Source organism: Paenibacillus agricola (genome assembly GCF_011440305.1).
Taxonomy (GTDB): Bacteria; Bacillota; Bacilli; order Paenibacillales; family NBRC-103111; genus Paenibacillus_S; species Paenibacillus_S agricola.
Genome location: NZ_JAAOIW010000008.1, coordinates 57,672 through 173,014 on the forward strand (window position 1 = coordinate 57,672; position 115,343 = coordinate 173,014).

The window sequence follows — 115,343 nt, forward strand, 5'->3', positions numbered from 1 at the left end:
TTAAGGAAGGTGGCATATCATGAAAAAAGAACATATTATGCATTTTAAGGTCATACGCCGTAATGAAACCCGATTGGCCCGCGGGCTTATTTATTTGGAAGAAAATCAACAGCCATCGCTCCAAGATATGGAACAGTGCCTCAAGGACTGTGGACACCAGGTACAAATAGTAGATAAGGACAATTATATATTCAAAGCCCAGTTGGGTAACGAAGAGTACATGATTGATGTTATAGAAGACTATGATAAGCATGTCCGCGATATCGGTGCCGAAACCCTGGCGCGAAGCTTCTTAAAATAAATGATTTCAATATTCCGGTGGATACTGCTGTTGATCGGCTTTCGTTAAACGACACTCACAACAGCGAATAGCGACTTACTTTTTCATGTTCCGATAATGATTGGGCGTGATCCCCTCGTATTTTTTAAACAGCCTGATGAAAGTTGTTCTGCTGTAGATTCCGACCTTTTGTGAAATGTCACTAATATTCAAATCGGTCTCTACTAGAAGCTCCTTCGCCTTGGAAATGCGGAAATGGCTAATATATGTGGAGAGATGGACATTCGTTTTCTCAAAAAACATTCTGGAAATATATTTGGTGGACACCCCCATCTCTCCCGAGATTTTCTCCAGATAAAGATCGTGATGATAATTATCTTCGATGTACTTAATAATCGTTGAGGTGAGCGAGCTCGATTTGCCCTGATCCTGAGCAGAGGAATGCTGAATAATTTGCTGGAAGAAATCGAGCAGCAGACGTTTTTTATCATCTATGCCCAGATGAGGATCGGACTTTTTCCGCAAAGCCGTGTGCTCCAGCTCTTCAGCAAAATTCTGGGGATTCAACCCCTTCTCCGCCAAAAAACGGCAGCCAGTGTGATACATCTCTGACAATAAAGCAGATACTATCGAATGCGCCCCTGTCAGCTTGTTTTTACTGATGATACCCTCGATTTGGTGCTCCAGACCTTCCAGCTTCTGTGCCTTCAGACAGTTTAAAATCATATTCTCATCCATAAATGAATACGAATACAGCATGGCTACAGGAGGAAGCTCCTGGGCTTCGTCCATCTGAAAATCCTTATTGGCGTCAACTGCTTCTACTACATGCATAGCATCCGCATAAGATTTCACAATGCCCCGAATCTCCTTATAGATATTCCCAATCCCAATGTGAATATAGCAATATTGCGAATCATAGCGAAATGTATCGAGCAATAGCTCAAGCCCCATCTTTACCTGCACCAAGCTATCTTCTTCCTGTACATTGACGACAGCGATATACAAGTTTTCTTTTTCCTCAAGGATATGGGCATTGACATGCGGATTGATTAATCCCCAAATAATTTTCTTAATCTTATCAAGAATAATAAGCCGATCGGTATCTTGGATGTCGCTGTAAAAGGCAGGTTTAAGACCGAATTTAATATTGCAGCACACGTATGCGTTGTTGTTGAATTGAAGCTGGTCCACCAGCATTTTATGCAGATCTCTTTCGTTGACCGCGACGCTGCCGTGAATATAGTTCAGCAGGGCTTGATCCATATACTCCGTCGAAATAACCTCAAGCTCATTCTTGAATTTATGGTTAAATTCGATGAGTTGATGAATGCCTCTACCAATAAACTCGAATTCATTGGCTACCCCCGAGCCATTCGACGGCTCGTTTAGCTCGCTCTTACTCAATAAAATGTCACTTATTCGCTTTATCGGGTTGTATAAATTAAAAGTGAATATGAAAGAAAACAGAATGCCGACCACGATTAGAACGAGGCAAATGATCACAATTAACATCACAAAATAATTCGTTTGCTCTTTAAAATCAGACACGGGCGTGATGGAATAATAGTTCCAGCCATAGCTTTCCGACTTGACGTAATTAACGATGCAATCGATATTGCCAATTCGGAGCTCGCCATGCTGAACCTTACCGGAGCTGAAGAACTCACTGATTTGCCGGATCACTTGGGCATCCAGCAGGTTTCGGTCACTGCTCTGAATCAGATTGTTATTCGTATCGGTAACGAGAAATGAGGTGGATTCGGTAACAGCATGATTAAGAACCGTCTTTTTAATCATATCCACGGAGATTGTCGTAACCAGAATGGCCTTATGGCCGTTAACCGTATTCATAAACACGAGGGGAACGATGTTCTTATGTACGCCATTGTTGAGCGTCACTTCGGAAGCTTCCAAGACCTCGATGGATTTCTCCGTGTTGAGCTTGTTTTTCCAATATTCCTTATTGTATTTCTGAAAAAAAGAACCTTTTTCAAAATAGTAATCGAAATCATCGAGCCCCTGGCCTGTATACACCTTTTGGTCATCTGCAAATAGAAACAGATTATCGATTAAGGCGCTGAGGTTATTAGCCACTCTGGAAAGGGTATCGGGAATTTCGGGGATGCGTACACGCTCCTCTAATGTATACTCGTCGTAGGGCAGCAAAAGTGGCTTCTTCTCATAGAAAAAGTTCAGGCTGGTTTCTTGAACGGTGCGCAAATAAATTTCAATCGTATTGGCGGATGATTGCAAGTTCATTTGTATTTTCTGGGTGAACTCATCTTGCAAGCGACTACTAACATTGATATAAAAAACCGCCCCTATAATAATAATAGGGAGCAGTAGGGAGAGGAAGTACAGCAATATTCGAAAAAACAGCGGATTTAAGGTGGGGATACGTTTCTTATTCATTAGCATAGCTGCTTATTTCCTCTCTACAATGCGCGGCGACCGAGTGATTATTATTTATTCATACTAATGTATGGATCGACCTTCTGTAAATGCCCTTGGACGATAAGTTCATTAGCCGCCGCTGCATCCTATTTCCGGGTAGCGGTTATGCTTGAATACTGTGCTGACGCAGAATCCAGATTTCGGCAATATTCAATCGTTTGAACCCTCGTGTGCGCTGAAAAGTTAACTTCAATTTCCCGTCCGCATGCGCCTCCTGCGGGATGGGGGATTCGTGGGTCGTTGCCATTCCTTGCTTGATACGAACCTCATCCTGAAGCAGATAGCGGTCATTAGCCATCATACTTGCCCAATAATCCCTAGACAGTTCAGCATCAACGGTATCTCCGACATAAACAACCTTAACGGTGTAGCTCGAATGCGGGTCCAGATGATCGTAGGTAACATGAATCGGCGTATCCGTTAAGGTATTGATATGATTGACCCAAGCAAGCGGGATACCGCCAAGCGCGTCTTGCTTCTCTTTCTTCATCTCCAGCAAATAAATCGATGGTGCTGTTCGAGGAGAATACAAATATCCGGGGTCCACTTCCCAGCCCCTGCCCGGATCGACCCGATTGGCACTAGAGCTCGAACCTAAATTGTCATAGTAGCCCCCCGGGCCGGGATTGGTCCGGTTAAGTAACTGACGGATCTGCGCAAGCCTTGCTTCCTCATCTGCCAGCTCTTTAATCAACCTGCATTGGGTATATAGCCAATTTGCATTATTTAAAGGGACATCGATCGTATCCATAAAAGCACCTCTGCCGACGGAAATCGCAAAATGGCGTTCTACCGTGAGCTGCGAGCCAATATTGGCGAACAAGTCGTCAGCCAGATCACTACATCTCTGCTTGTAATCCTGCGCAACCGGCTCCGTGACCGAAAGCTGCAGAAGCTGCCCCACCCGCTCCAGAGCCGCAAGGCTGCCGGACGAACGCGCTCCGCGCAAAGCATCCTTGGCCTTGTACTCCAGCTCGGTTTCATAAATCAAACGCCGTTTGACGTAGGCGTCGTAATAAGCCCGCAGCAAGCCCATTTGAAACCGGTAATTGTTCAGCACCTGCGGAGGCGCATCCTCCTCGAGCTGCGTCCATTGCTGCAGCGTCACCTCAACATGGTCATTGACGATAAGCGGGCCGACCCAATTGGCTTCCAGTGCCATCAGACCCTGTGCAACGGTTTCCGCATAATCACAACCGATAAACAGCCGGGCAAAATCCCTTAACGTCTCTATGACTGGCGTATCGGAATTCCAATCCTGGTCGCTCCAAATAAATTTGTTCACATCATCGTTAATTCCCTCTGAGTACGAGATATTGCCGTCCGCATAAGGGGCGAATACATTGTGTATATGCTTTTGCGCCAACGGTCGCGGGTTATAAGATTCTCTGCCCGCAGTCAGCGCCAGAGACAAATCCCAATCCACTACCGGATACTGGCAGTGGAAGTTATGGGTGATGTCCTCATAGCGCCGAATCTGATATTTTTGCGGGATTCTCGCGCGGTAGTCAGGTAGCGATTCGTCAACATGCGGTCCGAACACAACGCCTCCGAGCCATTCCGGTTCGCGTTCCACCTGTTTGTAGAAGGCCTCCAGCCAAGGCCTCGGCTCATACTTCATTACCTGCGGCGACAGCCATATGCTTGCCGCGGGGTGGTAACGCCGCAGCAGCTGTGACATTTCCTCCGACCATTCGAAGAGCGGATCGGGATGCATCCCTCCTGGGTCGCTCCCGGGAATCATCACGGCGTCAATTCGTGACAGCTTACTGAATATTTCTTCCCTTTCAGCTAGCTCCAGCTGCCGTACCTGAGGATCGGCATAATCATCAGCCATGTTTGGATACCAAATCCATACATGCATCCCGTAGGAATCGATGATGGCGGACAACTGGATCATCATCTCGCTTGGATCGACCTTCATGAGCGGTCCTATGGCGTCATCGTCCGTACGGGGGGGCATAATCTCGATACTATTAGCCCCGAATAGCGCCAATTCCCGGATGTATTGCTCATACTGCTCGACGGTCCAGGCATCGTAAGCATTCGTTTTAGGACGGTATCCCAGCTGATGGCCGCGAATCGGATAGCGGGGCGAGCTCGCTTCTTTGTAAGCTTCGTCGAATCGGATTGACTGCTGCTTCAACAGCGCCTTGCGCAGAAACTTTCCTACTCCGTATAAGACACCCCGGGCATCCGCGCCGATAATAAACACGGTAGCCAAGCCTGCTGTACTCACAGCCTGCAGCACATAACCTTCCGGCTGCAAGCTGCCCACAAGCGCGGGCAGTGCCTCGGTCGCGGTAATCGTCTCGCTTGCGAAGCTTGTCAGGTTTCCGAGGTTTGCGAGACCTGCGAGGCTTGCCCATGTGCCTACGATAATGTGCGGCGTAAGATGAGCGGAAGGACTCGGACATTCATCGGCACCCGCATTCTGCGTGTCACGTTTGTCGTACGTATGACGCAAAGTTACGTCTGTACGCTTCGCTATTTCCTCAATAAGTACTTGAACGGCTTTAGCTTCTGCTCCGCTAGCGCTCTCAGCGCTGACGACCACAGCCGTCGTTAAATCGATAGTCGGTTTCATCGCCATCGCCATCTCTCCCCCTTACTTATGGATTACTTTTCTTGTAACGATCATTGGCTTCGTTGTATATCTTCTCAATTTCGGTGGAACCGCTATCCTTAAGCTTCTGTGCAAAGCTATCGAAATCACTCATCGGTCTGACACCCATGACGAATTTATCTATTTCCTGATTCACAATGGTATCTACCTTCGACAGAATGGTTTTCAGCTTGTCAATTTCCTCATCCGTAAACGGTGGTGGTACTACCTCGCTAACGTAACCGTTCTTCGGAACGATCATTTCGCTCCATCTTACCAAATCCGGCGTTGACGTTATTGCCATCGCATGCTCGTCAACATTCAAAGCGAACGCCAGAAAACCGACACCCAGCGCGTTCTGCATATTGCGGAAAGGATCCTTGGCAGTGGCGAACTGCTTCATAATGCTGTCATCAATGACCGGCTTGCCGTTTTCCATCTTGAAGTGCTCTCCTTCAATCCCATAATTCGTTATCAAGGTACCTTCATCGCTGTACATCCAATCCAGAAATTGGACGGCTGCTTTCGGATTTTTGATTTTCGAGTTAATTGTAAAGTGATGCAGCCAGTCTTTTTTATACATCGAATTTCTGGTTTTACCAAAATCATTCTGCATGGGCAGCAGCATCTCAAACTGCGCATTAGGGTTTGTCGGCTTCAAGGAAGCATTGAATTGATCTCCAAAGCTGTTGTTATCGAAGTAGAATAACGCTCGGCCCGAGCTTAGCTTTTCTTTCATATTGTCACCGGTATTGACGGCATAATCGGGATCAAGCAGTTTCTCCTTATACAGCTTATTCAGGAATTCAAGCGGCGATTTGAACTCGGCGTGAGCCGGACCGTATACATACTCCCCCCCATTAACATCGGGATCGTAATACACCTTGAAACCCGATCCCATGGCAAATCCCATGGAAATAAGCAGGTTGGCCGCTCCCTCTCTATTGGTGAACGGAATTTTGTCCGGGTACGCTTCCTTGAATTTTTTCAAAACACGGTACAGGTCATCGTAGGTTTTGGGCACCTCCAGGTTTTGCTCCTTGAGCAAATCCATACGAATCATCGGTGCCTGCGCCAGCTGCAGCTTCCAGTGACCCAGCAGTGGGAACCCATATAGCTTCCCGTTAACCTGGCCTTTGCCAATTTCTTTATTTTCCTTCATCAGCCGCTTAATATTGGGCGCATAGTCCAAATAATCGGAAATCGGCAGAAACATTCCGTTCTTGGCGGCTTCGTTGAAATAGGGCTTACCGTTGGGCACCCGCATAATATCCGGCAAATTGTTAGTGGCGATCAATGTTTGCGCTTTCTGATCATAGTTGGCGCTAGGAACAGGCTCCAAATCCAATTTCACATTCGTTTTCTCGAATATATGCTTAAATACTGGCGCATCCTTTACGATTTGCGGCGAGGAATCCGGTATCATCACCTTAAATGTCACCGGTTCATCCAGCAGCTTGCCGCTTTTCTTCTCACCTTCGGTTGTGGTCGCTGTCGGTTTTGTGGTAGTCTGCTTGTCGCCAGCCGCACTGCTGCCTTTTGTATCCGAGCAGCCCGCCGCTCCGAGTAAAACGATAGATAAGCAAACCAGCATATATACGGTCTTTTTTGTATGCATCTTTACCCCTCCTGAATGTTAGTGATGAAAATTATTAATCGCATTGACTTATCATACCGTGAAACGTAGGTATCCACTGCCTATTGGTGGGCAATCACCCCTTTCACTGGACTTGCCTAAACTGGATCCCCACTTTACTACGCCGCACATCAGAGGTTACCCTTTCAACGATCCGACCATGGCTCCTTGAACAAAATATTTTTGAATGAACGGGTACACCGCAATAATCGGTAAAATCGTAATAATGATAACGGCGTATTTCATATTCGTCTGAATCGTCGTTAAATCCCGTGATACGTCATTGCTACCTATACTCCCGTCAATCAACATACTTCGCATAATAATCTGTACGGGATAAAGCTCATTATCAAACAAATAAATCATGGCTGGGAAAAAACTATTCCAGTGCCATACCGCATAAAACATCGTCATTGTGGCAATCACCGGCAGGGAAAGCGGAAGCACGATTCGCAGGAAAATGGTCAAATCGTTCGCCCCATCCATATAAGCGGATTCGTGAATTTCGTTCGGTATATTCTGAAAAAAAGTTCTCATAATGATCATGTACCAGACATTAATAGCTGGTGGGATTACAATAGCCCATATGCTGTTCGTCAATTGCAAGCTGTTCACAACTAAATAGGAAGGAATCATGCCTCCGTGGAACAACATCGTAATAATAATGAACAGGGTAAACAGCTTTCGCCCATACAGCTTGTTTCTTGACAGCGGATAAGCGCACAGAGCGGTTGCACACACATTAATGAATGTACCCACCGTCGTATACAGCAGCGTATTTCCATATGCGCGAATGATCGAGGCATCGGATAAAATCATTTTATACGCATCCAAATTGAAGCCAATCGGGAACCATTTGACCTCACCTCTTATGACGTAAAGCCCATTGCTGACCGAGACCACCGTCATATAGTAAAGCGGATACAAAAATACTAATACCATAGCAATCAATATCACATAGATGGCACAATCGAATAACAAGGAGCCGAACGTGGGCTTGATACCGCCTCTTAGCTTCGGTCTTGCTGCCACTTTCTTGGCGACTTGCATGTTGGAGTCTACCATAGGCTTGTTTCACTCACCTTCCGGGCAAATCGGTTGGCCAGTACGACAAAACAAAGGGCGATGACTGACTGAAACAACTCAACCGCCGTTGCATAGCTAAAGTCATTGCCGAGCAAGCCTCTGCGATATACATAAGTCGAGATGACATCTGCAGTCTCATAAGTAGGGCCAGTGTACAACAGCAAGATTTTCTCATAACCGATCGACATCACATTGCCCAAGTTGAGCAGGAACATCACCGTAATAACAGGGGCGATTCCAGGCAATGTAATATGACGGATTTGCTGAAAACGGTTGGCTCCATCAATGGTGGACGCCTCATATAGCTGAGGGTCGACGGAGGTGAGTGCGGCCAGATAGATAATCGACCCCCACCCGATACCCTGCCATATTTCCGAGCTGATATAAATCGTCCGAAACCAATTTGCATCCATCAGGAAGGAAACTGGCTCCAAGCCGATGAGCCCGATCAAGCGATTGATCATTCCTTCATTGGATAGGAAATTGATCACCATTCCGCAGACTACTACAGTGGAAAGAAAATGCGGTAAATAGCTGACCGTCTGCGCGAATTTCTTGAACACCTTAATCCTTGCTTCATTTAAAATAAGCGCCAAAATAATCGGAGTCGGAAAGTAGAAAATGATCATAAATACATTGAGCAGCACGGTATTGCGTACAAGTATCCAAAAATAAGGATCGGACATAAAGTCGCGAAAATGAAACCAACCCACCCATTCGCTTCCAAATACGCCTTTGACAAAATTGTAATTCTGAAAAGCGATCAACAAACCAAACATCGAACCATACTTAAAGACAATAAAATAAATAGCCGGCAGAAACAGCATCAAATATAGATACTTGCCTTGCTCAATCAGCTTTAGCCGATCGGCTATTTTGGATGATAACGCTTCTTTACTCGTTCTCGAATTTGTTACTTCGGGTAACACTTTTCCCGCCATGGATACGCCTCCTTGTTCCCAACACTGTCGGTCTATGCCTATATTACAGCGGCCTCTGCGTTTTAGATACGTCCAATACGAGCAAAAAAGTTTCATTTTCTCCCTCTCCCTGATTTGTTTCAATAATCTACCCTGTGCCGATTTTCGCCCCTTTTGCCAAGGACGATATCTGAAACAGCCGTGAAAACTGGGCGATTGACCCCTGTTCGTAGTGCTTTTACAATCGAATTATCATGATGAGCATATGCTTACGAAGTAAGTTTTCTACGAAAACGCTAAAGGAGGTTAAACCATGAATACGCAGGAGCTTAAAGTAGCTTTGAAACATGGAAATCGGGTTTACGGAACATGCATCACTTCACCGTCTCCTAAACTGCCCGGACATATCGGACAGCTGGGTATGGACTTTGTATTTATCGATACGGAGCATATCAGTATTGACCGTCAGGAGCTGTCATGGATGTGTCACGCCTACAAGGCACTCGGTCTAGCCCCACTAGTGCGAATTCCATCCCCTGACCCTTATGCTGCAACCATGGTGTTGGATGGGGGAGCAAGCGGAGTGATCGTGCCTTATGTGGAAACCGTAGAGCAGGTTCAAGCATTGCGCGGTGCTGTCAAGTACCGTCCGCTGCGGGGCCAGAAGCTGGAACGAATTCTGGACGGAACCGAGACTTGCAGTGAAGAATTGGGTCGCTACCTGCAAGCATATAACCAGCAGAACCTATTGATCATCAACATCGAAAGCAAACCTGCTTTGGATGCTTTGGATGATATTTTGCAGGTACCCGATATAGATGCCTTGCTCATTGGTCCCCATGATCTCTCCTGCAATCTGAATGTGCCCGAGCAGTATGACCATCCTGTGTTTCTACAGGCGGTTGATGAAATTATCGACAAAGCCCGAAGCCATGGAATCGGTGCAGGCATCCATTACTGGATGGGTACGGATCGTCACATCGAATGGGCGAAGCGTGGTATGAATATGATCATTCATAGCTCCGATATCACCACATTTATTGAGTATTTGGGAAATGACCTTCGCACGATTAAGCAAGCCCTCGGCGATGGCGAGCGGGCAGCCTTCCCTCCAGAGAGCGTCAATATTTAGAGTGAGCATCGTACTGGTATGTGCGGGCATCAGATTCGGGAAAGGATGATTGAATGATGATTTTCGATAGTATGAGCAACGCTTCCCTGTACTACGGTATCCATCCGGGAATCGCCAAGGCGCTGCGATTGTTGCAGGAGAAGCCGACAGCTGCCTTGGAGCCAGGCAAATATGAAATTGACGGCAGCCGGATGTTTGTACTGGTGCAGCAATATGAAAGCAGACCGCTTCAGGCCGGCGTATGGGAAGCGCATCATCGTTATTTTGACGTGCAGTATGTAACGCAAGGTACGGAGCTGATGGGTGTCGCACCCATTGAACGGATGGAGATATCCACGGCCTATGACGCGGCGACCGACTTTGCTTTGTATGCGGGGAACGGGAGCTTTTTCGAGCTGGCGGCAGGCTATTTCACCATCCTTGCGCCACAGGATGTACATATGGCTTGCATCGCCGTAAAAGATCCGCTGCCAGTGAAAAAACTTGTCGTAAAGGTGGCTTTAGAATACGGGGAATGATGGGTGGCTTACCTAAAGTGAGCGTGGAGGTAGGCTAGCTTTCGCTTGCCCATAATCTGCTCAAGGCAGCAGCTGTGGACGAAAAACGAAAACAGGTTAGGCAGAATCATCCTCTGCCCAACCTGTTTTCGTTTTTTTCATCATTTCAGATGAGTGTGTGGGACAGCCTCACCCCTTAACCTTTAATACCCGTGGTGGAGATACCCTCCACAAAGTATTTTTGTGCAAAGAAGAACACCAGAATACAAGGAATTACAGCGACTACCGACATGGCCAGCACTTGGTTCCAGGCTACGCTGGTCGAATTATCGAGCGCCATGCGCAATCCAAGCGCCACGGTGAATTTTTTTACACTGGTAATGTAGATCAGGGAATTGAAGAAATCGTTCCACGTCCATATAAACTGGAAGATCGCTGCTGAAATTAAGGCCGGCATCGACAAAGGGAGCAGAATACGGACAAGAATGGTGAAAGAATTGCAGCCATCCATTTTGGCCGACTCATCCAGCTCCCTCGGCAGGCCGCGGAAAAATTGAATGATCATAAAGATGAAAAAAGCACTGGTCGCAAGCATGGCTGGAACAATAAAAGGCAGATAGCTGTTCAACCAGCCCAGGTTTTTGAACAAAATATATTTAGGAATAATGACTACGGCATTCGGCAGCATTAACGTTGATATCATCAAGGAGAACAACAGCCGTTTGAATGGAAAGTTAAATCTGGCAAAGCCATAGGCAACGATGGTACTGGACAACACCGTAAAGACCACGGTAGGGATAACGAGCTTGAACGTGTTGATAAAGAACAAGCTAAACGAATATTGACCGGAGCCTACCCAGCCCTTTTGATAACCATCCCATAGAAAACGATCTGGCCACAGGCTGAGCGAGCCGAATATTTCTTCGTTAGATTTGAAGGATGCCGTGAACAGCCATATTAATGGATAAATCATAATGAGACCAAATAAGCACATCAACAGGAACGTAATTGAGTTTCTAACCGATTCCGATTTCATCGCTTATCGCCTCCATCTTCATAATGGGCCCATTGGGAGGACGATTTGAACACGAGGGCCGTGAAGATCATAATAATGGCGAACAACACCCAGGAAAGCGAGGACGCATAACCCATTTTCAAAAACTTGAAGCCTTCATCATAAATCTTCATCCCGAATAGATAAGTCGATTTAAGCGGCCCGCCGTCAGGCAAAATTACGAAAGCACCCGTAAACTCCTGAAATGCGTTGACGATTTGCATAATCAAATTAAACAAAATGATGGGCGTCAACAAAGGCAAGGTGACCGAAAAAAACATCCGTATTTTGGAAGCTCCATCCACTCGCCCTACCTCATACAGTTCGCTTGGAACCTGCTTTAATCCCGCTAGGAACAATACCATCGATGAGCCAAACTGCCATACATTCAGCATGGAGATTGTGTACAGAGCAATATCCGGATTGCCAAGCCAATCCACACCTGGGATATGGACCGTAGCCAACATCTGGTTAACGATTCCGTCCTTCATGAACAGAAACCTCCACAGGACGGCGATGGCTACACTTCCTCCAAGAATAGAGGGCAAATAATAAACGGTTCGAAATATATTCACGCTTCGCAGCTTGGTTGTCAAAACCACCGCAACGAACAAGGCGAACGCCAGCTTAGCAGGAACTGCAATCAGCGTGTAAATGAGCGTAACCTTTAAGGATTTGTAGAACATCTCATCCTTCGTAAACATGTCGATGTAATTTTTGAAACCGATGAATTTGGGCGGGTTGATGAGATCAAATGATGTGAAAGAGTAGTAAAAGGACATCAGAAACGGATATAGTTCCAAGCATAGGAAGCCCAGAATCCATGGGCTAATGTAAAGCAGGCCGACATATTGGTGTTTTCTCTTTATTTTAACAGTAGGTTTCGTAGTTGCCATTTTTCCTCACCTCGTTATCCGTGCAAAATTACTTTTTCAATTCTTTCAGCTTATCCGTGTATCGCTTGATCAGCTCATCGGCTGCTTGGGCAGGTGTAGTCTTTTCAAAAGCGACTTTTTGGATAATGTCCTTCACAATATCGCCCAGCTGTGAATTCTGCGTAATCGCATTATCCGGCACGGCTTGGTTTTTGGCTGCCAAATCAACAGCATCCGCTACATTTTTATCCAATTTATTCGCATCAACAATAGCCTTTTTGGCAGCTTCCAGAGCAGGCACGGCCCGCACATCTCCAAGTACTTTTGCAGCCTCCGTATCGCTCAGCATCCAGTTTACGAACTTAAGGGCTTCCTCCTGGTTCTTCGATTGCTTATTCACACTAAGCACCATCGAGGGACGGATAACGGCAGCACCTGTCTTGGAATCCTTGTAAGCTGCAGGCAGCACGGATTGGATTTCTGTGCCTTTAGGCAGTGTATCCTTAAATTTGATTACCTCGCTGCTCCAGCCTTCAATGGCTATCAGCTCCTGATTAATCCATTTAGGATTTTGGTCGGTTTTTCCTGAAAATAACTGGGTTTCTCCGAGCGGCTGAAATACGCCGACTTTATAAGCCTTTTGTATCCAATCGAAGGCTTCGGCTGCTTGTTCTTTGGTGAACGCCAGTGTGTAATCATCCTTGACCATTGGACTGTTCGTCCTTTGTCTGAGCATGGATGAGAACATCACCTGAACCACACCTAGATCGGAGTTCATCAGATACATTTTGCTATCCTTTTCATGAAGCTTCTTGCCCTCTTCAAGCACGCTGTCCCAGGTCCAGACCTGGTCAGCCTTAATGCCCAGCTTGTCCGCAAGTGTTTTGTTAAAGACTAAAGTACGGCCGTTTGTACCCATCGGCACACCGATGATCTTGTTATTGTAGGTTGTGAAATTTTTCAGATAGGTGGCATCAAAGCCTTTAAGATCGAACGTCTGTTGGCTGTTGAAATCCAGTAGAAGCTCAGTGCCGCTTCCCAGCTCGGATAACCACGGCTGATCCAACTGGAGCAGATCAGGTGCTGTGCCTCCCGCCAGCTGTGTTTTTATTTTTTGCTCGTAGCCGTCAAAGCCGCCGTATTCGGCCTCAATGGTCACATTCGGATTTTTCGCTTTATACATATTAATCACTTCCAAAGTTGCTTTGTGACGAGAATCGCTCCCCCACCAGGCAAACCTTAAAGTAACCGGTTGGTTGCTATCTACTTGGCCTGTACCCTGGGCTGGATCGGATGCGCCTCCACAACCTGCTAAACTGGTTGAGAGCAAGGAAATAACAACTGCTGAGCCCCATAATTTCTTCAAGTGATTCATATTCTAATCCCCTTCTTGTTCTATTATTCCGCTGCAAGCACTTACAGGTTCTATTATAGCAATGACCCCACGCACTTAAAATCCACCTGATTTGGCAAAAGGTTTGAATATTTGTCTATAATATTGAAGCAGGCAAACTGAATAAGGGTGCCTAATTTGTTATTTGTTTTCATTATTTGTTATTATATTGTGTGCTGTTCCTCGTTCCTCTATAATAAGTCACACACAATCTGTGCGGAGGAGGTTCCTTATGTACACACTGCTGGTCGTTGATGATGAGACGAAAATAAGAAACGGCATCTGCAACTATTTCCCCTGGAACGAAATCGGCTTCGAAATTGTCGGGCAAGCGAAAAATGGCAAGCAAGCGCTCGATATCGTCCTGAAGCAGCATGTGGATGTCGTGCTTAGTGATATCAAAATGCCGGTTATGTCAGGCATAGAGCTTGCCCAGGAGCTGTTCAGCAGGGCGATCAAGGTGAAGGTCGTCTTTCTGACTGGCTATAAAGAATTTGATTACGCGCAGAAGGCGCTTTTATATGGGGTTAAAAGCTATATTATTAAGCCTACGAAGTATGAGGAGCTGCTGGAAACCTTCACCCGAATCAAGGATGAGCTGGATCGGGAGCGACAGCAGGAGTTGGCTATTCCCTTACCTCTTGCGCCCGACGTATCCATTCAGCCACCAGAGGCCCCAGCAGATCTTCCAGTAGAGGAGCAGGGCTACCACGAAAAGAAGATCGCTGCTATTAAAGCCCATATCATGGAAGGCTATAAGGATGTGACTCTGGAAGAAGTGGCCAGCTTGTTCCATATGAATTTGTACTATCTCAGTAAATATTTCAAAAAGTGGACAGGACAAAATTTCTCTCAATATGTGATTTCTGTAAAAATGGAAAAAGCCGCGGAGCTTTTAAAAGACATTTCTTATAAATCCTACGAAATTGGCAGTGCTGTCGGCTACGATAATGCCAAAAATTTCTCCAGAGCCTTTAAGCTCTACTTCGGCAAAAGCCCTCGTGAGTTTCGCGATTCCCCTCATTAACGCCAGCATGCATAAATCCAGATGAATCGTAAAGAATGGAAGGCGAGCACATGAAAATCAAGTTTTTTATCAAGCATTTATCCATGTTCCTTCTTCCCTTGCTGATTCCGCTTACGATTCTGGGAACACTTTCTATTCTCATTACACAAAATTATATCAAGGAAGATATCAATAAAAACTCGGTTAACGTGCTCAAGCAGACGAAAGAGAATATAGAATTGATCCTCAGTGAAACCGATCCGATGAGTCTCGTGTACGGCAATGATTTGAAGGTCGTCGAAGCGCTAAGCTCCATTTTGAAAAATAGCTCGCTGACCCACGAGGAGCTAATCACCTATGATATTCTCAAAAGCTTTCTGAGCGCTCCGGTCAATGCCCGGCCTTATATCGATTCTTTTTACATCTATATGCCTAATACCAACGGTCGGTTTATTTCCTCCAATCTAGGGCTATCCGATTTACAAACGTACTATGACAAGGAGTGGTATACGCAGTTTATCCAGAAGGACGCGCAGGTGAAGTTGTGGATTGAGCCGCGCAAGGTCAAGCAGTTCGAGTTTGAGCCCCTGTCTACGCCTATTGTAACGATCTATCAACGTATTCAATCAACGAACGGTGTTATTGTTCTTAATATTCGCCCGAATTATATTGAAAATGTTTTGAAGTCCCTATCTACCTTTCCAGAACAATGTATTCTGGTTGTGAATGAGCACAATCAAATTATTTTTAGCAACCGTCAGCCTGAATACCTTAAGGATTTGAAGCTAGAAACGATTAATCAATCGAATCAGGCCTTTTATACGCTTGAGGAAGGGAATGAATCGTATATCGTTTCCCAGCTGAATTCCGCCCGCTACGGCTGGAAATATATTTCGATCGTTCCCCAGCGGGCTCTATACGAGGTACCGTTTCGGATTATTCAAATCACGATGCTGTTGCTGCTTATTTCGTTTGTGCTCGGTTTGGCTATTGCCTTTTATTTAACGCGAAATCGTTATAATCAAATTTCCAATATCATCCATATCATTGATTCTGCTGAAAAAGGAAACCCGTTGCCCTTGTTGCCTGACCGGATTCAGGATGAGTACGGATATATCGTGCAAAATATCGTCAAAACGTTTATTGAGCAAAGCTATTTGAAGGTCCAGCTCTCTGAGCGAAGATACAAACTGCAGGTAGCTCAGTTCACGGCTTTACAATCGCAAATCAACCCGCACTTTTTATTTAACACGTTGGAGGCCGTGAATTGGGAAACGATCGCACTGACAGGCAAGCCAAACCAAGTCACAAAAATTATTGATAATTTATCCGAGATTCTTAGATATTCCTTAACCGATCCCGAAGAGCGGGTTTCCTTACAAACCGAAATCAAAAATTTAAAGAGCTACCTCGAAATTCAGAAGTATCGGTACGAGGATAAATTTGATATTGTGTGGGACTATGACCCCAAGGTAATAGGCTTCAGGGTTATGAAGCTGCTGCTTCAGCCTTTTATAGAAAACAGTATTTATCATGGTATTAAGGAAAAAGAAGGACCCGGCCTAATTAAGATCAAAATCAAGCTTATGGAATCGATACTGCGAATAACGATCGTGGACAACGGTTTGGGGATGAACAAAGATACACTTCAGATGCTCAGAAAAAATATCGAGATGGAGCACGAATATTCGGAGCATATCGGGCTTTTCAATACCAACAAACGCTTAAAGCTGGCTTATGGGGAAGCCTATGGAATTACCATACGCAGTAAAGAGGGCTTGGGCACTGTGGTATATTTGAGCATACCGATAGCTTCGGCGAAGCCAGATGCTGTATCGAGCCTTCACTCCTTCGATTCTTGAAAAACTTATTTTTCATGTTACTCTGTTGGGTTTGTTGCAAAGGGTCACTACCGCCAGCCGGCAACATCGGACAAGCCCTGCCAAAAAACCTTTATGGCAAAATACAAAAACAGTAATGCGGAGAGGAAGGATAACACTCTCATCATGGATTTTTGAAATAACCTACCAGATAAACTACTCGCGGAGGCCACTGCAAGTGACCAACCTAACCCCGCAGCAAAAAAACCGGCAACAAAGTAAAGCAACGCCCCCTTATAGGAAAGGTTCATTCCTGCAACGATCGGTCCTGCAACCAGTGCAAACCAAGTGATAACCGAAGGAGACGCAATGGCTAAGCCAAAGCCAGCTACCCCCTCCTTAATAAGAGATTTGTGAACAATTCCAGCTTGTCCTGCCTGTAAGGGTCTAGGCTTCCATGTATCTCGCAGCATTTTGATAGCCAAGTATAATAAGAAAACCGAACCTACCAACCATAACAACCATTTGATTACTATGATTTCGAATATGACGCTGACCCCGATAAGAGCCAGTAAAAGATAGAGCAAATCCCCAAAACAAGAACCAAACCCGATCATAAATGAATGCCTGAACCCTCGCTCCATCCCTGTTCTCATAATGGCTACATTGACCATCCCCAGATCAAGGCACAGTGATAATGAAAAAAGAAACCCTTGTATGCTTACTTGTAAAGCTTCCATATAGCACCTCATACGTCTATCTGCCATCATAAAATGAATACAAGCCCTTCCCTTTCAATGGTATAATCAATTTACTAAAAAATCCAGATTTTAGATAGGAGCTTGCCCTTGCATATTGGAATCGATTTAGACAATACCATTCTTGATGCCACTTCATCCTTTTTACATTACTATAATATTGCGTCTGGATTATCATTAACACCTGAGGATGTTAATGATTTTTATTTATACCGTTTATATGGCTGGGATAAGGCAGAACGCGACACGATTTATAGTCAATACGGTCATGATATTCACTGGAACTCATCGCCCCTACCCATGGCAGTAGAAATCTTGCAGGAGCTATTTGACCAGCATCAAATATCTATTATTACTGCCCGACCCTTACTTTTTCGTGAGGTTACTATTAAGTGGCTTCAGCACCATAAAATTAATTATCATCATATTACGCTGATTGAAAACAAACTCCAAGCGTGTATCCACGCTAAGGTCGATGTATTGATTGATGATGGCCCCCACTATGCTGAGGAGTTTGCCCTAGTCAATAAGCCAGTTATTTTATATGAGCAGCCTTATAATTTGGCAATTACTCATGACTTGGTATTTCGTGCTTCCAATTGGATGGAGGTCAAAAAGCATATTGATTACTTGGCGGCAGCTCAACTAAACGCAGATAAATAAAGCCTCAGCATGTCCCTTCGTGTAAATTCGGTACCCATTTGCCGCTCTCTCAACTTTAGGGATACGTCCCCACGATTCATAATGCCTCAGTGTAGAGGAAGATATAGCTTACGACAAAGATTGTGATCCTAATGAACAAAAAGGAGCGAAAACAAATCAAGAAAAGGAGCCGTCTTCAATAAGACAGCCCCTTTTATCAACCTGTTTGTTACAGCGCTATTATTGCCTTACTAATTATAGAGAACACCTTTGATTTCCGGTGAATCGATATTGGTTTTGTCATACCAGAAGAAGCCGGTATCAATATTCTTCTCGACCTTTTCACCCTTGACCGCTTTCACCGCTGCTTTCACCGATTCATAGCCAATGCCAATCGGATTTTGCGTGATCGCGCCAGCCATTTTACCACTCTTGATTGCATCCATTTGTTGTTTGCCTGAATCATAACCAATCACAATAATTTTATCCTTCTTCAATTCGGTAACTGCGTTCAATACACCAATTGCCGACCCTTCGTTGGCGCCAAAAATCCCTTTTACGTTCGGATGTGCTTGAATGATTGCTTTGGTAAGATCCGTTGATTTTAATTGATCGCCGCCGCCATATTGGATATCGACGATTTTAATGTTTGGGTATTTACTTTTGATTCTGTTCACGAAACCATCGCGGCGGTCAATCCCTGTACGGCTTGTTTGGTCATGAACGATAACAGCTACTTCGCCTTCGTTATTAATGAGCCCTGCCATTTTATCCGCTGCAAGACCTGCTGCTGCGATATTGTCTGTAGCTGCCGTAGCTACTGGAATATCGCTATCTACACCTGAGTCGAATCCAACGACTGGGATTTTGGCAGCCTTGGCTTTCTCTAATAAAGGAACAGCCGCTTTGCTATCTAATGCAGCAAAGGCAATGGCACTTGGTTTCTTGCCTAGCGCTGCTGTAAGGATTTCGATTTGCTTATCCACCTGGGCTTCGGTTTCTGGACCTTCGAATGTAATCGTCACATCTAATTCTTTGGCTGCTTTTTCAGCTCCAAGCTTAACTGCCTGCCAGAATTGATGCTGAAAGCCTTTGGAGATAACGGGAATGTACATTTTATCTGCTTTTTTCGCATCTGGAGCTGCTGGTGCTGTAGCTGCTGGTGCAGGTGCTACAGCGGGCACTGCTGACTTCCCAACTTCCTCTGTCTTATTAGTGCCACAAGCTGCCAATACGATGGCAAATAGGAACATAAATACCAAGATGAGTAGGTTTTTTTGAATTTTCAACTTAATCTCCCCTTACATGATTTTTTTATAGAACTCCCGATGGGAGGGACTACCTTATTTTTTACGACGACGGAGAATATCCGCATATACCGCAATGATAACGACTAATCCAACGATAACCGTTTGCCATTCCTGCTTAACCGAAAGGATACGCAAGCCATTCGTTAATACACTCATAATTAAAGCCCCGATTACCGTTCCCATAATCGACCCTTTTCCACCGCTTAACGATGTGCCGCCAATCACAACGGCTGCAATCGCCTCAAGCTCGTAGCCCTGGCCCAGGGCGGGCTGTGCCGAATTTAACCGTGAAGCAATCATAATGCCGGCTATACCGCTAAATACGCCTGTAAGCGTATAAATCGCCGTTTTCCAAAAATTCACGCTGACTCCTGAGAGCCGAGTCGCCTCTTCATTGCTGCCCAAGGCGAAGTTATAACGCCCGATAATCGTTTTCGTTAAGATGATGCTGGCAATAATCGCCGCGCCTAGAAAGATGATAATGGCATTCGGAATCTCTAATCCAGGAATCATAGCGTTTATCGCCGACCCCATGGAAATATCCGTAAATCCTGGCGTATCATTGAAATAAATCGGCTTCGTTCCCGATATAACCAGCGACAAGCCTTTGGTAATCATCATCATCGCTAACGTTGCAATAAAAGGCGGAATATTCATCTTCGCTACGGCTAATCCGCTGATTAATCCGCAGAGTGCACCTGTCGCTATTCCGCCAATAATGCCTAAGGGCATCGGAAAATTCCAAAGCGTGATCATCACACCTGTCATCACAGCGGAGAATGTCATAACCGTTCCTACTGCTAAATCAATACCACCGGTAATAATGACAAACGTTGAGCCCAAGGCGAGTACGCCTATTACCGCGGTTGAGAGCATAATACCGATAATATTATCAAATTGAAAAAAATTGTTGGATGAGATGGAGAAAATGATCACAAGTAAAATCAAACTGGCAAAAGCCAATAATTTTTGTGTGGCTCCAGCTTGGAAGGCAATGGGTTTTTTTAACAGTAAGGTTTTCATGCTAGTACGCCCCCGATCGATTTGTTGCATGCATCATTATCTTTTCTTGTGTAGCCTCAATATTGCTTAACTCGCCTGTAATTCGGCCTTCACACATGACCAAAATGCGATGGCTCATGCGAAGTATTTCCGGTAATTCCGATGAAATCATAATGATCGATTTTCCTTGCGCCGCCAAGTCGTCGAGCAGCTTGTAAATCTCACTTTTGGCACCAATATCAATACCCCGAGTCGGCTCATCGAAGATTAGAACCTCACAATCACGATTCAACCATTTGGCAATAACGACCTTCTGTTGATTACCGCCTGAAAGAAATTGTACAGTCTGATTCACACTGGGTGTCTTGACCTTTAAGGCTTCTGAATAATGCTCTGCAGTTGCATGGCTTTGCGCCTTGTTCATCCAACCCCAGTTGCTGAATTTTTTGTATGAAGAAATGGCAATATTGGTTTCCACATCCATCCCTACAAGAAGCCCATATCGTTTACGGTCTTCCGATAAATAGCCTATGCCGTTCTTTACGGCATCGTAAGGACTTTTAATTCTCACCTTGCTGCCATGAATGCTGATTTCTCCCGAATCCAGAGGATCTGCACCAAATATAGCCCTTGCCACTTCCGTACGGCCTGCGCCCATCAATCCTGCAAACCCCAGGATTTCACCTTTCTTCAATTGAAAGCTTACATCCTTGATAACACTACCTCTATTGAGATGCTTAACCTCCAAAACAATCGCTTGATCCGTTGGTTTCAGTGATTCGATTGGCTTGGTATAAATCTCTCGACCTACCATGAGCGAGATAATTTGATCGATCGTTGCGTCTTTGGTTTCCAGCGTCTCCACGTAGCAGCTATCACGCATAATCGTAATGCGGTTGGTAATTCGTTTGAGTTCTTCCATTCGATGTGAAATGTATACGATACCAACACCGCTATCACGAAGCTGGTGAATAATGCGGAATAAATCGTCAATCTCGGTATCTGTCAAAGCCGCTGTCGGCTCATCCATAATCAATACTTCTGATTGGAAAGACAACGCCTTAGCAATCTCGACCATTTGTTGCTTAGCTACAGTTAGCTCCGACACTTTAATCCGTGGATCCATCTGGAGATTCATGCGCTGAAACAATTGCTGCGCACGCCTATTCAGCTCATGCTCATCCAAAAAAAGGTTGAACATTTTCCGGGGCTCACGTCCGATATAAATATTTTGCGCTACAGTTAAGTCCGGCATGAGATTGAGCTCCTGATGGATAATACTGATCCCTAAGTCCTGCGCCATCTTGGGTGTAGTGATTTCAATTTCCTTGCCTTTATAGACAATTTGCCCCGCATCCTTCGTATATACCCCAGTCAATACCTTCATCAGCGTGGATTTTCCTGCTCCATTCTCTCCAACTAATGCATGAACCTCTCCACTAAATAATTCAAAACGGCATTGATTAAGCGCGTGAACGCCTGGAAAGTGCTTTTCAATGCCTTCCATATGCACTAATGCTTCTTTCACAATGATCACTCCTAATCGGTTGGTTCTTGAAGTAATCATACCGTTATATAACGCTTTCATTAATAGAGGATCTTCTTTGAAAGGTTGATTATCTTCCACAATTGAATGATCAACAACAAAAAACCTTACCGGACACGAAGTCCAGAAAGGCAATCAAGAAACCAGATTTCTGCAAAACCCTTTAATTATGGGTTCGAAAAGGGAAAGAGCAGCTTTTGATTTTCACTCGTATACATATTTGCAATATTGATGATTTCAGAGCCTGTATCAATGATCGGTTCAACCTTGTTGCCCCTCAAAGCTTCAATAGCCGTCTTAATGCCCAAATAACCCATATTAAAAGGCTTTTGAATAATAACAGCCTGAATCACACCTTCTTCAATCCATTTAATCTCATTCTTCGAGCTATCAAATCCAACTAACTTAACTTGCCCCTTTAAGCCTAATTCCTTAATGGCCTGAGCAGCGCCAAGCGTTGAAATTTCATTTAAACCAGCAATCCCGCCAATATCACCCCGTTCGCTTAACAGCTTTTTTGTAATCTCATAAGCCCTTTCTTGGGAACCATTACTAAAGTAAGTGCCTACTACTGAATTTTTAAAATTTTCGGAAAGTCCACTTCTCGCACCCTGTTCCCTTTGAATGGCAGTAGACGAACCCTGCACATGACTAACTATTGCGATATGTTTGGATGGATCCACCAGCTTCGACAGTACATCACCCATTTTACGGCCCGCAGCTATGTTATCGGTTGCAATAAAGCTATTTGCAACCTTACTGTTAATTCCAGAATCAATGATAACTAAGGGAATTCCTTGCTTACGAATTTTCTCTGCCCATGGCACTAAAGCTTCATAGTCCGCGGCGACAAGTATAACTGCATCAGGCTTCGACTTCAAAGCCTCTTCCAGCTTTCGAATTTGACCCCCAACATCAAATTCATTTTCCGTCCCCTGCATATCAATCCGCACATCGAATTCTTTTCTCGCTGCTTCAATTCCGGCCTCAAAGGTTTTCCAAAATTCGATCTGGGGATCCATCGACTTCATCATCACGAGAAAATGCGGCTGGCTGTTTCCAGGCTTTTCTAAATTCACTTTAATTATAGTCAGCACAGCACATACAGCGATAATGGCAAGGAGGATAGGAAATAAGCCTTTCAGACTAAGCTTCAACTTCAAATTGTTCGCCCCGCCCTTACTTCAATATTGGCAGCCAAATATTGGCCGTTGTGCCTTGTCCCCATTCACTTTCAAAAGTAATCCCATACTCTGCACCATAATAGAGCTGTATTCTTTGGTTCACATTACTTACCCCTATCCCGCTACCGCTGCTGGGATTATCGTTTTTTTCAAACATACGTTGAACACTCTCCGGTGACATACCGATCCCATTGTCAATTACCTGAAGACGAATACGATGCGCGATAATTTCTCCTGTAATGCGAATTGTACCTACACCTGCATTATTTTTAATTCCATGATAAATCGCATTTTCCACCAACGGTTGTAAAATAATTTTGAGCACCTTATTCGATACAATCTGAGGATTTACAGCAATCTCAAAATCCAGTTTGTCTTTATAACGTATTTTTTGGATCGTTAAATAACTTTTTATGTGTTCCATTTCATTAGCTATCGTTATGACCTCTTGTCCTTTGCTAATGCTCAACCGAAATAATTTGGCTAACGCGGACACCATCAATACTACCTCCTCCGACTTCTTGCCTTCAGCCATCCAAATAATGGAGTCCAATGTGTTATACAAAAAATGCGGGTTAATTTGCGCTTGTAGCGCCTTCAATTCACTTTTACGTTTTAGCTCCTGTTCCGTGACATTTTGGCTCATCAGCTCTTTAATCTCGGTAGTCATTCGATTGAAGCGCTTACTTAGCTGCCCGATTTCATTCCTGCTTTCAATGACCACTTGGATATCAAAATTTCCTTTTTCGACTTCCTTCATTGAAGTCTCCAATTGCTTAATCGGTCTGGAAATACGTGAGGATAGAAATAGGGAAATGAGTATGGCTACGCCGATCAGCCCAATCCCCCACATCACAATATAAGTCTGAATTTCTTTCTTGTTCGAAACTAATTCATCCACATAAGTAACACCAACGATCTTCCAGCCCTTGATCGACTGATTAATCGTATACATGCGGCTGTCTTGTCCTTCAGAAGTGGTGAAGCCACCCGTTTGGGAAGACATCACTTGTTCAATTTGTTCCTGTTTAAGGTTGCTGTAAATCAGCTGCTGCTGGGGATGGTAAACGATATTCCCTTCTTGATCAAGTATGAAGATATAACCCTTTTTACCGAGTTTTATTTTACTGCATAAATCATTAATGACATTATAATTCAAATCCACAAGCAAGACGCCTAGTCTTTTGCCATCCACATCACTAAGCTGCCTGCTTAGCGAGACGACCCAATTATATTCTCGAATCACATTTTGCACATGAGGAGAGGAGATGACAACATTGCCATTCGCTTCAATCGCCTTTTTATACCAGCTTTGCTGCGTCGGGTCGGCAAACGGATTGAGCTCAGTATCGTTATACGGAACGATTCCTCCGTTATTATCAAATATAAGGATCGAAGAGATATCCTTTCTTGTGTTAAGAACAGAGCTAAGCTGTGAGCTAATCCGTTGTTCTAAATCGACATTGTCTCTCACGCCAGATAGCGTTGGGTTTTTCAAATAATCGCGAACATCATAGTTAGAAAATACCATTTGGGATATATTTTCCATATAGCTAATATAGGTTTCAATGTTAGTGTTCACTTGCTCCATTAATTGGGAGGTATGCTCTCTGGAGCCTTGCTCTGCGGCATTTGTTGATAACGTATACGTCGTATAGGCAATAAAAAGTGTCGTAAACAAAATTAGACAGGAAAAGGCAACCGCCATCGTCGATTGAATACTTTTAAAATGTAAAAAATCAAAGGTGAGCTTCCCATTCATCGTCGTTCTGTGCCCCTTCCGTCAAATCTTGTTACGATATTCTGTTGTGGTCATCCCTGTCGTTTTTTTAAATATTACACTAAAATATTGGGGGTCCGCATAGCCAACTCGTTCAGCAATTTCATAAGATTTGAGGTTGGTTTGCTTGAGCATTTCTTTGGCTTTCTCTATCCTGAGCTTTGTTAAAAAGCTTATGAAGGTTTCACTATTGTAGGTTTTAAAAAGGAGGCTGAAATAGCTTTTACTCATTGTTAAATACTTACATACCGAGCCGAGCGATATCAGCTCATCTGCGTAATGGGCTTGAATATAAGCTTCTGCCTTCATCATCTGGACTCGGCCAAAATGATCACGTTTCTCTGAAATCATCAGAGATACCTTCCGACAATAAGCAACCAACCACGCCTCTACCTCATTTAGCGTTTTCAAATCATAAATTTCAGTCAAAGGGTTGCTTTCCAGCCTATCAATAGCATCTTCGCGAATATCCAGCTCGTCCAACGCATCTATAATCGATATCATCACTTGCTGTATACGAATATAACAGCGATCAAGCGGCAGATAGGACTCCTTAAGGTTCTGTATGATATGACCAATAACCAGCTCCGTTTCCTCTAGCGTTCCCGATTTAATTCCTGTCACGAGCTTACTTTCCCATACCTTGTTGTAGGGCATATGCGCTTTGGCGTTGCCTTCAATATCATTGATGCTGATCACACGATTTTTGCCCAACAAAAACCGGTAATCCAGTGCGGACGTCGCTCTTTTATGCGAAAGATGAATGTTATTCAAGCCTGTACATACATCGCCTACACCAATCGACACCGTAAATTTCAGAAAGCTTTTAACCGCAGCATTAATTTGTTCAAGGATATTTATAGCGCTTTCATAAAGGGCTTCCACTTCGCTCCCTGATAAAATTACGATGGTTTTTTCATTGTTATTCTGGAACACGATTCCCCCGTTATGCTTGGCAATCAATTCTTCGCTAATATTGTATACGGCAAAATAAAGCAAGGCGCTTTCGGTCTCGGGATAATATTTCTCAAGTTCTCCGTGATCATCAACATCGATAACCGCAACCAGAATATGCAAGCCCTCTATAGAAAGCTCCAGATAAGCAAGCTTATCCTTAAGCTCTCCCTCACGCACGTTGCCGGAAATAAGCTGGTTCAGAAAGCGCTCCCGCACTAATGGCAGACTTTCTTTGAGTCTCCCCTTGAGCTTTGTTAAATCCTCAGTCCTACGTGCCTCCTCATCCATCTCCGTTTTGAGTCGGATCAAGATTTGGCGAATTTCATCTGCTGTGTTCGGTTTTAAAATATAATCATGCACCTTCAGCTTTAGCGCCTGCTGGGCGTAATCAAATTCATCATACCCCGTTAGAATGATAACCTTGGTTCGTGGATAATGATTAAACAGAAAGCTCGCCACTTCCAGCCCATCTACAAAAGGCATATTGATATCAGTTAAGACGACATCAGGTTGAAGCTGCTCCATGGCATCAATCACCTCTCGGCCATTTTCGAAATCACCCACTACCTCAAAGCCCAGCTCATGCCAGTTTATATGATCACGAATGCCTTCTCTTACATTGGCTTCATCATCCGCTATTACAATTGTATACATAGATGCCCCCACTCAAGCCTATTATTGCGAATATGATCATCTCAAGCCTCATTGCTTCCATGGCATGCCCTTAGATGATTATATCAGATATAGAGCCCCATCAGACAGGAGTCCAAACGATAACCCGTCCAAACAAAAAGCAGCCATCAAAGAGGGCTCTCTACGATGACTGCTTCAACCATATCCTAATCCACAATGAAACGATAATTGTAACTTTACCCTTCACAATCCCTATCGGTAAGCCAACGGTACCACCCCAGGATCTGACACACTAGTAAACCTTCCATCCGCAAATTGCAGAATTTCGTTGCCCTTCACAGCTAGCGGATAGTCCACGCCTTCGTATTGAATCGTTCCTTCAACCAAGCGGACGGACATCCCGATGACCGATTTCAAGCTGCCCTCACGGTCGGTGACAACACGTAAACCATTCGGAAACCGCAGATATATGGCTCCATTGCGATAAATCGTGCAGGATTCACGCGTGTTGGCTAGTTCGAAATCATGACCCTCCACCGTACGGCTATACGCTGTTTCATTAGCTACTTCTTCACCGTGGTCCATCGCGTAAGGGACGAGCCCTGTGAACCAGAGCTCTCCACCTGCCGTTGGCAGAATGCCACAGAGTCGTTCCACAAAATCCACTAGGCACAGGATAGCAGGTGAATAGGTCTGTGTGAAGCCCTCTTTTCCTGTCCACGGGCTCAAGGCTTGGGCAAAACGCTCCACACCCATGAAGGCGGACAAGATAGGGAGGATCACCCAAGTCAGCTCCACAAACCTGCCGTGGTATTCAAAAGCGTGCGGAGTACGAATCAAGCTTAAGAAGTTGGTCGGGCCCCCCCAGCTATTGTAGCTGGACATCGGATCGAAGCGCGGGTCGTCCATAGCCATCGAGGTAAATGGATATTTGGCAAAAAACTTGCGCGTGTTCAACAAATAACGCCGCAGGGCGTTATCGAAAAATTCGCGATCCCCTACTTCGCAAGCCAGCACCCGCAGCAGCACGTCCGATTGTACCCTAACTAATTTGTCATTACGGTCAAGGTCGTAGAAAAACGCATCCGCTTCATCAAAGCAATATTTAAATAAGCTGTTCAGGCTGTCGGTCGCCTTGGCGTTCCAATCTGTGCCGGATTCGCCTAATTCTTCAGCCATGCGTTGTAAATAGAGGCGTTGGCAATATACATTGGCCGTCAAGTCTGGCGCCAGCAACGGGAGCACCGGCGAATCTGGATTGTATTGCCGCGCATCATCAAGATGCGGCGTATCGGGAATATGCCAGAAGCGCGGCGATAGATCATGGCCCGTATCGAAGGTGCAAAAGGCTTCCACACAGCCGCTTCCCCTCGTATTGCGGTAAGTAACCAGCCATTCGTCGAAGCGGGCAATGGCCTGGTACATTTTACGCAAAAAAGACTTGTTGCGCCCATTCAGCAAATAATGGTTCCACACGCTTCTGGCAAGCGGCGTAACCATCTGGATCTGCCTATACGCCGCGCCATGCTCCGTTATTTTATAGGGCATCTGGCCATCCTCAAGCTGAAAATCAGCGAAGCATTCATAGGATGCTTCCGATACCGAAGGAATGAACCGCGACAATAATTCGGCATTGATTGTCCCTGTGCTTTCCAGCCAGCAGCCGAGGTAGATACCGCCCTCATGCAGAATCGGGCGCTCCTCGCTAAAGCTATCGCTGTCACTGTGACTGATCCCAGTTGGCACGATACAGTCTAGCAGCTTTCTCAACGCTGCATCGTACACGCCTTCGAAGCGTTCCGAGGAAGCGGCGAAGCGAACGCCTGAGCGTTTCCACTCGGCAAGCACTTCCCGATCTGAGGCCTTCTTCAGCTCGCCAACCTTTTCCTCCGTATTGCTGCGCCTTAACCGTTCCACTATTCGTTCACTCATAGCTCTCCGTACCGCCTTTTCTCAAGGATGGATGCATATTGATGATAGCTTCTTCTTCGTTTCTCCTAGAAGGAGAACAGGCAGCAACTCGAATACTAACCGAGTAACTGCCCGTTTCCTGTTGTGCTCACCCATTATCTTCCTACTTACTTACCCTCGTGGCGCCTACTTATTATTGTTAAATATTTTCACAACGCCATTGTAGAAATCCTCAACGGCTTTTTTAACATCCTTTTTGCCGAAGCCAATTTCCTGTACGGTCGTATCCGCCAGCAAGGAGTACTCGGTGAAGCCCGGAGGGTTGTAGCTGACTTTGACCGGTTCTTTCTTGGCTGCATCCGATACCTTGCTCGTGTATTCGTATATGATCTGGTCTACAGGTGTAGCTTCCTTCTTCAACAGCTCACGCATCGGAGCTGTGACTGGAACACCGCGGTCATTGCCGAGAATTTTGGCGGCATCTGCATCGTTGATCCAGTAATTCATCAACAGTGCTACTTCCTTGGGATGTTTCGTTTTGGCGTAACCGGACATCCCTTGGCTCGATTCGAAGATGACGGCTGTGCCTTTCGCACCTCTTGGCAATGGAACTAGCGTCAGGCTGTCTTTGATCAGGTTCTGGTGAGCAACGAGTGCATTCGAAGCAACTAGGCTCATCGCTACCTTGCCGGTAACAATAAGGGATTTACTTGTATCCCCAGGCGGATTGGATACTTGAAGCTCCGGCGTCACTACGCCTCCATCTTTACGCAGCTGGTCCCAATAAGCGAACCAAGGCTCTACATCCTTTTGCTCAAAGCCAAGCTTGCCGCCGTCCATATCGTAGAGCTGCTTGCCGTTTTGTTTCAAAAAAATATCCATGCCATCGACGGTGAAATCATAAGTACCATAATAGTCCTTGCCCAGCTTCTGGGATAGCTCTTTACTTATTTTACTGAAATCGTCCCATGTCCAGCCTTCACCCGGCAGGCTTACACCTGCTTTTTTGAACAGCTCGGTATTCAACAGAACGCCGCGGGCATTCGCTCCAGCAGAAACGTGCAGCAGCTTGCCTTTGATCGTGCCGTACTCAATCATCGACTTGTCCATATCGGTAAAGTTGAGCTCTTTGCCCACATTAGGGCCAAGATCCAGCAGCACTCCTTTATTCGCATAATCGACCACATTGCCACCGAGGAAAAATACATCCGGTGCCGTCCCGGAAGCCAGCTGGGTGTTCAGCTTATCGAAATAACCGGAGCTTGGCGCGAATTCGCCGACGATTTTGATATTCGGGTTTTTCTGCTCGAACTTGCGCAAGGCTTCATTCGTACGATCCGCACGCTTTTGGTCGCCCCACCACATGATCCGCAGCTCAACCGGCTCCTGATTGGCACCCTCCTTAACAGCCGTACCTCCAGTACCCGTTTGGGCTCCGTCCGCGCTACTGCCTGTACCACTATCGCCACATGCCGATGTGATAGCCATTAACGCTGCCAATGCAACCAAAGATAGTCCTTTTTTCATCCCAATTTGCCCCCTTATATGGTTTCAAAGCTTGTGTATCGATCATAATGGATAACGCTATAGCGATGAATCGTATTCCTTCGGTAGTTGACTATCAATTTTTTCGGGTCACACGTAGTTGTTGCATCCCGTCCCATACAGCTACTTAATACCCGTTGTCGCAATACCGTCGAGAAAATAACGCTGGAACGTCAGAAAAATCGTTAAAATCGGAATCAGTGAAAGCACCGACATGGCAAGCAAAGCGCCCCAATCCGACTCTCCTGAAGGGTCAAACAGCGAACGGATACCCAACTGCACGGTAAACAGCTTCACATTGTTCAAATAAATCATTTGGCTGAAGAAATCATCCCACGTCCAAATGAATGTAAAGATCGCTGTCGTAATCAACGCTGGCACCAGCAGCGGCAGAATGATTTTCCAATAAATTTGCCCTTGGCCGCAGCCGTCAATCGTAGCGCTCTCATCAAGCTCCTTGGGAATGCCTCGAATGAACTGGACCATCAGCAGTATAAAAAAAGAATCATGTGCTAGCCATTTCGGCACGATTAGCGGCAGGTACGTATTAATCCACTCAAAATTTTTGTACAAAATATATTGCGGCACCAAAGTAACGTGGTAAGGAAGCATAATCGTCACTAGCATCATACTGAACCATAGCTTTTTATACTTGAAGTCAAGACGGGCAAAAGCAAAGGCCGCCAAGGAGCAAGTGATCACATTGCCGAGCACGGACAGTACCGAAATTTGCGCTGAATTGGTAAAGAAACGAAGAAAGGAAATGCCCTGCAATCCCTTCCAGCCATTCATATAATTAGCCAGCGTAAATTCCTTCGGCCAGAGGCTTGTATCCGAGAAAATCAGGTTATTCGGCTTGAACGAGCTGCTCAGCAGCCACAAGACAGGGTATAGCATAACCAACCCCAACGCAATAATTATCGTATGCTTGACCCAATGGGCGTAATTCGTTTTGTATGCCATCTGTGTACTCACCCCTTTTCCTCCTTGCCATCGCCATAAAACACCCAATACTTAGAGGTAACAAACACAATCGCTGTTAACCCTCCAATAATGATTAGCATAATCCAAGCGAGCGCGGACGCATAACCCATATCGAAGAAGGAAAATCCTTTTAAATATAGATATAAGGTATAAAACATCGTCGAGTCCATCGGACCACCGCGCCCATCGCCGATCACGAATCCCGGTGTAAACACCTGAAAGGAGTTAATAATCGTCATAACCAGGTTAAAAAAGATAACCGGTGACAACAGCGGCAGCGTGATTTGAAAAAACTGGCGTACTTTGCCGGCACCATCCACCTGCGAGGCTTCATATAGATCGGCGGGGATTTGCTTGAGGCCAGCGAGAAAAATAACCATGGCCGAGCCAAATTGCCATACGGATAACGTCACAATCGTATACAGCACGTAATTCGGGTTCGCAATCCAAGAGGGTCCGTCAATGCCGAACCAGCCCAGAAAATGGTTGAACAGGCCGTTTCCATCAAAAATTTTCCGCCACACGATCGCAATTGCTACACTACCACCCAGCAATGAAGGAATGTAATAGACCGTCCGGTAAATCCCGAGTGCCCGAATCCCTTTGTTCAAAGCCATCGCAACCAGGAGTGCAAAGATCAAACGAAGTGGAACCGAGTAAAACACATATTGAAACGTTAAACTCAAAGAGTGGTAGAACATGCTGTCATCCGTAAAAATCCGTACGTAATTGTCGAAGCCTAGCCATCTTGGCGAAGATAGCAGATTATATTTGGTCAAGGACAAATATAACGAACCGAGCATAGGCCCTAGTGTAAGACAGAAAAAACCGATCAGCCACGGCAGCAAAAATAAATAAGCTGTGCGATTCTGTCGGTGAAGGGTCGATTTGCGCGAAGTTTGCATAGTGGCCTCCTCATCCAAATGTTCTTTCAGCGTGGTTACCACGAACTGTAAAGTAATCATACAGAGAGAGGGCAACGAATTGAATTCTATTTCTTCGGCAGTTCATTATTAAATTTTTCGGATGGGCTGGAATTAACCGTTGCTGGAGCCTGAACCCAAATCAGGATTTGTGCGGGCGCTGGAACTGGAATGTAAGCTTCGATTAGCACGAAAATCTGACGGTGTGACCCCATACAGCCGTTTAAATTTCGAAGAAAAATAACTGGCGTTGGAGAAGCCCGTCAATTCGGCAATATCCCATAAGCTCAGAGGTGTATCAAGCAGCAGGCGCATAGCGTGAGCCATGCGTACCTCAGTTACGTATTGGATAAAGGTTGTGCCCACCTTCGCTTTAAAGAGCTCGGAGAAATAGGAGGAATTATAGTTAAACCGTTCCGCCAGCATCGTCAAATTCAAATCATACATATAATTATTGTCGATAAATAGCATCGCGGCCTGGATCATCGATTGCTCGGGATCTTCTGCATTGGCCTTTGTTTTCCGCTGGATTTTCTCGCCTAGCTGAACGAGAAAGCCTTCCGCTTTCTCCACGGTGTCGAGCGCCAGCACCATATCGGGGCGCACCCACAGCTGCTCCCCCGTGTCCAGCGGCACCCCTGCTGCATGAGCCAGGGAATCCAGCAGCAGGTATAGCTGAAGGATCAGCTTTACGAATTGAACCTGCGATTCAAAGAAGACATCGGCCAGCTCTTTATGGATCGCCTGCTTGAAGGCGTCAAGCTCGCCGCAAGCCAGCTGGCGCTGCATAATCTTGGCAGCTTCGTCCGTCAGCACAGGCCTGCCCTCAGCGTAATCCTTCGAGGTGATACCCACATCGCTTTCCAGTAGATTCCAAGCTACCAGCGAGGACATGTAGCCTTCCTTCCACTGGGCGAAGCCAGTGACCGGCTGTCCCATGGCAATGGCGGGCTCGAATGCCAAATGCTCAGCTATGCAAGCTCTTAAAGCCTCGATAAATGAAGCTGTAGCGTCTTCGTCGCTTGCAGCGGCTATGAAATGGATCAGCCCCGGATAATTAGGGTCAAGAAATACTTGCGGCTTCATCTGCGCCAACACCAGCCCCGAATCCGACGTCTGCGACTGCGGAGTTGGCTGCGACTGGGGCTGTGACTGGGGCTGCGATTGTAACCGCGATACCCGTTGTGGTTGCGTTTCAGCAAATTCGCGGCAAAGCATCTCGAAGGGCAGGCGCAGCTTATCCGGCGTGCGCTCTGCATCAGATAAAGGCTTCACGCCTGCCTTGCGCTCCCTTAATCCGGCAGTAAGAAAACGCACGCTATGTCCACCCCACTTGTCCAGTTGAAACAGCTCTGAACGTTCACGCTCCGTTTGCGCCGACCTGATCTCATCCTTGACGAGATGGAGGATAAAATGCTCCTTCATCTCTTTATAATATTGGGAGAGCCGCCAGCGAACCGTTTCCTGTTCGTTGAGGAATGTCCGCTCCTCATCCAGCTCCTGTGCTACCTTGCGGAGAGCCTCCATCAGCTCATCCTGGGAGACCGGCTTCAGCAAATAATCCCTTGCCTGATTGCGTACAGCAGCTCTGGCATAATGAAAATCCTCGTAGCCCGTAATCACTATAATTCGTAGCGTCGGAAATTGCTCATGGCAGCTTTCCAGAAAAGAAACGCCATTCATAACCGGCATATTCATATCTGTAATGACAAGGTCAATGGCTTCGGCTGCCAGCTGTTCTAACGCTTCGATCCCATTGGCTGCCTCAGCAACAACGGACATATGCAGGCTGTCCCAATCCGCCTTCAGGCGCAAGCCCAAGCGAATTTCCGGTTCATCATCTACGATTAATACGCGATACATTGATAATCACCCTTTCTTAGAATTAATTAGCAAGAAAATGATAATAGGCTCGCCTGACTCTACTTCCATGCTTGATTGTATTACCGGGTACCAAGAAAAGCGGACACAGAGGCCTCTATTTACTCACATTCGTCAATACCTGCTGCACAGGCAAGACAAGCTCGATTCTTGTTCCTGGGCTAACTCCCTTTTTTTCCAAGCCATCTCCTGCTCCATCTCCATCTCCGTCCATGGAGCTTATCGTGAAGCTAAATCGGTTGCCATAATAAAGCTGGCAGCGAGCCAGGACGTTACGCAATCCGATTTGCTGGTCCCCTGTATTCAAAATGTGCTCGAGTTGAGAGGATCGGGATTCCGCATACAACTGCTGTACCAAAGCCTCAGCTATACCCGGTCCATTGTCTTCAACGATTAAGCGGACGCGGTCAGGCTCAATGCCTATACGGACGGTAACCTTGGCCACGGTCTGGTGAAGAAAGCTATATTTGACCGCATTCTCGACCAAAGGCTGCAGGATGAATTTCACAATCTGTCGGCTGTCAGCCCCTCCCTCCTCCTCCATAGAGATAAGCAGCCGTTCGCCAAAACGAACCTGCAAAATCGAAGTGTAATGCTTCAAATATTTGAATTCCTCCTGCAATGCAATAAGATCCTCGTTGATCCTGAGCGAGAAACGCATCATTTTGCCCAAGGATTCGATTACCTTCACCGTATCGGCTGTACGCTGCTGCATCGACAGGCTGCTCATCAGCTCTAGCGTGTTGAACAGGAAATGCGGATTTAACTGCATAAGCAGCGCTTTGTACTCGGCCTGCTGGCGCAGCAATTTGAGCTCAAATTCCGTCTTGATATGGTGCCTCAATTGCACCACCATGTTCCTGAAGGTCGAGGTCACATACCCCACCTCGTTTCGGACTGTTTTCTCATCGGGAATACGGCTTTCTGCATTGGCGAAATCACCTTTTTGTACGGAGCGCATGGCAGAAGCGAGCCTGGACAAGGGCTTCGTAATCCCATAAGAGAGCCAAGTCGCGACTAGAATCGCACACAGCAGCAGCAAGGTCGTGAACAGGATGATGCTGTTGCGCAGCTTGTATAGCTTGGCGTACAAATCCTCCTCCGAGACGATACCCACTAGCAGCCACTGATTCAGCTTTTTGAAAACGACGATATCGTTCATGCCCCGGTTATTCTCCAAATAAACGACACCCTTGGGAGAACGGATCGACCGTACAGCCTCTATTTTGCGGATCGTTTCGGGATTGGACACATATTCATTTTGCGATAAAATTGGAGCACCTTTCTCATCCAACAGAAAAATTGTGCCTGTGTCACCCAAATGTATTCGCTTTAAAGGCTCCAGAAAAAAATCAGCGCTCACATTGACTTTCATGACACTTTTAAAAGGGGAGGGCTCGAAGGTACCAATCGGCAGCAGCAGGCTGACCACTTGGTAAGGCTTGGATTGCCTAGCCTCAACCTGGTCCCTGTGCGCCGAAACCCAATGATTACCAAGCTTCACAAAGTCCTTGTACCACGGCTCTTCGAGAAAAGCACGGTCGGCCACTACCTGGTTGCCGATGCTGACCCATAAGCCCTCCGGACGATAGATCGATACCGAGGATACACCCGAATAGTTATTCGTCGTTTGCGTCAGGAAGCGGCTTAGCTCCAGATTGGCAAGCATCTTCTCTCCGGCGGGCAGCCCAGGATCGGATAAGGCGATATCCCAGCCTTTGGTCACGTCGCTGTTATAGACGAGCGAGGATAAATCATAAATTTGCAGCAGTGCCATATTAATGAAGGAGCCGTATTCATCCATTTTCTCAAGGGCTGAGGATTCAATGTAGGAGCGGACGATCGAACGCGATTCGTTAAACAGCAGCATGGATACGGTTCCAAATGAAAGCACCAGCAAGACGACAAAGGATGCGATCAGGCGATTTTTCAGTGAATAAAACATACGTTTGCCCCCTATATGCTGTAAAGATTAGCATTTCTAGCTTACACCGTTTTGCCGGAATTTCAAATTTAAATTCTAGAGGTGTTTTTTTACAGCAAAAAAAGCACCGGCTCTAACAGCCAGTGCTCTCACAATTTCGCACTCAATAACTATCCAGCATCCGCTTACCAGGCTGATAGCCAATCCAGGAAGGGAACCGCCAGCGCAGCTACCAGCAAAGAGGGAAGCAGGTTAGCAACGTTAATTTTGCGGATCTCCAGCAAATTGACCCCAATACCCATAATTAGAATGCCGCCGACAGCTGTGAGCTGTATGATAATCTCGTCGAGCATCACTGGATCTATGAATGAAGCGATCCCCGATGCGGTCAGCGCAATTATACCTTGATAGATGAACACAGGAATGGATGAAAATAGGACTCCGACCCCCATCGTAGAGGCAAATATAATCGCCGAGAAACCGTCCAGCATCGCTTTGGTATATAAAATGTCATGCTGCCCGCGCAGCCCACCATCCAGTGACCCTAATATCGCCATGGCGCCGACGCAATAAATTAAGGTCGTGTTCACAAAACCGACGGCAATCCGCACTGGCATTTGCTTTTTGCCTTTAGCCGTGAGAATTTCCTTCAAAGGAGCCTCCACTTCCAGCTCTTGGACACATGCAGCTGGGGCTGCTTGAATCACGGTTGCCGATGCAGTTGCTTCTGCAACTATTGCTCCGGCCGCTGCTTCTGTAGCTGCAACCGTGGACGCAACCGCTACTGGAGCAACCGTAGCGGAACGTTTGTCGCCTAAACGGGTTAAAATATTCACGCCTCGCTCCAGCTGTTGGCCAAGCGCCTCCAGATTGCGTTCCACCCGTAATAATTCACCCAACACCCCGCCAATCACCAAGCTCGCCACAATCAATAAGAAATTCGACGATTTCAGCGTCATGGACAAGCCCAGGGCCGCCAAAGCCAAGCCCATTCCTTGCATCACGGTGTTACGGATGCCTGGGCTCATTCGATGCAGCATAAGTCCTAGCGATCCGCCGACAAGGATCGCCACCGCATTAATTATCGTCCCCCATAACGCCATCATGTGTTTGCCCTCTCGTTCGTCATATCGACTCTTTCATTTCATTTCATTTATAGCATTTAAAGCGGCAGCTTCACCGGAAGCCCCAGCTGGTCAATCATCCGCCGGCTCTCAGGGTTCAGTCCAGTGATCGTTACCCTCTTGCCCAGCGCCGCGTATTTCTGCGTCACCTTCGTGATGGCCGTAATTGCGGAATGGTCCCATATATGAGACGCCTGCAAGTCAATCACGATATGGTCGGGATCGGTATGGTGCTTGAACAGCTCGATAAAATACGTCATCGTACCGAAAAACAATGGTCCCGCTATTACGTATTGCTTGGAGGTCTCAAGCCCCGAATCCTCCTCGACCACTTCGCAACGCAGCCTTGCCATTCGCCAGCCGAAATTCAATGCGCTCAGCACCACACCGGAAACTACGCCAATCGCCAGGTTAGAGGTGGCCACTACGATCGCAACCGTCAGCACCATTACAACGGCATCACTGCGTGGAATTTGGCCTAGCGTACGCACGGCACCCCAATCGAAGGTGCCAATCGATACCATAAACATCACGCCTACAAGCGCCGCCATCGGAATTTGCTTAACGATATCGCCCAGCACAAGGATCAGGAAGAGCAGGAATACACCCGATATAAGCGTAGATAGCCTTGTCCGGCCGCCGGATTTGATGTTAATGACCGTTTGTCCGATCATCGCACAGCCAGCCATCCCGCCAAAAAATCCGGTAATCACATTAGCGATACCTTGCCCACGAACCTCACGGTTTTTGTCGCTGCCGGTTTCCGTCATTTCATCCACAATCGTTGCCGTTAGCAGCGATTCGGTCATGCCGACAATAGCCAAAGCAAGTGAGAAAGGCAGTAGGATCAACAAGGTTTTCCATGACCAGGAAATATCCGGAATATGAAACAAGGGCAACGCCTGCTTAATTTCACCCATATCGCCTACAGTGCGCACATCGATTTTCAGGGCAATTGCCAGTACCGTCATCACAACAATCGCGATCAACGCCGATGGCACTACCTTTGTTAGCAGCGGAAGCAAATAAATAATCGCTAGCGTTCCCGCAACCATCGCATACATTGGCCACGATTCACCAACGAAGTTGGGCAATTGCGCCATGAAAATAATAATCGCTAGCGCATTAACAAAGCCAATAATGACGGAATGCGGCACGAAAGTAATAAAGCGACCTACTTTGAATACGCCTAGTATCCATTGGATCAACCCCGTTAGCACCGTGGCTGCGAATAAGTAGTCCAAGCCATATTTGACAATAAGCGGCCCCATTAATGAAGCCATCGCGCCTGTGGCCGCCGAAATCATACCGGGCCTGCCTCCAACGATCGAAATTGTGACCGCAATCGTAAAGGAGGCATACAAGCCGACCATTGGGTCTACACCTGCCATGATCGAGAAAGCGATCGCCTCAGGGATTAGTGCGAGTGCTACGGTAATGCCTGATAATACATCATTCCGGACATTGCCAAAGAAGCCGCGTCTAAGCTGCTGAAAAAACAAAAAAATCCTCTCCTATTCAGTTGGTATGGGCGCTCCACTCTCAGGATTGCCGGGTCCGATGCTCACTGTTCTCGATTATAGTTGATTTCCCTGTTACGGACAACCAAATTTCGTGCAGCTCCCCACTTTTATGGCAAGCTTCATCCGGCTTCATGCTGGCTGGCTTCATACTATAGAAATGTTTCGGATATACTAACCAACGAGTTTCCCAAGAGCTAGTTTAGGGCTGTTTTTCTAAAGAAAGTCAAAATTGCACCACTTCTCATCAAAATAGTGTTATAGGCTGGCTCGATGTTTTTTCTATAATAGAACAAACGACATAATATGAGGTGAACCGCATGAGCATGAATTCGACTGCCACCACAGCTGCTTCGGATAGAAAGAAAGTAGCGCGCACCAATAAGAAAGCTTTACAACGTAAAGAAACCATCGCGGGCTTCCTATTCGTGAGCCCTATGCTGATCGGCGTTACGATATTGACCTTGATTCCTATTATTGCCACCTTCGTGCTAAGCTTCGCGGATTGGAATTTTGTCGCCGGTATGAACGGCCTTAAATGGGTGGGCTTTAAAAACTTTGCCAATCTGGCCGAGGATGCCACGTTCCTGAAATCGCTTGGAAATAATGCGCTCTTCCTGCTAACAGTGCCAATTTACTTGGCGATATCGATGGCATTGGCAATTATAATTAACAAGAATGTGTACTTGAAGAGCTATTTCAAAGTAGCCTTCTTCATGCCTTACATCTCCAGCGTCGTAGCTGTAGCCATTGTATGGCAAGTTTTGTTCCATCCTTCAGCGGGCCCAATTAACCAATTTCTGCGTTCGATCGGCATTACGAATCCACCCTTGTGGATCGCTGACCCCTCCTATGCGCTGATTTCGGTCATGATGATCTCTGTATGGGTGTCGATAGGGTTCAACCTGATTATTTATTTGGCCGGGCTGCAATCGATTCCAAAGGATCTTTACGAAGCCGCTGACATTGACGGTGCCAATGGTTGGTTGAAGTTCCGCAAAATCACGATGCCGATGCTTTCCTCGACCACGTTTTTCCTGCTCGTTACCGGAATTATTTCGACCTTTAAAGTATTTGACTTGATCGCCATCCTCACTAAAGGCGGACCCCTTAATTCCACCAGTATGCTGGTTTGGTACTTATATGACACTGCCTTTGGCAATTTGAAAATCGGCTATGCCTCTGCAATGGCGGTTGCGCTATTCGCTTGTGTCTTACTGATTACGCTCCTGCAATGGGTCGGCCAGAAGAAATGGGTCAATTATTAAAACGAGAAAGGAGTGAATGCTATGCAAACAACAGCTTTTAATTGGAGAAAATTAGTATTAACCGTCATTATGTTCGGGATTAGCTTGTTGTTCTTAATGCCTTTTATTTGGATGCTATCCGCCTCCTTCAAGATTGAAGCCGATGTGTTCACCTATCCGATCAAATGGATTCCAACCAAGTGGAATGCCATCGAAAACTATAAAGAAGTATGGGTTGGCAAATATCCTTTCTATTTATATTACTGGAATTCGATTAAAATTAGCGTGCTGACGACCGCTATCTCTTGCTTTGTCTCCTGCTTGGCCGCATATGGCTTCTCCAAAGTGAACTTTGCCGCCGGCAAATATTTGTTCCTGATCGTCCTCGCTACCTATATGGTGCCCAGTCAAGCGATATTGGTGCCGCAGTTTATTTTGTACCGTTCCATCGGCCTGTTTGACAGCCATTTCGGCTTGATCATGCTAGGCAGCTTTAGTGTTCTCGGCACGTTCATGATGCGGCAATTTTTTATGGGCGTAAATTCGGAATTTATCGAATCCGCCAAAATCGACGGTGCTGGCCATTTCCGCATCTTCCTGCAAATTGCTTTGCCGCTTGTGCGCCCAGCCGTGGCTACCTATGCGATTCTTCGTTTCATCTGGACCTGGAATGATTACCAGAATCCACTGATCTTTCTGCGTACCGATGCTTTATATACCCTACAGCTCGCTATGCAAAAGTTTTCTACGATCAACGGTGAGTTTTACTCATTAATTATGGCTGCTGCCGTATCGGCGATCATTCCTCTGCTCATTATTTTCATGATTGGACAAAAGAGCGTTATTGAAGGCATCGCCGTCGGTGGCGTCAAAGGCTAGTCAGTGTTCGCCATACAGCCGGATTGTTACTCTTACGGGGGTTAAGACAATCAAAAAATCCGGCTACAATAGCGTTCGGAGGAAGGCTTTGCTTACGCAGCGTCTCCTTTCTGGAAGTTTTTCTGAATGTAACGTTCTGCATAAAAAGGTCCAAATAAAGTCAAGATAGTTGTAAAGGAAGTCAATTTACAAGCATGGTTATAACTAACAGTCTTGCTACAATGGGAATGTAAGCGAATACGAAAGATATTACGGGAGGGTTTATTAGATGAAAAAACAAACATGGACAGGTCTGATCGGCGCAGTTACGGCAGTAAGTATGCTCGCGGGCTGCTCGGGCGGGGCAACTACACCGGCACCAGCCGCAGCACCGTCAGCCACAAGTCCGGTTACGATTAAGCTGCATACTTTCGGTAATGAGGCTAACTATAACTGGAAGCAAACCTTGGCAGCATGGGATGCCAAAAATACCAATATTAAAGTTGATTTAATCGTACTCAGTGAAAAAGGCGATTCGCAGGAAGCTTCCAAAAAGCTTGACCTTGCTGCTGCTTCTGGAGAACCGATGGATGTACTGATGTTCAGTGACCCTGCCGGTTATGCACAACGTGTTAGCCTTGGCATGGTGGAACCGATGGATGCTTACATTGCCAAAGATGGCTTCAAAGTCAACGAAGAATATAAAGTAGATACCCAATTAAACGGCAAATATTATGCACTGCCAAGTAAATTCAATCCTTGGTATGTATTGTTGAATAAAGACCATTTGACTGAGGCTGGCCTAGAAGTGCCAAAGGAATGGACTTGGGACCAGTTTATGGAATATTCCAAGAAGCTCACTAAGGGTGAAGGGGCTACAAAGCGTTATGGCACTTACTTCCACGGTCCGCAAGCTGGCGGTTGGTTGGAATACCTGAAGCTCGCTATGGCTAATCAACCGGAGAATACCGAATATGTGAAGGATGACGGTACCTCCAATATCGATACACCCAACTTCCGTAAAACGTTAGAAATTCGCGCTAAGATGGAAAAGGTAGATAAGTCTGCTACACCTTATGCCGATATGCTTTCCCAGAAGCTGCATTACCGCAATCAATTTTTCAACCAGTCCGTCAGTATGATCCTAATTGGAAGCTGGATGAATACAGAGCTTGGTGGTACCGAGCAATTCCCATTGAACTTTAATGTAGCAGTTGCTCCTTATCCGAAGAATGCTGCGGGCGATGAGGGTGGTTTTACACCTGTAACTACCGACTATGTATCCATCGCGGCCAGTTCCAAAAATAAAGAAGCGGCTTATCAATTTATTCGCTGGTACACCACAGATGGGCAAATTGCACAAGCCAAAAACGTACCTGCCTGGAACAAAGTCAAGGCCGAAGATTTAAGCAAAATTATTGATACCACATTGGCAGCTACTAAAAGTCCGGAGAAGGTCGATAAAGTTTCATTAAACACTGTACTTTCCCAAGCCAAATCATCCAGAATCATTCCGCCAGTTTCCTATCAGGCTGAAATTTTCAAAGCAGTTAACGAGGAATACGAGCAATTCATCTTCGACAAGCAAGACCTAGATACTACCGTTAAAAAGACCAAAGAGCGTGTTGATAAAATTATTGCTGCCAACAAAAAGTAAGAGAGTGTTATAATTGAACCATCAGGGGTGCAGGATCCAACTGCACCTTCTTTTTTCGATTATAAGGAAATATTTATGAAGTCAGTTTTCCTACGGAAAACTTTAAGGAGGACAAGCAACATGTGGGTTCGGCTGCTCCGCTCTTTACGTTCTTTCCGCTTTAAGCTGATGATTGCAGCACTTACCTGTACGTTAATTCCTACCCTTATTTCTTTGACGATCCACAATGATTTAACCCGGGACGCCATGAAGGAGCAGGCGGTCACGAATGCGCAAGAGACCTTGCTGCTCGTCGACGGTTATGTAACGAACCTGCTAAAGCACATGCTTTATATTACGAATTACGTGCAGAATGATATTGAAATGAACACCATTCTCAAAGAAGTAGCGGCGGGCAAGCAATATGAGGGACCCGATGCGGAATACCGCAAATTTTATGATACAACCCGAGTCATTGAAAAACTAGATACGATCACAGGCGTTGGCGGCGAACCGGCTTATGTGACGATTATATTGCCAGATGGCACTTATTACGCCAATTATTCACTGCATGACTATAATCCCATCCATATGCTCAAGGAACCCTGGTTTGGACAATTAAATAATTTATATGGCTACCAGTCCTATTGGATCGGTACGACTCCAACAATGTTCTATAACGAGCAAAACAGAAACCCTTACCAAATCTCAGTTGCCCGGACATTACGGGGTGAGGGGCTTAAAATATACGGTTATGTGATCGTGACGATTATGGAAAACCAGGTGAACCAGAGCTTCGAAAGCCTTGCTCTCGGCCAGGAAATGATGCTGCTGGACACATCAAATACGATTCTTTCGCACAAGGATAGTGCGCGAATCGGGCAGCCCTTCCCGGTCACTGCATCAGCCCAGGAGCAGCAGAAATCGTCGGATATCGTTAAGGTCGATAATGTCGATTACTTGATTTCCCAGCACCCGCTATCGCTTACAGGCTGGAAGCTCGTGACGCTCATTCCTTATGAACAAGCCATATTTAAAATTAGTTCGATTTTCAACAGGGTCTTATTTTTTCAGCTGATTGCTTTTATTTTGTTTATGTTTATTTTGCTATATGTGCTGCGTGCTTTTACGAAGCCGATCATGAAGCTTAGGAAGGTCGTTGAAACCGTCGAGCGTGGCAATTTGGAGGTGCGCTCGCATATTCGGAGGGGTGATGAGATTGGTTATCTCGGCGAAGCGTTTGACCATATGCTGGAGCGTGTCAAAGGGATGATCGCTGAGGTCAACCAGACGCAGACCCGTAAGCGTAATGCCGAGCTTGCGATGCTGCAAGCGCAGATCAATCCACACTTCCTGTTTAATGTGCTGAACTCGATCCGCATGAAGGTGATGGGCAAGGGGGACAAAGAGAGCGCTGAGATGATCAGCTCACTCTCCAAACTGCTCCGGCTAACGATTAGCCAGGACAAAGGCATGATTCACTTCCATGAAGAGATGGAAATCGTGATGGATTACGTCAAGCTAATGAATATGCGGCAAAAAGAGAAGGTGCAGCTGGAGGTCGACGTTCCCAAGGATGCGTTCATGATCCAGGTACCGAGGTTTTTCCTCCAGCCTGTTATTGAGAATGCACTGCTCCATGGGCTGCATCAAAGTGCCGGATCCATTCGGATTCAAGCCCAAGTCCTGGAGGAGCGGTTCGTCATTACTATCGAGGATAGCGGGCAAGGGATGGATGCTGACACACTCCAGGCGCTGCGGCATAATATGACGGCCGGTGAAACCAAAGACGAAGCAGAGACAGCAGAAGCCGGTAGAAAGCAAGGCTTTTCCGGGATTGGCTTGCCGAATGTGTACGAGCGGATGCGAATGACATTTGGTGATACCTTCGAGATGGCTGTGGATAGTAAGCCTGGTGCATGTACACGCGTAACGATGGATATTCCTAGGGAGGTGGGTGAAAGCCATGTATAAAGTGATTCTTGTAGACGATGATTATCCCGTTCTGGAGTTTTTATCCGCAGCTATAGATTGGGAGCAGCTGGGGTTAACCCTGCAAGGAGTATTTGAGAATGGGCTCAGCGCCTGGGAGCATGCGCAGCAGGAGATGCCGGATATCCTCATTACCGATATTGGCATGCCGAAGATGGATGGCTTGGAGCTAATCCGGCGCATGAAAGAGCTCAAGCCCAATTTACGGGCCGGTATCCTCTCCTGCCATAGCGAATTCCATTATGCCCAGCAAGCGTTGAAGCTGCATGTGCAGGACTATTTGCTGAAGGAAACCTTGGATCCGATTGACCTGCAGAAGCTGCTTGTCCAATTTGTCGAAAGCTTGCAGGCAGAGCGCAGCATCCAGGTGCAGCAGACGAAGCTGCAGCTTACTGTTGACCGGAACAAGGAGATGGTCAAGGACAGGTTTTTTCGCAGCACGATCCAGCAGCCTATTCTCGACAAGGAGCTTTGGAAGCACGATGCTGAATCCTTTGGCCTGAATATGGGCAACACCGCCTACCTGCCTGCCATAGGCTTCATTAATAGCTATCGCCCAGCGATGCAACGTTTTGTATCCAGCGATATTTTGCAATTTGCGATTGATAATGTGGTGGAGGAAGTGGTGCGCACGCAAGCGCCACTGGCTGTCCATTTTGCCTATGGAGACAAAAACAGCTTTTATTTGCATCCCGTCGCTCCGGGCCTTAAGATCAATGGCTATGACGAGGCTGCCAAGCTGCTCCATCGTGTACAAACTGCATTGAAGCAATCGCTGAAAATTAATGTTTCGTTCATCATTGGCGACCTATGCCGCGAGCCCCAAGCGTTCAAGCAAGAGCTAACCCGGCTGATCGCTAATACTGACCAGCGTTTTTATATGGAGGATGGCACCATCACCAAGTACCAGGAAATCATCTTCGGGCAGGAGGATTTATTCGCTTGGTATGACCAAGCCCGCGAGCAATTCCGTACCTTTATGATGGAGAAAAATAAGGATGCCGTCAGGCCCACCGTCACCTACTGGATGGATCTGCTGAAGCAGCACCGCTTCGCACCGGACACCATCAAAGATTGGGTGCTGAAGCTGCTGCTGGATTTAAAGCTCAAGCTGCAATCGATGCAGGACTTCCGTTCCGTCTATACGGTAGATATTATGCACCAGGAAATTATCGAGATCGATTCCTTGGCCGAATTAAAGCAATGGCTGATCGACTATTTCCATTCGGTGATGTTTATGGTTGGCGAAATCCTTGATTCCAGCAAAAGAAGTGAAGTGATGGATGCCCGCCAATATGTATCGATGCACCTAAGCAAGCGGATTTCGCTTGAAGAAGTCGCGGAGCACCTGCATTTGAATCCCAGCTATTTTAGCAGGCTGTTTAAGAAAGAAACCGGCGAAACCTTTATCGAGTTCGTCAACAAGCTGAAAATCAACCGTGCCAAAGAGCTGCTGGACCAAACCAACCAATCCGCAGGGAAAATTTGCGAGCTGCTCGGTTATGATAACCAGAGCTATTTCATTAAGCTGTTTAGGGCAAATGTCGGTATGACACCGATGGAGTATAGAGGGTCGAAAAGCGGTAATGCTTCGAAATAAGCCATTGATATAGGTCATATACCACCAGCAAGGAGACGCTGCGCGTTTCTTTGGTTCATCATCTTATATAGTTCAAAAATTGTACCTGTGCTAAAATAAAGATATCTGAACCAAAGGTGGATGTCTTATGGAAAACTACGCCAAAATCATGGGAATTCATTTCCCTAAACTTACATTAGATCGCTCTGTAGGAATCGTAAGTAGCATTATTGAGCAGAAAAAAACGGAGCTGTTTCATGTGGTGACGGTGAATCCAGAAATCACAATGGCTTGCCAAACCGATAGCAGGCTACGTTCCATCGTTGAAGAAGCAGGTCTCATTACCGCTGACGGGATTGGAATTGTGATGGTTTCCCGTTTAAAAGGCAGCAATCTTCCTGAGCGCGTTACTGGCTATGATATGCTATTAAGGCTGCTTGAGGCTGGAAACCAGAAGAAATGGTCGTTTTATTTTTTGGGTGCAGATCCTGTAACCAGCGAAAAAGCATATGAGGCCATTAGTAAAACCTATCCAAATGTTCTAATCTCGGGAAGGCACCACGGCTTTTTCACTCAGGATGAAGAAGCTGGTCTTGTAGAAGAAATTCACGCAGCAAAACCGGATGTTTTAATAGTAGCCCTTGGCGCCCCTTATGCTGAGCGCTGGATTCATAAGTATAAATTAAAGCTGAATGCCAGGATTGCGATTGGCGTCGGGGGCAGCCTGGATGTTATTGCCGGAAAAGTAAAAGGATCACCAGAAATTTGGAAGAAGCTTAATGTGGAATGGCTGTACAGATTAATTCAGCAGCCCTCAAGATGGCGCAGACAATTGATTTTACCCCGCTTCGCTATCAGCGCATTGTTGCATAAAGATAAAAGCTGAGACGGGCTTAAGTAAAAGCAAAAAACCGTTAGCCGTGATCAATGACCACACTAACGGCTTATGCATATATACCCTGCTTACTTCAAACCCGTCGTACTGATACTATCCAATATATACCGACGGAGAAAAATAAAGACGATAAGTACCGGTACAATCGATATCAACGATCCTGCGGATACGACGGACAAGTCAATGTTAAAGGACGATTGGAACATCGCGAGACCAAGCTCCATCGTATAAAGCGTCTTGTCGTTGATGACGATTAATGGCCAGATGAACGAATTCCAAGCTTCGATGAAAGCAAAAATACCGAGTGCACTCATTGGCGGAATACAGAGCGGGAATACAATTCGGAGAAAAATCGTCCATTCTGATGCTCCCTCTACCCGTCCGGATTCAATAATTTCATCAGGAATTTGCTGTATAATATTTTGTCGCATAAAGAAAATCCCGAAGCTCATAACAAAGTACGGCATGAGCAAGCCTAGAAACGTATTGACCAAGCCCAATGTCTGCATCTGCAAATAAAGCGGAATCATGTAAATTTCAAACGGCACAATGGCCGTCGCCAGAATTAGCGAGAATAATACATTTTTCCCATAGAACTCAAATTTGGCAAATATATACCCTGCCACCGCTGATGTAAATACAATACAAAGAGCCGAGATCGAAGCCATCAATAAACTATTCGTAAAGTAAAGATGGAAGGGCGCAGCTTTAAATACGGCCACAAAGTTATCCAGATGAAACCGTTCCGGCAGGAACACTGGAGGCCATACATTGAGTTCAGGCTGAGTCTTGAAGGCCGTTGTAAACATCCAGAAAAACGGAACCAGCATCACTGCTGCGCCAATCGTTAATAAAATCACTTTGATAGTGCCTACTACTCCAAGTTTGCGGTCCATTATTTCATCCCCTTGCTTGAAGTCGTTTTTTCCTTTGCCAAGCCCATTTGAATAAGCGTCAGCACGAACACAATGGCAAACAAGATAACAGCTTCGGCCGAGGAGTAGCCCATTTTAAAGAATCGGAAGCCGTTTTCAATCATGTCGTACACTAACACACGAACCACATATCCTGGCGATCCTTGCACGTCAGAAGCGAGAATATAAATTTGGCTGAAAACATTGTAGCCATGAATTAACGTAATAACAGAAACAAATACAGTAATTGGCTTCATAATCGGAAGCGTAATATGCCAGAACGCTTTCGCGCCGGTCGCTCCATCAATGGCCGCTGCTTCGTAGTATTCCTTGGAAATACCCTTCAAGCCTACTAGAAATATAAGCATATTGTATCCGACTGTCTTCCACACGGTGAGCATAATGACGGAGATAATAGCAAGTGTAGGGTCCAGCAGCCAAGCCTTGGGAGCGATACCAAAAAACGAAATAAAATAGTTCAGCAGTCCACTGTTAGAATCCAGAATCATTTTCCAAACAACCGTAACAGGAACCATCGGCGTTATAACCGGCAAGAAATAAATCGCCTCGAACCATGATTTGAACTTGATCCTTCTTACTAAAGCATTGGAAATAAGCAGCGCTAGCGGTACATTGAAAATGAGAATGCCAAAAGCGATTATGGTCGTATTATAAAGTGAAATGAGGAACATATCACTTTGGAAAAGCTCAATGTAATTGTCAAATCCGATAAATGGTTTATCCATAGATACTAAATCCCAATTAAATAAGCTCATATAAAACGTTTTCAAGATCGGAATGAAGCGTAAGTACGTATATATTAACAATATAGGTGTTAACCCCGAGATTACAAACCAATGTGCCTTGCTGAGGCGCTTTTTTCTTTTTACAGTAGCATCCATACATTTCTCTCCTTAATAAAACATATAAAGGCGGCCTATCACCTAATCTAGATAGGCCCCCCTATTATTACTCGGCCAGATGTCCTGCTTTTTTCAAAATTTCAATCGTTTCTTTCTCAGCCTCTGCCAATATAGCTTTCATCTTGTCCACATTGCCTACGAGCGAAGGGTCGGTAAAACCTTTATTAGCTAACCGATCTGCAAACTTGGTTTGAAGTTCATCGTGCTCTGGAATCGAAGGGTATACCTCCAAATGATTGTATTTAGCAAAGAAGCTTATGAGCTGAGGCGTTTCTTTAAATACATCATCTAGTTTCAAATCATCGCGAACCGGATGCCAGCCTGTCATTGTAAGCTGCTGTTTATGATTATCCTGCTCCATTAGAAAGCGGATGAAATCCCACGCCGCTGTTGCTTTATCTCCTTTGGCGGAATTGGTCACGTAGAAATCTTTTTCCACTACGATATTGGCCGCTGGCAGTGTTGCTGTGCCGTAATCCAAATTGGGAGCCTTTTGCTTGATATCCCCGATAACCCATGATTCACGAACCAACATAGCCGTTTTTTCCATTTCGAATGCTTCTGCATCATGCTTGATAACCGGATCATCGGTCTTATATTTATGCACCATATCTACATACATCTGGAAGGTTTTCAAGCCCGATTCGTTATTGTAATCAGGTTTATACTTGCCGGGGGAAACTTCCTTTAGGAACGTTCCGCCATTTTGCAATTGCATAACCCAGAACTTCTCGGCAACACCGCTACCACCTCCGGTAAGGCGAAGACTAAGACCGGAACGTTCGACTTTACCGGCTGCGTCATATTTGGTAAGCTTTTTCGCATATTCCACTAGCTGATCCATCGTTTTTGGAGGCTCGGTCAGACCTGCTTCAGCAAACATCTTTTTATTGTAAAACAGAGCTGCATTCGCCATCATATGTGGAATTCCGTAGACTGCATTATTGAAGACGGCATCCTTAACCACAACTTCCGGAAAAATCCCGCTTTTCACGAAAGCAGACAAGTCATCCGGCGCTTTTTGAATCATGTTCGTTTGAACATATCTTAGCGCAAGGCTAGGGTTAACCGAAATAATGTCGGCAGCGCTATTAGAAGGGATGGCCGTTGATATCTTCTTTTCGAAATCCTTAAGCGGGAAGGATGAAATGTTAACCTTTACGTTCGGATGCTCTTTCTGGTAGGACTCGGTCATAATCTTAAACCAAGGATCCAGCTCCGGATAGCCTGTCCATAAGCTGATCTCCACTGGATTCGTAGTTACCTTAGCCGGGGTTGTTGCTGCCGTATTTTCAGCGGGAGCTTGCTTGGAGCATCCCGCAATAGCCAATGATAATGCAGCTGCTATTAAAGCCATACCTTTGATGTTCATTCTTTATATGTCCCCTTTAACTTGTTATTGTCTACATGAATAAGTGTATGATTTTGTCGAATTTATTCATATAGCAATAATTAAAGGTCTATGTGTAATTTTTTAAGCATGTGTATTTCGATACTCTTGAGGTGTTGTACCAAAATGCTTTTTGAATACTTTTATAAAATAATGGGGATTCTGGTAGCCTACCTCTATCGATATCTCAAAAATTTTCTTCGTGCTCGACATAAGCAGCTTGCGTGCTTTTTCCATTTTGAGCCGTGTCATATAATCGCTGATGTTCTCACCCGTCTCCAGCTTGTACAACTTAGACAAATAGGCAGGATGTAAATGGATATGATCCGAAATAGCCTGAACGGAAATGTCACTGGAAAGGTTAGATAAAATATATTTCTGGGCCTCCTTCACCGCTACCATTCGGGCACTCTTAATCTCATTCTTCGAATGCTGCTCCAGCTTGCCAATCACATTCCAAACCCATTCCTTTAAATGGCCTACTGTTTTGATGGGTGCAAGCTCTTTGCCTCGCATATAATCAGTGTCAATCATATCGGCTAACATTCGGCCGTTCTTATGGGCAAAATACGAAAATGTGGCAAACAAATTAAAGAACACGGAAGTAATGTGCTCCGGTGATTTGACCCAATCGCTCTCCAGTTCTTCGAGAATGGCGGTCAATTTATTACTCACCGCTTCCCAACTTCCGGCTTCCAGCAAATGCATCAGTAGCGGGGACTCATACAATCGCTCTAAGGAACGAATATCGGCCATTTCATCCTTATCGGCAATATAAATCGGCAAGTCCTTTTCACTCCCAAAGCGTTTACCAAAGAGAAGCAATAAGTTGCTATACAATTTGGAGATGTCGCCTGGAAAAACACCCCAATGCCCCAGTAGAATAGATACTTGTTTCTTCAGATAATGCTGTATATTCAGCTGAATCTGATTGGTCAGACGTTTTAAGTGAATATGCAGCCGTTCCTGTTGGCCTTGTTCCCATGGTTCCTTAGGCATCAGCACCAAGACCAAATAATCATGGACATCCTTGCAGTACCAAACGTGAAAGTACTCCTCGACGGTTTCCTCCGCCAAGTTTCCGATAGCAAACTCGATCAAAGACATTTCAAACGGATTATAATCAGAAAACTGTTCTTTGTAGCGGATCATCATCATCACAATGTGGTTGTCTAGACGAATGGGCATTTCCAGCAAGTTCATTTTTTCTTCCAAGCGGTTTACCGATATTCTTGACCCTTGAAGCAGATCATATAAAAGCTCGCTGCGAAGCCTTGGAAGATGATCCCGCATCGCATGCTTCGCCCGGTTATAAGCTTCATGGTTTTCTTTAGCAATCCGAATCGTTTCCACAACGAAAGAAACACGTTTTATTAGATCTTCATCACTGACGGGCTTCAGCAAATAGTCGCATATATTATTTTGTATCGCTGTCTGGGCGTACTCAAAATCCGCATGCGCTGTCAACAGCATGCACTTCGTGTGCTTCCAGTGCTCATAAATAAACCTGGATAGCTCAAGGCCATCCATCCCGGGCATGCGAACATCTGTAATGACAATATCAATCGGATATAAGGCGAGTATATTCATCGCCTCGGATGCCGAGTAGGCTCTATGAACCCTGTGAATATCCATGTCAGCCCAGTCGATTGTAACAGCCAGCGTATCCACAACATTCATTTCATCATCTACTAAAAGCAACTGAAGCATCGAGGTGCCTCCTTCTAAGTCAGATTCTATCTGAGTTAATTCTACAATCCAGTTTTCCAAGCAATCGTGACTCTAAGCCCGCCTAATGGAGAAGGAGAAAACAACAGCCCTGCATTTTCGTTAAATTGATAATTCAGTCGCTGGTGAACGTTCCAAAGCCCGCAACCCCCCTCTGGGTCAAGAGGCAGGGACACCTTGACCCCAAGGCCTGCCAGTTGCTCCTCGCTTAACCCATTGCCATTATCATCGATAATAATCCGGCATTCCTCTCCCTGTTGCTCCCCTGTAATCGATATAATGCCATATTGATTACTCTTTTCAATGCCGTGTATAATAATATTTTCCACGATCGGTTGAAGCGTCAATCTGGGAATTTGCAGCTGCCGCATGGATTCAGGGATGTCCATTTCATAATGGAACCGCTCGATACGCAGGTTTTGGATGGTCAAATAGTTATCAATCAATCTGAGCTCCTCTTCAACCGTGGTCAGTGTATGCTCGATCTTGGTAATGTATCGGAAATACTCGGATAAGCTTAGAATCATTTTCGTTGCTGCTTGCTTATCATCAATGGCAATCATATTTTTCACAAAAAACATACTGTTGGCAAAAAAATGCGGATTGATTTGAGACTGAAGATGCTTCAGTTGTGCATCGCGAAAACGGATGTTTTCCATATATACCTTCTCAAGAAGCCTTTGAATCTCTTCGGCCATGTCGTTAAATTTCGCAAATAAGAAGTCAAATTCGTTTCTCGGCAAATAGTTCAAACGATGCGAATATGACCCTGTTTGAATCATTTTAACCCCATTTAAAAGCACCTGAATGGGCCGTTGAATCCGTCTATATAGAAATACAATGAAGATGATGCTGATCATCAGCATTAACGAAATAGCTATATAAAATAAATTACGGCTGTTTGTAATGGGGGCAAGCACCTGATTGAGCGGTGTATAATCAATCACGTACCATCCCAAGCTGTTCAAGCGAATATAGTCCACCATGTATTTTTCATGGTTAATCTCAGCATTCAGACTTCCGCTGTCCCCCAAAACTTGCCTCGATAAGAAATTAGCGATTTCATTCGATATTCCAGTCTCTGCTGCAGTACCCAATATCATATCGAAGCTGGGCTTGTAAAAAAAGGGTAACATCGTCTCGTCGTTCTTATATTCATTCAGCATTCTGATCAATTGGCTGTTATCGAAACGGACTTCAACCACTGCATTAGCTTCAATAAGGCTGCGATTAACCAGAAGCGGATTCGATATTTTTTTGGAAAAGTAACCCTCGCTATCGCTGCTTGTTTGACCTGCATGGTATTCCCAAAGGGCGGTTGTAATCCGCTTTAAAGATTCGTCCGTATAGATACTACTATAATCGTTGGAAAGCGCCCGCTTCACCTTTGGAAAATAGATCGTTAATCGGTTAGTCCAAGTGCTTGTCGCACTTAATAGACTAAGTTTTTGAATAGTCGCTTCCTCAGCTTCAAGCTGCTCAAACGACTCGCGGTTATCTTCTACACTGCCCAACTCTTTAATACTCGGATCTCTGCTGACGACAATCGCTGAGCTTGATAACCGGTCTATAGTGTTATCGAGCTGTGTTCCGAAGAAGGAGAGCCGCTTTAAATTTTTCTCTCGAAGCGATTGTTCGACTACGTTAACTGAAACCGTATTCGTATAACTATAGATGAGGACGAGTGAAAGGAACATAAGCACAATCAGCAGCGCCAGCTTGCTAAACGTATTCCACCGATGAAACATGTGATTTTCCCCTCAATTCTTCTTGTCACCCTCAATAATGGTTTGAAGCTCTTTGTTTGCTTGATTAGCGGCATGTTGAATGTCTTCACCCAGAATAGCTTTCACCACAATACCGCCAACAACATCCCTCGCTTCAGGAACGCTCATTACAGAAGGCACGCTGTGTCCGATTCCCTTCTCCATGGTGTCCTGGATAGCCTTCACTAGATCACTTGGAAACATCTCGATCCCATCTTTGGATGCCCAGATGGAATTCCGCGCTCCAGGAATGCCGTTTCGTTGAATTCTAAGCACATTTTCCTTATTTGTAACCCATTCCATAAAGGCCCAAGCCGCATCTCTGTTTTTGGCTTTGGGGTTCATTGCAAACGACCATGATGCAATACTGGAGGGTCTTGCACCTGCGCTGCCAGCAGGAAATGTCGCGAAGCCGACATGATCTTGGACGACAGAGATTTCGGGATCAATTGCATTCCTATAAAGCGCTGCCGAATCCACTAGAAAAGCTGCTTTTCCTTGTGCAAACAAGCCAATCGATTGTGGCCAGGACATGTTCACGACTCCGCGAGGCCCGTAATTTCTTAGTAAATCTGCGTAAATCTTAAAGCCTCGGATGGCATCCGGCGTATTCAGAGTCGCTCTGTCACCATCCAAATAGTCGCCGCCTTCGCTAAAAAGAAAGGAGGAAACCGTGGTCACCAACGCGTTGCGCTGGCCACGGGAGACAAAGCCATAAAAATCATGCTTTGGATCATGCAGCTTTTTCGCAGCCTCTTGCAATTCAGACAACGTTTGTGGAACTGGGACGTTATTTTTTTGCAGTACATCTTTGTTGTAATACAAAATAAACTGATCGGTAAATAACGGAATAGACATTAATTGTCCATTCACCGTGCTGCTCTCTATCGTAGCCTTGGAGAAATCGGAAAAATCATAAGCCTCATTTCTCATCACATAACCATTCAGTGGAACTGTCCATCCATTTTTGTAAAACAAAATCTTATCCATATAGGCTCTATACATAAACACCTCGGGGGTCTCGGCCAAGGACGTTAATTGGACAGCCATCTTTTGATGAAGCTGCTCCTCTGAGAAGATCTGAAGATCAACCTTCATACCCGTATTATGGGTGAATTCGGGAATCCATTTTCTCATAATGTTACTCCATGGATGGTTTGCTGCAAATACGGTTAGCTTTTGTCCCGCAAATGGTTTGGTCTGCAACAGCGTATCTGTCTTAACTTCTTGCTTGCAGGCTGTAAGTGTAAGCAGCAGAACGATGCCCACAACCCAGCCTTTCCCTCGTCTTGTCATGGATAGCCCCTCCCGTGCATTGATCATGTTCATATTTTCCCCATGAAGGGCACTCGGCAAACTATAATTATTGGGAGCTTGATTTATAAGAAAACGAAGCCTCCGCTCCCACTTTCGCAGCGGTTTCGGAGGCTCCTACGGTCATATTGGGGGACTGGCTGAATTGAAGTCACCCTTTCTTTTTACTTTTTTTATGTACAACCGGTACATGTTTATAGCTGCGCACCATAGGATTTTTACATAAAGGACAATCAGGTAAAGTTTCTGTAACAAACTCCTTACGTGTCCATGCTTTACAGTCAGGCTGCTTGCATCTCCATATTTCAATTTGCTCTAATTCTTGCTTTCCTTCATCTTCTAAAGTTGTAGTTGCCATTGTCAAATCAGATCTCCTTGCGTTAATTTCTAGACTATTCATTATTATACAGAAGGTTAGGATTAGCAAGCCTTAATGTAAGCCTTGCAGTGTGGCGCTACTAGGTTATGAATGAAAATTAGCTCCAAAGGTTAAATTAACAAGGATTGTATCATCAAGGAGGTTACATGAATGGACAGCACCCACGAGTTTGTCGAAAAGCTGCACGACACACAGAAAAAGGCTGAAGCAAATAAAAAACACCAGGGTAAAGGAACCCCTAGTGACAAGCTGCCCAACAAACAGCACACTACCAATAAATAGTTCGGTATGTTAAACACTAGCTCGATATGCTAAAAACCATGCTCCTGAGGGGCATGGTTTTTTGCGTTGCTCGCCGGTCGGCGTCTAGGTGAGCCCGCCTGCCTGCCATTCGCCAGACTTCATGCTTTCGGGCATATCCGCCCTAGACGAAGCTTATCGCCTATTTCCGACCATAGTCGGCCTTAATTTCTCCCCAGGCCTTCGTATCCCACTTCAAGATCGGATTCGTATAGTTATTGTTCTGCAGCCATGCCAACGCGCGGTCAACAAGCGTCCAAATTTCCTTCGTTGATTCGTCCCGCGGCAGTGTGGTTGCGACCGTCCGTTTGTTAATCCAGCTCATCGCTGTCTTCGAATCGGTGTAGATGGTCATTGTGCTATTACGTTGCTTCAAATAAGCGAGCGCATGGACAATTGCCAGAAATTCGCCGAGATTGTTCGTCCCCTTAGCGATCGGCGGATGCTCGAAGATCACTTCCCCCGTGCGTGTGCTTACCCCTTTGTATTCCACGATCCCCGGGTTCCCTTTGCTCCCTACATCGACTGAGATGCTGTCCAGCACGACTTGCTCGGGCAAACTCCCATTAGCCGCAGACTTCGCCGCCTTTGATGCTGAGCCGCCGCTGCCACTCGCAGCGCTAGTCTTGCTAGCCGCTCCGCTTCCAGCAGCAGCCTTGGCGCTTGCGAACGAAGCCTTCCAGCCGCGAGCCAGCGCTGCCTGAGCTTCCGCTGCACTCTCATAGGCTTTGAACTTAGCCTGCGGATAACCATTCGTCTGCAGCTGACAATCTGCCCAGCTTGTATAAATACCGGGTACCTTCCCTTCCCACACTACATAAAACTTTTGCTTGGCCATGGAAAAGCTTCACCTTCCAAACTGGATATGGTTTTTATGTTCTGCCTTATTAAGCTTGATAATTTTTGAAAAACTCGATGAAATATGCGCCATATTTGAAAAATTTCGCTTCGCCAATCCCTTTGATCTTCAGCATCGCGGCCGGATTCGTCGGCTTGATCCCGCACATTTCGCGCAGCGTGCTGTCCGGGAAGACGATGTACGGCGGGATCCCCTCGCGTTTGGCAATCGTCATCCGCAGCTGCCGCAGCTCGTCGAACAGGTCTGCTTCGACCTCACGTGCCACAGGCTCCTGGCGGAGGCGCAGCTTCTGCTCGACGCGCTCGCTGCCAGCCAGTACAGCCTGTGCCTTGGTATGCAGCCGCAGCACTGGGAACTTGCCATCCGTGATCAGCAGGTAGCCTTCGGCCACCAGCAGCTGGATCAGGTCGACAATTTCCTTCTCTGTGCGGTCCTTTAGCAGCCCGTAGGTGGTTAATTTGTCGAAACCCATCTCCAGCACCTTCTTGTTGCGCGAGCCCTTCAGCACCGACGCAACCGTCGTTGCCCCGAAGCGCTCCTTCATTCTCCGCACGCAGGAAAAGATTTTCTGTGCTTCGATGGTGATATCCGTCAGCTGCCGCTCCGTGCTGCAGCTACTGCAGCGACCGCAATCCTCGCAATCATCACCGAAGTAGCGGACAATATACCGCTGCAGGCATTGCGAGGTGTGGCAATAATCGGCCATCTGCTGGAGCCGTCGGTATTCCTGCGCCTGCCGCTCTGGGTCGCCGATCGACTGCTCGATCAGGAATTTCTGGATATGAATGTCCTGTGGGCTGAATAATAGCATGCATTCACTGGGTTCGCCATCACGTCCGGCACGTCCGGCTTCCTGGTAATAGGCCTCCATATTTTTGGGCATATTATAATGTATGACATAACGGACGTTCGATTTATCAATCCCCATCCCAAACGCATTACTGGCCACCATCACGGTAATTTCATCGTAGAGGAATTGTTCCTGCACGATAGCCCTTTCTTTATCCGTCATTCCTGCGTGATATTTGCCAACAGGAACCCGCTGCTTCTTCAGCAGCTCATACAAATTGTCTACTTCCTTGCGCGTAGCCGCATAGATGATGCCCACCTCGGCATCATGCTCGCGGATGTAGCCAAGCAATACGTCGCGCTTGTTCTCGCCTTTAATGACGGAGAGCGCTAGGTTCTCACGCGCAAAACCCGTTACGAACACTTCCGGCTCCCGCAGCTGCAGGTGCTTGACAATGTCCACACGCACCTGGTCGGTGGCAGTGGCCGTAAAGGCCGCGACAATCGGCCGCTTCGGCAGCAGCGTCACCAGCCGGCTGATCGCCATGTAGCTCGGGCGAAAATCATGGCCCCACTGCGAAACGCAATGCGCCTCATCGATCGCGACCATCGGTACTTCCAAATCTGCGAGCAGCTCAATAAACCGCTCGGACTCCAAGCGCTCTGGAGCCACATAGAGCAGCTTATATTCGCCTTGGCGCGCCTTGCGGATACGCTGCTCCACTTGGGCGTAGGAAAGCGAGCTGTTGATGTAAGCTGCCGACACACCGATGCTGTCCAGCCCATCCACCTGGTCCTTCATCAGCGAGATCAATGGGGATACAACAATAGTTGTACCGCCCAGGAGCATCGCCGGAACCTGGTAACAGATCGATTTGCCTCCCCCTGTGGGCATGATCCCAAGCGTATCCTGCCTATTTAAAATGCTGGCAATCACCTGCTTTTGTCCGTCTCGGAAGGATCCATAGCCGTAATATGTTTTCAGCAGCTTTTCTGCCTGCTCCATCGTACCTACCACATCATGCTCCCCCTTTATTACGTGCATACCGTGAAAGAATAGGCTCACCATCCCATAGCACTTCCGTTGGTGCTTTTCGTTCAAGCATCGCTGGTTCTTCTAACAGAAGCAGAAAATTTTTGGTAGGCAGCTCGCCCAAGCCATGCTTTGCAGACAGCTTGTCCAAGAAGGGGCGCATATCCTCATGCTGGCCCGACATATTGCCCCCTTGCTCCGAGAACGCGTATAAGGCGCTTGCCACCGGAACTCTTTTTACCCGAAAATGCTCCACAGCCCGCAAAAAGAAATCCCAATCCCAATAATGGTACATCTCCACATCAAATAACCCAAGCTGCTCATGGAGCTCTTTGCGATACAAACAGCCTGACGAGACGAAGGTCGAAAATTTACGCATTGCTTCTATATCATGCTTATAGGCAAATACGAACCTTTTGGTCGCACGCCGCGTCTGCCCATCCAGCACATAATCAAAAATTTCCACATCCGAATACACCATATCACAATCGGTAATTTCCTCCAGCATCCGCTCAATATGAGTCGGTAGCAGAAGGTCATCATCGTCACATAAAACAATATAATCACCACGCACTAGCTCCAATCCCCGATTGCGGGCGTGCACATGCTTTAAATTATGCTCCATATCCACGATCGTAATATCCAGCTCCGGGTAAAGCTTAAGGAGGAATTCAACGGATTGCCCGGCATCATTGACTATAATAATTTGTAAATGCCGATAAGTCTGCCTAAACAGCGATTCTATCAGCTCACTAACATAACCAGCCCGATTAAATGTCGGAATAATAACCGATATTAACGGTGTTTCCCCTTCGAACATGCGCTCGCCAGATTTTTCCATCCCCATTGTCCCTCCTTATAGCGTTCTTTAGAACTCTTGCCACGTAAGCATTATCTTTTAACTTTACGCATCCACACAAAGCCGCTACTCTCAAAGATACCAAAAAAGTCGCTAAAAGGGAAACGAATCCCTCTCCCATCCATTTAATGCCTATCTTCGTCCAAAAAGGTTTTAAAGGGCAACTGTCGAATTGTGTTTAGATGCAGAAATGTGTTAGATTCATATAATGGGGGATTTTGACGATGGCATGGAAACCTATTTACGATAGCGAACAGCTATCCCTTATCGCAGATGATGAGTTGAAAGTCGCTATGCTTGAGGTTAGCAGTGGCGGATATGTTCCACGTTACGTAACCTTGCATTGGAATGAGCAAGAGCTGGCTGAAGTCATTCAGGCTCTCCAGAGCGCCCAGCAACTCTTAAAGGGTGACTCCGCCTAATCGGGCGATCGGGTCCGGCATTCGCAAGTAAAGCTATACAATCAGGAGGATTATAAATATGCACAGGTTAAAAAGCTTTCAGTGGATAGTTATTGGATTAACTATTTGCATGCTGATGGTCGTTCCTTTATCTGCTAGTGCCGAAGAGTCTGCACAAATACCTATATATATTTCCCAGGAAAAACAGCAATGGGCCGAGCAGCCCTTTATTGAACAAGGCAACACAATGGTACCCATGCGCGCTTTATTCGAGAAGCTCGGATTTAATGTAACTTGGGACGCGGAACGGCAGATGGCAACAGCTGTCAAAGGCGGGTTAAGCATTATGCTGACGATTAACAAGGGCACAGCTGTCGTGAATCAGGCTGCCTACTTTCTTGAGGTATCGCCTAAAATCCACAACAACAGCACGTATATACCTCTACGTTTTGTAAGCGAGGCTGCGGGTGCGGACGTGGCCTGGGATGAAACCGAGCGCTCGGTGCAAATCAGCTTTGACGATGTCCCGCAAAATAAGATTCGCAAGCTGATCGAAAATGTGACCCAGAGCAGCAGCTTTGTGCAATCGGTTGTCGTCTTGACAGGAGGCGATGGCATTAAAAAAAATGGTATGGAAATCAAAGAGATCATCATGGGTGAAGATGGCATTACGGCTCAAGTCGTGTTCGAAGCTGGCTTCACGGTTTCCAAAGCGATTAAATCGCCTACAGGTATTACGATTTCTCCTGCAGAATCGGTCATTTATGAATATACCTGCGAGATTTACAAGGATTCCTTTGACCAATGGATTCTTAAGACCCAGCCTGGAGCCATGCCGTATGAGCAAAAGGAAAAAAAGCCTTTTATGGGATAAAGATTACGGATAACAAAAAGGCACTAAGGACCATTAAGGTTCCAGTGCCTTTTTATATTTGATTTTACATGCGCCGCAGCTTGATGTCTTGATAAGATTCCCAAGCTACAGCGATCAACCGATACATGATATAACTGCCGACATAAGCTCCACAAGCGAGAAAACGCACATCGGCGAACAGCTCATGAATGGTCGTCATCATCACTTCTTTATTTTTATTAATATCGTAAATCTTCACGGCGACCATAATGCCGATAACCCATCCGCTGCCAATAGCAAGCCAATCAAAGCCCAAGCCCACTCCATTGCCACGATTCCATTTGGCCGCCGAGAACATAAATATCGGGATAACAATAACAGCCGCTCCGATTGCGAAAGCCATGATCAACCACCTCCATTTACAAGTATAGGGTCCAGCTCCACTTTTGATACTAGATGATCGAAGCGAACTCGATCGAAGTTACTTGATTCTTGAAAAAAAGCGAGCCCCATGGCTCGCTTTCATCCTTATAGGATTACATGGTTCCTCACATTTGTACGCTATGCTTAAGGGGCGATTAGGCGGATCACTTTGCCTTCTTCAGCAAGATCAGCTGTCCAGCCCGTTACTTCTGCGAAGATTTGTACAGGGACCACCAGTCTTTCACCTTGCATGGTAACCATGGCGCTTGCTACCTTCTTCTCTACATTATGGATGACCACATCAGAGCCTGGGGAGAAGATGACGCTATTTCCATTCCATGACATGGTTGCCGAGCGATCCATTTCATTCCAAGCGAGTGTCGCACCCACGGCATCCGATGCATAACGAAGTGGAATGTAAGTAAAGTTGTCTTTAAGGAAAGGGGCAACATCCATCATCATTTTATGGCCGTTAACATCGACTTCTGTATGGTTGATTTTGAATATTACTGTGCTTTTCCCAACGTCTGGAAGCTTGTTAGCTGGGAACATAGCTGGGAATTGTGTTGAAATGCCAGCAGCAAGTACATCAGTTGTTTTGAACATGTGGCTGTAAGCCATTTCTACATTAGGATATGTGAAGCTATAATCTTGCTTGGCATACGTATCAAAGGTGGTTAGCAAATGGTTGATGTGTTCCTTCAATGCTTTGCTGATGTCCGCTTCAATAAAGTTCTGTGGATTCGCTGTTGCAAAAAATTTGGCTTGCTCCGCCCGGTAAGCATCAAGGTTGTCTACAGCCATTTTCATAGCCGTGGTATCCTTCGCGGCCGTTGCCTTCACATAACTAACGAAGTAGCCGATGTGGGATGCCCAGATGGGTTTGAAAGCATTACCGGCATCTTGGCCATACGCAAGAGCAATTACAGCCGTCAGGTCGTCTGTGTTTTGTCCAAGAGCCACAACTGCTGGTTCAAAATCCATTTTACCATCCATACCTTTTTGCATAGCCAGTATAGCTAACAAAGCATGCTCTCCCAATACTTGGCCAAGTGCACCACGAAAGTCGGCAGTTGGAGAATTGATTGCTGAGGTTGAGAATTTATCCGGATACTGGTTAGCTATACCGCTGGCCAGCATATCAGCTGTATCAAACATATGTCCGTAAGCCATACGCGCATTCGCATAGGCACTCGTATAATCTTTATTAGCATAAGCGTTTAACGCATCTAATAAATGATTGATATGTACTTTTAATTCTTCTTCAATAGCGGCTGCTTTAAAGTTCTCTGGATTGGCTGACGCGAAAAACGCGGCTTGTTGAGTACGGTAGCTGTCTAGCTTCATAATAGCGGCTTTACGGCCGACATCATCCTTAGTAACTGTTGCATTCACATAATCAACCAAGTATGTAAGGTGTGATGCCCAAATTGGCTTAAACACCAGTCCTGCATTAGGACCGTATACAGATGAAATCGCAGCTGTTAACCTATCTGTGTTTTGGTTTAACAAATCCGCTGCTTTCGTGAAGTCAGCCGATTTATCATAGCCTTTTTGCATAGCTATAACCGCAAGCAAGGCATGCTCTCCCAGCAGCTGGCCGAGCCCTGCACGAAGATCGCCTGCTGCAATCATTGAATCATTGGTAGGCGTTGCCGCCCCAACCACTGCTGGCAGCATTAAGGCGATACAGAGCATTAGTAAAACTAATTTAGTTTTCAAAAGCTTCATCCATTCACCGCTCCTTTTATCTCACCAAGTGTTAATTCGGTTTACACTTACCGGTATTAACCAATTAAGGTAATTTACCCTTGGCCTTTCTCTGTGAAACAAATTTTAAGTAGGATAACAGTTAGTTGGATAACAGTTGCTTATCAGCACACGAACCTTGCAGCAATAGCCTGCTTTCTGCTTCTTGCTTTTAGTTTGTCCATCTGCTACGATAAAATGAGAACATATATTCGTATAAAATGAGGTGGCAACCCAAGATGTCTATAGCTAAATCTTCCACAATCCAATCCAAAATTCAATATGAACCGATGCAAGCCAAAACCATACTAAATCCAGTAAAAGCTCCCTCGATGCCATTTGATTGGTCCATTAATCCATATCGCGGCTGCCAGCATGGCTGCAGCTTCTGTTATGCGCGTTCGACCCACTCCTTTCTCGGAGAGGAGGCCAATGACGCGTTTCAGAACCATATTTTCCTCAAATCCGACGCCCCTGCCATTCTAAGGGCACAAATCCTCAAGCGTCTTCGTGGTCATACGAGAATTGCCGATTGGAGACCAGTAGCGATAGGCACAGCCACAGATCCCTACCAGCAAATTGAAAGCAAAGCGATGCTAACCCGCGGCTGCTTGGAGGTATTAGCCGAATTCCAGATTCCGATCACAATCACTACACGCTCTCCGTTAATTCTAAGGGATCTGGACCTGCTCAAGAAGCTGCCTATGCTTTCGGTCAATATTAGCATCAGCACATTAAACAACAAAATCTGGCGCCAGTTCGAGCCCGCAACCCCTTCGCCAGCCCAACGGCTCGTTACGGTAGAGCGGCTGAATGAGCAAGGGATTCCTACAGGAATATTCGCCGCACCGTTACTTCCATATTTGACAGATGGTGAAGCCGACTTGGAGGAGCTGGTGGCCGCTGCTTCCCAAGCAGGAGCGCAGTTCTTTATGCCCTCTTTCTTGCGCCTAAGCACATCAGCCGTCAAAGTATGGTTCTTCCAAGCGCTGCAGCAGCATTATCCGCAGCTAACGCAAACCTATGCCCAGCTATATCAGTTTTCCGGATCCTTGCCCTCTAGCTTTCGGGATCCTGTTATGCGCAAGCTCGAAGCTATGCTGCTACAGCATAAAGTGGATATGCAAAAGTTCGTACCTGCCACTGAACCTCAATTGTCAAACGCAGCCTTGGGAAACGAAGAAAACGAAGATGCGGGACAACCTATGCAGCTGACTTTATTTTGAATAAAGCGGGATACGCTGCCTTGCTTTTATTCCTTAAGGGGCTGCCGTATAATATAACTTGTCTATAGAGTGCCGACAAGGAGGCTGGTTGATAATGAGGAATTTTGCTGATCAATTGGAGAAATACGCTGAACTGGCTTTAAAAGTAGGCTTAAACATACATGAGGGACAAACGCTAGTTGTTTTTGCACCGATTGCGGCAGTTGAGTTTGTACGCATCATTGCCCAAAAAGCTTATGAAGCCGGTGTTTGGCAGGTTCTTGTGGAATGGGATGATGAAGCGTTGCGGCGTATTCGTTTCTTGCATGCGAGGGATGAATCGTTCCAGCAATTCCCCTCGTGGAAAGCCGTTGGCTTTGCCGAAATGGCACGTGAGGATGCTGCATTCCTGACCGTCTACGCGCCCAATCCTGAGCTGCTTAAAGGCATCGATGCGGGCAAGATTGCGCTAGCCAGCAAAACACAAATGAATGAGATGAAGGAATACCGCACCTATTTGCAGGCCGGTAAAGCCAGCTGGTCCATTGTATCGGTACCGACGCCTTCATGGGCTTCCAAGGTTTTCCCTGAATTGCCGGTTGAAGAGGCGATCGAGACGTTATGGGGCTATATCTTCCAAGCAACTCGCTTGGATCGCGAGGATCCCATCGGTGCATGGGAGGAGCATATTCGCCAGCTGCAGCAGCATGTCGCATATCTGAATAACAAAAGCTTCCGAAAGCTGCACTACACAGCACCTGGCACGAATCTGGTTGTAGAGCTGCCTGATGAACATCTATGGGTGGCGGGCGGTATTTATAATGAACGCGGAACGTTTTTTGTGCCGAACCTGCCTACCGAGGAAGTATTTACTCTGCCTGCCAAAGAAGGCGTCAATGGGACTGTAACCAGTACGATGCCACTGAATTACAATGGCAGTCTGATTGACCGGTTCTCGTTGACCTTTGAGAAAGGCAGAATCACCAGCTTCACCGCCGAAGAGGGTTATGAAACGCTTAAGCAGTTAATCGAAACTGATGAAGGCTCCCATTACCTGGGGGAAATTGCCTTAGTCCCTATCGGTTCGCCCATTTCAGCAATGGATGTTATTTTTTATAACACAGCATTTGACGAGAATGCATCCTCGCATTTAGCGATAGGTAGCGCCTATCCACTTTGTATCAAAGAAGGAACCTCGATGAGCAAGGAAGAGCTAGCCGCCCATGGGGCTAACAGCAGCCTAACCCATGTAGATTTTATGATAGGCTCTGCAGACCTTGATATTGATGGCGAGAACGCCGACGGAACACGGGAACCGCTTTTCCGCCGCGGAGCTTGGGTTTAGCTATTGCTACGACCGTTTCACGCATCAACAAAAAAGGAGCTACCCACTAATTCATTTCTGATTAGGGGGATAGCTCCTTTTTTCGAATATTCGGGAATCTTCCCATTCGTTAAAATGGTGTCCATCTCAGCTCGACCTGCTGTCACACCTGGCGGGCTTCCAAACGTTTAGCCACCACCGACAATGTAAAGTTCACAATAAAGTACATGACAGCTGCAAGCAGTAGAATCGGAACCACGAAGTTGACGTCCTGTCCATTAATGATTTGTGCATTATGCATCAGCTCGCCTAATGAAATCACGACAGCTAATGATGTATCCTTTAACAGTGAAATAAACTGGCTGACCATAGGTGGCACCATCCGCCGCAAAGCCTGCGGCAGCACAATATGCCATAACGCCTGTATATACGTGAGACCAGAGGAGCGCGCCGCTTCAATCTGCCCCTTGTCAATTGAATTCAAGCCGCTTCGCACGATTTCCGAGATCATGGCCGCTTCGAAGACGATTAGCGCCACAATCGCTGCATTCATTACGCTTAGCTTGATCCCGATTTCTGGGAGAGCGAAAAAGGTAAAGAAAATAATTAAGAGCAACGGCAAATTACGTATAATTTCCACAAAAACTGCGGTTAGCTGTGAAACGACAGGAAGCTTCGTGTAACGAACCGTCCCCATTAAACAGCCGATAATAAAGCTGAATATAATCGCAATGACAGCTACCTGCAGGGTGACTCCAAGCCCCATAAGCATGAAGCGGATATGCTCCCATGTATAGGCATCGATAAAGTTCATAAAGCCTCACCTCTCTGGCAAAAATCCTATGATCCGCCACTAAGGAACAACCGAATATTCATCTTTATGAGTATTCGGTTGTTTCTTAGTGGGATTTCGCAATCCTACGCTCTAGATAGGCAATTCCAAAACTCAAAGGAATCGTAATGATCAGATAAAATAACGCCACAAAAATATAAACGCTGAACGTCACGAACGTCTTGGTAGAGATCAGATCGGCATAATACATCAGGTCTAAGCCTGCTACCACGCTAAGCACCGATGAATTTTTGACGAGATTCAGAAATTGGTTGCCGATCGGCGGAATTACGATTTTGAGAGCCTGGGGAAGCACAATATAACGCATATTTTGCCCATAGGTTAACCCGGATGCACGCGCTGCTTCGGTTTGCCCTTTGGGAACTGCTTGGATACCTGCCCGTACGGCTTCCGCAATAAAAACGGCTGTGTAGATGGTTAAACCCAACGTTCCAGCCACAAACCCACTTAAGGGCAAACCCAGCGAGGATGGACCCAAGAAAAATAAAAACACGATTAAAATCAGTGGAATATTGCGGATAAACTCAATAAAAGCCGTACTGATCCAATTCAGCAGCTTAATTGGCGAAATTCGCATTACTGCCAATAGTGTACCTAAAATAAAGCTGCCAACTAGGGCAATAAGGCTAACTTGCAAGGTATTTAGAAACCCTTCTATATACATGTCCCAGTACTTGATCAAAATACTGAAATTAAGGAACTTGTCCATACCCGTTGAGGCCCCTTCCTTGAAAGCCGAATGGAATAGGATGAGTTGCCTATTCTGGCTGCTCATCCTATTGCCAAACTTTCACTATTTAGTAGGTTTTTCGCCAATCCATAGTTCATACATTTTATCGTAATCCCCACTAGTCTTCATTGCTTTCAAGAAATCATTCACATAAGTAGCGAAGCCAGTGTCACCTTTGCGAATAGCCATACCATACGGCTCATCCGTAAAGGTGCCACCCACCACTTGATATTCAGGGTCTTGCTTGACCATGCCATAAAGAATGGCATTATCTGTTGTTAAGGTATCACCTTGGCCTGCTTTTAATGCCGTAAATGCTTCCTGGTAGTTTTCAAACTCCAATACCGTAGCTTCTGGTGATTTCTTTCTAATATTATCTGTAGAAGTCGAGCCTTTTACTGCAAGCACCTTAGTTCCTTTTTTCACATCAGCAACACTCGTAATTGGGCTGCCTTTTTTCACTAACAGCGATTGTCCAGCTTTGAAATATACATCGGAGAATTCAACCTCTTGCTTACGCTCTTCAGTAATGGTCATCGTTGCTATGATCATATCGATATCGCCATTTTTCAACAAGGGAATCCGTGTTTTGGATGTTACTTCTTTAAGCTCAATCTTTGTTTCATCACCAAGAATTTTTTTCGCCAACGCTTTGGCGATATCAATATCAAAGCCCTCAACCTTGCCGCTGCCCGGATCCTTCAATCCAAAAAGCTTCGTATCGAACTTAACGCCAACAACTAGCTTGCCGCGCTTTTGAATATCTTCCAAAGTCTTACTGCCTGTTGCCGGAGCCGGAGTACCCGATGTTGTTGCAGGCGCAGGTGCTGCCCCTTGGGTTGCTGGTGTCTCCGTCTTGGTAGTACCACAGCCCGCTAGCACTAGAGCCACCATACTAAGTATAAAGGTAAACATAAACCATCTCTTTTTCGTTGTCATTCGAAATCCCCCTCAAATTTTAATGAATTTAATGATGTTGAAGCAAACGGCTAAGAAATAGCTGGGCGCGCTCCTCTTTGGGATTGGAAAAGAATTCGTCAGGAGCTGCTTCCTCCACAATCTGTCCTTGGTCCATGAATACAACCCGGTCAGCCACTTCACGAGCAAAGCCCATCTCATGGGTAACTACGACCATCGTCATTCCTTCGTGAACCAAGCTTTTCATTACATCCAACACTTCCCCAATCATCTCGGGGTCTAATGCGGATGTTGGCTCATCGAAAAGCATAATTTGCGGCTTCATCGCAAGGCCTCTAGCGATAGCAACCCTCTGCTGCTGGCCGCCCGATAATTGCGAAGGGAATACATCAGCCTTTTCGGGAATGCCTACCTTGTCTAGATAGTGCAGAGCCGTCGCTACCGCTTCCTTCTTCGAAACTCCGGTAACCTTAATCGGAGCCAATGTAATATTATCTACAACGGTTTTATGCGGATACAAATTAAAGTGCTGGAAAACCATCCCGATATGGCGCCTTAGCAGATTCACGTCTGCCTTTTTATCATGCACATTGGTGCCATTCACGACCAGTTGGCCGTCCGTAATGGTTTCTAAGCGGTTGATACAACGTAACAATGTACTTTTACCTGAGCCTGAAGGACCGATGATGACGACTACTTCACCTGCTTTTATGGACAAATTAATATCCGTCAACACCTGAAACTTGCCATAATGCTTATTCACATTGCGAAATTCGATCATTTCACACCCCCAATACAGCTTTTACCATATGCTTAAAACTTATTACCCACAATATGCAGTTTCTAACCCATCATGCAATTAACCAACAATTTATTTTCTATGGTTATAGAATAGGTAACTAATTATCGCCTTTATTCACAAATTTTGCAATACTATCAAGATATTATTTTACATGTAAAGTAATAGTATATAACACATAAATAACATGTTTGTATAAGGATTTAGACGCTTTTCCCTGTCTCTGAGTCCAAGCTTCCTACTGGTAGACTACATAAATTAAATAGAAAGGAGTGATAGCTATGAGATACACAACCCGAGTAGCAGGAACATCAAGAAGTAAGAGATGCCGCAACTTCTGTTCCAACACCTGTAGACTGTTCAGCAGTGGACGCAGCCGCTGTTTAGTCGACTGCAACGCTTGCAGGCGCCGCCGGTTGTCGGCAAAGCCCGTTAAAGTTACACCACCGAGCCGACCTTGCGGTTGTAAGTAAGGGCATAGAACAAAAAAACCTCCCTGTTCCACATTTTTGTGGTAGGGAGGCTTTTTTAAAGTCAGAAACTTTCGCTAATAACTTGGTGTTCCATAGGCAACCGTTCGGTGGCACGGCCAGGAGCTGCCGCTTTTCCAATCGATATAATCATTACGGGTATATAACGCTCGGGAATATTGAATTCTTTGATCAGTGCCTTAGGGTTATAGCCGCCCATTGACACACTATCATAACCTTTGGCTTTAGCAGCAATCATCAATTGCATGGCAGCAAGCGAAGCATTACGGATCGCCTCATCTCTGGAAAATACTGAATTATTGGCATAGGCACCATTAATTTGGCCAAGCATCATCTCACGAACTTCAGGAGCTGCGTTCTCAAACACAGTTTCAGCAGCCAGATTAGCTTGCAGGTCCCCCAGTACAACTACGTTAATAGAAGCATCGGATACTTGCTGCTGGTTATACGCAATCGGAAGCAGCCGATCCTTGTTGGCTTGCTCCTGAATCGTCAGAAAGCGCCAATGCTGCAAATTCCATGAAGAAGGTGCACTGAAAGCAAGCTCCAAAATCTCATTCCACTCCGCCGCTGGAATCGTAACACCACGTTCATACTTACGAACGGAACGCCGGGATCGAATAATGTCTTCAGTAGTAATCTGTTGCTCGTGGTTTGCAGAAATCATGAATAACACTCCTATTTTTATCTATTAGATATTTCCTATTTTTCATTATAACATCTTCGCCTTCATTTCAGAATAACATCTTCGATTTCATAATGTAAGTTAATTATCATATATTAATAACTAGAATATAAACCCACTATAATTATAATTAAAACCTTGCATAAAACTCAAGCATTTTTCACAAAGTAAAAGGGTGAGTGGCACAAGCAGGAAATTCAGGTGATATCTAGCTTTATTACTTATAAGGAGGTTTCTATTCATGATTCCGTCAAATCCGTCTTACCAGCAATTTTTGCAGGATCAACACATGCAACAAATGCAACAAGCCCAGCAGGCCCAACAGGCACTCACAACAAGCGGCCTTAACAACTTCAGCCAGCTTGTCAGGGAGACCCAACAACAATTAATGCAGGTTCAGCAAGATCTTCAACAAAACCAGTCCCAAATCGATATGCAGCTTGATGCCCAAAAACGGCGTTTGTACGAAACCCAGCAGCGCGTAGAGCAAGCCATCCAACAGATGAATAAGCTCATCCAAGCTTCCCAGTCTTCGCAATCCGTTCAACCTGTCCAATCCATGCAATCATCACCACAGAACTCAGGTCAGATGAATCCAAATGCTTCATATACACAATGATTTATTAGAGAAAGAAGCACCTTAACGAGGCGCTTCTTTCTTTTAGATAAGTGCACGATAAACGATTCAGCGAGCAACGAGCTATAAATTCGCTAGATTTTGCGGGTTTGTTTAACAGCATTCTTGAAAAGACTCAATCCGAAAAAGCCATCCACCTATGCAGACGGTGAATGGCTTTCTTCATATAAACTTGGCATACAGTTGCATGAACTAGCAGAATCGCTAAATGGGCGCCGGTATATCAAGCCGGTTTACGATGTCTGTCCACCCGTTTGTTGGACTACATGCGTTAGCTCGTGAGCCAACAATTCTTGTCCGCTTTGGCTTCCCGGATCATACTTGCCACCGGCAAAGAAAACATCCTTGCCCTGCGTAAATGCCTGCGCCCCTATAGAGTCGCTGATCTGGCTCGATTCTGCGTCATTATGGATGGACACACCTCCAAAGTCAGCCCCAAAGGCTTCGTTCATTCCCGATAAGGTGCCCCCGTCCATTTTGGAGCCGCCACCGCTTTTAGCTTGGATACGCTGCTCGATTGAAGGTGCTACGTCAAAGCCACTTCCCCCCGCCGGCTTCATCTGCAGCTCTTCTTCCTCCATTTCGCCACCCTCAGCCTCGCGTTGGATCGCTCCCGCCGCCGGCTTCATCTGCAACTCTTCTTCCTCCATCTCGCCGCCCTCGGCCTCGCGTTGGATCGCTCCCGCCGCCGGCTTCATCTGCAGCTCTTCTTCCTCCATCTCGCCGCCCTCGGCCTCGCGTTGGATCGCTCCCGCCGCTGGCTTCATCTGCAGCTCCTCTTCCTCGCCCCCAGCCTCGCGTTGGATCGCTCCCGCCGCTGGCTTCATCTGCAGCTCTTCTTCCTCGCCCCCAGCCATCCGTTGGATCGCTCCCGCCGCCGGCTTCATCTGCAGCTCTTCTTCCTCCATCTCGCCGCCCTCAGCCTCGCGTTGGATCGCTCCCGCCGCCGGCTTCATCTGCAGCTCCTCTTCCTCCATCTCGCCGCCCTCGGCCTCGCGTTGGATCGCTCCCGACTGCCGCATTTGCAATTGCTGAACCACCTGGCCAGCCATCTTGTCGGCTTCCTGCTCATATTGGTCGCCAACGGGACCAACCGTCATTTTAGCTTGGATGGGCAGCTTGCCGCCAGATTCATTAGACAGCATTCTTTGCACGCCACGGTTACCAATCGTTCCTTGCAAGCTCATCATGCCTGCAGCCGTCTCCAAAGGGGATTGGCTAGAAGCAGCCACAGTCTCTTTCGATGCTGCTGCCCGTCTTTGCAGGGCTGCCGCAGAGCTTAATGTCTGGCTATTACGTGATTGGTGTGAATGCATATTGGACCTCCTTAGAGTTATCGCTACTTGTCACAAGTTATCGCAGAAAACGTCCTCTGTAAATCTAATCTAAAATTGCGAAGCAAACTTGCCTCACAGCATATGTTGAGTTTTCTGGGTGAAAACGATATTAGCAAACCTTATTCGAACATTTAAAAGGAACAATCGCCTTAATGCTGCCTCATAGTCAGAAATTTCCGTCATCTTATCTATGGTTCTATTAAATAAGTTAACTATATCATATTTTGGAAATAGAAGAATAGGTCTAATTCTGTGAATTGCAACTCACTTTATCATTTCTTGCCATTGGTTACGAGCAACATAGCAATATCATCGGACTGCTGGGCTCCTGCCGTAAACAGGTCTACATCCTCTAAAATCAGCAAAACCATGTCATCCATCGAGAGCAGATGGTTACTCCCCATTACTTCCTGCAAGCGAACCGTACCATATTGCCTCTGTTGTGAATCTTCAGCCTCACTAATGCCATCCGTATACAACAGAATCCGCTCTCCAGGCGCAAGTCTTGCCTTGTTATCACGATATTCCATATCTTCTAATACTCCCAAGGGCAAGCCTTTAATCCCTTTCAGCGGTTCAATGGCACCCTCAGAACGGATTATATACGGTGTACAATGCCCACCATCACTATATATTAATTCTCCCGTACGGATATCGAGAACCCCACAAAAAATCGTCGCAAACATCGCCGATTCATCCTTGTAAAGCTCGCGGTTTACCTCCGTTAAAAGCTGCCCAGGCGTCATATCTGCGTTCATTTTACTCTTGATTAGCGTCATCGTTACCGCCATAAACAATGCGGCAGGAATCCCCTTATCAGATACATCACCCAATGTAAAAAAGAGGCAGGAATCCCCTATCGTAAAATAGTCGTAAAAATCGCCACCAACCTCACGTGCTGGACGAATAATGGAACGTACGGTGTTGGACATTTGCTGCTCGGCAACGCTCTCATAAGCTTCATCAGCATCCGACAATAAAGCCCCCTCATTGGAAAAAGCCGCAATCGTCCGTTGTGAGGATACATGATGGGGTAAAAAGCCCATCTGGATATCATGTGCGATTCGCAGCTCACTGTCCATTCGCTCCTTGGCGGCTACTGATTCCTTCAAAGCCTGGATCGACTTCTCCAGCGCATCGTACAGCATGGCGTTTTCCAAGGATACCGCCGTAGGGGAGGCAATCGATTGCAGCAGCCTCAAATCCTTTTCGCTGAAATGCTTGCCATTACGCTTGTTCAACACCTGGAGCACACCAATAATTACGCCCTTACTTGTCACAGGGACGCACATTAAATTTCTTGTCGGGTAGTCCACACGTTTAGCTACCTTGGAGGACCACCGTGAATCCTGTGCGGCATTGTCGATTTTTACCGATTCGCCAGACTGGGCGACCCAGCCCGCAATGCCTTCCCCCATTTTCAAGCGGATCTCGCGAACATCGCCGCCCTTTTCACCTAGAGCCAATTCAAAAAAAAGCTCATCTTTTTCCGTGTCAACCAGAATGACAGAGGAGGCTTCCGCATCTGTCACCCTTGATGCTGTATCCATAATTTTTTGCAGCAAATCCTGCTTATATATCGTAGAATTCATTTCCAAGCTGACTTCAAACAGCTGAAGTGTCCGCGACAATTCCCTTTCAGCTATACGCCGTCGCCTTTCGATCATCCCTACCGCTAACAGCAAAATCAAGACAGCTAGCATCCAGCCATAAGGTAACGCACCCATGATCTTTCACCTGCCTATTAGATTTCCTTCACCCTATAACTAAGCCAAAGCACGGGCGGCATCCGCCTCATTCTCATATATGGAAAAGATGGCACTAAACCCGGACATATCAAATACTTCCCTAACATTGTCCGTCAATTGGATCAGGGCAAGCTTGCCCTTAAGTGCTTTCATTTTCTTTGCAGCAACGAGCAATATACGCAAGCCTGCGCTGCTTACATAGTCCAGCTTGGACAAATCGAAGATGAATTTCAGGCTCCCTTGGTCAACCATTTGCAAAAATTTTGCTTCTAGCACTGTAGATGTGTTTGCATCCAGCCTGCCCTCGATAGCCACAACCGCAATATCTCCCACAGTACGTTCCATTATCACCATATTAGATCAATCCTCCTGAGGGCTTTTCCACCCTGTTTTTTTCATACAAATGGTATTAAAAGAGCCTTCTCGCACATAAAAGGCTTCATCCATAACCTCTCTGACAAAATGGATACCAAGCCCACCAATTTCCCTTTCCTCTAGTGGGAGAGTAACATCAGGGGAAGGACGAGCAAATGGATCAAAAGCCAGCCCGTCATCCTTGATCGTCAGCTCTATGGTTTCTGAATCGGCCAGCAATGAAATCCAGATCGTGTGTGCGGCATCCGTCGTACAACCATACAAAATGGTATTGGTAACTAGCTCGTCACAGACGAGGTTCAGTTGAAACAGCGTCTTTGGATTCAAGGATTCGTGTTCAGCCCATTCGGTTAACCAATTCCCGAGCCGCTCCAGCTCTTCAAGGTCGTTTTTCAGTTCAATTTCTCTGCGCTCACCGCCCACACCATCCCTGCCTTCCTTTAGGTTATGACATTTTCATCAGCATCGATTCCAGCAAGCGCACACGCGCGCTAGAAGCATGCAGCAAGCCAATCCCGATTTCTGGATATAGGCGGATCAGCCTTGCCAGGTTTTCTCCCTTAATCATCAGCAACCTTACGTCATCAAATATCGCTTGTGCAGATATAGACGACTCCGCCTGATCCAAAGCAGTCGTTTCGCCAAAAACCTGCTTGGCCCCAAGCACATTAAGCGTTCCTTCCCCGCCACTCTGGGATACTATGCTTAGCTCCACATTACCTTCAACGATCAAATATACGTTGGCATTCGTTTCGCCCTGCCGTAACAAGAACGTCTGGTCTGGATGAACTTCTTCACGGGTAATACCTGCAATCAGGCCCAGTTCATCAACCGATATATTAGAGAAAAGTGAAACCTGCTTGAGAAAAAGTACTTTATCCAGCATCGTTAACTGCTTTTGGTCATTGGGCATGTCTTCTTGCTCCTCCTGACTTAACGCATGTGCTGCAATATCACGCAGCCAGTCATCCGACCACAGCCGGGCTTCCTCAATAATAGCTATAGGGTCGACAATTTCCATGGCGACGGCTTGCTCATCGTTACTCTTCAACATATCCAGCAAAGCATAAGCCAGCCGGCGGTCGCCTAGCCCTTCAGCTAGCACTTCCAAACCATTCTCACGAAGCTCCTCGTCCTCATCCTGAACGCTTTCACGCACAACCTGAACCACCCGTTCGTCCGTTAATTCTGCCAATACCACCCAAGCCGCTTCACATAAAGCGTTACGGATTTCATTGTGACGCTGCTCCGCCAAATCAGCGAGCCCAGCATTGCCCAGCTCCGCTATGGCAAAGGAAAGTGACTTTTCGCGATTAGAGCTTTGCAGCCGCTGAATGCAAGAATCGACCAAGGTTTCACGGATTCTTGCCTCGGGCAGTAAATGCGCCAATGCTGCAACACAGGCATCCCAGATTAGCGGATGTGGATGCTGTAAGCCTTCCAGCAATGCAGCGATCCCCTTGTCCCCCATATCGATCAATGCTTGGATAATCGCTTTGCGCAGCTCTTCGTCGGCCATCGGGTACATTGGCAGCAAGTAGCCTATCGCATCGTCATACTGCAAGCGACCCAATGACTTGACGGCAGCGACCCTAACAGCGGGCTTCTGGTCTTCCAACAGCGACATAATCCAGTCTGTATAGGTCGACAGCCCCAAATCGGCTACGGTCCGACAGCCGTAAACCGCCCACTCCCCTCCATTATCCAGCATCTTGATAATCGCCTCGTCGCAAGCCGAGAAGCTTTCCTCCCGACCCAATGCATAGAGCGCCTTGATGCCTTCGGCAACGACCTGGGGCTGGGTATCTAGCAGCTTGAGGCGGATAAAATAATGGGCTTGGCTTTCCAGATGCTCCGCTTTGGCGATTAGCCTCACGCATTCGACGCGTACGTCTACCTCTTCATCCTCCAAGAGCGCTGCCACTTGCACTAGCTCCTGGATCGTAGATCCCTGCAAGCTCATCGCACGAAGCGCACCAATCCGGATACGTGGATTGTCATCGTGCAGCAGCTCCAGCAATCTTGGCAAGAAGGAGACATCATCGGTTTTGCCGACTAGCTCCAAGGCAACCTCGCGTACATGGTCATTCGGATTATTCAGATGCTCCATCACACCTTGCAGCACCTTTGTGCTCCGCATGCCCCCAAGAAAAGCTACGGCAACCTCCGAAAGATCCGCTTGGAAGGATTGCACGCTTTTAATTAATTCTTTAATGTACAGACTGCGCCCGAACCAAGCTATAATAATCAGCAGTGCTGCGAACACCACACCGATAATAGCAACGCCAGCTAAGCTCATATAGCCATTGGAATGCAGCAATGCCAAGCCCGCACCCAATACAATACCACCAGAGGCGGCGATGCCCTGGGCAACATAACGGATGCCATCTCTTTGGTTCATCGGCAGCATTTTGAAAAAAAGCTGGTAGCAGGGCTCTGCGGTATAATAAAGCAGAATATAAAATAAAGCATAGGTCGCGGAAACAACAGCAAGCGCAGACCCCGTGTCCAAAAATAGAGCCGAGAGGCCAAACCCAGCCAAAAATACGATCGAGATCGCCAACAGCATATTGCTGGCACCGAGCCAATTCATCAGCCTCCCTGAGAAGGTCTGTAACAGCAAGGAAGCAGAGAACTGGATCGTGATGATCATTCCATAGTAAGTGGTCAAATCACGTTCAATAGGAAAGACCGCTTCGGTAGTTGTGAAGTATTGATATTCCATCAAAAAATATAAAGCCGGCATCAAGGTCATTAAGCCTACCGCACACAGCAGGAACGGACTTTTTACCAGTTGCCTGTAGTAGGTTCCCTTCGGAACCAGATCTGCAGCATCAGCACCCAAATCTACCTTGCCTAGCTGCTTATCTTCCTTCAATGTTAATGGAACCAAATATTTGGCAATCGCTTTGCGGAAATTGAATAACCCTGCAATTAAGAACAGCGGAGCCAATATATAAACCACTTCGGTACCCCATGAATGCCCGACCTGCTGGGCAATAAAACCAGCGGTGACCCCCCCAAGCGTAGCGCCGCCCACAAAAATCGGCATTAAACGTTTGGCTTGCTGCGTCGGGCAGAGGTCGAAGGCCGTGCTCCATAGCAGCAGCGTCAGCTGGCGAACGACAAAGTTCGAGGAAATAAACAAGATCGGATAATACCAGATGAAATCAATACCTACTACCTTGAAAATCAGCAACAGCAGGCCGTTGATAAGCAAAATACCGGTCATGATCAGATAGAGCGTTCTCATCAGCCTGGCCTTTGGCAGCTTTTCGGCGAGCTTTGCCAAAAACCATGATTCTAACGGGATGATGATAGCTTCACATATATAAACAAAAGGAAGAAATTGCACACCAAACCGTTGATTGAATAGTGCCATAAATGCCGTATAGCTTAATAATTCGGCAATCCCCGCGAAGTAAAACACAGGCATCATGACCCATAGCTTACGTGAATCCTCCGCACGCAGCCCAAGTAATCGAAATAAAGTACCTACCACACTATCAAGTCCAATCCTATGTATTCTAACTGTGAGGTCTACTATTGAAATCCGAACCTATTATCTAGGTCTATTATAACATAATCCATCCAAAAATCGGGAGTTTACGTCATAAAACAACAACAAACAAGAGCACCCATCCTGTTGCCAGAATGAGTGCTCTTTCGTCTTTTATTCTGAAAAAGGGCTTCTGTGTCCGATTGGCACCCTGCTATAAGGACTGCCTCTCAGCCTATCTTTTGGGGATTGCGCTTTTCGGAATGGCTCTGCTGGCTCGGCCTACCCACCCCCACAGCTATGCTGGCCTGTGGATCGATATTTCTGATCAGCCCTTTGATTCTCCAAACATCAAGAAAGTGCACCGTGTAAATGAGAAATTGAGGCGTACCAAAGGTCTGCTCCAACAGCCGCTTGGTTCCCATCTCGGGCGGGCCGCTGTTGTTGCTAACCTCCAGCTCCAACGGTTCATCGATCTTGCCGAAACGGCGCTGCACTTCCCGTTCAATTTCTTCGCCGCAGGCGCTCACAATGCACAAAGTGCGGTATGGGAACAGCCCACGGATGGAGACATGGATCATTTCGAATGCCAACAGATAAGCAATAATGGAATACATAGCCTGCTTCCAGCCGAAAATAAATCCGGCAGCCGTCAAGATCATGCAGTTCATGATCATGATCAGGTTTTCCGGGGACCCTAGCCCCCTGGATGTAGACAAATACCTTTCATTCATTTCCAGCGTATCCAACGTGCCACCAAAACGGACCACCAAGCCAATGCCTAGCCCCAAGCAGACACCACCACATAACGCTGCCGACAAACTATTTTCTATTAAAGCCGGGACCGGATGCAAGATGATGGCACTTAATGAAAATATGAATAGCCCGAGCAAAGTCATTAATGTAAATTCCATACGGATATGACGGTATGCCAGAAAAATAAACGGAACATTAAAAACGAACAAAAGCAAACCTATCCTCATCTCAGTGACATGGGACAAAAGCGCAGTTATTCCCGTCATGCCTCCAACAACAATCTGGTTGGGGACCAGGAATAGCTCCAGCCCCACTGAGGCAAGAATACCTCCCAATATCACAAACAGGACATGAATACCCCATCGGCGGGACATCGCTGCTCTACCCCTAGCAGCAAACTGTACATGGTTGATTGCAGCACGCAACATTTGATATTCCTCCTTTTCACTTTGGAATCCAACACTCCTGTTAGTTCCGAGCAAGCGTTTCAGAGCTTTAATCGTAGCGGCTTTAGTCCTGAGTCGCCGCTTTTATTTTTTTGTTTTTGGCGGTATCCTTAAATTTGAAAAACTTATCCAAAAATTTATAAATATGCTTACTCTCCTTCGACAGCAGCGGTCCGAGAATCGCCATGATGAGTACATAAAGCGCAGCAAAGGATTGCAGCACGGGCATCAATCCGCCCGCTTTGGCGAGATTAGCCATAATGATTGAAAATTCCCCGCGGCCCATAATCGTAAAGCCGATATTGATCGAAGCCTTCACGGATAGACCGGCATTGGCTCCAGCCAGCATCCCTGCTGCAAAATTGCCTACCAGCGTAATCAGTACAGCTACAAGCGAAAGCCATATCGCGCCGCCCAATGCCATGGGGTCAATGGTGAGTCCAAAGCTGAAGAAGAAGATAGCCCCGAAGAAATCCCGGAAGGGCATAATCAAATGCTCAATCCGCTTCGCATGGTCGGTTTCTGCCAGCACCAGCCCGATCAGCAGCGCTCCGATTGCTTCCGCCACATGGATCGTCTCGGAAAAGCCGGCTACCAGAAACAGCATAGCGAAGATCACGAGGCCAAACAGCTCATTGGACCTAATATTCAACACACGGTTTAGCAGCGGAATCGCTTTGCGTCCAAGGTAAAGCACAAGGAGCATAAAGCCAAGGGCAATAACAGCTGTCAGCATGACCCCGCCAAAGCTTGATGAGTTGCTCAGGACAAGGCCTGACAGAATGGAGATATAGACTGCCAGGAACACGTCCTCAAACATCGTAATGCCCAGTACCATCTCCGTCTCCGGATTAGCTGTACGTTTTAAATCGACCAATACTTTGGCGACAATTGCACTTGAGGAAATCGTCGTAATCCCGGCGATCACGAGCACCTCTGCCCAAGGAAAACCGGCAATCCAGCCCAGCATAAGGCCTAGCGTAAAATTAATACCAATATAAATCGAGCCGCCTTTAACAATGGACTTGCCAGACTTGATCAGGCGGCCGACTGAAAATTCCAGTCCTAGATAAAAAAGCAGGAACAACACACCGATCCGGCCCATGAATTCAATTAGTGGTGCACTTTGAATAAACCGAAAATCAAAATGCCATAGCTCTAGGGCATGGGGCCCTACAGCCATCCCGATCAAAATATAGAAGGGAATGACAGAAAACCGCAGCCGGGATGACAACAGCCCGGCTCCTGCTATTAGAGCGATGGCAAGGCCAACTTCAAGAATCATATGATCCATCTATTAACCACTTCCATTCAATAAAATTTGTTTGATCAGCTTTTGCTGTTGTCTTTCTCCAACAACCACTAACGTAGCTTCATTTGTAATAACAAGTTCAGGTCCGGGGCTTACATGCTTGGTATGATTCTTTTCAATAACAGCAATGACCATAGCTCCCGACTTTTGGCGCAGATCCAGCCCACCGATCGTTTTGCCTATACTTTTATAATGGGAATCGATCTTATACCATTCAATAATTAGTTCATCAAACGCCATTTCTACGGTCTCCAAAGCCTTGGGCGTGTAGGTCATTCCCCCTACGATCGCAGCAATCTGTCTCGCCTCATCGTCATCCAATGTGATCGTGGAGATCGTTTGGTCGGGATCATCGTATTCAAAATGGTACATTTCGCGGCGCCCATCATCATGAATAATAACGACCAGCTTATCGCCTCCACGGGTATTAATTTCGAATTTCTTTCCAATCCCCGGCAAATCGGATTCTCGAACATGCATTCGTAAATTACCTCCTATTATCATATAATTAAGTTATATATTTACATATTTTGGACAGACCGATCCAATTTTTGTATTCTTCGAAAAATTTATTAGGAACAGCCTATTTATCAAGAATGGCTACACGTTACTATTTCTCCATAAAGCCTCGCTTTTTCAATTTAAGCCATAATAAATAAACGGTCGGATTTCGAACGTACGTTCTTTAATGATGTTTTTAAAGAAATAAATAAGGATAGAAGTTGATTAAACAGCGATGGGGGTATTGATTGCCAAAAAGTTGGAGGTGAACTTGATAGGGGTCATAAATAATCGTTTAAGCAATATAAAGATGTAGGGTTTAAAGGTGATACGAGGGTAAGGAAGTTGTTTTAAAACCATTTGGAGAACAACAAATAAAATCGGTAAATATTTGGAAAATATAACGAGCTTGTAAAGCAGTGTCGATTGCTTGCGGGTGGCGAGTTTGGTTTTAGTGCCCTGCTTAGCAGCAGATGTTTCGGGAATGGATTCGCTTGCTGAAAATTCTTCGTAGGAGCTTGTCGGAGGGGAAACCATTAGAGCCATGGCCAGAATCAAATAACCGAGCAGTGATACCGCTTTTTTAATTAGAACCATCCAGTTTCCCCCTCACATTGAAGTTGTTTTCGTTCATTTATTAGATACTGTTACAATTGCAGTTACTGATAATTATACCATAAATTCAACATAAACTCAAATAGCCCTAAGGGCTACCTGAGGGCTACTTGAGGGCTAACGATGTACTACCTATAAACTTCTCCAGTACGCCAGCCGTGCCTCACCATTGTAATAATAATCGGGGTACTTGCCAATGAGCTCAAATCCCAGACCCTTGAACATACGTTGGATCGAATCATATTGGGGAAGGTCACAAGTATATGTCAAAATATACCGGCCATCCTGCTGCTTGGCGAATTCGACCATCGTCTCATACAGCTGTGTGGCAATGCCCATTCTCCGGTAATTTTTATGCACGACCATGTAATCCCATAAGTAGCCACCGGTTCGATGCTCATTTTCCCGTGTACTGATAACCCCGACAATATCTCCCCGCTCGTTCTCCACATACCAGTGCCGATGATTAGGAATTTTCAAGCTTTCAAATGGCCACTGGCTGAAATGGACAATTTCCCCTGGTGTATGATTCTGGTCGTCAAAGGCGTACTCGGATAGAAAAAAATCGCTGACCCGTCTTGCTTCTAACTCGTTTTGCATGGATTTCACTTGGAATATGACTTTACTCACAATCGATTCTCCCCATTCGCATATAAGCTATGAAACAGATAATGTGCCATTCCAATCTTTAGTTGTGCCATGCTGGAAATACTCATCACATAAGTAGAAATATAGCTTGGCCGCTTTATCCTGTCTATTCGCCTTAATTACGTGAAGGAAGGCTTCCCTTGCGTCATAAAATCGACCAACTTGATAAAGCAATATCGCTTGCTCAAACTTTGCTTTTGTTTTTTCCTTCAATGCTTTGCGGGTATCGGGCTCTCCTTGGTACACATCATAAAGCTGAAGCGGCTCATCCTTGCCTTCAATTCTTACCATGCCCAGGTTGCGGTATTGGAAGCTGCCACGGTTCTCAAGCGCTTCGATGATAAAGCTCGTAACCAGAATGCTCGCGCCTAACGGTTCGGTCATTCGTTCCAGCATACTGGCTAAGAATACATCATCCGAGATGACATTCCCCTCCAAGCGCTGCTCTTCCCCGATAATCCCCAAACGAAGCGGTCCCTTATGCAGCCCGATGCCCATATCAATAGGGTTGTAGCCGCTGTTCGCCCGATGCATATTGTAGACCTCCAGCTCTTTGATCATCCCAATGCTGCCTTGGAGCGCTTCTTCGGCTTTATTAGGGAACAAGGCCATAAACCCAGCACCCAAATATTTATTTATCATACCATTGTTGTTACGAATATACGGACCAAAGCGTTTTAAAAAGGAGTTAACGAAGTTAAAATTTTCCTCTGGTGTCAATCGCTTGGATAACAGGTAGAAGGATCGGATATTGACGATCAAAATACCCATTTCCTGCTCAACCTGGTCGCCTAGCTCTACATCCAAGATGCTATCCTTATCCAAAAAGTGCAAAAACTGTTGGGGTACAAATCGATAATACGCTTCGCTTACTCGGGTTACCTTGGCGATATAGCTGCGAATATGTGCAGCCATGATATTGAAGCTATCTCCTAGATCGGATACTTCATCCCGCGACCGGATATCAACCACAGTCTCCCAATTTCCATTGGAAATAGCTAGCGCCGAATTCCGCAGCTTGCGAATCGATGAGAGCAGATAATAGGACGTTAATAGTACAATAGCTAACAGGATCAATGTGATAATAGCAATGTTTTGTACGACATTTCGCAATATTTTTTGGCGATGCTGTAGCACACCTTCCATATTTTTACTCGTTTCAAAAATGCCGACCACTTTGCCTGAACTGTTAAATATAGGTCCAATTGCGTACATCCAATAGCCCGTATCATCCTGCCACTGGTCGGTCTCAACGGTGCCTAGCTCTACAACCTTCGTGTTCTTCTCCGTCTTGGGGAAAGGGATAAACATATTTACATCATCCGCATCCTCAATCATCCGGTAAAGAACACCATTCTCGTATTTATATAAGGCTTTATAGAAGCCGCCGTCATCCTTCTCTGCATTCTCATCATAAATGGAATCCATATTTTTACGAAATACTTTATAATCCCCTGTCTTGTAATCAAGCGGGGAAGTCATCTTTTCCAGCTTATCGCCATCAATTAGATTACGCCCATTTCGCGCCAGTAAGGAAAGCTCACCACGTGACTCCTCCTCCATTTTTTCTGAGAAGTCCGTGTAAATAAAATATGAAACCACGACCATGGAACCGACAATAATTGGAATCAACACGATCATTTGCTTAAGCATCAACGAAACGCGGCGATCCATAACATGGATGTAAAATAAGCGAACAGCATAAATCAGAAGCAACAGCCCCGCCAAGGCAACGACCCACACTAGCCATTTCTTCAGGATCCATCCCGAAGAATATGAGCCCTCTACAAGAGGCGGCTGAAGCCTGCCATCGGGAGCTAGACGAATAATTTGCGTCTCATGTGTCGTTATCAAGGTATTGTCTGCTTCAACATTCATCGATGTCATATCCCCGAAGGATAACTCGATTCCTTGTTGCTTGGCCATGTCTTCGGTCAATAGCATTTCAATAATGTACGGCTGGGCGGGGTCTAGCCTGCTGACCACCTTCGCTGCAAAATCGACATAAACCAGTCGGCCACTCGCATCCAAACTCAGATGCTCGGGAAAATTCTTTCTTGTCCGATCAATCCCAACCAAAGGGTACACCAGTTCAGCCTCTCCTGCGGCTTGCATTCGGTATATTTCCCCACTACGGGTTGATACATAAACAAGGCTTGCACCATTTCCAACGACACTAGCAACATACTTGCCTTCAGGTAATTGCCAAGTCCCCGCAGCTACAGGGGCTGCAGCTCCTACAGGCATCCTGTATAAGGTAACCTTATTGCTGGCTTCCACGAAAAAGGTAAGCACGTTATTTTGAACGGCTAGCGATTTCAGGCTGCCATAACGGAAGCGTTTGGTTTCATTACTTGGATATTCCAAAGGAAAAAAGCTATCGTCCTCCTTACCATCCGGCGTAAAACGGACAATTCGCTCCGATTTCACCACAAGCCCGTAAGGATCCAATGTCATCCTAGTCGTATACAAGCTGCCTGCTTCGTCCACTGCCAATCCATTAAAGTTATGAATATCGGTGCGGCGGGAATCACTAATCTTGATTGTATACACGACTGCGCCTTGCGGGTCCAGCTTCACAATATTTTTCTTGGAGTTATGAATAATGTAAGTATTATTGTGTTTGTCCGTGATTGCCTTAGAAATACTAGTCAGCTGCGTTTTTTGCTGGAGGGGCGAGTTCGTAATCACATCGAGATTTCGGTAAATCACATAACTTACAGCCGCGAGCAATACTACAATCAGCAGAGCTACCATATATTTTTTCATTGTTTGACATCACCTCGATTTCGCAAGCCTTTGTTTGCTTTATTCGGTAGAAATTCGAATCGTTTGGGTACTATCATCCCAATCCACCTGGATCCCGATCATCTCTGCTATAAAACGCAATGGCACATACGTCCTCCCAGCGATTAATAGCGGCGGTGTATCCAATGACATTGGTGCTCCGTCCACATAAGCAATATCGTTGTGTATACTGCTCACCACTGTGGAATCCTCTAAACTAATCGTGGCCGACTGCTGTTCGCCATCCCACAGAACCGTTGCTCCGAAAGCTTCCGATATGGGTCTTACAGGAAGAAAGGCTTTTCCATTCATTAGTAAAGGAGGGGCTGGAAAAGTAATCATTAAGTCCGGTGAAAGGACGTTTTCAGCCGGAAAAATCTGCGCTGCTTCACCTAAGGCTTGCATAATCTCTGACGTTGCCGAGGCCAATTCCTGCAATTGCTCGGATGAATACTTTTCTAATTCCTTTAGCTTGATCTGCTCCAGTACGAGCTTCTTTTCTTGGGCAATCAGATCCTGTAAGGCTGGCGGTAATTGAGCTTCTACCGACACATTCCCCTGCTCATCCTGCAGCAGCTGCCCTGAAACCTCGCTAAGCGCATCCAGCTTGGCGAATAAAGCTTCCTTCTGGACGGTAACGGCCATCTCGTTAAGCGAAGCTAACGAGCCTTGCACTTGCTCGGCTTTGGCTGTGTCTTGCTGCGCTTGTGCGGTTTGCAGCACCTCTTGCAGCTTGACCTGTGCGTCCTGCAGTGCGGCTATCGTAGCCGCGCTGCCACTTTCAAGCACAGCCAGCTTGCCGGCTGTGTCCAGCATGGCAGTGAGCTGCGAAGCCGCGGCGACTGCATCGCCCGAAGCTAGCGCCTGCTTCAACTGCAGCGCTAGCTCTTCCTTGCGCTGCTCCAGCGCGGCTGGCGTCGCGGCAGCAGTCCCCGCTCCGGCGGTGCCTCCCGCTCCGGCGGTGCCTCCCGCTCCGGCGGTGCCTCCCGCCCCTGCGGTGCCTCCCGCTCCTGCGGTGCCTCCGGCAGCGACAAGCTCTGCTTCCAGCACCTTGGCCAGCGCCTCGGGGTTATTCAGCAATGCTACTTGCTTAAGCGCCGCGGCTTGATTGCCGCTGAGTAATGCCTCCAGCAACGCGCTCTTGGCCTCGGATTCCTTCAGCTTAACGGAAAGCTGCAGCGTCTCGGTTACCTTCTTCGCCGCAAGTGCCGCTTCTTTATCCAGCTTAAGCTGCTCCTGCTCCTTCTTTAAAGCTTCGATCTCAATGCCGATCTCCGCTGCAGATAGCAGTGGTGCTAGCTGCCCTGCCGGGCTTACTTCAACGGTCAGCTTTAGCTCGGCTATCTTCTCGGGCGAAATGACAGCAGTTGCTGCCGGGTTCTCCATCGCTTTCAAATCCAACGCTTGTTCTGCTGAAAGCCATGCGCCCCCAGTTAGCTCTGACTTCACGAGCACCCCTTGCCCAGAATCGGCCATCGTTCCCTTTGCCGCATTAAATAGCTCAGGTGTAAGTGCATCTAGCGGCACTTTGAAGGTTCCAATAATGAGTGTTGCGCCGCCATCTCCGGCAGCCTCACCATTCTTGGGTGCAGCGACGGCTTCTTTAACAGCCGGGCTTGCCGCGAATTCACCTGGTGGATCAAATTTCAATATTCCCGAGGAGCCATAGCCTGTTGGCGTGCTCTCGGCAACAACCTCTTCATTTTGGTACACAATTACCCTTAAGCTCTCAGGCTCATTGAACAATACGTTTAGATCACGCAACGGCTTTTTAAGAGGCGATTTTTTACCAATCTGCTTGCCGCCTGCCGTAAATAGCGCATAATCGGAGGCTTCCAGCTTTTTATCCGCTTTTATGGAAAATTCACTGACAAGCGAACCTATGGCTGGTGTTACATTCCAGGTTCCACTAGAGCCCTTCGCCTCTGGTGCAGCCGGCTCGATCTTGGCAAGACCGTCATCGATCTCTCGGTAAGGCAGGACACCCTCCTTATAGGTCTGTTCGACAGCTCCGCCTGTGTCTACATTCAGCTTGCCCAGTGCCTGCTTGTAGCTGATCCAACCGTTTAGCGCCGTTAGCTCCGCTTCGTCCTTTGCATCCACTACCAGCTGCAGCTCCTCCGGCTTCATAAAGCCGAGCTTCGCTTTTTGGGCAGCTGTCCCGATAGCCTCAACTGCTTTATCACGGTCGCGCAGCGTTTGTGCATAGGACTCCTCCGCACCCTTAGCGTCCAGATAAGACTGGCGCAATGCCAGCACGACGTTTTTCAAGCTGCCTTTTTCCTTCAAAGCGGCTTTATTCTGGTCCATCATCGATATGGGCAAGGACTGCCGAATATCGTCGAAATAACGCAAGCCATCATATTCGCCCTGTAGCAGCACCTTGGGAATTGGAAAAATAGCGAGCCACATAAATCCTTCCCAATCGGTTTTAATTCCTTCTAGCGTCGCATCATAACCTGCCATGAACAGGTCGTAATCGACATCCTGTGGCTTGTACATGCTTTCGATAACGCGCATCCGTGCCTCACCAAACTTGGAAGCATACAGCTTGCGCGACGTATCCACCTTCATATCAGCAATCCTGCGGTCCTCGCGGTCTTGAAGCAAGGTGAGGTTCGTCCGCTGGGCGGCGGCAGTAAATTTCTCCAGCATGGACTGGTTCAAATCGGCATAATCTTGCACGTAAGAAAGCTGTGCGCCTCCTTGCAAATCAAGTCCCAGCTTCTCTCCCAATGCCAGTAAACCTGACTTGAACGACAGCTGTACCAGCTTTAAAGCCGATGCCGCTTGCTCTAATGCCTTTTCGGCCTGGTCGCGGGCTGCCTGGTCGGCTAACCCAAACCTTTGCTTCGTTCTCACACTGTCCAGCTGCCCCTTAACTTGGTCAAGCTTTTTGCGTGCGGCATTCTCGGCAAGCTGTCCCTGCACCGCGCTCCAATACAGCTTTTCCATATCAAATTGCACAGATATTGTCTTGCTCCGCAGCGCTTCTGTAGCTATAAATTGCTGTTTGCGGGCTTCCGGTATTTTCAAGCGAATTTGCAAATCCTGGCTTAAATTCCGTGGTTTTGCGAAAAGGCTGGCATCCTTGGCATCTTCATTTTTTACGGCAAATTGCGCTTGGATTAATTCCGCATTTTTTTTGGCTAATTCCGCCTTAGCTTCCCTTAGATCTGGACTGTTCTTCATCCCTAATTGTATAGCCTCTTTTAAAGGCAAATTCTTGACTTGGTCTCCTTCAGCGGCAAATACGGCGTAAACCAGCCATTGATTCAAAAAAAGCAACAGCGCCAGACCTAGTCCGATACGCTTTACGGACATTAACTCAAATCCCTTCGACGTTAAATAATCATATTTTAATAGTACATCAACTATACAGTTCCCGCATCCTATTTATCGGTAAATTCGCTGTTCCAATTAAGATTGATTGTGTAATAAACTCAAGTTTTATCGAAAAATAGGGTCTTATGCCCCCCTCATAATTGTACCTGTGTCTTCCTTTCGGATACAAGGGCAAAAAAGGGTGAAATATGACACTATATGTAGGTGTAAGGCCATTCTATCTCTTTAAATACCAGATAGATTCTGGTAGACTATTTGTTAGGAAACTATAAACTTATCATACTCTTATGGACTAAGGTGGTAGATTCGATGGGTATACTCGTCTGCGGAGGAGCCATGCTTCAGTGTAGCTTCGGCGCTGCTCCCGGTACCTTGAACGTGCTCCCGGCCAATCTGGTCATGACCTCCATGCCCATTGCCAATATTATGGATAACAAACCAATGCTTAATATCATGCCCTTCGGGATGTGCAACTCTCCTGCTAACCCTATGGTAGCCGCTGCAACTGCCGCCGCTTTGGGAGTATTGACCCCTATGCCTTGCATTCCCGTCACTGCCGCTCCTTGGGCCCCAGGCGCTCCAACCGTAATGGTTGCCAATATGCCTGCACTCAACAATAGCTCTAAATGCATGTGCAACTGGGGTGGCGTCATACAAGTTGTAAACCCCGGACAAACCACGATATTAGTTCCTTAAGCGTGAGGGACAGTTAGTCCTATTTGCTGCTATAGCTTTTATATTTGCATGCAGGTGATCCTGCGGCGGGAGTGAGAAAAGTTTGAACCCAATTGTTAAAACCCTTGAGCTAGTTTTTAGACCCGTAATCACCCCCTTAATTACCCATGTTTTGAAACCACTTGTCCGTCTAAAAACGCTACCCCTGATTATTGCCAAAAAGCTTCAAGGCGGGATGAAGGTCATCCTTGGAACCAAGGAATCGTCCCTTACCAACTATGTACCTGTTGGCTACTATTACGTTTCTAAACGGCTATTGCTTATCCTGCTGTTGATCATCCTAGTGCTTGCCTATTTTATATTTATTCGCCCGCCTGTTTTTGTTAACAAATTTTTCAACCGCTCTACTGTACTAGTCGAGAACACACCAAAAACCGCAGCCTTTTCCGGCAAAGCCAAGGTTGTAGATGACAAGAAGAGCGCTCGGTACGAAGGTGAGCTTGTAGATGGGCTGTATGCGGGAAAAGGCAAGCTGTACGGCAACCAAGGCCTGCTGCTTTATGATGGCGAGTTCGACAAAGGCCAGAAAAATGGGGCTGGCACCTTGCATGACGAGCAAGGCAAGCTGCTTTATAAAGGCCAATTCGTTGCTGATGCCTACAATGGACCGGGCACGCTTTACGCGGCAGACCAGAAGGTACGTTATATCGGTGAATTCCAGAATGGCCAATTCGGCGGAGCGGGCAAGCTGTTTTATCCGAATGGCAGCATCCAGTACGACGGAGCATTTAACGCAGGCCGCTATAGCGGGGCAGGCAAGCTGTTTGATGTTGCAGGAGCGCTGCAATATGAAGGCGAGTTCGCAGGAAACGAGTATAATGGAGCGGGCAAGCTATTCAACAGTAAAGGTATCCTGGTCTACGATGGCGCATTCAAAAACGGGAAATACTCTGGAGAAGGCTCGGAATTCCACGAAAATGGATTATTGAAATATAAAGGGGCCTTCACCGCTGGTGTTTATAATGGAGAAGGCGTGGCAACCAATGATAAAGGCATCGTTACTTATAAGGGAGCCTTCCTCAATAATGTGTACCACGGTGTTGGAGAAGCGATGGACGAAACTGGAAAAACGCTGTATAAAGGCGATTTCAAAAATGGTGTTTATGATGGCGTTGGGACTTTATTCGATGTGGATGGATCACCGGTGCTCAAATCCTTTTTCGTGGCGGGCACCGTTAACCTTCAAGGCTACATCGGACTATCCAGCAAAAAGCTTGAGGACATCCTTGGCAAGCCCGGCGAGGTCACTTTACTTGGCTTGCCGGATCCGCTTGCAGCCCTATTAGGGGACGGTGCGGGAGGAACGGAGGGTGTTACCGCTGGGGCCGGGGGAAACCTACCGGGAACCACTGCTGCAGGGCCAGCAACTGGTGGCGCCACGGCTGGGGCGGCTGGGTTGAGTGAAACTACCGAGCTGCAGCTGAGTTATCCGAATTACCAGATGACCTTTATCGTGGGCTCCTCTCCTGCCAATCCGAAGGAAGCTACTGTTACCAATTTCAACCTATGGGGCAGCAAGCCACTTGCGCTTATTGTGCCAAGTGTTGAAGCGTTCGCCGATCCTCAGCAGCCCAATACCCAAGGCTACCGGATATTGGAGCTGCGGCAAGCTGCGGCAGCCGGCAGTTATACGAACAGCTATTACAAAGATGATTTCCTGCTTACCTTTACCCACCGTACGGCTGGCAATCTACCTACCCAGCTGGAAATCATCCCGACAAAGCTGCCGAATTAACTGCACTACACCCAAACCAACTCTAAGCCAATCCAAAACCTGACCCGTGTTGATCACGGGTTTTTGATTTTATATCATAGCAAGGAAAGTGAGGGGAACCATGAACCGATTTATGATTGGCCAGTACGGGGGCTTTAATTACAAAAAATACCACAGGGATTTTAGAGCCAGCTTTTGGGGAATAGAAGCCTGTTTATTCGAGGATGAACAAGATATCGAGAATTTGGTCAACCTCTCCAAGCAGGACGGCTTTCGTATCGGTGTCCATTTTCCTCTGCGTGCCGGCGTCTCGCCATTTAGGGATGCTTTATTTTTAGCCCATGACGAGGATACCCGGCAGCAGGCTTTTGACCATATCGAGCAGGAGCTGGACTATTTAGTCCGTGTTCAACCGGAGTATATTTTGTTTCATTACCCTAAGCCTGTCATCTTGGATGATCGTGCCGATTGGAAAAATTGGCGTTTTGCCGATAGCCGTGAATTTGTGTATGAAAGCCAATATTCGTTTGAGGCGCTCAAGGAGAAAAGCGAGCAGTTATTTGAATGGCTGGCGCTTAAAGCTGAAAAGTATGGTTTTATACCCGTGCTAGAATTCGATGCGTTGAATGCCTATGTCTATGAATCTGATTTTTTGGAGTCCCTATTTATCCGTTACCCTACCATCAAATGCTGCCTCGATACCGGCCGGCTTTATTTACAGGAACGAACCGACCCGCATTTCAATGCACGGTTGGTTATCCGAAAATACGCAAAATACGCCGAAATCCTTCACTTATCTACTTTAAAAATCAATGAGCAGATCGAGCATTATAAATATCCCGCCTTGCCTCACTTAGACCCTAATGAAGGGTGGGCTCCGATTGAAGACTATTTGCGAATTCTCAAGGAAGAAAACCCGGATACCCGAATTATGTTCGAGCATCGATCTGATTTAATCAGCGATGAACAGCTGGAGGCTTGTTATCAATGGGTTCATGGCCTGCTGAAATGAAAAAGAAGCCCCTGTGGGCTCCTTCGATACTCATATGATGGTTATACGGGGTTAGGCTTTTCCCGTTACTGCTGCTCTTCCTGTCCGCTAGCTGTTTCCAGCAAAGCGATGTCAATCGTATTTCTTGCTTCATCCGCATCGGAGGTTTTTTTAAACGCCCACCAGCGAATATTGATCTGGGTCGCCTCTGTTGGCTGCTGAAGACGCACGCCAATGCGAAAGGTGCCCTTTTGCGGGTACAGAATCGTTCCCACTTTCACATCAGGACCGGTTGGCTCATATTCGCTTCCTTTGAATACATCGGCAGAGCCATAATATAAACGCTCGCTGCTGCTGAGAATATCGGAAATGTAATCGCCGTTTACTTCTTCAATGCCTGTGTAAATAAACAGGTTACCCAGCCCCAGCCCATGCTCGATCTCAGGGGACACATAGCTCTTGCCCCCTCTTCCAAACGGGGAAGCCGCAAACTTGTTTAGTGCTTCCACCGGGATTTCGACAACGCCTGTCCGCATTTCATCGCCGCCTGGAGCCATAGCAGGCAATCCCAGATCAAAGCTTAGTTCGCTTTTTTGCTGGTCGAACGTCACTTTAAGCTCCGGTGCTTGACCCCTCGAAATTTTTCGCAATTTGGATTTCGCTGTGATCGGCCCGCCTAATGAAGATTTAGAGGGCTCTTTTGGTGTAAGCTTTTGAAGGGCAGATGCGTTATATACATATTCATTAAACGGAACCTGGTCAACACGTTCAATCATATATGTGGGTCCCATTTGCAGCAGGCTTATGCGTGCCAGATAGATGCACGGGTCGGAAGGCGAATCCAATGAAGCCTCCAGCGAGCGGTTCACGAAGTCATCCACCCATTGCTTGTCCACAGCCCCATCGATAATCATGATCTCATTGGCACGGTTGGAGGACAAGCTTACCTGTTTGTCGCCGATTCGCAGCACCGCGTTATCCCGCTTGATACCAATCGTCCCCTTGCCCCTTGACGAGGCATCAGCGCGCAATTTCACCTTAACCTCATATTCGGTTTCCTGCTGATCCTGCGGTTCATTGAAGGATACCTTGTCTGCCTCTGCCCCCTCAACCAGAAGCTGCTGGGTGACCATCTCGAACTCGAACGATATTTTCGCAGCCTGCAGCGTTTTTTCTACACAGATCGACATCTCGAATATGTCGCCTGGATTGACATAACGTGGTGTTTTTTGCAAAACTCGAATTTGCCCATCCTGGTACAGTACACTGGTCTGCTCCATCAGGCTTTCAATCGGGAAGGCAGCAGGATCTGGCGCTTCCTCACGTATAAATAGCTTGTAGCTTTCCATCACACGATTGTATTCGCTAATTTCGTCGGAACGAACGGCCGCATTCGCTACGGAATGGACAGGCTCCTTGCCTTTCTCATCGTAAGCGAGGCACACATATACATTTTTGGCATATTCGTTATTAGTGAAGCCCTGCATCATGGACAGCTTTAATGTAACCGGAGAAGGAATAATAATTTCCCTGCCCAATGCATCAATCGCCGCCCCCATCTCCACCGAAACCGACTTATCGTCAACGGCAATAACCTGCAGCCCCGTGATCACACCGGCACCATGCAGCAGCCTGTTCATTAAGCGGCGTTTGTCGTTAAAATATTTTTGCTCCGATTCAAAGTCACGGACGGTCAGCAGCTTGCCATAAAAATAGCGATTGCGTTCAAACGGATAGTAGCGTGTTTTTTTCATCAAATATTCCCCCTCGCCTTCCCCTGTTAAGATTGTGCCCTGCATATTGAGCTGAGTGCCAAGATCGGGCAGCCTTATTCCAATTCGGAATCCAGCCCCAACCGGGTATGGATATCCATTCGTTTGTCACGGTCAAGATCGATCAGCACCGTGTTGTAAGGCATGGATGATTTCTGATCCAGCGTAAGCAGCGTAGGCTCAGAAAGATACGTGTTAATTCCCATATACGAGTGCATATCCATGTACATCCATGGCTGCAGCAAGGTTAGCTTGCATTCAGTAAAAGCGGGCTTTTGGTCGTTAATGATCGATTCAATAATTAAGCGCTGCTTATCGGTTTGTATGCAATCCTGTGGGAGCATAACGCAAAAGCAATAAGGGTTATCCCCGTACAAGCGGGACAACAGCTCGCGCAGCTCCGACTTTTCCTGCATTTGCTTCATTTGAAAATACTCGACGATGTAGGCTTCCGCTCCCGTATAAATCTGCAGCATCCGCACCAAACCTTGCCTTGTGCCACGCAGCTTATACAGATCAGGGGCTTGCCTAATCAGTTGGCGCAGCTTGTCTTCTCCCCAGGACTCGTCCTCGTTCACGGCAAGCCATGAGCCTAGCCAGGTTAAATATTGGCCATGTACAGCATCGGGATCAAAATATTTGGAGATATGGTCGATTTTCTCTTCCATTTCCTGAAAATACGATCCAAACAAAGCGAGAAACCGTTCCAAAAACCGGCCTTCATCCTGCTGCTCCCGGTAGATGGCAGGCAGGTAGGAAATCAGTGATTCTTTGGGAAAATAAACACGCAGCCTCTTCAGTACTGGCGAGCGGCGTTCACTTCCCACGACTTCAAGCTTCAGCCACAGATAGCGGCCCTTGGCATTCATGAGCAGCGCATCCCGTGGATTGGTTATAGGCTCCGACCACAGGTCACGCGTAGCCCTAAGTTTATCTCGGAGCGGAATGGCCGCGTTATTCAAATACTCGCTAAAATCCGTATATTCATTATCCAGCCACTGCTCATTACGGTCAGAGGTGTAATAGTAAAGCCGGACCTGTGTTTCATCCGGTATGGCTGCCTCTAATTGCACCCGATGCCACTCAGTTTCGGTGGATCTTGTATCCAGGGCTGAGGAGAGGTATATACCTTCTGGCAGCAGTGTTTCCGGCAGCTCCAGTGTCCTTGGCTGCGGCTCCAGAATCGTGATTTCGCCCGTTTCGCCACTGAGTACATACATCCAGTCGCGCGAACCAGAGAGCAGCTTATCGGTTCGTCCGCGAAAGCCGGATACCTTAGCTTGAAACTCGCCGTGCTCCCCAAATTTCAGGATAAAGCGTTCATCCTCTTCATCAGGTCCCACGTATCGGCTGTCGCCAATATATATATTATTATTCGTATCAATGGAAAGCCCTGCAAAAGCACCCTTGGGAGCGATGGAGAATTGGGCAGATAGCCTGCCGTCCTCCTGAAGGCATGTTACCAGCTTCAGGCTTGTATCAAACAGATATACCGTTCCCGCTGTATTAACGGCTGTATAATATCTTTTGAGCAATTCGGCTGCAGGTGTCACTTGCTCCAAGCGAAGCGAATCATGCTGGAACACATGGAGCGGTTCACCCGATGAGCTCCACTGCACAACTCCGATTCTTCCTCCTTCCGGGACTTCTTCTTTTCCATTCACCCCAATAATCATATCTAACGGAATTACCGTGTACACTCTCTTTTGCGAATCGGTCCCAATGGCCAGAGGATAGAACGGACTGCCTTGCCAATCCCTAGCTGACCAGACCTGCTGGCTATTGGACACGGAGTAGGCGGCCATACGCCGTTCGCTAAAGGGATCAGCCACATATAGGGTATCGCCGCTTGATGCCAGCATCGCTCCTCCTGTGAACAACTCATGCCCTTGACGAAATAGCTGCTCGGTATATTGATTCTCGGCATCATACGACCAGACGACCGCTTGCTCATCCAGCACGAACAGCTTGCCACCTTTTCCTACTGCAAAATCAAGGGGATGCTCAGGGCCATTCATCTCCCCGGGCTGTATGACCTTGTACACGCCATGCTTTTCCGTTTGATGAATCCCAAGCCCCCCGTCTACCATATGGAGATTGTAATAGCTGCCTTTATCCCAATCCGACCTTTTATTAAGCGAGAAAAATTGGTACGGCTCCTGCACACCTTTCACCCCCTTCGACACTATCTAGACATCGGTTTTACTGACAAGCTCGACCTGGTGCTCGCCGGAGGTAACCAACCCATAGGGAGGAATAAGAATATCTCCGCTTGCATTTTTTCGTGCACCCGCACCCTCGTAATCTATCCATAGATCCTGAACGTAAACAACACCCTTTAGCCGGCTTATCACTCCATAAATGTCGCCTTTGTACACAGCCCGCCCAAACGTCCAGCCCTTTGAACCGTCCGAACGGTCGAGCGGCTGAAGCAGGCCATATAACTGATGAAGAATAAGCCTCGACTCATCCTTCATCTGTGGCTCCATAACGACTACGGCATGCACCGTAATTTTAATATAGGCGGCCGGAATTACGTGAAGCTCTGTAGTCAGCAAGCGATGCAAATCGAGATGCTTATGCACGGTTCGCAGGAAGCCTTCGCTTGCTTTGGGCTGGGCGGCTTCACTATAGGGGACGACAACAACTGTCATCTGGGCAGCTTCCTTGGCCTGCTGCTCCTCGACCATACCCGGTTTATATAACGGTATCGCCTTAACCCTCGCAACACGAAGTCCCGGTGTGGCACGCGCGATCATCTCATAATCCTCCCCTGTAACCGCACGGTAAGGAGTATGAAGATCGCGGCGCACCCGATGCTTGGCTTCCTCCAGCGACTCAGCCTCCGCCCCGCCTGAAGCAGGAACCGGATTCGTCACACGCAAGTCCAGCAGCTCCGGGTCCTCTGTAGCGAGCTCAGAGATCATGCCGTTCTTCACATTGCCGCGCTGGCCTCCGCCAGTTTTCAAGGAAATGATCCGCAAGTTGTCTTGCTCCGACGCATGGGGGATCCAGCCTGCCTCGTTGTTGCCAAAGCAGAACATATTCTCGGCTTCATCCCACATATAATGCCGGTCCTCAGAGCCGGAGTTGTCAAAGTCCTCAACCCTCGACCAGTCCTCCCACAAAAAGCCGGGTTTGCCGGGTTCCCTCCGACCTACCTGTAACAATAGCGAAGCGGTCAAACAACCCTGCGCCTGTTGTACCTCAAATTCCTGCTGGGGCAAGCCGCTGCTTTTGCCAATCCAGCGATCCAGCTCAAAATCCGGTACGTAGGAAATAAGCCGAATTGTACGTTTGCCCTCGGGGGGGATATTCCCGTTCACACCATCACCGAATCGTATTTCGGTCACCTTGCTTACAGGATCCCTTACCAGCGCGTAGCTGGAATCCTCAGGACCGCAACGCCCCAAATCCGTTACGGCCTGCCAATCCCGCCAATCACCACCTGGCTCACGTACTTGTACAATGTTCAGCCCATAGTACGGCAAATGAGCCACCCTGCTGCATACAATTCCTGCCTCGCCCGTACTGTTAAAATGAATAACCTCACTCCAAGTAGTCTGCTGGACCGCTGTCACTGCGTTGATGTGCACCTGCTCAAGCTTGGGCGATAGCTCATACCCTTCGCGCTCCAAGGTACAGCACAGCCAATAACGCCGCTTATCATTCGCCGGATGGACCAGCATCGGCCGCATCGGTGTATGAAGCCGGAATACCAATTGTCCTGATTGTGACAGTTGCACCGTAGCATCATGGACGAGCTCGACTGGCAGCCAGCCCTCACCATCCTCAGAGCCTACATATTTCCAAGATACATCCCCTGAGGAGATGAGCTCCGCTGTTCCATCCGCCGCTTTGCCAACAGGCACGGGATATCCGTCAAACAGTTTAAAGGAAATCGTGATCAGGACATCCTGTGGAAGCTCCCGATCAAAGCCTAAATACAGCTTGCTGCCGCTTTTGGCTTCCGGTCCGAAAGCGTAATAAGCTACACTGTCATGCTGGTTGGAGGAGGTGTAGTCACTTGCTGCCACATCGGTCCGCACGATGATTTTATCCAAGGTAGACGGTACGATCTGCAAGGTATGGCTTGTTTCGAACATTTGGTCGATCGCCATCAGCTTTGTCCCTTTGGGCAGCACATGCTGCTCTTGCAAGCCTGTAAAGGTAAGCTGGGCTGTTGCCGGAGTAGACTCCCGCAGATGGATACCGAGCAGCTTTAGAAACTTCCGTTCATTTTTTTCGGTAATTCGGTTTAAATAATATTGCTGAACTTCCGTCATCCAGGACATCAATTCAACTAAGGTAATACCGGGATCATGCGCGTTTTCATCTGTCCACTGCGGAAATAGCTTAGGGATCGCCCTACGGGCTTCCTCAACAATCTGGTCAAAATAACGGTCATCCAAATTAGGGATGGGCAGCAATCGTTACACCTCCTATCCTTTTAATTACTATTATAAACTATCTTTTTAATTACCTATTTAAATCGCATTAACAACGACCCTATGGGTTCCACTAATTATGATACCATGCAGCAGCGACGGGAGGCTATTTACATTCAGCTCGGTGCGGACATTATCCTCCAGCTTGTATACGGCCATATAAAGCTTCTCCACATGGTTAATTGAATGGATCGATTTTAATAAAGCGTAAAACATCGATTGGTGGATATCCTGGCCAATCTCCCAGCCCTTACCATCATAGTTGCCAGAAAGTGGATCCAGAAATCGCTGAAGCTTGGCAATCGCTTCAAGCTCTGTTGGCACAATCGCCTCAATCCCTTGAACAGCGACATAAGCAGTCACCGATATTTCCAGAAAAGCAGGCTGGATCACCTGAATCCGATTGGGCAGAGCTACTAGATTCGAAGCACGCTGCAGCACGTAGCGTTCAACCTGCCGTTTCAATTCAGGGAAAGCAGCAAGGCCGCCTACCCCTTCCTGGGGAAGAATAACCAAAGTGATACAACCAATATCTGGCTCAACCAAGGCATTATAGTTGGCCAGGCATTTAACCCTGGCAATGTTCGGATAAGCCTCACGTGCCAGCCATTCGAAGTCTTTCGCCGTAACGGCACGGCCACGGTGCTTCAGCTGCTGCGGTCCTCGGCGCATTGCCGATTCCTCGCTCTCTGCGTCGCAGCCTCCAGATGCGGCTTCAGGATTCATCGCGCCTCCAACAAAGGCAATCGAATTTTGCAGGCTGGCAATTTGCCCTGCCCCCACGTTGCCCGCCTTGCCACGCGTGACGGTGTAGTTGACCTTGATCTGCTCCACGCCGCCTTGCGGCGGAACCATGCCATGGATGCCATCCCCAAAACGGATGCGCCCATAGGTTCGGTCAATCGTGTAGTGGCGGTCCTCACTGCCGGAATCGCTTAAATGGGCGATCGGATGCCATTTCACCCAGAGCCGGTAGATGTAACCATCCGTATCGCGGATCACATCCAGCTCCAGCGTTCCCTGCTCCATATGCCGGCGTACCTCTTCCTCCGCCATCTTCCCTGTTTCATCCACCCATACCGTTTCGGAAACGACGGGGGTACGGCTTAGCTGGAATTCAGAAGCAATATCCCCTACACGCGGATCCGGGTATTCGTTGGTGACCGATTCCTGCTGCATCGCTTTTATCGTATTCAGGTACAAACCATTGACGATAGGAAAAGCCGTGGTGCCTGAATGGTCATCATACTTATCATCCCTGTTCACGACTCGCAGCCAATAGCCGTCTTGGCCAAACCAAACCTTCCTCTGAAAATCCGCCGGGCCGGCAAACTGCACAGTTCCGTTCCTGGTCAGTCCATTGGTATCATCAATCACCTTAAGAGGCGCCCATCTGGGCCCTTCTCCGAGGAAGCCATTCTGCCAATACTCCCACTCCAAAAGCGGAATATCCCGCTCGGTAAGCCTTTGCGGCTGTACAGATACGAACACGGAGAGTGGTCCTTTGACAGGCGGCAGATCCAAGGCTACATAAAGTGACGGATGCTCCACCTCCATATGAAAAAAAGGCTGGAACAGCTCAGCTTGCCCGCGGCTTTGCCGGGTTTGGTCCAAGATTTCTGTATGGTTCAAGGATAAGCAGCGGTGCAACTGGTACATCCGCTCCTCAGGGTACTCATAAGTCAAGGATACGTTCTCCAGCCAAGGAGAATGGTAAAGCGGCAGTACGGAATATAAATTATCAATCTGAATAATTCTTGCCCGTACCCAATAGTTCAAGTGGGAGTTAACGTACGATTCCTCCAGGTCCATGGGGCACCGGAATTTCACCTGATGGTTTAGCAGCTCTTCGCCTGGGCGATAAAATAACCGTTCCGCATCTCGTCCAGCCTCTAGGCGCACCCATGAAATGCCATTCCAATATTCCCAGATGACCTTGGCCACCGCTACGATCGGTGGGTTCGGCCTCTCAAAGGTGGATTTTTTCATGATCGGCTTCCAGTCCACGACCTGCCCTTGCTCGGTTTGAAAGCGATTCACGATCACCTTCAACGCAAACGACAGCGTGATCAGCCCGTCACGTTTGCTCAAGGCTTCCTTGCTTGATACATAAAACGTTCCATAGGGAATAAACTGGTCCCCGAAGGGGTAAAAGCCGGTAGCATCCGCTTGAACATCATTATAAAACATAATATCCGGTGAGATTCCCCCACGATTCAGGTTATCGACATAATCGGTCTTCACCTGGATGCGATCCAGCTCCAGACCTTGGTCGGCGAGTGAAAGCATAGGAGCCGCCGTCCTTTTCATCCGGCATTGAATAAAGCGCCCGCTCCACTCGGATAATTGCTGTTCAGCAATCTCGCCAAGCTGCATTTTATGTAAAACTACACGATTGCCAATCGCCTCCACCTTGTCAAAGGGCACCCAGCCATCAGCCGTTGCATATCGCCATTCAGCCAATAAGGGATTCGCTAAAAGCTGACAAATCTCCGGCTCCTCGTGAGGCTTTCTCGAATGCCCTATAGCGATTTCAATGCGCGCTGTTTCCCGCAGCAGGAACAAATGGCTGTGCTCCAGGTAAAGCACATGCTCCTGCAGGTCCACCCCGTCCTGCAGTTGAAATAAGGGGGTTGGCGCAGAAAGCCCCTCTCTTGAGGCAGTAATAAAAGATTCCGGAATCTGAATAATGCTATCATGCTTCTTGCTGGTCAAAAAAGCGGCAGTAAACATGGCAGGTGTCAGCAATAGGGTTCGCTCGGTTTCAAACAAAATATCTTCTTGTTCTCCTTGCGCTGCCACTTGGGTACCGACTGGAATCAGCACGGGCTCCCGCATTCCCGCATTCAAGCGGAACGTCACATAAGCACTTGCCGGACGCGCTGGCAGCAGCGTCACATCGAACAGGTTCATAAAAGCAACCAGATTTTTAACAGGCACCCGGTTTAGCCGCTTTATATTGCCATGAAACATATCAGCAAACAACAGAAACAACGCACTTCCGGGATCGGGATCCTCCGGCGAAAACCGCCATTCTGGCGTATAGTAAGGAGCCATTGTTTTCATCTGTTCGATTAGATCTTGTTTATCACGCGTATCAATTTTGGGAGGCTGCATGCATCCACCCCCTCTCTGTCCGCTTTGTCATGGTCGATGTTCAACCCTTTTCATTCGCTTTTACTTCGAGCCTTCGTGAATATAGAAAGGATAAACCTGGTTAAACAAATTGTTAGTTGAACGTACCATGTATTGGATACGAATATTGACTTTACCGTTTTCCTGGCTGTCTACAAGAGCTTGCACCTCAACCTCATGCACACGTGGCTCCCAGATTTGGATCGCCTCTTTGACGTTGCTTCCGAGCATCATAAGCGTCGTAGCATCCGTCTCACCAAATACAAAGCGCTGTACATCACAGCCAAAGTCAGGCCGCATCGTGCGTTCGCCCAAAGAAGTCCCGAGAATAATGCGGATCGCTTCGATGATATCCCCCTCATATTCCGACATCATAATTCGACCGGTGGCCTTGTCCACCTGAATGGGAAATTTCCAGCCGCGTCCGAGAAAATCTTCGCTCATTCACACTCGCCTCCTTGACATGCTCCCGCTAGGAACGACCCTACAATTAATTAATCTTGACTAAACTTCCTTTAATATTAATGATCCCATCTGACTTGAGGTCAAGCGAAGCTCCTGCTTTTATCTCCATCGTAGCCGAGGCCTCAATCTTAATCTGGGTGGACTTAACCGTTATGGCTTTAGTGCTCTCGATTTTAATATCTCCTTTGGCATTCATCGTGATGGTTGATGAGCTACTTTTGATGGAAATCTCGTTAGCAGAGCCGCCTTTGATCTGGATCGCGTTATTACCGCTTTGTTCCTTGATATCAATCGTATCGTCTTTATCGGAAAATTGAATCGTCTGGCCCTTTTTCGTTTTAATGGTCACTTTGCCTTCACTGTCGTTATCATCAAAGGTTAGCTCGTGCCCGGCTCTTGATTTTAACTGGCGAATATCATTCTTATCATTCGCTTTCGGTGAAGGCTGCTTGGTGCTCCACAGCACCCCGATAACAAAAGGCTGGCGGATTTCACCCAAATGGAACGCAACCAGCACCTCATCGCCAACTTCCGGTATGAATAAGCTGCCCCGATCCTTGCCAGCCATTAAAGTGGCGATACGTACCCAGTCGGTTTCGGTCTCCGCCTCACGCAAAGGCAGCTGTAGCTTCACCCTCGCCAGGCCGTCGGGGTCATTATTGTTCGTAACGATGGCCACCATCACGCCATTGATCTTTGGAAATACAGGCTCGGACGTACCGCGGAACGAAAACTCCGGAATATTCATCAAACCGCATTCCCCCCTAATTGAAATCGTGTTACGTAGCCGTTCTCATTAAGCAGATGCGCGGTTGCCATGATATAGTAAGGCTGGCTTAGCTTCTCGCCGATCCCACTCAGCTTGAGGTAGCGCCCTGCCCGAATTTCCGGAATGCCTACACACTCGCCTTGCCCGCTAATCAGCTTCATAGACCGTTTATTCAAGACGGCTTCCGCATGTGTCTTGGCTTCTTCCTGTGAATCAATGTTGGTATACACATGTTCCTTGTAAGTACCCTGTGCCTTCAAAATATCTTTGCCTGTCTTCGAATTGGAGCCAAGCTTCGTCACCGTTGTAGCTGACGCCTCAACTACCTTGAGCTCCTTGTTATCCCAACCACGAACGGTCACTTCCGTAATCTGGTCGGCAATATTCATATCGATCGAAAGTGAACGCAGCATGGAGCCATATTGCAAATCGACAACGGGCGTCATTTCGGTCAGAGGCTTGCGGAAGTATACGGTTTTACCAACAACGAAAAAATCATAATGGACCAGCTCAGCCAAATATTGAATAAAATGATAATCATCGACCTGATTTTGTGACACCGTGCTGTACAGTGTGGTCGTATCATCGATTTTCGTTTTCATGCCATAGGTACCTGCGATATCTTTGACGATATCACTATATTTTTTTTTGGACCATGATTTCGATTTGGAGCCCTTCATCATAAGGTAGGACATGTCCAAGCCGCGAATAAGGAGACCTGGCGCTTCATCACCCGAAAACTCCACCGTCACCGAAGTGATATATCCCTGAAATACCGAAATGAGCTCAGTCTCATACCCTAGCTTGATTTCAACCGCCTTACCTAGCACAAAAACGTCATTTATCCATAAAAAGTCATTCGTATTTATATCAAAAGCGTTCGTTACATGAAATAAGAACGAGTCCGCTGTACCTTCCAAGCTACTTTCTACCCGAATATTCGTTATCATGATTTCACTGGCCAGTTTGCTGCCGTTGACCAGGATTTCAAAGGCAGGTGCAAAAAAATCGTTATATCTCTTTCCTAATTCAGAAGCTGTAAACTGACCGCTATCAAGCTTTAGCTCTGCCAATCGTTATCACCTCCGCTTAGGAACGGTAATTCTGCGTCCCGCCTTTAATTTCCGCGGATTGTCAATTCCATTGGCATCGGCAATCCCCCGCCACTGTTTAGGATCCTGGTACTCAGCATACGCAGTCATCCATAGCTGGTCTCCCTCTTTCACCATCTTTTGCTTGGTTTGGCCTGCCGCTTCCGGTGGCACCGTTGCTGCCTGTTCTTTTTGGGTCGTATTGGATTTAAAGGTCACCTTCAGCGTTGCACGAACGGGTATGCCTGAGTCAAGGAACATCGTAAACTTTTGGCTTACCTTTTCCAGCACGCCCTTAAAATCTATGGAGCCCCACACAAAGCGGACAAATGGCGGGTGTCCCACATCGATATCAAGCAGTTGGGCGATTTGTTTGGTCAAATCACGAACATCCGTACCTTTTTCATACGTATCAAAAAAGAGATCCATTGATAATGAAGTAGTTCCGCCGTTAACGAATTGGCCCATGGGCATCCCCATGTTCGGCACCTTTTTAAAGGTGTAATTGTTTGAAGTATCCAGCGCATATTCATTAGGATTGAATAGCACCTCGATGGTTTCTTCGCCCTTTTTTTTGTAGGCAATAATTTTCGCTTTCTTGAGTGCCATTCGTTCACATCCCCTTTCCTATGCTGCTGTAACTTGGCTCGTTTTTAACGGTCACTGAATTCCAGAACCCACTTTTTGGCGTCGCTGCCGGCTAGCATTACATTCCCCGACGCTGCCGCTCGAAGCGCATACGTCTTTCCAGCTCCCGTGTCACCTTGTCTACAATTTGGTTCACATCCAGCTGAGGAAGCTGCTTAACAAGCTCGTTAATTTGCTCCTCGGTTAATTCAGCTGGCTCGACGGGCTGTGTAATTGCCTGTGCTGCTTCGGGCTCAGCCTGCCTTTGTGGCTTCAGCAGCTCCAGGCTTGGAGATGAAACTGAAGCGGGATAGCCCGTTTTAGGCTCTGGCTGTTTATGCTCAAGCTGTGTACTGGGCATACCGGGAGCGACTGGCGTACGTGGCGAGTAAGCAAATATATCAGCCGTATCAACCGGGCTTGAAGCCGGCTTGGCGAATATGTTCCGCTCCTGATTTGCTGAAGCCCCTGCCAGATCGCTGTAACGCAATGAAACCGGCGCTTGTGTTGTTGTCGTTGCATTTGTAGACGCAGTTGCAATTGCAGCATATGAACCATCTGGCTGCGCGCCCGACCGCCTTTGCAAAAGGCCCGGACTGACGACCGCCAGCCGTTCATCCCCGCTTACCATCCGCGCCGCTGTGCGCTGAAGTGCAGACCGGGCGTTGGTACCAGCTCGTTGGACCGCAGGCTGACCATTCGCGCTAGCTCGCTGGACCGCAGGCTGACCATTGGCGCTGGCTCGCTGGACCGCAGGCTGGCCATTGGCGCTAGCTCGCTGAGCCGCAGGCTGACCATTGGCGTTTGCTCGCTGGGCCGCAGACCGGGGCACTTGTGACATGGGCGCTGCCGCCGCCCGCGACAAGCCCCTGCCTATCGTTAACGCTTGTGGAACGTTTGCGTTTGCGGCTAGCTGGTTTACCCTTGCTGCTCTGAAGCCTTGCTGTGAGAGCCTCGTTGCTGGAGCAGCGGCTGTTATCCGGCTTCGTTGGGTTAAAGCTGAGGGCTTGACCAGCCGTATCGCTTCTTCACTCTCTGGATTTGTTGTTCTTTGCTGCACTTGGGCAGCAAGCCCCTCAATAGTACCAGCCTCATTAATGCTGCGCTCATTATGTTTTACTTCCAGCCTTCTGCCTGGGCTTTCAATTGCGGTAAAGGTATCTATAGCCTGACCAACATTCGTCTTACGAAAAGCTGCTGTAGTTTGCTCCATCCGAGGCGGGCGTTGCAACCAAGCATTGGCTAAGCTGGCTTCCTGGCGGGTCGCCTGTAAGGCATGGTCAGCAGCAATACTGGCAGCTATGCTTGTATTTACTTTTGGCGTTATCTTCTTAGTGGCCAGTTGGCGAGATAGAAAGCTTATCGCTGCTACTGGGCCAGCAAGCTCGCTTAACGGCCTATTGACCGGTCGATTGGCTGACCAGCTTGCTCGAGTGTCTACTGGTTGATTCACTAACCTGCTTACTGATTCGCTTACTGGACTAACTGACTGGCTTGCTATCCTGCTAGCCGGTTGGCTTGCCCGTCTGCCTGCTGGTTGGCTTGCTGATCGGTTTAATAAACCAGTAATTGAACTTAATGTCTGCCCATTTCTTGCTCGATTTAGGTTGGACCCTGGCTTTGCTGTTAAGCTTGTCTGCCGACCAAAATTGTCTATCGGGTTTCTATGCTCCAGGGATTGCACTGCCAGAGCTAATGGACTTATCCCATCCATTAACGAAACTGGTATTTTAATATTGGCGTTAATAGCTTTTCTAGAAATCATTCTAATGACATTAGATAAGGCAACAATATCTACATGATGATCAGGTGCCTCTCCACGATGACCAGCCATTCCTCCAAGATTCAGATTATCCCCATCTCTGCCTGCTTTTGAATCCAGCAATCGCTGAAACGGATAAGTTTGAGCTTCTTGAAGAGATGCGATATCTTGGTGTGTTGCTTGATGATGAATAAATGAATTCGCAGCTTTACGCTGTAAATTACCACCTTGTAAACCTAAAGCCTTAGAAGCTGAAATTAGGGTATGGAAAACCTCATCCTGAGAGGATGCTCTACTTGCATTCATTGTTGCGGCTGTCCAAGGGAAACTGGCTTCTTTCCTTAAGGCTCCTTGATCAACTTGTGAAGCAAGCCTGCTGATCCCCATACTTGTAATTCCAGATGCCACAGGATACATCTTATTTAAGCTGCGGCTATCCGAAGCTGCAGCCTGCGAAACTGCCAACCTCTGACTAGGTAAGCCAACCGACGAATTCAATGCAACGGAGTTCTGCCCGGCCCCAATTGGGTGGCTAGGTACAACCGATCTTCTCCAAACATTCGCCATCGGGATCGGGATAGGGATATTTAGCTGCATCCCTGGAGCGATCGAGGCTTTTAGCTTCGAGGTTCCCATGCCTCGGTCTACCTTGGGAGAAGCGTTCATGCTGACTCTTCGAGCCATTAATGCGGAAAGGCTTAAAGACGCATGCGCCAAAGAATCTGCTGTGCTCAATACTCCCCTCGGAGCTACCGCGCCATCTGGGTTCGGCATTGCTGACGTTCGTAGCATTGATGCTGCAGCCCTTAAAACCCTTGCCCTCCTTGCAATTGTCGAAGCTGGGTTTGATGCAGCCCTACCACGGACAACCGATGTCTCGGCATCCGCAGCTCTTGCCCAACGTGCACTTGTAGAGGTTACTGGGCTTAACGCCCCTGACCCTGGCGTAAGTGATAATGCAGAGCCTTCTTCCACCTTTGCTTGAATGGAAAAACGCTTGGATAAGCGTGCTTCACGCCCCATGGTGCTATTCTGAATATTAGCCAACATCGCATGGGTAATGGCTGGATTCTCAGGGTTATTCCGGTTGAGTACTCCATCTGGTGTTTCTGTTCTACCATGGGCTTGAGAACCTCCAGCCTCCAACCACGATAATCCTTTAGCCTGGATCCACAATCCAGTCTTTACAGCATGATCAATCGCTGATTCCAGTGGAGGTAAATCAGTCGGTGCTTTGCTTGATGGAATCCATGGTTTAATCCATGGTTGAGCTACGTTTGCGGACTTGGCTCTGTTTGGGAGAGCACTCTCCAACGTACTTTGCAACTCAGGTACCGCTCCAACCAGAGAACCGCTAGAACTGGACTCTGCCTTTTTCCTTGCTCTCTGGGCGGGTACCGCCGCCTCATTACTTAAGCTTGATCCCCAGTCGTTAACCAGGTTGGCAGTAGCTGTTGTAACTACATGTCTATTCAAAGAATCCCTATTAAGCTTAACGCGTTGTATAATCGATGTGAGAATAAGCGGTCCGTTAGTTTCAATAGCTGCTGCTACTTTGGGATAGATAGCCCACTGGGCTTTTGCTCTATTATTCATTGGAAGTGCGAAATGTGCCTGCCGGCTACTTCCCATAGAGATTGGACGGCTTGAGGGATGGGATTTCAGCCTCAATTGCACATGCTGTAAAGCTGCTGCTGCTTTTTGTATCCGCGAGCCTATCCTGCCCGTTTCCAAATCTCCACTTGCTAATGTTGTTGCTAAAGCCAGAGAGGCACGCTGCCTTCTACGTAGCTGGCGTTGCTGCACTTCTCGGGCTTCTTGACCTTCGCGGATATTTCCCGCCATTTGTAGATAGCCCGCGACATTGCCATTGGGTTTTGCAGATATCCTTCCGCCTGCTAGCTGCCTATCTGCCAGCTTCGTGGCAGTGTTCGACAGATCTACAAGATCTGCGGGCAATTCCTTAAAATTGGACAGAGTTTGATCTGCAACTATCGCGCTATATCCCACTGAATCCCTTTGCTTACGAAAGGCAAAAGCCTTGTCCTCCCCAGCACGCCATAGCCGATTGAGCGGCTGCAAATCAATAGGAGCTTGCATCGACCTATAAGAACGAAGCTCTGGCTTCATAAGCTGTAAGATCCGCTCTGCAGAAAATCCTGCATGCTCTATCGCTTGCTGCCCTATCGAGAAACCAGCAGCCTTTGCTGGCTCGTTACCTCTTACAACATTTAAAACAGGACCAGAGGAGGCCGCATTCTCTACATCAAGCCAAGACGCACTTCCACCATTCTGGGAATTTCCTGCCTCAGCTTCACTTCTTGGTTCCCCTAGCTGGAATGCAGGGGCTACAGAACGCTGCACAAGCTGATTAGAAGAAAGCATCCGCTCCCCAGCAAGTACGGCCCGTTCTTGCATCCCATGACTCTGGCTGGTATGGCTTGCTGGGCCAAGCAGTCCATGATTGCTCATTTTTGATGCGTTCGATAGATCAAATGTCCTTAGCAGCATCAAGCTTAACGGCGGCATCATCGAAGTTCTGCCATCATTGAAAAAGTGGCTCAGTACTCCTTTACCCCAAGAAATATTCCGGGGCTCGTAACCAAGCTGTTGAGCACCTGTAGTTTCATCTATCTGGCGGGCACCACGATTCGATAAACGAGCTCTTACCAACAGTTCTGGACCAGCTAAACTAGACATGCCTTGTGACTCTGTGTCTGTGATCTGCGCAGACTCAGGCTCAGCCTGTTGGCGGTTTATGCTTTCAGGCTTTATGGAGCTCCGATTCATCCATAGCTCACGATAAGTTGGAGATGTGCCTTGCTTTCCACTGATCGTTTGATTGTGTATTTCCGGCTGGCCAAGGCGAGCTTTATATGTTGCAAATAATTGATGAATAAGCTTAGTTGTATGTTCAAGCCGAGCTGAGGGGACTGCCTGCTGGACAACCGTACTACGAAAAGGCTGTAGCTGTTGCCTGCTTAAAGGCTGATTAAGCTCCCCTATCCCTGCATTATGTTCATGATTCAAAAAACCATCTTTAGGTTGTATGCTGTTATTAAATCGATCAACCTTATTTACACTACGAACGGAGACAAAGTTGCTTTGCTGGTATACGCTGGCTTGTCCTATTGGGCTAGCTTGCTGAACCTTATAGCTAGGTGGGAGCATATACGTATGCTGGCGTTGAATGATATCCGCCATATTGACTTTGTTGCTTCTTAAATAACGGGATGAAACTAAGGATGCATCTGTAGCTGTAGGACGATCATTCGAGCTTTGGTTATTGCGGTAAACAAAAGGTAACTGCTGCTGTCTATTTTCGCTCAAGCCATCGAAACTACTTAAACTAGGATTAGCATTCGGATGGGGATGCCAAGCTATTGGCATCAAAGCAGACTCATTGCTATTCTTTCTAAAAGCTTGGATAAAGTAACCAGGCGATGTAGCTGAATCGGCTTTATTCAAGCCTGAATTGTTTTTTGTCTCATGCTGCTGCTTGGCTAATACACTCACATAAGGCTGGTTATCATCGGATGCCCAACGTATAACGCCTGATGCTCTTGGGCTGCTTAATCGTATTCCATCATTCGACAATCGGTCTGGTTCATCTAGGGAAGCTGTTGCTTTATGCAACAAATCCGGCCGCTGCTTATTAAATGCCTGATAGATTTTAGTTTGATTTTCAGCTCGGTCTTTGGCTTGTGCCTCTGCACGTTCTTTTACGCGTTCTTTGACACGTTCTTTGATACGTTCTTTAGCTCGTTCTTTTGCCTGTTCCTCTGACCACTTTTTAGCTTGCGCTTCGGCGCGCTCTTCAATCTGCTGTTTGAGCTGCTGCTGCTTTTCCCACTGCTTTTGCTTTTTAATTTGCCTCTGTGTCTGCTTGTGCTCTTGGACCTGATTCTTGTTTTGCTTAGGATCCTGTGCTTGTCCTGGCTTTTGCTTCAGAGCCAGCTCTTGCTGTATACTCTGCCCCGGTTTGTCGCTTCCGTTGCCTTTGTTGCCTGCGTTACCATTACTCTTACCTAGATCGTCAATCAAGGCTTTCCTGGAGCTTGGCTCCACTGAGGCTACATGCACCATATCGCCTGTAGGTGCATCATCACGGCTCTGCCCTTGCCTTACACGTTCCAGCTCCCGGCCTAAGGGGGTGCCCTGCAGGATCTTATCCGCTATTCTAGCCTGCTCCAATCGCGTTGGCGCCTGCTGCTGCCGACCATCGGGTAGCCCACCATAATAATGGATCAACCGCTCCAGCCGATGTATCGTTTCCGAGCGCGTCACCACATGCTTGGCATCTGCGTGCTGTAAGGCTGCCAGCTGCGCCTGCAGCTTTTCAATCATCTGCTGCCAATGCGCTGAGCCATCCTTACGGACTCTACCTCTCTTGCCTTCGAGCTCACGAAATACAAAAGCCAAACGTCCTACATAATCACTTCGCCAAAAGCCATACTTTCCAATAATACCATCAGCAAAAAGTCGAGTGTCCTGGGCTGATCTGCTCCCGCCGCCATGAACGCGATTGCGTTGCATCACCGTCGAACCTACTAAGCTCCGAGCTATCGAACGGGGAATATGCGATTTCCGGGATTTCATGCCAGTCCCCCTACTCGTTTATTTTTTACTGAAGATTGTCTTCAGGCCGCTATGTACGATTTCAATCGATTCAATAGCAACACCCGAGCTTGTTGCATTCAATTCGGGTCCCGTCCATTTCACTGGAAAGGATTCCAGGAAATTCCATCGACAGATTTCATAGCCATCCGTATGGTATAAAATGATCGTGCCTGTCTTGCGTACGATTTTGCCATTTGAGACACCCTCGTACCAATCCCATAAATCCCTGGTTCGTGTAATTCCCCGTTTGAGAACGATCCTTGGATGCTTCTTTTGCTTCGGAAAGTAATGAACAAAATCGTTCACGCCACCTTCCATGTACTCAATCATTTCAGTTTCCGACTGAAGCCCGGCCACCTCGGTAAAGCCACCCACATAAAGCCCATCCAATTCGACCTGAAAAAGGAATGGAGCGCTGACTCCTCTATAATCATCCATCTGCTAATCACCTCTTATTGAACACATCGAACGGATTGTTAGCTGGCTTTTCCTCATTCATATTACGGTTGATTCTCGATATCTCTTCACACCATTTCCGGCGCTCTCGATGCTCCATTAACATGATTTCATCGTGCGGCCAGTGGAAATAGTAAGCAATAAACCCGGCCTCCTCGTAAATCTTGTCAATGGGGTAACCGACTATGCCTCCTCCATCCCGGCGATAAAAGACACATCCACGTCAAACTCATGTTCACATTTGGGGCAGATGGTGTGAACCTTAGGGACTTCCATTTCATTGATTTCTCGATAAAAGTTTTGCATAAAGGCCAAATCGGCAGTAAACATTTTCTCAATAACCCGAGTATCGATGGCCCTTAGCTCGCCTAGCTTCGTAATCACACGCGTTAGCAAAATAATGGTTAAATAACCGGGATTTTGTTGAACCCTTTGATCCCGCATCGGTAAAATCTCATCTGCTGCTGTCGCAAGCCGCATAATGCCCCTTTTGTGCAAATTGCCACTATCGTCCACATAACCTCGGGGAAGCTCGAATTCATATTCTGTCTTAAATGCCATTGCGTTTTCCTCCTAAAAGATAAGCATTACCATCTCAAAGTCAAGAAAACAAGAGATGGGAAAAGCGATACACGCCCCATCCCTCCTCTTGTTTCCTCCCTGCAATTGTTAACTCGTGCGTGTCATACCTTCATGAGCCAATTCTAATAATTCGATAGCTACTTCAGAGCCTGTACCGTTAAAGTTAGGAGCTGTATATTTGGAAGGCCATGCTTCAATAACCTGCCAAGTGGCTACATCTCCGCCTTCTTCATCGATTGCAATAATCGTAACTGTTTTACGCGACATTTTACCTTCAATAGATTCCTGTACCCAGTTGTACATATCCATTGAATCGGTAGCCCCCCATTTCAGGGTGATATTCCCGTACTTCGCCAAACCAGGCAACTTGCGAGCCGTGATGGTTTCATTGCCTTCACGGTACTCAATTACAGCCAAGGATGCATCAAATCCAGATACCTCACTAAATCCGGCTTGTTGGATACCTTCAATTTCTACTCTAAACCGAAAATTTCTATATGGATCTCTACGCTCGCCAGTCATTATTTACTTTTCCCCTTTCGTATGGTTCATGACAAGTTCACCTTACTCAAACTCCAGAGAAGAACCTATTCTTCTCTCGTCTTCTGAGTAATCCGGAAGATAACGAATTCCGCCGGTTTCACAGGCGCAACCCCAATAATGCAAATCAGACGACCATTATCGATATCATCTTGAGTCATCGTTGAGCGGCCGATGTTTACATAGAATGCTTCACCGGGGCTGCCTCCCATTAGTGCTCCATCTCTCCATACGCGGGTTAAGAAAGCATCAATCGTGCGTTGCACGCGAGCCCATAGCTGTTCATCATTTGGCTCGAACACAACCCAGCTGGTTCCATTCTTAATCGATTCCTCAATGAATATAAATAACCTTCTTACGTTGACATATTTCCATAAGCCGTTCGACGAAGTTGTACGGGCACCCCATACACGAATACCTTGTCCAGCGAAAGCACGAATCAAATTCACGCCTTGCGGATTCAAAATATCCTGTTCGCCTTTGTTGTATTGGCAATCCAGGCCAATCGCTCCGCGAACCACTTCATTCGCAGGCGCTTTTTGCACGCCACGGGTTTGGTCCGAGCGCGAGTAAATACCAGCCATCGATCCAGATGGAGGGATGTAGATATTTCTCTTATCAAGCGGATCAAACACTTGCAGCCAAGGATTGTACATAGCGGCATAGCTGCTATCAAAAATATTGCGGTGCGTCATCACATCAGCTACCTTGGTTTTCTCGCGTGGAACGTCAAGAATCGCAAAACGGCTGCCTAGGTTTTCGCAATGGGCTACTAACGATAATTGGACATTCGGATCCGTTACGCCTGGGATCAGCATAATGCTGACAACGTCGTTATCGATGAAGGACTGGATACCCGTTCTTTTGCCAGGACCACGGTCTTGGCCCATGAAATCGGAAGCAGCCAGATTAGCAATGGAACCGTCGCTACCATTAGCAAGCGAGATCAAGAATTTGCCTGTTTCTTCAGTTTCACCAGACAAAGCCTCGAATGGAGCAATAACTCCAAGGTCGCCTGTTTCTAAGCTTAAGTCTTTAACGTTAATAATATTCGAGCGTCCCAAAATTTTCTCAACATGGTTCGCAGCCGATACATTTAACGACATTTTTTCGAATGTTTCAGCTTCATCCCCATAAAATACATGAACAGTAAACTCCGTTGTGGTCAGAACCTTAGCCGGCAAAAGATTAACATCAATGACATCCGCATCTCCAACAAGAACCGTTTCCAGCGCAATGATATTATCGAGCGAGGACACGACACGGTTGTATTGCTTAGCGCCTGCATTCTCGAAAGCAACTACGTCGCCTACGTTAAAGCCTGCATTATTCTTAACACGGTATTGAGTCGATTCTCCTGGCACACCGATAATATCAAAAATTTGTGTTTTGGCTTTGCTGGATGGAACGACTACAATACGAATTTGGTTGCCCCATGCGCCCGGATTTTTCGAGGTGATATTCAATATCTTCGCCTCAGCATTGTCTCCGTTTTGGTTGGATGCAAGCTTCGCATCGGAAGGAGCTACACGCATAACATAACAACGTGATCCACCATTTAAAAAGAAATGTTCAACCCCATAAGACAGAAAGCGGTAATCTCCGAATGCGTTCTCGGATAAATAGCTACCGAAATTGCGATGAAAGTCAGCTACGCTGGTAATTAAAAGAGGAACACCCTCAATTTCCCCCCGTTGTGCCAAACCAATGAAGCCTGCTGTACTAGTGCTTGCACCTTCCAGCGGCTGTGCGCCACTATCAAATTCTTCTACGTAGACTCCCGGTGATAAATACTCAGCCATTATTCCCCGGTTTCATCGATCTGCGCGATTCCGTTTCATCGACCGGAATGCTTTCTTTGCAGAATGAAACCAGTTCTCTCCTTTCTGCTTGTGGATTATAGAAGATGGATAAATCCGATCTGCTAACAAAGTTAGATGTTGCTTTTTGAAGTTGTTGCTTGGAAATATTGCCAACGGATCAAAGACAAAGACTTCCGGCTAATGTCGTTCCGCCCTCCGCGAGGTTCACCTCCTTCAAAAGGGACAGATTGCCATGCTGTACATCAAGCTTAATTAGAAACTGCTTGGCCCGACAATTAGCAAAAGCGAGCACGGCTTCTCCATGGCTGTCCGTTCTGGACTGCACCACAGGCAATAACAAGGAACCGCGGGCAAATGAGCCTGCCAAGGGCTTCTCCAGCTTCACTCTGCGCTGGTGCTCAAGTACAGCAGCAATACAGCAAAGCTCATCGGCATCCGTTTTATTGCGGCTGCGAATCAGGAACCGGTCGCCTACTCCGATTTTCCCCGTCACAGAGCCGAGCATGAGTTGATCTTCTCCGCTCCCGGCTTGATCCTGGGCCAAACGTGCCCTTGATGCTTCTTCGGATACAACCGCAGCAATTAATGTAGCCCCAGAATAAGGCTGATTGTGTTTGTTTTTAACCTGGGCACGAAGCAGGGTGTCCTTTTCATGGAATGGATAAGAGGGGCGAGGCAGCAAAGAAACGTGGACTAGCTTGTCCTTGGGTCCAATGGTTATCTCAACAACTTCCTCGAAGTATTCCTCTGCATAAATATGCAGCTTATAAACGCCTTCATTTACATTGGTAAAGATGAACATGCCATGAGCTTTGATAATAGGTTTTGAGAAAGATCCTTCTAGCACGACCTTCGTATGTAAACCAAGCGGAGGAGCTAACGTGAAGGAATCCAAGAGGCACACTGCAAGTGATACACGAGTCTTCGACATAGATATTCTGAATGGTTCCATCCGGTCCCCCTACCCTTGAATACGAAAATCTCGTTCCGTGACCCGTTTCGTAGTCTTGATTCTAGTGGAATCAATACGTACCGGACCCACTACATACCCAATGGAAAGCCGGAATGGAAGGTCAGAGAAATTCCACATCCGGGTCATCGTTTCACCGGTAAGAGTGTCCATCACTACCCGAACTTCTTCACCTTGGTCTGCCAATGTGCCTACTAAGGTAGTACCGCGAAGCACTGAGTTATCATAAAGCACCTGCATGGCTCTGCCTAAGATGCGATGCTCATCAACAACCCGTGATTGTAACTCAGCCGTCGAATGCGCTGTTAACAGATAGTGCAGGTCGACGGTCATCGGCGGGAATTGAATAGCATCTGTCCCTCGGGCAATCATATGGGTTTGGCGGTTGTCGCCACTTTCCATGATGTTATATAAAAACAGCGAAAGGTAGAGGTCTCCTTTGTCCGCAGGTGAAGCTAGTCCTATCAGTTCCGGCTGTGGGATCGGCTCAGGAGTCATTTGTTCCCGAAGCAGCTTGACCAAAGAGGCTCCAACATCGGCAATCACAGTATAATCGCCTATCGGTTATCACTCCTAATGTTCTATATATCGTCTTTTGCCGCCATTTATTTGTAGAATACAGGACGAATAAGTCAGCAATATGTCGACTGATGTCCTTTTTCTATTATAGTTGTATTTATTGGTATTGACTACCGTTTAAAATGTTAAATTTGAACCATTTTGACGATAAAAAAAGGCATTTACCCCTATCTATAGGGATAAATGCCCATGCCTCAGCCGTTGTAGGTGAATGCTTGGTTAAGCGCAGATTCAATACATATCAACATCATCTTTATTCCATATTTTACCCGTTTTCTGAAGCTCATATTTGACTGCTTGTAGAATATGTCGCATCCCGATCAAGCTTCCAGCATCTGCCGCCATAAAGGCCGAAGAAACGGCAATATTTTTAATATTACCGCCAGCAATTGGGAATTTCGTTGCGATGTATTTAAAGTCTACATCTGGACCAAGCGGGGCTTCCTTCGGGAACATAGACCGCCATATCTTTTCACGGTGCTCCTCATCGGGGAAGGGGAATTTAATAATATAGCTAATTCTACGGATAAAGGCTTCGTCAATATTGTTTAACAAATTGGTTGCCAGCACCGTAATCCCTTCATATTCCTCCATCTTTTGTAGCAGATAAGCCGTCTCGATATTGGCGTATTTATCGTGTGAGTCCTTAACCTCGGACCGTTTGCCAAACAAGGCATCCGTTTCATCGAAGAATAGGATCGCATTGCTTATGCGGGCTTCCTCAAAAATCTCGTGCAGGTTCTTCTCGGTCTCCCCGATATATTTGCTGATCACCTGGGACAAATCAATTTTGTACAGCTCCAGCTGAAGCTCCTTGGCAACAACCTGCGCGGACATGGTTTTGCCTGTCCCTGGGGGACCTGCGAATAGCATGCTTAACCCCTTGCCATAGGCAAGCTTCCGCTCGAAGCCCCACTGGCCGTAGACCATGGCGCGATATTTCATCTGGTTGCACGCTTGGCGCAGCTGCTCCTTTTGCTC

General features: G+C 46.9%; 91 protein-coding genes (1 of these 91 only partly in view). 21 read left to right on the forward strand and 70 right to left on the reverse strand.

The window, feature by feature from the left end:
* Positions 1–19 precede the first annotated feature (19 nt).
* Positions 20–301 carry a hypothetical protein gene (locus G9U52_RS21095; protein WP_166152640.1) on the forward strand — a complete coding sequence of 94 codons (282 nt, stop codon included), beginning with the start codon at positions 20–22 and terminating at the stop codon, positions 299–301.
* Between the two features lie 75 nt (positions 302–376).
* Here the strand turns inward: G9U52_RS21095 and G9U52_RS21100 are convergent, their stop codons facing one another.
* From G9U52_RS21100 to G9U52_RS21120, 5 genes are all read right to left on the reverse strand, one after another.
* The gene (locus G9U52_RS21100) at positions 377–2,695 is read right to left on the reverse strand and encodes a helix-turn-helix domain-containing protein (RefSeq protein WP_166152641.1); all 2,319 of its coding nucleotides are present in this window, start codon (positions 2,693–2,695) and stop codon (positions 377–379) included.
* 145 nt (positions 2,696–2,840) lie between these two features.
* On the reverse strand, positions 2,841–5,330 hold the full coding sequence (locus tag G9U52_RS21105; protein ID WP_166152642.1) for an alpha-glucuronidase family glycosyl hydrolase: 2,490 nt from the start codon (positions 5,328–5,330) through the stop codon (positions 2,841–2,843).
* Between the two features lie 19 nt (positions 5,331–5,349).
* A complete protein-coding gene (locus G9U52_RS21110; RefSeq protein ID WP_166152643.1) occupies positions 5,350–6,960 on the reverse strand; it encodes an extracellular solute-binding protein in 1,611 nt (536 codons plus the stop codon).
* A gap of 156 nt (positions 6,961–7,116) precedes the next feature.
* Entirely contained in the window at positions 7,117–8,028 is a 912-nt protein-coding gene (locus G9U52_RS21115; RefSeq protein ID WP_166152872.1) for a carbohydrate ABC transporter permease, read from the reverse strand.
* Positions 8,029–8,036: 8 nt separating this feature from the next.
* The gene (locus G9U52_RS21120) at positions 8,037–9,005 is read right to left on the reverse strand and encodes an ABC transporter permease (protein ID WP_166152644.1); all 969 of its coding nucleotides are present in this window, start codon (positions 9,003–9,005) and stop codon (positions 8,037–8,039) included.
* A 292-nt stretch (positions 9,006–9,297) separates the two neighbouring features.
* On the opposite strand from G9U52_RS21120, the gene G9U52_RS21125 reads away from it, so the two are divergent.
* Both G9U52_RS21125 and G9U52_RS21130 read left to right on the forward strand, forming a co-directional pair.
* A complete protein-coding gene (locus G9U52_RS21125) occupies positions 9,298–10,116 on the forward strand; it encodes an HpcH/HpaI aldolase family protein (RefSeq protein WP_166152645.1) in 819 nt (272 codons plus the stop codon).
* 53 nt (positions 10,117–10,169) lie between these two features.
* Positions 10,170–10,634: a NanQ anomerase/TabA/YiaL family protein gene (locus G9U52_RS21130; RefSeq protein ID WP_166152646.1), complete on the forward strand. Its 465-nt coding sequence runs from the start codon at positions 10,170–10,172 to the stop codon at positions 10,632–10,634.
* 175 nt (positions 10,635–10,809) lie between these two features.
* On the opposite strand, the gene G9U52_RS21135 is transcribed toward G9U52_RS21130, so the two are convergent.
* The 3 genes from G9U52_RS21135 to G9U52_RS21145 are packed head-to-tail and all read right to left on the reverse strand — an operon-like array spanning position 10,810 to position 13,917.
* Positions 10,810–11,649 (reverse strand): carbohydrate ABC transporter permease, encoded by an 840-nt coding sequence (locus tag G9U52_RS21135; protein ID WP_166152647.1) that lies wholly within the window; start codon positions 11,647–11,649, stop codon positions 10,810–10,812.
* The gene (locus tag G9U52_RS21140; protein ID WP_166152648.1) at positions 11,646–12,563 is read right to left on the reverse strand and encodes a carbohydrate ABC transporter permease; all 918 of its coding nucleotides are present in this window, start codon (positions 12,561–12,563) and stop codon (positions 11,646–11,648) included. Before G9U52_RS21140 ends, G9U52_RS21135 begins: the two co-directional genes overlap by 4 nt.
* 28 nt (positions 12,564–12,591) lie before the next feature.
* Positions 12,592–13,917: an ABC transporter substrate-binding protein gene (locus tag G9U52_RS21145; RefSeq protein WP_166152649.1), complete on the reverse strand. Its 1,326-nt coding sequence runs from the start codon at positions 13,915–13,917 to the stop codon at positions 12,592–12,594.
* 250 nt (positions 13,918–14,167) lie between these two features.
* Here G9U52_RS21145 and G9U52_RS21150 point away from each other — a divergent pair, with 250 nt between their 5' ends.
* Both G9U52_RS21150 and G9U52_RS21155 read left to right on the forward strand, forming a co-directional pair.
* On the forward strand, positions 14,168–14,962 hold the full coding sequence (locus tag G9U52_RS21150; protein ID WP_166152650.1) for a response regulator transcription factor: 795 nt from the start codon (positions 14,168–14,170) through the stop codon (positions 14,960–14,962).
* Positions 14,963–15,012: 50 nt separating this feature from the next.
* Complete coding sequence (locus G9U52_RS21155) at positions 15,013–16,803, forward strand: sensor histidine kinase (RefSeq protein WP_166152651.1); 1,791 nt, start codon at positions 15,013–15,015, stop codon at positions 16,801–16,803.
* Positions 16,804–16,850: 47 nt separating this feature from the next.
* Here the strand turns inward: G9U52_RS21155 and G9U52_RS21160 are convergent, their stop codons facing one another.
* A complete protein-coding gene (locus G9U52_RS21160; protein ID WP_166152652.1) occupies positions 16,851–17,501 on the reverse strand; it encodes a LysE family translocator in 651 nt (216 codons plus the stop codon).
* Between the two features lie 108 nt (positions 17,502–17,609).
* Between G9U52_RS21160 and G9U52_RS21165 the strand changes: the two genes are divergently transcribed.
* Positions 17,610–18,182, forward strand: a complete 573-nt coding sequence (locus tag G9U52_RS21165; protein ID WP_166152653.1) for a 5' nucleotidase, NT5C type — start codon at positions 17,610–17,612, stop codon at positions 18,180–18,182.
* On the opposite strand, the gene G9U52_RS21170 is transcribed toward G9U52_RS21165, so the two are convergent.
* From G9U52_RS21170 to G9U52_RS21240, 15 genes are all read right to left on the reverse strand, one after another.
* Positions 18,165–18,287 (reverse strand): MerR family DNA-binding transcriptional regulator, encoded by a 123-nt coding sequence (locus G9U52_RS21170; protein ID WP_166152873.1) that lies wholly within the window; start codon positions 18,285–18,287, stop codon positions 18,165–18,167. The two genes, G9U52_RS21165 and G9U52_RS21170, sit on opposite strands and share 18 nt — an antisense overlap.
* Before the next feature lie 125 nt (positions 18,288–18,412).
* A complete protein-coding gene (locus G9U52_RS21175) occupies positions 18,413–19,414 on the reverse strand; it encodes an ABC transporter substrate-binding protein (RefSeq protein WP_166152874.1) in 1,002 nt (333 codons plus the stop codon).
* Positions 19,415–19,504: 90 nt separating this feature from the next.
* On the reverse strand, positions 19,505–20,494 hold the full coding sequence (locus G9U52_RS21180) for an ABC transporter permease (RefSeq protein WP_166152654.1): 990 nt from the start codon (positions 20,492–20,494) through the stop codon (positions 19,505–19,507).
* A 1-nt stretch (position 20,495) separates the two neighbouring features.
* The gene (locus tag G9U52_RS21185) at positions 20,496–22,040 is read right to left on the reverse strand and encodes a sugar ABC transporter ATP-binding protein (protein WP_207953112.1); all 1,545 of its coding nucleotides are present in this window, start codon (positions 22,038–22,040) and stop codon (positions 20,496–20,498) included.
* Positions 22,041–22,186: 146 nt separating this feature from the next.
* Positions 22,187–23,182 carry a substrate-binding domain-containing protein gene (locus tag G9U52_RS21190; RefSeq protein WP_243767479.1) on the reverse strand — a complete coding sequence of 332 codons (996 nt, stop codon included), beginning with the start codon at positions 23,180–23,182 and terminating at the stop codon, positions 22,187–22,189.
* A 16-nt stretch (positions 23,183–23,198) separates the two neighbouring features.
* Entirely contained in the window at positions 23,199–24,965 is a 1,767-nt protein-coding gene (locus G9U52_RS21195; protein WP_166152656.1) for a cache domain-containing sensor histidine kinase, read from the reverse strand.
* 21 nt (positions 24,966–24,986) lie between these two features.
* On the reverse strand, positions 24,987–26,594 hold the full coding sequence (locus G9U52_RS21200) for a response regulator (protein WP_166152657.1): 1,608 nt from the start codon (positions 26,592–26,594) through the stop codon (positions 24,987–24,989).
* Between the two features lie 231 nt (positions 26,595–26,825).
* Positions 26,826–28,505 (reverse strand): MGH1-like glycoside hydrolase domain-containing protein, encoded by a 1,680-nt coding sequence (locus G9U52_RS21205; RefSeq protein ID WP_166152658.1) that lies wholly within the window; start codon positions 28,503–28,505, stop codon positions 26,826–26,828.
* A 165-nt stretch (positions 28,506–28,670) separates the two neighbouring features.
* Entirely contained in the window at positions 28,671–30,011 is a 1,341-nt protein-coding gene (locus tag G9U52_RS21210; protein WP_166152659.1) for an ABC transporter substrate-binding protein, read from the reverse strand.
* A 141-nt stretch (positions 30,012–30,152) separates the two neighbouring features.
* Entirely contained in the window at positions 30,153–30,992 is an 840-nt protein-coding gene (locus G9U52_RS21215; protein ID WP_166152876.1) for a carbohydrate ABC transporter permease, read from the reverse strand.
* 8 nt (positions 30,993–31,000) lie between these two features.
* Positions 31,001–31,918, reverse strand: coding sequence for a carbohydrate ABC transporter permease (locus G9U52_RS21220; RefSeq protein ID WP_166152660.1), 918 nt, complete (start codon positions 31,916–31,918; stop codon positions 31,001–31,003).
* A gap of 132 nt (positions 31,919–32,050) precedes the next feature.
* Positions 32,051–33,799 carry a response regulator transcription factor gene (locus G9U52_RS21225; RefSeq protein ID WP_166152661.1) on the reverse strand — a complete coding sequence of 583 codons (1,749 nt, stop codon included), beginning with the start codon at positions 33,797–33,799 and terminating at the stop codon, positions 32,051–32,053.
* Between the two features lie 115 nt (positions 33,800–33,914).
* On the reverse strand, positions 33,915–35,762 hold the full coding sequence (locus G9U52_RS21230; RefSeq protein ID WP_166152662.1) for a sensor histidine kinase: 1,848 nt from the start codon (positions 35,760–35,762) through the stop codon (positions 33,915–33,917).
* 164 nt (positions 35,763–35,926) lie between these two features.
* On the reverse strand, positions 35,927–36,847 hold the full coding sequence (locus G9U52_RS21235; RefSeq protein ID WP_166152663.1) for a DUF554 domain-containing protein: 921 nt from the start codon (positions 36,845–36,847) through the stop codon (positions 35,927–35,929).
* Positions 36,848–36,903: 56 nt separating this feature from the next.
* Positions 36,904–38,367 (reverse strand): SulP family inorganic anion transporter, encoded by a 1,464-nt coding sequence (locus G9U52_RS21240; RefSeq protein WP_166152664.1) that lies wholly within the window; start codon positions 38,365–38,367, stop codon positions 36,904–36,906.
* Between the two features lie 344 nt (positions 38,368–38,711).
* On the opposite strand from G9U52_RS21240, the gene G9U52_RS21245 reads away from it, so the two are divergent.
* The 6 genes from G9U52_RS21245 to G9U52_RS21270 all read left to right on the forward strand — a co-directional run bounded on the left by G9U52_RS21245 (position 38,712) and on the right by G9U52_RS21270 (position 46,583).
* Positions 38,712–39,653, forward strand: a complete 942-nt coding sequence (locus G9U52_RS21245) for a carbohydrate ABC transporter permease (protein WP_166152877.1) — start codon at positions 38,712–38,714, stop codon at positions 39,651–39,653.
* Positions 39,654–39,674: 21 nt separating this feature from the next.
* Positions 39,675–40,511 carry a carbohydrate ABC transporter permease gene (locus G9U52_RS21250; RefSeq protein WP_166152665.1) on the forward strand — a complete coding sequence of 279 codons (837 nt, stop codon included), beginning with the start codon at positions 39,675–39,677 and terminating at the stop codon, positions 40,509–40,511.
* A 268-nt stretch (positions 40,512–40,779) separates the two neighbouring features.
* Positions 40,780–42,147, forward strand: coding sequence for an ABC transporter substrate-binding protein (locus G9U52_RS21255; protein ID WP_166152666.1), 1,368 nt, complete (start codon positions 40,780–40,782; stop codon positions 42,145–42,147).
* Between the two features lie 120 nt (positions 42,148–42,267).
* On the forward strand, positions 42,268–44,100 hold the full coding sequence (locus tag G9U52_RS21260; RefSeq protein ID WP_166152667.1) for a sensor histidine kinase: 1,833 nt from the start codon (positions 42,268–42,270) through the stop codon (positions 44,098–44,100).
* Positions 44,093–45,718 (forward strand): response regulator transcription factor, encoded by a 1,626-nt coding sequence (locus tag G9U52_RS21265; RefSeq protein WP_166152668.1) that lies wholly within the window; start codon positions 44,093–44,095, stop codon positions 45,716–45,718. Before G9U52_RS21260 ends, G9U52_RS21265 begins: the two co-directional genes overlap by 8 nt.
* Before the next feature lie 127 nt (positions 45,719–45,845).
* Positions 45,846–46,583, forward strand: a complete 738-nt coding sequence (locus G9U52_RS21270) for a WecB/TagA/CpsF family glycosyltransferase (protein WP_166152669.1) — start codon at positions 45,846–45,848, stop codon at positions 46,581–46,583.
* A gap of 77 nt (positions 46,584–46,660) precedes the next feature.
* Here G9U52_RS21270 and G9U52_RS21275 read toward each other — a convergent pair whose 3' ends face one another.
* The 7 genes from G9U52_RS21275 to G9U52_RS21305 all read right to left on the reverse strand — a co-directional run bounded on the left by G9U52_RS21275 (position 46,661) and on the right by G9U52_RS21305 (position 54,985).
* Positions 46,661–47,488 (reverse strand): carbohydrate ABC transporter permease, encoded by an 828-nt coding sequence (locus G9U52_RS21275; protein WP_166152670.1) that lies wholly within the window; start codon positions 47,486–47,488, stop codon positions 46,661–46,663.
* Entirely contained in the window at positions 47,488–48,408 is a 921-nt protein-coding gene (locus G9U52_RS21280; protein WP_166152671.1) for a carbohydrate ABC transporter permease, read from the reverse strand. The genes G9U52_RS21275 and G9U52_RS21280 overlap by 1 nt, the downstream gene beginning before the upstream one ends.
* 67 nt (positions 48,409–48,475) lie before the next feature.
* Positions 48,476–49,801 carry an extracellular solute-binding protein gene (locus tag G9U52_RS21285; protein ID WP_166152672.1) on the reverse strand — a complete coding sequence of 442 codons (1,326 nt, stop codon included), beginning with the start codon at positions 49,799–49,801 and terminating at the stop codon, positions 48,476–48,478.
* A gap of 102 nt (positions 49,802–49,903) precedes the next feature.
* Positions 49,904–51,529 carry a response regulator transcription factor gene (locus tag G9U52_RS21290; protein ID WP_166152673.1) on the reverse strand — a complete coding sequence of 542 codons (1,626 nt, stop codon included), beginning with the start codon at positions 51,527–51,529 and terminating at the stop codon, positions 49,904–49,906.
* A gap of 41 nt (positions 51,530–51,570) precedes the next feature.
* Positions 51,571–53,295, reverse strand: a complete 1,725-nt coding sequence (locus G9U52_RS21295) for a sensor histidine kinase (protein WP_166152674.1) — start codon at positions 53,293–53,295, stop codon at positions 51,571–51,573.
* A gap of 12 nt (positions 53,296–53,307) precedes the next feature.
* Positions 53,308–54,609, reverse strand: a complete 1,302-nt coding sequence (locus tag G9U52_RS21300) for an ABC transporter substrate-binding protein (RefSeq protein WP_166152675.1) — start codon at positions 54,607–54,609, stop codon at positions 53,308–53,310.
* A gap of 169 nt (positions 54,610–54,778) precedes the next feature.
* Positions 54,779–54,985 carry a cold-inducible protein YdjO-related protein gene (locus G9U52_RS21305; RefSeq protein WP_166152676.1) on the reverse strand — a complete coding sequence of 69 codons (207 nt, stop codon included), beginning with the start codon at positions 54,983–54,985 and terminating at the stop codon, positions 54,779–54,781.
* Positions 54,986–55,156: 171 nt separating this feature from the next.
* On the opposite strand from G9U52_RS21305, the gene G9U52_RS21310 reads away from it, so the two are divergent.
* A complete protein-coding gene (locus G9U52_RS21310; protein ID WP_166152677.1) occupies positions 55,157–55,288 on the forward strand; it encodes a DUF4023 domain-containing protein in 132 nt (43 codons plus the stop codon).
* Between the two features lie 160 nt (positions 55,289–55,448).
* Here the strand turns inward: G9U52_RS21310 and rnhA are convergent, their stop codons facing one another.
* The 3 genes from rnhA to G9U52_RS21325 are packed head-to-tail and all read right to left on the reverse strand — an operon-like array spanning position 55,449 to position 58,828.
* Positions 55,449–56,144, reverse strand: coding sequence for a ribonuclease H (gene rnhA / locus G9U52_RS21315; RefSeq protein ID WP_166152678.1), 696 nt, complete (start codon positions 56,142–56,144; stop codon positions 55,449–55,451).
* Between the two features lie 49 nt (positions 56,145–56,193).
* Entirely contained in the window at positions 56,194–57,999 is a 1,806-nt protein-coding gene (gene recQ / locus G9U52_RS21320) for a DNA helicase RecQ (protein ID WP_243767480.1), read from the reverse strand.
* The gene (locus G9U52_RS21325) at positions 57,974–58,828 is read right to left on the reverse strand and encodes a glycosyltransferase family 2 protein (protein ID WP_243767481.1); all 855 of its coding nucleotides are present in this window, start codon (positions 58,826–58,828) and stop codon (positions 57,974–57,976) included. Before G9U52_RS21325 ends, recQ begins: the two co-directional genes overlap by 26 nt.
* A gap of 242 nt (positions 58,829–59,070) precedes the next feature.
* Between G9U52_RS21325 and G9U52_RS21330 the strand changes: the two genes are divergently transcribed.
* Both G9U52_RS21330 and G9U52_RS21335 read left to right on the forward strand, forming a co-directional pair.
* Positions 59,071–59,268: a hypothetical protein gene (locus tag G9U52_RS21330; RefSeq protein WP_166152679.1), complete on the forward strand. Its 198-nt coding sequence runs from the start codon at positions 59,071–59,073 to the stop codon at positions 59,266–59,268.
* 58 nt (positions 59,269–59,326) lie between these two features.
* Complete coding sequence (locus tag G9U52_RS21335; RefSeq protein ID WP_166152680.1) at positions 59,327–60,121, forward strand: copper amine oxidase N-terminal domain-containing protein; 795 nt, start codon at positions 59,327–59,329, stop codon at positions 60,119–60,121.
* 64 nt (positions 60,122–60,185) lie between these two features.
* Here G9U52_RS21335 and G9U52_RS21340 read toward each other — a convergent pair whose 3' ends face one another.
* Both G9U52_RS21340 and G9U52_RS21345 read right to left on the reverse strand, forming a co-directional pair.
* On the reverse strand, positions 60,186–60,503 hold the full coding sequence (locus tag G9U52_RS21340) for a transposase (protein ID WP_166152681.1): 318 nt from the start codon (positions 60,501–60,503) through the stop codon (positions 60,186–60,188).
* A gap of 164 nt (positions 60,504–60,667) precedes the next feature.
* Positions 60,668–62,254: a copper amine oxidase N-terminal domain-containing protein gene (locus G9U52_RS21345; RefSeq protein WP_166152682.1), complete on the reverse strand. Its 1,587-nt coding sequence runs from the start codon at positions 62,252–62,254 to the stop codon at positions 60,668–60,670.
* A 257-nt stretch (positions 62,255–62,511) separates the two neighbouring features.
* Here G9U52_RS21345 and G9U52_RS21350 point away from each other — a divergent pair, with 257 nt between their 5' ends.
* Both G9U52_RS21350 and G9U52_RS21355 read left to right on the forward strand, forming a co-directional pair.
* Positions 62,512–63,498 carry an SPL family radical SAM protein gene (locus tag G9U52_RS21350; RefSeq protein WP_166152683.1) on the forward strand — a complete coding sequence of 329 codons (987 nt, stop codon included), beginning with the start codon at positions 62,512–62,514 and terminating at the stop codon, positions 63,496–63,498.
* Positions 63,499–63,592: 94 nt separating this feature from the next.
* Positions 63,593–64,822, forward strand: coding sequence for an aminopeptidase (locus G9U52_RS21355; RefSeq protein ID WP_166152684.1), 1,230 nt, complete (start codon positions 63,593–63,595; stop codon positions 64,820–64,822).
* 142 nt (positions 64,823–64,964) lie between these two features.
* Here G9U52_RS21355 and G9U52_RS21360 read toward each other — a convergent pair whose 3' ends face one another.
* The 5 genes from G9U52_RS21360 to G9U52_RS21380 form a co-directional block, all read right to left on the reverse strand.
* Positions 64,965–65,615: an amino acid ABC transporter permease gene (locus G9U52_RS21360; protein WP_166152685.1), complete on the reverse strand. Its 651-nt coding sequence runs from the start codon at positions 65,613–65,615 to the stop codon at positions 64,965–64,967.
* Between the two features lie 85 nt (positions 65,616–65,700).
* Positions 65,701–66,363, reverse strand: coding sequence for an amino acid ABC transporter permease (locus G9U52_RS21365; RefSeq protein WP_166152686.1), 663 nt, complete (start codon positions 66,361–66,363; stop codon positions 65,701–65,703).
* Positions 66,364–66,447: 84 nt separating this feature from the next.
* The gene (locus G9U52_RS21370; protein WP_166152687.1) at positions 66,448–67,323 is read right to left on the reverse strand and encodes a glutamate ABC transporter substrate-binding protein; all 876 of its coding nucleotides are present in this window, start codon (positions 67,321–67,323) and stop codon (positions 66,448–66,450) included.
* Between the two features lie 28 nt (positions 67,324–67,351).
* Entirely contained in the window at positions 67,352–68,083 is a 732-nt protein-coding gene (locus G9U52_RS21375; protein ID WP_166152688.1) for an amino acid ABC transporter ATP-binding protein, read from the reverse strand.
* A gap of 552 nt (positions 68,084–68,635) precedes the next feature.
* Positions 68,636–69,259, reverse strand: coding sequence for a nitroreductase family protein (locus G9U52_RS21380; RefSeq protein WP_166152689.1), 624 nt, complete (start codon positions 69,257–69,259; stop codon positions 68,636–68,638).
* 259 nt (positions 69,260–69,518) lie between these two features.
* Here G9U52_RS21380 and G9U52_RS21385 point away from each other — a divergent pair, with 259 nt between their 5' ends.
* Positions 69,519–69,896, forward strand: a complete 378-nt coding sequence (locus G9U52_RS21385; RefSeq protein WP_207953113.1) for a hypothetical protein — start codon at positions 69,519–69,521, stop codon at positions 69,894–69,896.
* 251 nt (positions 69,897–70,147) lie between these two features.
* On the opposite strand, the gene G9U52_RS21390 is transcribed toward G9U52_RS21385, so the two are convergent.
* The 12 genes from G9U52_RS21390 to G9U52_RS21445 all read right to left on the reverse strand — a co-directional run bounded on the left by G9U52_RS21390 (position 70,148) and on the right by G9U52_RS21445 (position 87,262).
* Entirely contained in the window at positions 70,148–71,230 is a 1,083-nt protein-coding gene (locus tag G9U52_RS21390) for an eCIS core domain-containing protein (RefSeq protein WP_166152690.1), read from the reverse strand.
* A gap of 293 nt (positions 71,231–71,523) precedes the next feature.
* Positions 71,524–72,978: a PP2C family protein-serine/threonine phosphatase gene (locus tag G9U52_RS21395; RefSeq protein WP_166152691.1), complete on the reverse strand. Its 1,455-nt coding sequence runs from the start codon at positions 72,976–72,978 to the stop codon at positions 71,524–71,526.
* Between the two features lie 39 nt (positions 72,979–73,017).
* Positions 73,018–73,353, reverse strand: coding sequence for an STAS domain-containing protein (locus tag G9U52_RS21400; RefSeq protein WP_166152692.1), 336 nt, complete (start codon positions 73,351–73,353; stop codon positions 73,018–73,020).
* A 6-nt stretch (positions 73,354–73,359) separates the two neighbouring features.
* On the reverse strand, positions 73,360–73,797 hold the full coding sequence (locus tag G9U52_RS21405) for an ATP-binding protein (protein ID WP_166152693.1): 438 nt from the start codon (positions 73,795–73,797) through the stop codon (positions 73,360–73,362).
* Positions 73,798–73,819: 22 nt separating this feature from the next.
* Positions 73,820–76,876, reverse strand: a complete 3,057-nt coding sequence (locus G9U52_RS41420; protein ID WP_166152694.1) for a HEAT repeat domain-containing protein — start codon at positions 76,874–76,876, stop codon at positions 73,820–73,822.
* Between the two features lie 227 nt (positions 76,877–77,103).
* Entirely contained in the window at positions 77,104–78,057 is a 954-nt protein-coding gene (locus tag G9U52_RS21415) for a YitT family protein (protein WP_166152695.1), read from the reverse strand.
* 82 nt (positions 78,058–78,139) lie between these two features.
* Complete coding sequence (locus tag G9U52_RS21420) at positions 78,140–79,369, reverse strand: cation:proton antiporter (RefSeq protein WP_166152696.1); 1,230 nt, start codon at positions 79,367–79,369, stop codon at positions 78,140–78,142.
* A 3-nt stretch (positions 79,370–79,372) separates the two neighbouring features.
* The gene (locus tag G9U52_RS21425; protein ID WP_166152697.1) at positions 79,373–79,867 is read right to left on the reverse strand and encodes a cation:proton antiporter regulatory subunit; all 495 of its coding nucleotides are present in this window, start codon (positions 79,865–79,867) and stop codon (positions 79,373–79,375) included.
* 246 nt (positions 79,868–80,113) lie between these two features.
* Positions 80,114–80,485 carry a hypothetical protein gene (locus G9U52_RS21430; protein WP_166152698.1) on the reverse strand — a complete coding sequence of 124 codons (372 nt, stop codon included), beginning with the start codon at positions 80,483–80,485 and terminating at the stop codon, positions 80,114–80,116.
* Between the two features lie 150 nt (positions 80,486–80,635).
* On the reverse strand, positions 80,636–81,133 hold the full coding sequence (locus G9U52_RS21435; protein WP_166152699.1) for a GNAT family N-acetyltransferase: 498 nt from the start codon (positions 81,131–81,133) through the stop codon (positions 80,636–80,638).
* A gap of 27 nt (positions 81,134–81,160) precedes the next feature.
* Positions 81,161–83,920, reverse strand: a complete 2,760-nt coding sequence (locus G9U52_RS21440; protein ID WP_166152700.1) for an adenylate/guanylate cyclase domain-containing protein — start codon at positions 83,918–83,920, stop codon at positions 81,161–81,163.
* Positions 83,921–83,959: 39 nt separating this feature from the next.
* The gene (locus G9U52_RS21445; protein ID WP_166152701.1) at positions 83,960–87,262 is read right to left on the reverse strand and encodes a stalk domain-containing protein; all 3,303 of its coding nucleotides are present in this window, start codon (positions 87,260–87,262) and stop codon (positions 83,960–83,962) included.
* A gap of 330 nt (positions 87,263–87,592) precedes the next feature.
* On the opposite strand from G9U52_RS21445, the gene G9U52_RS21450 reads away from it, so the two are divergent.
* From G9U52_RS21450 to G9U52_RS21460, 3 genes are all read left to right on the forward strand, one after another.
* Positions 87,593–87,979, forward strand: coding sequence for a DUF4280 domain-containing protein (locus G9U52_RS21450; protein ID WP_166152702.1), 387 nt, complete (start codon positions 87,593–87,595; stop codon positions 87,977–87,979).
* Positions 87,980–88,061: 82 nt separating this feature from the next.
* Positions 88,062–89,753: an MORN repeat-containing protein gene (locus tag G9U52_RS21455; protein WP_166152703.1), complete on the forward strand. Its 1,692-nt coding sequence runs from the start codon at positions 88,062–88,064 to the stop codon at positions 89,751–89,753.
* A gap of 100 nt (positions 89,754–89,853) precedes the next feature.
* Entirely contained in the window at positions 89,854–90,744 is an 891-nt protein-coding gene (locus tag G9U52_RS21460; RefSeq protein WP_166152704.1) for a sugar phosphate isomerase/epimerase family protein, read from the forward strand.
* 65 nt (positions 90,745–90,809) lie between these two features.
* Here the strand turns inward: G9U52_RS21460 and G9U52_RS21465 are convergent, their stop codons facing one another.
* The 17 genes from G9U52_RS21465 to G9U52_RS21545 form a co-directional block, all read right to left on the reverse strand.
* Positions 90,810–92,477 carry a hypothetical protein gene (locus G9U52_RS21465; protein ID WP_166152705.1) on the reverse strand — a complete coding sequence of 556 codons (1,668 nt, stop codon included), beginning with the start codon at positions 92,475–92,477 and terminating at the stop codon, positions 90,810–90,812.
* Between the two features lie 74 nt (positions 92,478–92,551).
* Positions 92,552–94,660 (reverse strand): phage tail protein, encoded by a 2,109-nt coding sequence (locus tag G9U52_RS41425; RefSeq protein WP_166152706.1) that lies wholly within the window; start codon positions 94,658–94,660, stop codon positions 92,552–92,554.
* A gap of 24 nt (positions 94,661–94,684) precedes the next feature.
* Positions 94,685–96,925 (reverse strand): putative baseplate assembly protein, encoded by a 2,241-nt coding sequence (locus G9U52_RS21475; protein WP_166152707.1) that lies wholly within the window; start codon positions 96,923–96,925, stop codon positions 94,685–94,687.
* A gap of 57 nt (positions 96,926–96,982) precedes the next feature.
* Positions 96,983–100,060 carry a putative baseplate assembly protein gene (locus G9U52_RS21480; RefSeq protein ID WP_166152708.1) on the reverse strand — a complete coding sequence of 1,026 codons (3,078 nt, stop codon included), beginning with the start codon at positions 100,058–100,060 and terminating at the stop codon, positions 96,983–96,985.
* Between the two features lie 60 nt (positions 100,061–100,120).
* Positions 100,121–100,522 carry a gp25 family contractile injection system sheath assembly initiator gene (locus G9U52_RS21485; protein WP_166152709.1) on the reverse strand — a complete coding sequence of 134 codons (402 nt, stop codon included), beginning with the start codon at positions 100,520–100,522 and terminating at the stop codon, positions 100,121–100,123.
* Between the two features lie 46 nt (positions 100,523–100,568).
* Entirely contained in the window at positions 100,569–101,291 is a 723-nt protein-coding gene (locus tag G9U52_RS21490; RefSeq protein WP_166152880.1) for a phage baseplate assembly protein V, read from the reverse strand.
* Complete coding sequence (locus G9U52_RS21495; RefSeq protein ID WP_166152710.1) at positions 101,291–102,385, reverse strand: phage late control D family protein; 1,095 nt, start codon at positions 102,383–102,385, stop codon at positions 101,291–101,293. Before G9U52_RS21495 ends, G9U52_RS21490 begins: the two co-directional genes overlap by 1 nt.
* A 6-nt stretch (positions 102,386–102,391) precedes the next feature.
* Positions 102,392–103,012: a CIS tube protein gene (locus G9U52_RS21500; RefSeq protein ID WP_166152711.1), complete on the reverse strand. Its 621-nt coding sequence runs from the start codon at positions 103,010–103,012 to the stop codon at positions 102,392–102,394.
* Positions 103,013–103,109: 97 nt separating this feature from the next.
* A complete protein-coding gene (locus tag G9U52_RS21505) occupies positions 103,110–109,391 on the reverse strand; it encodes a hypothetical protein (protein WP_166152712.1) in 6,282 nt (2,093 codons plus the stop codon).
* Between the two features lie 18 nt (positions 109,392–109,409).
* A complete protein-coding gene (locus G9U52_RS21510) occupies positions 109,410–109,850 on the reverse strand; it encodes a phage tail protein (protein ID WP_166152713.1) in 441 nt (146 codons plus the stop codon).
* A gap of 7 nt (positions 109,851–109,857) precedes the next feature.
* The gene (locus G9U52_RS41430) at positions 109,858–110,055 is read right to left on the reverse strand and encodes a DUF6760 family protein (protein ID WP_166152881.1); all 198 of its coding nucleotides are present in this window, start codon (positions 110,053–110,055) and stop codon (positions 109,858–109,860) included.
* Positions 110,052–110,429: a phage tail assembly protein gene (locus G9U52_RS21520; protein WP_166152714.1), complete on the reverse strand. Its 378-nt coding sequence runs from the start codon at positions 110,427–110,429 to the stop codon at positions 110,052–110,054. The genes G9U52_RS41430 and G9U52_RS21520 overlap by 4 nt, the downstream gene beginning before the upstream one ends.
* Before the next feature lie 108 nt (positions 110,430–110,537).
* Positions 110,538–110,972: a phage tail protein gene (locus G9U52_RS21525; RefSeq protein ID WP_166152715.1), complete on the reverse strand. Its 435-nt coding sequence runs from the start codon at positions 110,970–110,972 to the stop codon at positions 110,538–110,540.
* Between the two features lie 65 nt (positions 110,973–111,037).
* Complete coding sequence (locus G9U52_RS21530; protein ID WP_166152716.1) at positions 111,038–112,792, reverse strand: phage tail sheath subtilisin-like domain-containing protein; 1,755 nt, start codon at positions 112,790–112,792, stop codon at positions 111,038–111,040.
* A 178-nt stretch (positions 112,793–112,970) separates the two neighbouring features.
* Positions 112,971–113,765, reverse strand: a complete 795-nt coding sequence (locus G9U52_RS21535) for a hypothetical protein (protein WP_166152717.1) — start codon at positions 113,763–113,765, stop codon at positions 112,971–112,973.
* 9 nt (positions 113,766–113,774) lie between these two features.
* Positions 113,775–114,329: a Pvc16 family protein gene (locus tag G9U52_RS21540; RefSeq protein WP_311764903.1), complete on the reverse strand. Its 555-nt coding sequence runs from the start codon at positions 114,327–114,329 to the stop codon at positions 113,775–113,777.
* Between the two features lie 264 nt (positions 114,330–114,593).
* Positions 114,594–115,343 carry the 3' portion of an ATP-binding protein gene (locus G9U52_RS21545; RefSeq protein ID WP_243767482.1) on the reverse strand. 1,587 nt of this gene lie beyond the right edge of the window, so the window shows 750 of its 2,337 coding nt (coding positions 1,588–2,337); its start codon lies beyond the right edge, outside the window; it ends in the stop codon at positions 114,594–114,596.

Bases quoted from the DNA above. Each gene is read 5' to 3' on its own strand.
- G9U52_RS21225 (WP_166152661.1), bottom strand. From the start codon at position 33,799: ATGTATCGCGTATTAATCGTAGATGATGAACCGGAAATTCGCTTGGGC.
- G9U52_RS21195 (WP_166152656.1), bottom strand. From the start codon at position 24,965: ATGAATGGGAAGCTCACCTTTGATTTTTTACATTTTAAAAGTATTCAA.
- G9U52_RS21400 (WP_166152692.1), bottom strand. From the start codon at position 73,353: ATGGTGATAATGGAACGTACTGTGGGAGATATTGCGGTTGTGGCTATC.
- G9U52_RS21245 (WP_166152877.1), top strand. From the start codon at position 38,712: ATGAATTCGACTGCCACCACAGCTGCTTCGGATAGAAAGAAAGTAGCG.
- G9U52_RS21325 (WP_243767481.1), bottom strand. From the start codon at position 58,828: ATGGAAAAATCTGGCGAGCGCATGTTCGAAGGGGAAACACCGTTAATA.
- G9U52_RS21330 (WP_166152679.1), top strand. From the start codon at position 59,071: ATGGCATGGAAACCTATTTACGATAGCGAACAGCTATCCCTTATCGCA.
- G9U52_RS21350 (WP_166152683.1), top strand. From the start codon at position 62,512: ATGTCTATAGCTAAATCTTCCACAATCCAATCCAAAATTCAATATGAA.
- G9U52_RS21210 (WP_166152659.1), bottom strand. From the start codon at position 30,011: ATGAAAAAAGGACTATCTTTGGTTGCATTGGCAGCGTTAATGGCTATC.
- rnhA (WP_166152678.1), bottom strand. From the start codon at position 56,144: ATGGCCAAGCAAAAGTTTTATGTAGTGTGGGAAGGGAAGGTACCCGGT.
- G9U52_RS21520 (WP_166152714.1), bottom strand. From the start codon at position 110,429: ATGGCATTTAAGACAGAATATGAATTCGAGCTTCCCCGAGGTTATGTG.
- G9U52_RS21105 (WP_166152642.1), bottom strand. From the start codon at position 5,330: ATGGCGATGAAACCGACTATCGATTTAACGACGGCTGTGGTCGTCAGC.
- G9U52_RS21505 (WP_166152712.1), bottom strand. From the start codon at position 109,391: ATGAAATCCCGGAAATCGCATATTCCCCGTTCGATAGCTCGGAGCTTA.
- G9U52_RS21415 (WP_166152695.1), bottom strand. From the start codon at position 78,057: ATGTTGCGTGCTGCAATCAACCATGTACAGTTTGCTGCTAGGGGTAGA.
- G9U52_RS21250 (WP_166152665.1), top strand. From the start codon at position 39,675: ATGCAAACAACAGCTTTTAATTGGAGAAAATTAGTATTAACCGTCATT.
- G9U52_RS21145 (WP_166152649.1), bottom strand. From the start codon at position 13,917: ATGAATCACTTGAAGAAATTATGGGGCTCAGCAGTTGTTATTTCCTTG.
- G9U52_RS21305 (WP_166152676.1), bottom strand. From the start codon at position 54,985: ATGGCAACTACAACTTTAGAAGATGAAGGAAAGCAAGAATTAGAGCAA.
- G9U52_RS21445 (WP_166152701.1), bottom strand. From the start codon at position 87,262: ATGTCCGTAAAGCGTATCGGACTAGGTCTGGCGCTGTTGCTTTTTTTG.
- G9U52_RS21265 (WP_166152668.1), top strand. From the start codon at position 44,093: ATGTATAAAGTGATTCTTGTAGACGATGATTATCCCGTTCTGGAGTTT.
- G9U52_RS21290 (WP_166152673.1), bottom strand. From the start codon at position 51,529: ATGCTTCAGTTGCTTTTAGTAGATGATGAAATGAATGTTGTGGATACG.
- G9U52_RS21460 (WP_166152704.1), top strand. From the start codon at position 89,854: ATGAACCGATTTATGATTGGCCAGTACGGGGGCTTTAATTACAAAAAA.
- G9U52_RS21160 (WP_166152652.1), bottom strand. From the start codon at position 17,501: ATGGAAGCTTTACAAGTAAGCATACAAGGGTTTCTTTTTTCATTATCA.
- G9U52_RS21130 (WP_166152646.1), top strand. From the start codon at position 10,170: ATGATGATTTTCGATAGTATGAGCAACGCTTCCCTGTACTACGGTATC.
- G9U52_RS21300 (WP_166152675.1), bottom strand. From the start codon at position 54,609: ATGACAAGACGAGGGAAAGGCTGGGTTGTGGGCATCGTTCTGCTGCTT.
- G9U52_RS21260 (WP_166152667.1), top strand. From the start codon at position 42,268: ATGTGGGTTCGGCTGCTCCGCTCTTTACGTTCTTTCCGCTTTAAGCTG.
- G9U52_RS21215 (WP_166152876.1), bottom strand. From the start codon at position 30,992: ATGGCATACAAAACGAATTACGCCCATTGGGTCAAGCATACGATAATT.
- G9U52_RS21310 (WP_166152677.1), top strand. From the start codon at position 55,157: ATGGACAGCACCCACGAGTTTGTCGAAAAGCTGCACGACACACAGAAA.
- G9U52_RS21510 (WP_166152713.1), bottom strand. From the start codon at position 109,850: ATGGATGATTATAGAGGAGTCAGCGCTCCATTCCTTTTTCAGGTCGAA.
- G9U52_RS21155 (WP_166152651.1), top strand. From the start codon at position 15,013: ATGAAAATCAAGTTTTTTATCAAGCATTTATCCATGTTCCTTCTTCCC.
- G9U52_RS21295 (WP_166152674.1), bottom strand. From the start codon at position 53,295: ATGTTTCATCGGTGGAATACGTTTAGCAAGCTGGCGCTGCTGATTGTG.
- G9U52_RS21180 (WP_166152654.1), bottom strand. From the start codon at position 20,494: ATGAAAACCTTACTGTTAAAAAAACCCATTGCCTTCCAAGCTGGAGCC.
- G9U52_RS21220 (WP_166152660.1), bottom strand. From the start codon at position 31,918: ATGCAAACTTCGCGCAAATCGACCCTTCACCGACAGAATCGCACAGCT.
- G9U52_RS21525 (WP_166152715.1), bottom strand. From the start codon at position 110,972: ATGACTGGCGAGCGTAGAGATCCATATAGAAATTTTCGGTTTAGAGTA.
- G9U52_RS21115 (WP_166152872.1), bottom strand. From the start codon at position 8,028: ATGCAAGTCGCCAAGAAAGTGGCAGCAAGACCGAAGCTAAGAGGCGGT.
- G9U52_RS21125 (WP_166152645.1), top strand. From the start codon at position 9,298: ATGAATACGCAGGAGCTTAAAGTAGCTTTGAAACATGGAAATCGGGTT.
- G9U52_RS21450 (WP_166152702.1), top strand. From the start codon at position 87,593: ATGGGTATACTCGTCTGCGGAGGAGCCATGCTTCAGTGTAGCTTCGGC.
- G9U52_RS21500 (WP_166152711.1), bottom strand. From the start codon at position 103,012: ATGGCACTCAAGAAAGCGAAAATTATTGCCTACAAAAAAAAGGGCGAA.
- G9U52_RS21360 (WP_166152685.1), bottom strand. From the start codon at position 65,615: ATGAACTTTATCGATGCCTATACATGGGAGCATATCCGCTTCATGCTT.
- G9U52_RS21335 (WP_166152680.1), top strand. From the start codon at position 59,327: ATGCACAGGTTAAAAAGCTTTCAGTGGATAGTTATTGGATTAACTATT.
- G9U52_RS21390 (WP_166152690.1), bottom strand. From the start codon at position 71,230: ATGCATTCACACCAATCACGTAATAGCCAGACATTAAGCTCTGCGGCA.
- G9U52_RS21120 (WP_166152644.1), bottom strand. From the start codon at position 9,005: ATGGCGGGAAAAGTGTTACCCGAAGTAACAAATTCGAGAACGAGTAAA.
- G9U52_RS21465 (WP_166152705.1), bottom strand. From the start codon at position 92,477: ATGAAAAAAACACGCTACTATCCGTTTGAACGCAATCGCTATTTTTAT.
- G9U52_RS21275 (WP_166152670.1), bottom strand. From the start codon at position 47,488: ATGGACCGCAAACTTGGAGTAGTAGGCACTATCAAAGTGATTTTATTA.
- G9U52_RS21270 (WP_166152669.1), top strand. From the start codon at position 45,846: ATGGAAAACTACGCCAAAATCATGGGAATTCATTTCCCTAAACTTACA.
- G9U52_RS21100 (WP_166152641.1), bottom strand. From the start codon at position 2,695: ATGAATAAGAAACGTATCCCCACCTTAAATCCGCTGTTTTTTCGAATA.
- G9U52_RS21340 (WP_166152681.1), bottom strand. From the start codon at position 60,503: ATGGCTTTCGCAATCGGAGCGGCTGTTATTGTTATCCCGATATTTATG.
- G9U52_RS21355 (WP_166152684.1), top strand. From the start codon at position 63,593: ATGAGGAATTTTGCTGATCAATTGGAGAAATACGCTGAACTGGCTTTA.
- G9U52_RS21345 (WP_166152682.1), bottom strand. From the start codon at position 62,254: ATGAAGCTTTTGAAAACTAAATTAGTTTTACTAATGCTCTGTATCGCC.
- G9U52_RS21135 (WP_166152647.1), bottom strand. From the start codon at position 11,649: ATGAAATCGGAATCGGTTAGAAACTCAATTACGTTCCTGTTGATGTGC.
- G9U52_RS21235 (WP_166152663.1), bottom strand. From the start codon at position 36,847: ATGATGGCGTTATGGGGGACGATAATTAATGCGGTGGCGATCCTTGTC.
- G9U52_RS21385 (WP_207953113.1), top strand. From the start codon at position 69,519: ATGATTCCGTCAAATCCGTCTTACCAGCAATTTTTGCAGGATCAACAC.
- G9U52_RS21490 (WP_166152880.1), bottom strand. From the start codon at position 101,291: ATGAATATTCCGGAGTTTTCGTTCCGCGGTACGTCCGAGCCTGTATTT.
- G9U52_RS21380 (WP_166152689.1), bottom strand. From the start codon at position 69,259: ATGATTTCTGCAAACCACGAGCAACAGATTACTACTGAAGACATTATT.
- G9U52_RS21370 (WP_166152687.1), bottom strand. From the start codon at position 67,323: ATGACAACGAAAAAGAGATGGTTTATGTTTACCTTTATACTTAGTATG.
- G9U52_RS21395 (WP_166152691.1), bottom strand. From the start codon at position 72,978: ATGGGTGCGTTACCTTATGGCTGGATGCTAGCTGTCTTGATTTTGCTG.
- G9U52_RS21285 (WP_166152672.1), bottom strand. From the start codon at position 49,801: ATGAACATCAAAGGTATGGCTTTAATAGCAGCTGCATTATCATTGGCT.
- G9U52_RS21095 (WP_166152640.1), top strand. From the start codon at position 20: ATGAAAAAAGAACATATTATGCATTTTAAGGTCATACGCCGTAATGAA.
- G9U52_RS21430 (WP_166152698.1), bottom strand. From the start codon at position 80,485: ATGGTTCTAATTAAAAAAGCGGTATCACTGCTCGGTTATTTGATTCTG.
- G9U52_RS21425 (WP_166152697.1), bottom strand. From the start codon at position 79,867: ATGCATGTTCGAGAATCCGATTTGCCGGGGATTGGAAAGAAATTCGAA.
- G9U52_RS21230 (WP_166152662.1), bottom strand. From the start codon at position 35,762: ATGTTTTATTCACTGAAAAATCGCCTGATCGCATCCTTTGTCGTCTTG.
- G9U52_RS21440 (WP_166152700.1), bottom strand. From the start codon at position 83,920: ATGAAAAAATATATGGTAGCTCTGCTGATTGTAGTATTGCTCGCGGCT.
- recQ (WP_243767480.1), bottom strand. From the start codon at position 57,999: ATGCACGTAATAAAGGGGGAGCATGATGTGGTAGGTACGATGGAGCAG.
- G9U52_RS21375 (WP_166152688.1), bottom strand. From the start codon at position 68,083: ATGATCGAATTTCGCAATGTGAATAAGCATTATGGCAAGTTTCAGGTG.
- G9U52_RS21205 (WP_166152658.1), bottom strand. From the start codon at position 28,505: ATGAGTGAACGAATAGTGGAACGGTTAAGGCGCAGCAATACGGAGGAA.
- G9U52_RS21255 (WP_166152666.1), top strand. From the start codon at position 40,780: ATGAAAAAACAAACATGGACAGGTCTGATCGGCGCAGTTACGGCAGTA.
- G9U52_RS21175 (WP_166152874.1), bottom strand. From the start codon at position 19,414: ATGTTCCTATTTGCCATCGTATTGGCAGCTTGTGGCACTAATAAGACA.
- G9U52_RS21140 (WP_166152648.1), bottom strand. From the start codon at position 12,563: ATGGCAACTACGAAACCTACTGTTAAAATAAAGAGAAAACACCAATAT.
- G9U52_RS21480 (WP_166152708.1), bottom strand. From the start codon at position 100,060: ATGCAGCCTCCCAAAATTGATACGCGTGATAAACAAGATCTAATCGAA.
- G9U52_RS21485 (WP_166152709.1), bottom strand. From the start codon at position 100,522: ATGAGCGAAGATTTTCTCGGACGCGGCTGGAAATTTCCCATTCAGGTG.
- G9U52_RS21530 (WP_166152716.1), bottom strand. From the start codon at position 112,792: ATGGCTGAGTATTTATCACCGGGAGTCTACGTAGAAGAATTTGATAGT.
- G9U52_RS21150 (WP_166152650.1), top strand. From the start codon at position 14,168: ATGTACACACTGCTGGTCGTTGATGATGAGACGAAAATAAGAAACGGC.
- G9U52_RS21420 (WP_166152696.1), bottom strand. From the start codon at position 79,369: ATGGATCATATGATTCTTGAAGTTGGCCTTGCCATCGCTCTAATAGCA.
- G9U52_RS21110 (WP_166152643.1), bottom strand. From the start codon at position 6,960: ATGCATACAAAAAAGACCGTATATATGCTGGTTTGCTTATCTATCGTT.
- G9U52_RS21535 (WP_166152717.1), bottom strand. From the start codon at position 113,765: ATGGAACCATTCAGAATATCTATGTCGAAGACTCGTGTATCACTTGCA.
- G9U52_RS21200 (WP_166152657.1), bottom strand. From the start codon at position 26,594: ATGTATACAATTGTAATAGCGGATGATGAAGCCAATGTAAGAGAAGGC.
- G9U52_RS21365 (WP_166152686.1), bottom strand. From the start codon at position 66,363: ATGGACAAGTTCCTTAATTTCAGTATTTTGATCAAGTACTGGGACATG.
- G9U52_RS21280 (WP_166152671.1), bottom strand. From the start codon at position 48,408: ATGGATGCTACTGTAAAAAGAAAAAAGCGCCTCAGCAAGGCACATTGG.
- G9U52_RS21185 (WP_207953112.1), bottom strand. From the start codon at position 22,040: ATGATTACTTCAAGAACCAACCGATTAGGAGTGATCATTGTGAAAGAA.